This is a genomic window from Pseudomonas profundi (genome assembly GCF_008638305.1).
Lineage (GTDB): Bacteria > Pseudomonadota > Gammaproteobacteria > Pseudomonadales > Pseudomonadaceae > Halopseudomonas > Halopseudomonas profundi.
In genome coordinates, this window is sequence record NZ_VTPZ01000008.1 from 1 (window position 1) to 113,491 (window position 113,491).

A 113,491-nucleotide genomic window follows, 5' to 3' on the forward strand; every position below is an offset into this window, starting at 1 on the left:
GCCCCTCCACCCTGACAGGTCCATTTTGGTTTTGGACCTGTGGGAAAACCATACAAGGCGCGACCTGCGGCGATAGCGGTACAACAGCAAAATAAGAAGCCTGGCCCTTGCGCATCATTCCAGCAGCGCACCAGCAAATAAAGCGTAAGCGGAGGTCACTATCTTTGCTGTTCGCTCTCGCTGCATCCCAAAACCACCCCCCGACACATGCGCTCCATCTCCCTCGCCCAACTCTGAATCTCATCCTCCCCAAGCTGCAGCAGGATGCTATAGCGCCGCCCGCCCCATACGGCCAGATGCAGTGCCTCGATTGTTTCGGCGCTGACCGGGCGGGGGAGGTCGTCGCAGGCTTCGAAAACGCGCAGCCACATCTGCTTGAGCTCGACATGCGCGCGTTGTTGATGTTTGTGCTCCGCCACTGTTGGTTCCAGCTCGATCAGCTTGGGATGAAACCAAGGCAGGCCCGAGCGCTCGAGGCCGCACACCAGCTGCAACAAGCGGTGGAGGCGTTCCTCCCAGCTCAGGTCTGTGGGCTCAACCGCCGATTGCTCGACTTGTTGGATAAGCGCCTCGATACAGTGGCGGATATATCCGGAGTGCAAGGCCATCTTGCTGGGGAAATAGTCGTACAGCGTGCCCACGGCAATCCCGCATTCCAGAGCAATGGCGCGGGTGTTGATGCGCTCCCAGCCGTCGCGCTGCCAAATCCGAACATAGGTGTCAAAAATCGCCTGAACGGTGACCTTGGCGCGGGCCTGGGAAGGGCGCTTGAGCGGCTTGGTGCGGGGTTCCGGTGGACGGGTACGCATCAGTGATAACCGAACCCGGGGGCAGAGTCGATGGGATACAGTCGTTGCATCTTGGCCTCACTGACAGGAAGGAAGGTATATGACTACTGTAACCCAGCTGCAAACCGATAAATCGGCACTGGAACGCACTCGCATCGTGACGTCTGAACTACCGGCGCTCAAAGCCGGCGAAGCGCTGCTGAAAATAACCGATCTGGCGATCACCGCCAATAACATCACCTATGCCGCGTTTGGGGATATGCCCCATTTGCGCTACTGGAGTTTCTTTCCGACCGAAGCTGAGGGTTGGGGGCACATGCCCGCGTGGGGCTTCGCTGAAGTGGTCGAATCCACGGTTGAAGGTCTGGAGACTGGCGAGCGCTTTTACGGCTATTGGCCCATCGCGACGCATCTGGTCATGCAGCCGGTTCGCATCAGCGAGCGCGGATTCTATGACGGCACACCGCATCGTCTGGAGCTGACCTCCGCCTATAACCATTACCAGCGCACCACCACCGATGCCGCCTACCGTCCAGAGTACGAACCCTATCAGGCGCTGCTGCGTCCCTTGTTTATTACCTCTTTCATGCTCGCTGACTTCCTCGACGACAACAGCTTCTTCGGTGCGAAACAGATTCTGTTTTCCAGCGCCTCAAGCAAGACCGCCTACGGCACAGCCTTCTGCCTGGAGAACCGTGACGACGTGAAACTGCTGGGCTGGACATCCAATGGCAACCGCGACTTTGTCGACTCCCTTGGCTGCTACGAAAAAGCCGTGACCTATGACGAGCTGGAGTCGCTGGATCCGCAAGTGCCGACACTCTACGTGGATTTCGCCGGCGATAATGCGCTGCGTGCCCGCGTACATCATCATTTTGGGGAGTCCCTGGTCTACAACTGCTACGCCGGCTCAGCCCAGTCGCAGGACCACCTCGACCAGGCGGACCAGAACCTGCCGGGACCGCAGCCGCAACCCTACTTTGCCCCCTATCAGATCAAGAAGCGCAACACGGATTGGGGCCCGAAGGAAGTCACGCGCCGTTTCAACGAAGCGCAACTGGCGTTTATCGGCCGCGTTAGCGATGCAAGCGCGCCGTGGATGAATATCGCTCAGCATGCCGGGTTCGAGTCAGCCCAGAAGCTGATCGAAGACCTGGTTCTGGGGCGAGTCAATCCGCGCGACGGCCACATCGTCGCGGTAGGTGAGAAAAAACAGGCCTAAGCATCAAGTCCTGTTCTTATTCGCCCAGGGAAGGGCGATGATTTGATGAGTTACCTGGCGAGGGGTTGGCGCGCGATCTAACCTGAGGAGTCGATAATCAAACCGTACAGGTGAACATTATGGAAACTCTGGAAATTTATCGCGGCCGGCTGATCGATCACATCCAGCTCGTGGTACGCGACCTGGCTGCGGCAGAGCGCTTCTATACGGCCTTGCTGGATGTGTTGGGCGTGCCGCTGGGTGGGCGAGGAGAAGGTTTTTTCTGGGCGGACGAGCTGGTTGTATCAAGCGCCGATTCGCCAGCGGCGCAGGGTGAGTTGACCGGCCGCCAGCATATCGCTTTTCAAGCGGCTGATTCGGAGCAGGTGGAACGCTGCTACCGTGCTGCGCTTGCCAACGGCGGTACCGATAACGGCGCACCGGGCGATCGCGAATATCATCCCGGCTACTACGCCGCCTTTGTGCTGGACCCCGATGGCAATAACATCGAGGTCGTGTATCACGGAGAAGCCAAGCGTAGCGCTCCTTCGGTGCATATCACCTTCGATGCGGACTGAAAGTGGTCCGGCGCAGCCCTGGCTGGCCGGAGCGCTCTCAGCCTTCGATTACCGTCTCGGGCAGTTCCTGTCTCGCGCGGTCATCGGTTTTTTTCGGCGAGATAAGCGCGCCAGCCACCGAAGCGGGTTATATCCTCGGCACCTGCCAGACCGTAAGGCTCGCAGATGAATCCCGTCTCCCACCGGCCATTCTCGAGCTGCACCTTGCCCAGTCCCAGGGGCGCGGGTATCCCAGTCAGAAAGGACCCCAGTTCACTGCTCGGCAACTCCCAGACTTCGACGTCGATGGCTGCGCCATCTTCTGCCACGCGTACCATACCGGGACGATAGGGCGGGCCGCCGGCCAGGGCGTAGAGCCGGTAATCAGGTGAGCTGCGGGTGGCTTCGACGAGCCGTCCGCCACGTTGTTGCAGTTGCCAGTTGAGCGGCAACCCTTCCAGATGGGCACCACAGACAACCAGCCGCGCGCGGTCATTGCGCGCTGGCTGCTGCGGTGGCAGAGCGTTGAGCCGGGTTCCGCCGATCAGTGACAACCCGTGCTGACGCTGCAAGCTGGCTGCCAGGCTGAGCAGGTACTGGTCGGTAAAGGCGCGTCCGAACAGCGTGACGCCCCAGGGCAAGCCATTGCCCATAAAGCCTGCCGGTACAGCGACGGCTGCGAAGTCGAGCATGTTCATGAAGTTGGTGTAGTAACCCAGGTCGGCGTTACGCTTGACCGGTTCGGCGTGCAGTTCATCCAGCGTCACCGGGCGCGGGAAGGCCGGGGTCAGCACACAATCGAGGTCGGCCATGATGGCATCACAGATGGCCTTGAGCTCCTGCAACCGGTACTGGGCACGAAACGCCTGCACTGCGGTGGTACCCGGCGCCTGTTCGAGCACGGCGCGAATCACCGGCAGCACCGCATCGGGTTGCTGCTCGATCAGCTCCCCGGCGACGCTATAACGCTCCGCGACCCAGGGCCCTTCATATAACAGCTTGGCTGCTTCCAGAAAGGGTGCGAAATCAATCTCGACCGCTTCGCCGCCCATGGCTTGCAGATCGCTGATGGTTTTATTGAACATCGCCGGGCTTTCGGCGCAGCCGAGAAACTCGAGCTGCCGGGGTACACCAAAACGGAAAGCGTTTACTGCGCCGAAGGCTGAACCGTCGTTCCACAGCGGGTTCTTGCGGCTGTACGGGTCACGCGGATCAATTTTGGCAGTGAGCGCCAGCAGCTGGCTGGCTTCCTGCGCGGTGGCCGCAAAGTACGTCACACAGTCCAGTGTGCGACAGGCCGGAACCACGCCGGCGGTGGACAGCAATCCCTTGCTGGGTTTGAGCCCGACCAGATTGTTCAGCGCGGCCGGCACCCGGCCGGAGCCAGCGGTGTCGGTACCCAGTGTAAAACTGGCCACGCCAAGGGCGACGGCCAGTGACGACCCGGCACTGGATCCGCCAGAAGGATAATCCGGATGCACGCTGTTGCGGCATTCACCATAGGGCGAACGTGTGCCGTTAAGTCCCGTAGCAAACTGATCCAGATTGGTCTTGCCCAGCGGAATCGCGCCAAGGGCGATCAGCTGCTCGACCAGCGTAGCACTGCGGTCCGGGGTGTAGGCGAAGGCGGGGCAGGCGGCAGTGGTTGGCACGCCTGCCAGGTCAATGTTGTCCTTGATGGCAAAGGGCACGCCGAACAGGGGCAGCTCGGCAGGCTGCTTGCCGTCCAGCGCATCCAGATAGGGCTCCAGTTCGGCCGGGCTGAGCAGATGGATGAACAGGTTGAAGTCCGGGTTCAGGGCTGCGGCCCGGTCGCGCAGGTTGCGTATCAGTTCGCGTGGGGTCAGCTGACCGTCGCGGTAGGCGAGGCGCAGGGTGTCCAGACGCAGATCAAAGGTATTTATTGGCATGTTTCACGGACCTCTTCCAGAACGATTACCCGCTGACCGGCTCGCACGGCTGAACCGGGCTGAACCCGGACTTCACGTACGATCCCGTCGTGGGGCGCGGTAAGCGGAATTTCCATTTTCATTGATTCAAGAATGACCAGCACGTCGCCTGCCTTGACGGTAGCGCCGGGCTCAACCTGCACCTGCCACAGGTTGCCGGCAATATGGCTTTCGACACTGTGCTGACCCTCTTCAAGCGGGGCGTTCTCTTCGGGTTCCGGTGCTGGTTCGATGCTCTGATAGTCGGCCTGCCCGGATGCAATCCAGCGCTCGCGTTCGGCGCTGAACGCGGAGCGCTGCTGGGTACGAAAATCCCCGATTTCGGATGCTTCACGGTCGAGAAAGGCCTGGTAGTCAGCCAAGGACAATTCGCTGTGTTCGATCTCGAGGTCGAAGCGGCCGAGCGGGAAGTCGCGGCGAATGCGCAGCAGCTCGTCAGCGGAAACCGGATAGAAACGAATCTGATCGAAGAAGCGCAGCAGCCAGGGCTTGCCATCAAAGGCCGCGACTTCGCGGTAGCGGTTCCACATTTGCAGAGTGCGGCCTACGAACTGATAGCCACCGGGACCTTCCATGCCGTACACGCACATGTAGGCGCCACCGATGCCCACCGAGTTTTCCGCCGTCCAGGTTCGCGCCGGGTTGTATTTGGTCGTCACCAGACGATGACGCGGGTCCAGGGGCGTCGCCACCGGCGCACCCAGATACACATCGCCCAGACCCATGACCAGGTAGCTGGCGTCAAATACTGTGCGGTGTACCGCATCAAGATCGGGCAGATCGTTGATCCGGCGAATGAATTCCAGGTTGCTCGGACACCAGGGCGCATCCTTGCGCACCGTGGTCATGTATTTCTCGATGGCCAGTTGACAGGCCGGGTCGTCCCAGGACAGCGGCAGATGCACGATCCGCGACGGCACCTTGAGGTTGTCAGTCGCACAGACCTGATCCCACAGGCCTGTGATGGTCTCCAGCAGCGACGCGAGGGGTAGCGTCTCCGGCTGATAATGCACCTGCAGGGAGCGGATGCCGGGGGTCAGATCGATCACGCCGTTGAGTTCTCTGGCTTCCAGCGCCTGCATCAGTGCGTGCCCGCGAAAACGCAGCACCAGGTCGAGTTCGGCGTCGCCAATTTCCATCAGCAGGTGGGTGTCGCCGGCCAGCCGCGCAACCAAGCGTTTGTCGTCCTGCCCCAGATCCAGAACGATCGGTGAGCACAGTTCAGGCACGGCGAGATCGGCGGCTTGCTGGGAAGGCTGTGGCTGCAGGCTGGCGCATTCCGCGTTCATTGTGCGGGCCAGGTTGCGGGCAGTATCAACCGACACCGGTACGAACCGGATCTTGTCGCCGGCCTTGAGCTGGCCAAGCTGCCACAGGTCTGCCTCGATGACCGTTACCGGGCAGACGAACCCGCCGAGACTGGGGCCATCCGGCCCCAGGATCACCGGCATGTCGCCGGTGAAATCCACGGCACCGATGGCGTAGGGGTTGTCATGAATATTGGAAGGATGCAGCCCGGCTTCGCCACCACTGTCGCGGACCCACTCGGGGTTGGGACCTATCAGTCGCACACCGGTCCGGCTGGAGTTGAAGTGCACCTCCCAGGCTGTCGCGAAGAAGGTATTGATGTAGTTATCGGTAAAGTATTCCGGCGCACCATGGGGTCCGTATATGACGCGGATCTCGCGCACTTCCGGGAGATCACCCAGCAGCTCGCCTGGCAGGCTTGCACCGACAGATGTGTTCTCAAGCGGGGCCAGGTGCAGTACGTCGCCGGCCCGCAGGGCGCGACCACCGTGGCCGCCGAACTGGCCGAGAGTAAAGGTGCTCTTGCTGCCCAGGTAGTTCGGCACTTGCAGCCCACCGCGCACGCACAGGTAACTGCGCGCGCCGGTGCCGGCGATGGTGCCCAGTGTCAGCACGCTGCCAGCCGTTACCAGCAGCGCGGTGGCCATGGGTTGCTCAATACCGTCCAGCTTGACCGGCAGAGGCGCACCGGTCACGGCGATCACCGCATCGGTATTGAAGCGCAGAGACGGGCCGCTCATGGTTATTTCCAGGCCGGCGGCATCTGCGTCATTGCCCAGCAACGTATTGCCCAGGCGCAGGGCGCGGCTGTCCTTCGGACCTGAGGGCGGGACGCCGACGGCCCAGTAACCCAGCCGGCCGGGATAGTCCTGCACGGTGGTCTGGGTGCCAGCGCTCAGCACTTCGAACGTGGTGGCCTGGTATTCCAGCTGTTCCAGGCAACGGGTCCAGGGCGAGCCGCTGGCAAAGGGCGTGTCGGCTAGAATCTGCCGTAAGTAGTCGCGGTTGGTCTCGACGCCATACAGCGTGGTGTCTCCCAGGGCAGTGTCGAGGCCGGCGCTGGCGGCGTCCCGGGATTCGGCCCAGCTGATTACCTTGGCAATCATCGGATCGAAATACGGCGGGATTTCGCATCCGGCTTCGACCCAGGTATCAATGCGCAGCTGTCTGCCATCGGCATTCGGGAAGTCGACTGCTGTGAGCAGCCCCGGGCTCGGTTGAAAGTCGCGACCCGGATCTTCGGCGTACAGCCGCGCCTGAATAGCATGACCCTTGGGCTGCAGCGACTGTGCCAGCGTGGACAGTGGCGCCAGGTCGCCAGCGGCCAGTTCCACCATCCAGCGCACCAGATCAACGCCCCATACCTGCTCGGTAACGCCGTGCTCGACCTGAAGGCGGGTGTTCACTTCGAGAAAATAAAACTGCTGGGCATCGCCGTCGTATACAAATTCCACAGTGCCGGCGCTGCGGTACTTCACCGCTTCGCCGAGCTGGATGGCGGCCTGGCACAAGGCTTCGGCCATGCCGGAGGGAAGATTGGGTGCGGGGGTTTCTTCCAGCACCTTCTGGTTGCGCCGCTGAACCGAGCAGTCGCGCACGCCCAGGGCAATCACCTCGCCCTGGCCGTCACCGAATACCTGCACCTCCAGGTGACGGGCGCGCTGGATGTATTTCTCGATGAATACGCCCGCGTCACTGAAGTTGTTCTGCCCGAGCCGCTTGACGGCTTCGAAGGCTTCACTGAGCTCTTGTTCGCTGTTACACACCCGCATGCCGATGCCGCCACCGCCAGCGGTGCTCTTGAGCATTACCGGATAGCCGATCTGAGCGCTGGCGGTCAGGGCAGCATCCAGGCTGTCGAGCAGCTCGGTGCCTTCGAGTAGCGGTACATTGTGCTGTTTGGCCAGCGCGCGGGCAGTGTGCTTCAGACCGAAGACGCGCAGTTGCTCCGGTGTCGGGCCGATGAAGGCGATACCGACCGCCTCGCAGGCTTCGGCAAAGGCCGCGTTTTCGGATAAAAACCCGTAGCCTGGGTGAATAGCCTGGACGCCGTTGGCCTGAGCGATGCCGAGTATCTTGTCCACGGCCAGGTAGGTGCCGGTCGCAGGGCCCTCGCCGAGACTGTATGACTCATCGGCTTGCTGAATATGCAGGCTGGCGGCATCGGCTTCGGAATAGACCGCGACACCTTTCACGTCGAGTTGGCTCAGGGTACGTAGAATGCGGCAGGCGATGGCCCCGCGATTGGCAATAAGCAGTGTGTCGAACATGGCAGTTCCCTCGAGAGGGTAGGCGGGCCGTCCCGCTTTTATCTTCTGCACCACGGTCGTCCGTGGTTGGTCGATCAGTCAGTCCCAGACCAGCACCTGTGCCGGCGTCGGGTTATAGGCATTGCAGGGGTTGTTCAGCTGCGGGCAGTTGGAGATCAGCACAATGATGTCCATGTGCGCCTGCAGCTCGACATATTTGCCCGCAGCGGAAATGCCATCTTCGAAGGTCAGGCCGCCTTCACTGGTCACCGGAACGTTCATGAAGAAGTTGATATTTGCGCCGATATCGCGCTTGTCCAGACGTCCATCAGTGAGGCAGGCGCGCAGGAAGTTATCCCGGCAGCTGTGCATGTAGCGCTTGTCCAGCGCGTAGCGCACGGTGTTGCTTTCCTGCGCGCAGGCGCCGCCCAGAGTGTCATGCCGGCCGCAGGTATCGGCGACAATGCTCAGCAGCGGGTTGCCCAGGTTGGAATAGAGCACCGTCCCGGTGGTCAGGTAGACGCGGTTCTGCCTGCGCAGGGTGCGCTGCGGATCGAAGCGTTCGCGCGGGTTGGCCGCGCTGAAGAACAGGGTATCGACAGCCTGGTTGCCCTCCAGGTCAAGCAGGCGCAGCGTCTGGCCTGCCTTTATTTCGAACAGGAAGGGCTCACCTGCGGGGATGGTGGCCTGGTAAACGGCGGCTTCGGGATGTCTTTCGCTTGCGGTAATCATCTCGGCTCCCCTAGACATAGAGTCGTTCAGTGTTATGGAAACCCCGGCTATTCTCCGGGCGCGAGGTCCGACAGAGCACGGTAATGCCGTCGCTCTCGATCTGATGCCAGCTGAGCTGTATTGGGCGCGGATCGTAGGCCGGGTTGGGGTCCATCGGATGCTGCAGGGCGGTCAGAATCACCAGGCTGTCCATGGGCGCATAGAGTTCGATGTAGTCGCCGGGTTTCGAGTTGCCCGGGGCAAATTCGAAGCAGCCATCGGCGTCCACATTGACCCGGCTGAACAGGTTGAGGGTCATCAGCAGGTCCTGCTGGTTGAGGTTCCACTTACCCATCTCCACCAACAAATTGTCATGACCGTTGCGGTAGAAACCGTTGCGCAGCTCCTGGTAGCGGCCCTGGCCGTACTTCTCCGCGGTCTCTGCTGCGTTGAGCACGCCGCCAAAGCTGTCATGCCAGCCGCAACTGTCGGCGGTAATCGCTGCCAGTACCCGGCCCATGTCCGAGTACAGGCAATGGCCGGCGGTGAGCCTGGCGGTGTGCTGGCCTTTCAAGGTATCGGGCAGGTTCAGCCGCTCGCTCTTTTCATGCGCGTTGAGCAGCATCAGGCTGACGTTTGCGTCGCCCTGGGGATCTGTGATGCGTAGCAATTGCCCACGTTTGAGCACGAAGGAGGTATGGCCGCCCCCGGGGACGGTTTCCTCGTACAAGGTGGGACGTAGAGTCAGTTCAGCGGTCATGTGAAGCTCCTTACGCAGCTGAATTCAGGCTATGGACGATATGTTCAGGTAACGACTCGACAGCGGTGCGGGCAGCCAGACGATTGCTGTTGAGCGGAATGTCGTAGGTGATGCGGGCGCCATAGGCGTGCGGGGCATCGGGGTCGATGCGCGGCTTGTCGAACACCATCAGCCGCGTGCCGAGCGTGAACCCTTCGGACAGATCATGGGTCACCATGAAAACGGTCAGGCGGGTCTCCTGCCACAGCTCAAGCAGCAGGCTGTGCATGTCCTTGCGAATGCCCGGATCCAGCGCGCCGAAGGGCTCGTCGAGTAACAGAATGCGCGGCTTCATGATCAGCGCCTGGGCGATCGCCAGGCGCTGCTGCATGCCGCCGGATAGCTGCGCCGGGTATTTGTCCAGCGCATGACCCAGGCCCACCTTGTTGAGAATCGCTGCCGCCTGGTCGCGAACATCGCGCTTCGCACGGCCAAACAGCCTGCCGAACAGCGGCGCTCTGGGGAGTTCCAGGCCCAGCGCGACGTTATCCAGCACGCTCAGGTGCGGTAGCACCGAGTAACGCTGAAAGACTACGCCGCGGCTGGCGTCGGGCTCGCCTTGGAGAGGCTGCCCGTCGAGCAGGATTTCGCCACGGCTGGGGATTTCCTGGCCCAGCAGCATGCGCAGGAAGGTCGACTTGCCGCAGCCGGAGGTGCCGACCAGGGTGCAGAACTCGCCTTCTGCAAAGGTCAGATTCAAGCGCTCCAGGACAACCTGATCGCCGTACTGCTGCCAGACGTTTTTCACCTGAATAAAGGGCGGCGGCGTAGCGGGGGTAGTGTCATTCATGACTTGGCTCCTTCGTACCAGGGGAATGCCAGGCGAATCAGGCCGCGCAGACCGAAGTCCATGGTCCAGGCGAGCAGGGTGATCCAGGCGACGTAAGGCAGGATGACGTCCATGGACATGTAGCGCCGTACCAGAAAGATGCGGTAGCCCAGGCCGTCGGTGGCGGCGATGGCTTCGGCGGCAATCAGGAACAACCAGGCCGACCCCAGCACCAGCCGCAGGCTGATCAGCAGGCGCGGCAACAGTTGCGGAAGAATGACCCGCAGGATCAACGTCCAGGTATTGGCGCCGAGGGTCTGTGCCTTGATCAGTAATTCCTGAGGGATCTCTCTGGCGCGCTGTTCCAGATCGCGGGCAATGATCGGCGTTATCCCGATCACGATAAGCATTACCTTGGACAGTTCCCCCAGCCCGAACACGATGAACAGGATAGGCAGCAGGGCCAGTGGTGGAACCATCGATAGCACCGCCAGCAGCGGGGAAAGCGTTGCACTGAACAGCGGGATGGCGCCGGCTGCGACACCCAGACACAGGCCAACCAGGGCGGCTATGCTCAGGCCGATCGCAATGCGTTGCAGGCTGGATGCAGTGTCCTGCCAGAACAGGTATTCGCCGGTACGCCGGTCCGGCTGCAGCGCCAAATTATCCATCGCTGTGGTCATCTGCGCCGGGCTTGGCAACAGTTTGTCGCTCGGGTTGATTTCCAGGCGCTGGGCTGAATAGGACAGGTACACCAGTACCAGCAGGGCGAAGGGCAGCAGGAGCAGGAGCAGCCTGCCGGGTTTACCGGGGCGGACGTTGATCAGGCGCATGGCGCTGGCCCCCGCTGTCCGCCAAGGGTACCAGGAGGTGGGTTGGCAATCGCGGTTCTGTTGCGGCGCGGGACCCATCGTAATTCGGGTGCTGATCGGCGCATGTTTGACCTCCAGTTTTAGGCATGACGCACGGAGCTGCGCTCTAAAACGCTATTCTCCCGGGCTTTTGTCCCGCCGTGTAACCTCACTGGAGGTCGCCAACTCTCGGACCAGTCACTCGTGTTGCGAGCCGGAACCCTAGTCAGCCATTTTTGATTCGCAGCTTCCTGCACCAGAGACATAGCAATCGCCATGCCAGCGCTCGAAAAAGAGGCGTGGCCTCCCGGTTGGCGTGTGCTGCGCAGCGTTGAAGGGGTCACTGGTCCGCTGGCCGTGCCCTGTTTTGGGATCAAATAGCGCACCGAGGGCGAGCATTGATGCGCCGTTTTGGTGCGTTGTTGCCGGCAGAATCAGCTATCGGATGCTTACAGATACTCCGGGATGGGGCACGCCGCGCGTTATCAGTCGATGGGCTGGGTCAATGGTATGAGTCTTGCTTTATCTCAGACATCACGGCGCTGCTTGGCCGTGTGGCTACATGCTGAGCTTCCCGGGACGACCCGGGGCGATCAGGCAGCAGGTCCAGGCTATTTGTACCAGACATGTTTGCTCCGTTCGCATTAGTCCTGGACGACCAGGTGACATCTCGATTATCCGAACAGGAGGTGACCCATGGCGTCTGAAGAGTCGCGCGCTCGTACCACCCATTCCGCTTTCACCAGCCTCCCGGTTGTAGACGTATCCGGACTGTTTTCGGCCGATCCGGCTGCGCGCATGGAAACAGCCACGCACCTTGGAAAGGGAGCGAAGGATGCAGGCTTTCTCTATATCACCGGGCACGGCGTGCCCCAGGCACTGATTGACAGGTTGGTGGCCCGCACACAGGAATACTTTGCACAGCCGATAGAAGAAAAGATGCGTCACTATATCGGTCACTCGAATAACCACAGCGGCTATGTGCCTGAGGGGGAGGAGCAGTTCTCTTCCGGCACCATCGACCACAAGGAAGCCTATGACCTCGGGTTTGATCTGGACCAACGCGAGCGTCGCCGACCGATGTTGGGACCGAACCAGTGGTCGGATATGCCCGGTTTCAAGGAGGACGTAAAAGCCTACTACGATGCGGTGCTTGCCCTGGGCAGTCAGCTGTTCAAAGGCTTTGCGCTGGCGCTGGGCCTGCCCGAGGACGGCTTCAGCCGCTATGTTACGACCCCACCAAGCCAGCTCCGGCTGATTCATTATCCGTTCAACCCCGACGCGGCAGACCGCCCCGGTATTGGTGCGCACACTGATTATGAGTGCTTCACCATCCTGCTGCCGACAGCTCCAGGCCTGGAGGTACTCAACGGCGCCGGAGAATGGATTGATGTACCGCTGGTTGAAGGGGCCTTTGTCATCAACATCGGCGACATGCTCGAAGTGCTCAGCAACGGGATGTATGTCGCCACCTCGCACCGGGTGCGCAAGGTTGCCGAGGAACGCTATTCGTTCCCGCTGTTTTGCGCCTGTGATTACGACACGCTGATTGCACCGGTGCCCGAGCTGTTAAGCGAGTCAGCACCGGCGCGTTACGAGCCCGTACGCTGTGGTGACCATCTGTTTGCGCAGACGGTGCAGACATTCGGCTACCTCAAGCGCCGCCTCGAAACCGGCGAACTATCGATGCCGGAGGGTGCCCGCGGCCTCGCTTCCTTTGGACATCAGGGACGCAAGCAGGGGGAAACGGCATGACGTTGCAGGAATTGCTGGAAAGGTATCCGCAGCGCGCAAGCAGCGGTGTACCAGACTGGATGCTCGGGTATTTCCGACGCCGCGCTATCAGTTTTGCCAATGGCCAGACTGACACCACCACCACGGTGTGCTGGATTCAGAGTCGCACTTTCACCATCGACCTGCGTTTGCCAATAGCGCAGGCGCAGCCGCCACACCGGGAATGGGTCGACTACCTGCCTGCAGAGCTTGAGGTGCTCGCCAACTACGAAGGCTGGGCAGCGGACTCCGAATGGACCGGCGAAACGCTGAGCTGGCATGGCGAATCCTCGCTGCAATTGCACAACCGCTGGCCGGAGCCGGCCCTATTGCAGCGCGTCGGTAACTGCATGATCGAGTTCGCACCCAGCGGGGCCTATGTCGAAGACTGGCGCTTGCAGCCGTCGCCTCCTGGGCCCCTGATCGGTTTGAGACTGATCGAGGAGCGGGATTTGGACACCGGCGTGCGTCGGCATCGCGGTGGCGGGCTTATCATCTGTGGCGACCATGCCGCGCTGGTGCTTGGGCGCGCTGATGATCTCATACCGCATAGCGCAAGCGGGTTATTGCGCGACGAGGTAGCCGAGGCCGCTGGCGATGCCGAGCGCCTGGCCCATCTGTTCAACTTCGAGACCTCCGTGGCATCGGGTTCGATAACCACGGGCTATCGCGTCGAACATTCGACCTGTCCGGCCCGAGTCGGGCAGATCCTGTGTCCTCTGGATGGATTCGAATATCTCCCCGACTCCCATCAGGTCGTTCAGCAACTGACCATCGAGGGCTCGCGCTGTGAACGGCGCTTCGCTGTCGACACTATTGAAGCAGCAATCAGTTTTAAACAGACCACCGGCTTCAGCGAAGACGCTGCCGCCTGGTATGACCACGAATCCCCAACCCTGACCCGCTATACCGAGCCGCATTACTGAGGCCGGGGCGGCATCCTTTTATTGATGCACGAGGTAATTACGATGTTGAAAACGTCAATCTGGAAATGGGCGGCCGTGCTGGCTACCAGTCTGTGCCTGGCAACCGGCGCGGTGGCCAACGAGAAGAAGCAGAGTTTCAAGGTCGCCTGGTCGATCTACGCAGGCTGGATGCCCTGGGCCTATGCAGCGGATTACGGCATTGTCGACAAGTGGGCAGACAAGTACGGCATCGAGATCGAGGTGGTGAAATTCAACGATTACATCGAGTCGATCAACCAGTACACCATGGGTGCCTTTGACGCCTGCGGCATGACCAATATGGACGCTCTGACCATACCGGCGGCTAGCGGGGTGGATACTACCGCGCTGATTCTTGGTGATTACTCCAACGGCAACGACGGCGTGCTGCTGAAGAACGGCTCCAGCATGGAGGACATTCGCGGTCAGCAGGTCAATCTGGTTGAGCTGTCCGTATCCCATTATCTGCTGGCGCGGGCCCTGGAAGAACATGGCATGTCCGAGCGCGACATCAAGGTCATGAACACTTCGGACGCAGACGCCGTCGCCTCTTTCATGACGCCGGACGTGACGGCTGCGGCGGTATGGAACCCGCAGTTGAGCCTGATCAAGCAGCAGTCATCCGATGCAGTCCAGGTATTTGATTCCACCCAGATTCCGGGTGAGATCATCGACATGATGGCGGTCAATACGGACGTGTTGAAGGCAAATCCGGAGCTGGGCAAGGCGCTGGTGGGGGCCTGGTTCGAGACGCTGGAGCTGATGTCCGGTGATAGTGATGAAGCGAAGGCCGCCCGTACCTATATGGCCGAGCAAGCGGGAACAGATCTGGCGGGTTTTGACGCTCAGCTGGCTGAAACCATGCTGTTCTACACGCCTGCCGATACCCATGCTTTTGCTACCGATCCAGCTCTGCGCGAGACCATGGACAAGGTGCGGTTGTTCTCCTTCGACAAGGGATTGCTGGGCAGTGGTGCGCCCAGTCCGGACGTGGTCGGGATGGAGTTTGCCGATGGTTCGGTACTTGGAAACAGCGGCAACGTGCAGTTGCGGTTTGATCCGACCTATGTACGGATGGCGATGGATGGGAAGTTGTAACGCGGCGCAATGATGTGATCCGACCCGGTGCATGCTCATCGGGCCGGATTCACTTGTTACAACGCGAGGTTCAGGCGGAAGCCTCGACCTCGTAGTTGGCGTACGATTGTTTCAACGTGGCGTGGTTGAGTAGCATCTGTGCCTTGAGCGTAGACCCTGTGGAGTCGTAGATGTGGGTACGTACCCAATACGATTCGGTTCGCTTGCTCTCGGATAGCGCGACTATCTCGCGGCGAATCAGGTAATCCTCACCTACGAAGAGGGGGCCGTCGATCATGCGAATTTCCTGATCGGCGAACAGGCCGACTACAGGCTGTTTGACGGGAAAGGCCGCCTGCTTGCTGGTGTATTCAGCGAGCACGCTGACCATCTCCAGTGGAATGATTGCGCGGCCCCAGGGCGTGGTTTGCGCATCCGAATACCAGGGCGAATTCTCGGTGATCCGTTCGAGTTTCTGATTGAGCGAAAACGGATACAGGTGGCCCATATGCTGGTCCGCATCCATCCGCACGTGCTCTTCCTCCGCGCCGCGCATGCCCAATTTCAGCTCAGACAGGATGACCAGCTTCTCCGGCGGGCGCAGTTTGGCCATACGCTCTTCCAGCAGGGTGGGGCCGTCGTCCGAACCCAGGCTGGCGCTCGCTTCCAGAACCGGTGTGCCATCGGCCTTTTCTGCCCAGCAACGTACCCGATTCGAGCCTGCGGTGGGCCGTTCGACGAATGCGCGCACCTGCTCACCCTCGACCACCATGTTCTGGAAATGCGAAGAGAAACAGCCGCGCTCGAACCAGGCTTGTCCGAATATCTCGACCAAGAGCGGAACGAACTGACTGAAGTGCGTCGGGCCTTCGATCGGCCCCGCTCGGAAGCCAAGCTTTTCCGCCATGCTGTCGTCGTGGATCGAGGTATGGCCGCTGTATTCCTGATCGGCCAGCATCTGGCGGGGCTCGCGCAAGGGGCCACAAAGGTAGAGTGGGGAGTCAAAACTCATGGAAATCTCCGTTGTTATTCTTGACCGCAGATCAACCGTTCAGCATGCCGGCCAGACGATCACGAATCAGGCCTTCAGCTTCGGCCATGATGCGGTCGACCAGTACTTGAACCGTGGGCACGTCATTGATGAGGCCAGCCACCATGCCGCAGGACCATGCGCCGGCATCCATCTCGCCGGTTTTCATGATGCGCGGGTAAACGCCTGCTACTTCCTCGGCGATGTCGGCGAACTTGAGCTCAGAGCCCAGGCGGCGCTCTTTTTCCAGCAGGCGCTCTACCGCTTCGTTGGTCATCACGCGCTCGGTGTTGCGCAGCGGACGCATGACCAGGCGGGTGTCCAGTTCGCTGGCGGCGACAATCGCTTGCTTTACGTTTTCGTGAACGGGCGCTTCACGAGTAGCAATAAACCGCGTGCCCATGTTCATGCCGTCGGCTCCCAGCGCCAGCGCAGCAACCAGCGAGCGCCCGTCGGCCATTCCGCCTGATGCGACAAAGGGGATTTCCAGCTCTTCCGCTGCACGGGGCAGCAGAATGAAGTTGGGCACATCGTCTTCGCCCGGGTGGCCGCCACACTCAAAGCCGTCGACGCTGACAGCATCGCAACCAATGGCCTGAGCCTTGAGTGCATGACGAACGGCGGTGCATTTGTGGATGACCTTGATGCCTGCTTTCTTCAGCGCAGGCAGATATTTTTGCGGGTTATTGCCGGCGGTTTCTACGACCTTCACGCCGCCCTTGATGATGGCTTCGATATAGCCGGGGTAATCCGGCTGATTGACTGAGGGCAGGAAGGTCAGGTTGACGCCGAAGGGCTTGTCGGTCATCTCGTGGCAACGGCGAATTTCTTCGGCAAGCGCCGCCGGATTTGGCTGGGTGAGGGCGGTGATCATGCCCAGGCCGCCGGCATTGGCGACGGCGGAAGCAAGCTCGGCGTAGCCGACGTGATGCATACCGCCCTGAATGATCGGATGCTGAATACCAAAGAGTTCTGTTATGCGTGTTTTCATGGGGCCTCTATGCGTGCTGAGAGTCTGTTAGCCGCGGGGGGCAGGCAGATTCATGGAAAAGAGTCTGCCTGATTGTATGACCAGTTCCCGGAAAGTGCCGGTGATTGCGGGTATTCAGGGCAGTGATGGCTTGGGCCGCTCTCAAAGGTCTGGCAGCCTCAGACCCATCACGATTGGAGATCTAAATGGAATTGGGCGGACTGAGAAGTCGTAGCCTAACGCCCACCTTCTGGCAGGACTCCGCAAGACGCCGTGAACCCATCCCTGGGGGCTTGGTGAAAACATCCCTGTTTTCAACACTTGCTCCACCCTGCCAGCCGGCGGGCTTGTTCGGGCATTGGTCTGGCTGAGGCCAGCGACTCTTCGCTGGACGACGCTTGCGGTTGCGTAGTGGTGTGCTGAGAGCTGATGCCGGTCGCCCGCCGTATGGCAGGATGGCGCAAGACGAGAACCCGTCCCTCGAGGCCTGGTGAAAACATCCCTGTTTTCAACACTTGCTCCATCCTGCCAGCCGGCGGGCTTGTTCGAAAATTGGTGTGGCTTGGGCCAAAACCATTCTTTTCAATAGAGCCGAGTAGATCACATCAAGGGTTCAGGCTGGCCTGAAGCGAGTAAAGCGCACAGACAAGGTTCCCCCCTTCGCAGAAGGGGGGCTAGGGGGGATTCGGGGTTGGGCTTCTGCTACTATCAATCCTCAGCCAGAAAACCACCCGACTGCCGAGCCCAGAGCTGCGCATACAGCCCGCCGCGGGCGAGTAGTTCGCTATGACTACCGTCTTCGATGATATTACCCTGGTCCATAACAATCAGCCGGTCCATTTCGGCGATTGTGGAGAGTCGGTGGGCGATAGCGATGACGGTTTTGCCTTCCATCAGGGAGTTCAGACTCTGCTGGATAGCAGCCTCTACTTCCGAATCCAGCGCCGAGGTCGCTTCGTCCAGAATCAGTATTGGGGCATCCTTGAGCATGACGCGGGCAATGGCGATGCGTTGGCGCTGGCCGCCGGACAGTTTTACGCCACGCTCGCCGACATGCGCGTCGTAGCCCTGACGACCCTTGGCGTCACGCAGGTCCGGAATGAACGCATCGGTTCTGGCGCGGCGGGCTGCCTGTAGCATCATTTCTTCGTCCGCATCCGGTCTGCCATACAGAATGTTTTCCCGTACTGAGCGGTGCAGCAGGGAGGTATCCTGGGTGACCATGCCGATATGCTCGCGCAGGGAGTCCTGGGTAACGCCGGCGATATCCGCCCCGTCGATAAGGATGCGTCCGCCTTCCACGTCATAGAAGCGCAGCAGCAGATTGACCAGCGTAGACTTGCCCGCGCCGGAGCGGCCGACCAGCCCGATTTTCTCGCCTGGTCGGATATGCAGATCGAGGTGCTCCATCACGCCGTGACCCTTGCCGTAATGGAAGCGCACGTCCTCGAACTTGATTTCACCGCGGGTGACTTTCAGCGGCACGGCATCGGGTGCATCTTCGACGACCTGCGGCCGCGAGATGGAGTTGATGCCGTCCTGCACGGTACCGATATTTTCGAACAGCGCGGAGACTTCCCAGAGTATCCATTGCGACATGCCCCACAGGCGCAAAACCAGTCCGATGGCTACGGCCACGACCCCCACGCTTACCGCTTCATTGACCCAGAGCCAGATCGCGAGCCCGGCAACGCTAAGCAGCAGGATGCCGTTCAGTGCGTAAAGCGAGACGTTGATCTGGGTGACCAGGCGCATCTGCCGGTAGACGGTGGTCATGAACTCGTCCATGCCTTCGCGGGCGAAGCTGGATTCGCGACCAGCATGCGAGAACAGCTTCACCGTCTGGATGTTGGTGTAGCTGTCGACAATGCGTCCGGTCATCATTGAGCGCGCGTCGGCCTGGTGTTCGGCAACCTTGCCCATCACCGGCACGAAAATGCGCATCAGTAGCAGGTAACCCAGAAACCAGAGCAGCATTGGCATCGCCAGACGCCAATCAGCGATACCGACGACCAGAAGTGTGCCGAGGAAATAAACGATCACGTAGTTGAGGACGTCAATCAGCTTGATCACACACTCGCGCACGGCCAGTGCAGTCTGCATTAGCTTGGTGGCGATCCTGCCAGCGAACTCATCCTGGTAGAACGCCATGGACTGGCGCAAAAGATAGCGGTGCACCAGCCAGCGGATGCGCATGGGGAAATTGCCCATCAGCGCCTGATAGGTCACGAGGGAGTTGGCGAGTACCAGCCCTGGTAGCAGCACCATGACCACCAGCGCCATGGCTGCCAGTTTCCAGCCTTCGGTCTGCAGAAAGGACTCGCGGTTCTGCTCCGAAAGCCAATCGACGATGTTGCCCAAGAAGCTGAACAGCCATACCTCGGCGACTGCAATACCCGCCATCAGCAGGCCGGCAATCAACAGATACGACCAGCTCCCACGCGTAAAATGCAGGCAAAAGGCAAGCAGCGTGCGGGGCGGCTCAGTGGGTTCCTCGGAAGGAAAGGGATTGATACGTTGTTCGAACCAGCGAAACATCGGGGCAGCCTGTGGGCAAAGCGGAGAGGGTGCGCATTATGGACCCAGGCAAACGGACGGCTCAAGGGGAAGGGGCTGGTAGAGCTTCGGCGCTGACCCGCCAGAGCCTCGGAGAGACCGATGCGATCAGCTGATGCGCATGCTGAGGCTGATGGCGGGTATTCGTAGGATTAACAGAACGGCCCGCCAAGCGTGGCGGGCCGCAGAGGTAGAACCGATCAGTCAGTCAGCTTTTCAAGCAGCAGGTCTGCCAGTATGCGTGAACCTTCAGCGGTAGGATGGATCTCGTCATTGGCTATATAACGATCCTCGTTGCCGTTGAAGCGATCGCGGACATCGACGAAGGTGATGCCAAGACCTGGATAGGTTCTGGCTTTGTAATCCATGCTGTATTCGTTGATTTCCCTCATTGCCGCAGCATCACCTTTGGCATTGTAATAACCGAGGAAAATGATCTCTTCGATGCCGTCGGCCTGCATCTGCTGAGCCAGTGACGCGATCTCGTCTTCGAGATCCTGCAGCAGTGGCATGCATTCCCGAAGGGACGGGCTGCAATCATTGAGCTGGATGTCGTTACCGCCGCCGTTCATGATGACAGTCTTTATGCCGCTTTTTGACGCGTTGTCATATTGCTCTGGAATCGCGTAGCGACGCGAGCAGATCAGGTTCCCGCCGAGCATCTGGCAGCCTGAACGTGCGTGACTGGTGATGGGTTCGCCCAGGTCGTCTTCAAGATATTCCTTGATGTCACCGCTCAGGGCGAACACTGAATCGCCAATAATCATGGTATCTGCTGAACCGCTTACCGGCGGGTTGACCGCGTTGGCGGTGCCGATATTCATTAACGTCAGCGCTGCGGTGATACAGACACAGTGCTTGATCCTGATCATCAAAGACATGGTAATTCCTCGGTCTATTATTGGTGGTATTGCCTGGCAGTCGCCGACAGCGCACCTCCAGGCGAGACAAGTTGCGTTATGGCCGGCAGATAATACTGTGGGAGATAAGTGGTGAAATCCCCCCAAACAGGTGGTTTTGAGCGGCTAACGTCGACGTCTTCGCAAGATTCGTCAGTTTCTGTACGTGAGCGGGCAAGGTATGGTTTCGGCAGACGGCTACGCGATGAAGCGGCTCCGGCGCCGCTCGTGGTCCTGATCATCCAGAGGTCTCGTCAGTGTTAAAGCATCCCTGCAGTGGTAACCTCAGCCATGCCTGAAAGACATTCCGAACCTTTTGCCAAGCGACTCTATCGCTGTTTGAGGCGCCTGCTGATGAACGATGAAGAAGTACTTCTGGAGAAACTCCGCGATGATTACGGCCAGCTTCGAGTTACCGAAGCTGAGGGTTACCGATTTCTGTATTTTGGTGAGCAGACCGAGCAGAGCTGCACTTTCGTTGCGGAGCCTGCATGGCTCGAATATGACTACACGCGCGCTATGCTGCTGGGCTGTTTCTGGCAGCCGACGCCGCGCGACACGCTGATCCTGGGACTGGGCGGCGGCGCGTTGGCGAACTGCCTGATAGAGCATTTCAGGACTGAAAAGCTGACCGCGATCGAACTTCGCCCAGCGGTAGTAGAGCTGGCAAGTCGCTGGCTGGGATTGACTCAGGATGACCGGTTTTACGTGGGCATTGGGTGCGCTGAGTCCTACGTCAGATCAGCACCGTCAAGTTGTGAACTGTTGTTCATGGACTTGTATATGGAGGGTGGGATTTCGCGTCTGCAAATGCAGAAGGATTTCTTTCAGGCGTGCCACCGTACGCTGCGGCCGGGTGGAGTGATGGTGATCAATCAATGGCAGATGGGGGAAACCGGCCAGCCCTATGCTTCGCGGTTGCTGGAGGACCTGTTCGGAGATCAGTATCTGCAGGTGGCAGTGGAAGAGGGCAATATCCTGTTGTTCGTACCTGCAAGTGGCACGCTGGGTCTCGACCGCGTCGCGATGCTGAACTGGGCTGACCAACTGGAACCGCAGCTCGGGTATTCGTTGCGGCCCTATATCCAGCTGCTGCGCCGGGCTAATGAGGCGCCGCCGTTATAAAAGCCTGCTTCACCCCGGCTTATACCGACTCTGGTATGCCTTGCGCATTCAGCGACAATAGCCGCGGCGTTGAACCCTTTGCATAGTAGCTATGCGTGGATTCCGTCTGTCTTTACAGCAACCGCTTCCCCTCAAGCAAACTGCAGCTTACCTGTAAATTTCAACAGATCACCGCAGCGCCGACATTGATAACGCCTGCCGCGGCCTACCCAGGCATGGCGTTGGGGGGTGAAGGATATGGGAGTAGGGCAGCCGCACTGGTAGTAGTAATGGGTGCGGCGGCGCTCAGGAACGGCATAGTCGTGACAGCGTTTCGGCTCCAATCCGAACACCTCAATCATCAGGGTCTGCCACTCGATGCCATGGGGGCGGATATTGCCGCCATGCAGGGCGTGCGCAACCAGATGCGCGACTTCGTGGGGGACGGTTTGCAGCAGGAAGTCCTCCCGATTGTCCCGGTACATGCGCTCGTTGAAACGCAGCAGGTTGCGCCCCAGGTAGGCGACCCCGGCACGTTGTCCACGCAGGTCCAGCGTCACGCGCGGGCGCACGAATTCCCTGCCCAGACGTTGCTCTGCGCGCTGGTATGCCTGTTCGACTGCTTCGGTAAGAGACTTCATTAGTCCATTATAAAACCGAAGCGGCACGGGCTGTACACACATTGGGGTGAGCGCACTAGAAAATCCCGCTCTCCAGGCCTGCGGCCATGTACAGGCCGAGTTCTTCCGCATCCGTTGCGAAGTCGCTTCGCCATTCACCTTTGAATGTGAGCGGATCCCGGGCCCAGTTCCAGCGTAACCCGGTGACGATGCTTTCCACGGCGCGCCGGGTTCCTGTGCCGTCCAGGCCGGCGCGAATGTACAAGGCGCAGGGGAGCCCCTGTTTTTTCTCCAGAACGGGGTAATAACAACGGTCGAAGAAATCCTTCAGGGCACCGCTCATGTAGCCCAGATTCTCGGTCGTGCCGAGAATAATCCCGTCGGCGGAAAGGACGTCTTCAGGCGTGGCTTCCAGCGGCGGGATCCAGCGCGCCTCAACGTCTTCGATATCGGGATTCTGTGCGCCGCGCAATACAGCTTCGGCCAGCTGGCGGGTGTTGGCGGAAGGGGCGTGGGCGACAATGAGCAATTGTTTTTGGGCCATCGAAACTCTCATCTGAACGGAAAACATCGGTGCATTTCAGCCGACCCTAACCAAGTCGACCCTCTATGACCAGCTCCTGCGGTTGTCTCCTCTGTTTCAAGTATAGATGGGCAGGTATCAGCTATGTCAGGGAACGCACCGGCTCAGAAGTGTCGAACCTGACTTGAGCGGTAAGCGAAGCGGCAGCGCTCAGGCGGGCCGGGCCTTCGCCGTTCAGCAAGCGATCGCAGGTTTGAGTTTTTTGCTCGCATGATCGATTCCAGCGCGCCATTGCCGGTGCCCGGTACGTAGCAAGACGCTCGCGAGTCCTGAAAAACACACCACCAGCTGCGGCAGCCGAAGGTTTGTCTGGCTCACTGCAGTTCAGTTCAGCTTTTACAACAGGCTGGGAAATGCTGTCTGGAACCGGAAGGGGGAAACGGATCCATGATTCCAATACTGTTGCCCATTGGGGCGCTTTTGTCGGGGATTGGCCTGCTGCTCATGGGCACCGGGCTGTTGAATACATTGCTGCCCCTGCGCGGCAGTGCCGAAGGCTTCAGTGATCAGACGCTGGGGTTGCTGGGTTCTGCCTATTACGCCGGCTTCATTATTGGCACCTGGGTATGCCCCAAACTCATCCGGCGCATGGGGCACATCCGCGCCTTTGCGTTCTGCGCCGCAGCGACTGCAGCGTTCATCTTGCTGCATGTGTTGATTGTCGACGCGGCCTTCTGGTTCGTGCTGCGCGTGCTGACCGGGATAGTGCTGGTGGGCATCTACACGGTGGTCGAAAGCTGGCTGAACTCCGAGGCGCCCTCCGAGCGTCGAAGCCAGGTTTTCGCGGTGTACATGGTCGTCAACCTCGGGGCGCTTGCCGCGTCTCAACAATTACTGCGATTCGGCAACCCTGTCGGAGCGGTGCTGTTTGCCGTCGCGGCAATATTCCTGATGGCTGCCATCCTGCCGGTTACCGCGACGCGCCTGCCACAACCGAAAATCTCCCAGACACCCGCGCTGTCACTGAAGCGCCTGTGGGCCGCTGCGCCTGTTGCGGTCTCGGGATCGCTGCTGGCCGGGTTGGCCATGGGCGGTTTCTGGGGGTTGGGCGCTGTGTATGTGAGCCGGCTGGGGATGGATGCAGCAGCGGTCGCAAGCTTCATGTCACTTACCATTCTCGGGGGCATGTTCATGCAGTGGCCGCTGGGATTGCTTTCGGACCGGATCGACAGAAGACAGGCGCTGGCTATCGTCACCGGCATCGCGGCGGTGGGCGGGTTGTTGATGCTAGTGTTCGCTTCGTCCATGCAGATGTTGCTCGTCGCGGCGGCCGTATTCGGTGCCGGTGCCTTCGCGGTGTATCCCACTCTTGTTGCGCATCTGATCGACCACCTGCACCACGATGAGATTCTCTCGGGGAACTCCGCGTTGCTGATGCTTAACGGCGTTGGTTCGGCTTTTGGGCCGGCATTGGCCGGCTTTCTGATGGGCGTGACCGCGCCGAGTGCGCTGCCACTGTTCTTTGTGGTGCTGTTCGCGGCTTGCTCCCTGTATGCGTTCTTTCAGGCGCGCAAGTCCAGCGACCGTATCGTCGAGGAACCGGCGCATTTCGTGCCTATGGTGCACTCAACCGATGCCATGCTCGAGCTGGCGCTGGAAGATCAGGTGCACCCCTCAGAGGCTGAACATCCCCGGCAGTCGGGAGCAGAAGTGCAGGACCCTGCAGAAGCCGCGGCGGGCAGAGGAGGCTGAATCCTGTTGCCGGGATGCGCATCCGGGCAACGGTAATGGATGGGCGGTGCTAGAATGCCGCCATGACTGTCACACCCGAAGATCTGCTGCCCGCCGGGTTCGATCAACATCTGCTCTCCGTTCTGGAATCCGCTCCGGAAGGCGTGGACGAGCATGGGTTGATCAAACGCCTGGCCGCGGATTTTCCGCAGTCGGTCTTTGCCATACCGGGCGTTTTCAGCGATCCATTGCAATTGTTCCGGATGCACTTCCTGCTATTCCATAAATTGTATCGGTTGTCCGATGCGCTGAACCCCGCTGGATTGCAATTGCAAATCGGCGCAATGCGAATCGCTATTGTACCCGTCACGGTGTCCCGCCCGGGCCTGAGGGTGGCCGATCCACTACGTACGTACTATCTGGACTGGCAGCAATGGGCCGCTACCAACGCGGATGAAGTACAGAGGCTACTGGATACATTCTGGTCCCGACAGCCGACTGCTCTGGATGGCGAGGTTGAACAGGCACTGGCGCTTTTCGATCTGGAAGCTCCCTCCAGCTTCTCGCAGATCAGGCAGCGCTATCGCACCCTGATGAGCGCTCACCACCCCGATCGCGGGGGCGACACACAGCTTGTTCAGCGCATCAATGAAGCTTTTTTAATTCTGAAACGCTATTACCCGGCCGTTTGAAGTCGCCAAACTCTCTAATCGTCCTGCTTTTTTCCGAACGCTTTTTGACTATAGTCAAGGCAAGGGCTGCGACATACTGTCACAGCCTCGCACCTGCCGCCGGCCAAGCCGTAGACGACAGGAATGAATAATAAATCGAGGAGCCGCACGATGATCCAACACGTCATGGGATTGTTCACCCACCCTGATCAGGAATGGAAAGAAATCAAGGGCGAGGAACGCACCATCGGCCCGATGTACCTTGTCCACGTTCTTGTCCTCGCCGCGATTCCAGTCGTATCGGCCTACATTGGCACTACGCAGGTGGGTTGGTCGATAGGCACCGTGGATGCGGTCAAGTTAACGCAGGCAAGCGCGCTCTACATGACCATACTGTCCTATATCGCCTTGCTGGCAGGCGTAGTGGTGATGGGTGCCTTCATACACTGGATGGCGCGCACCTACGACTCCAGTCCGACGCTGAGCGACTGCCTGGTGTTTGCCGCCTATACCGCAACGCCGTTGTTCCTGGCGGGCTTATGTGCCTTGTATCCAAACCTGTGGCTACTGATGACGGTCGGTACCGCCGCGGTCGCTTACACTACGTATCTGCTGTACCAGGGTATCCCTATCTTCATGGACATCCCGCCTGAGGAAGGCTTCCTTTTCTCCAGCTCCATTCTGGCCGTTGGCCTGGTAGTGCTGGTCGCGATGATGGCGACAGCCGTGATTTTCTGGGGCTTCGGCATCGGTCCGGTTTACCTGCGCTAACCAGGGCTTGTCTGGTGTCTCATTGCGAGACGCCAGACAGGCTCCGGATGCAAAACGCCCCCTGACGGCCGTCCGGTCGTCAGGGGGCGTTGTTTTTATGGCGCAGTATTTGTGGGTAAAATAGCCGGCTTTATCTCCTTCCGGATTCCGCTGTCATGTCCACCCTGAGCGTCAACCAGAACAAACTGCAGAAACGTCTGCGCCGCCTCGCTGCCGAAGCCGTTACCGACTACGGCATGATCGAGGAGGGCGACAAGATCATGGTGTGTCTGTCCGGCGGCAAGGACAGCTATACGATGCTGGACATGCTGCTGCATCTGCAGAAGGTCGCGCCTATCCGTTTTGAGCTGGTCGCGGTGAACCTTGATCAGAAGCAGCCGGGTTTTCCGGAAGACGTTCTCCCGGCTTACCTTGATCAGGTTGGCGTGCCGTACCATATCCTCGAGCGCGACACCTATTCCATCGTCAAGGAGAAGGTGCCGGAGGGTAAGACCACCTGCTCGCTGTGCTCGCGTCTGCGGCGCGGCAATCTTTACACCTTTGCCGATGAGATCGGCGCAACGCGCGTGGCCCTCGGGCATCATCGCGACGATATCGTCGAAACCTTCTTTCTGAACATGTTCTACGGTGGCACGCTCAAGGCAATGCCGCCGAAGCTGCTGTCGGATGATGGTCGCAATGTGGTGATCCGGCCGCTGGCGTACTGCAGCGAGAAGGACATCGAGGCTTACTCACGGCTGCGCGAATTTCCGATCATTCCGTGCAATCTCTGTGGTTCACAGGAAAACCTGCAGCGCAAAGTCGTCAAGCAAATGCTGCAGACCTGGGAGCGGGAAAACCCCGGCCGGATTGAAAGCATCTTCCGCTCGCTGCGTCATGTGCATCCTTCCCAGCTGGCCGATGCCAAATTGTTCGACTTCGCCAGCTTGAAGATTGACGATCAGGCCACCCCACGTTTTCTCAATGTCATGAACGTCTGATGCCTGAACTGCGCAGTTATACCTGGCTGGAAGAGTATTGCCTGAACCGCTTCGGCTCGCGTACTGCGCTGGAGGCGCGATTGCCGGTGCCGGCAAGTGACAAGCAGCTGCGTCAGCTGAGCAACGACCGCTATCTGTCGACCCTGGCGCTGCGTGTATTCCGCGCAGGTCTGAAACACAGCCTGGTCGATGCCAAGTGGCCGGCCTTCGAACAAGCGTTCTTCGGGTTCGATCCGGAAAAGGTCGTATTGATGGGCGCCGAGCATATTGAGCGGATGATGCAGGACACCCGGCTGATACGGCATCTCGGCAAGCTCCGCAGTGTGCCGCGCAACGCCCAGATGATCCTCGATATCAGTGCCGAACAGGGTTCGATGGGCAACTTCATTGCCGATTGGCCGGTCAGCGACATCACCGGGCTGTGGCGATTGATTGCCCGGCGTGGCAACCAGATGGGCGGATTATCGGCACCGCGCTATTTGCGCATGCTCGGCAAGGATACTTTCGTACCCAGCAATGATGTGGTCGCGGCGCTCAAGGCGCAGGGTGTGGTCGATAAGGTACCGAGCAGCCAGCGTGACCTGGCGGCTACCCAGGACGCGTTCAATCAGTGGCACGCTGAAAGTGGCAGACCCATGTGTCAGCTATCTGTGATGTTGGGCCACACCGTGAACCATTGATCTTGACCGGTTTGTGATGGCAGGGCAGTGTTACGCCCATGATCGGCTATCGAGACTGCTCCATGCGTTTACCGGGTTTGATGATACTTGCTGCGGCGGTGGTACTGGTGGGCTGCTCCAGCGCGCCAAAAACCCATGCCCCCAATGTTAGCCCGGCCCCGCCTGCACCCTCAGGGCAGGCGTATGACGACGTGATTTTCCACGCATTCAGTCTGCTCGGTACGCCTTATCGCTATGGCGGCATGTCTCCTGAGACGGGATTCGATTGCAGTGGGCTTATCAACTACGTTTATCGCGAATCGGCGGGCGTCAGCCTGCCCCGCACGACCTCCGGGCTCAGCGCATTACCCGCACAGAAATCCGCTCCGTTACAGCCTGGCGATCTGGTGCTGTTTTCCATGCAGGGCCGCAAGGTCAACCATGCCGGGATATACGTCGGCGACGGTCGGTTCCTGCATGCTCCTAGCACGGGTGGGCATGTACGCGTCGACAGTTTGCAAGCCAGTCATTGGCAGCGCTGGTTCAGTGGCTCCCGTCGCGTACTGGACTGATCGCTACGACTTGAACCGTTAATGCGCGTGTTTGCGCAGCATTACGACATCCGCGCCTACGATCTCCAACTCCGCGCCCCAGCGCTCAGCCAGCCATTCAAAGGTCTGATCGCTGAAGAAGCTGATATGCGTCAGGTCATTCTTGTAATGCCAGCTCTGGAATGCGTGCTGGTCGCGCACGCGCTTGGTCATGATCGCGAGCCAGCCGCCCGGTTTCAGGCATTGCCACAATGGATCCAGCTCGCACGCCGGCCGTGCCAGGTGCTCGACAACTTCAGTGGCTGTGATGAAATCCCATTGCTGCTCTAGCCGCTCAGGCGCCGGATGATAGTAGATGTCGTGCAGGGCAACACGATGGCCCTGATCTTCCAGCATGGCGGCAAGCGCCGGGGCAGGACCACAGCCAAAATCCAGACCTTCGCTACCGGGTGCCAGTCGAGCCAGCAACGGCTCGGCCAGGCGTGACAGAAAGCGGCGGTAGCCAGGCTCATGAGTATCGTTTTGATGCAGATCGTAGATCGCACGTTCGGCCTGGGTACCGATGTGGTACTCGCGCGGAACATGCACCAGACCGCAGACGAAACAGTGATGATAGACGCGCCGTCGATCAGTACAGTAAAGCGAGGTCGGCGCATTGCACAGCGGACATGGAAAGACGGAGGCATTCACTGGATCGACACCAGCAACAGGGTCAACCCGTTGTACACCGCATGTGCCAGTACGCATAGCCAGAGCTGGTCATAACGCCAGCGCAGCCAGCCCAGAAACAGCCCCAGCAAACCAATGACCAGAACGCCACCGGGACTGTAGAAGCCGTGCAGTAGCGCAAAAATCAGAGTCGAAGCCGGCAAGGCGATCAGCATGCCTGGACGGGTCCGCGCCATGGCCTTGAGCAGCCACCCGCGGAAGATGAATTCTTCAGCCGCTGGCACCCAGAGCACCGCGAGCACCAGCGCCGCCAGCAACCTACCACCGGTCAGCTCGAGCAATGGCGTCACCGCCTGCGGCCTGGCTCCGTCTTCCGGGAGCAATACGCTATCGGGTAAACGCAGATCGAACCAGCCAGCAAGCGGGTCGGCGGCATAGACCATGATCGCCGCACCCAGTATCGCCAGCAGCACGCCGCGCACATTCAGGTGCGAGCCAAACAACCAGCGCAGCGGCGAGTCGGGTTGCAATAGCCAGGCAATAAACAGGCTGCCGAGCATGACGGATGCCGCGAAGAGCGCATCCAGCATCAGAAACTGGGTATCGATATGAAACTGGCTGCCGACGAAACGCATGATCCATGCCGCGACATAATGGCTCAGCAAACCAAGGCCACCGTAGAGCACCGCCAGGCGCACTAGAATGAGACCGTCGTCGAGCGCCGAGCGGCTGGGCCTGGGTAACCTGATGAATTGCAGCATCTATAGCGGCTGGATGCGGTCGATCAGCCGACCGCTATCAACTAGCTCGAGAAACTCATCGCCCAGACGAGCGCTTTCTGCCATTGCCGTGCGCCAATATTTTTCCCGGGCCGCGTCATCATCGAGAAACCGGGTGAAGTCCTTGCGATCCGGTAACTTGCCGTAGGGCAGGGAAGCGAGATATTCACGTGACGGCGCTATCAACAGAACATCCTTCAGCTGCTGGAGGTTACCGCGCCGCCAGGGCAGCGTCTTGTCGAACCAGCCGGGTACAACCCGGTCAACGAAGTGTGGATAAAACACCACTCCGGGTGCCTGGTAGGGCAAATCCAGGTGATAGTCCAGCAGCCCACCGTCCCGGTAGGCGCCAGCTGCCATACCGGGAATGTCACGCACGGCCTCCATCACCATCGGAATCGAACCCGATGCAAGCAAGGCCTGACGCATATTAGCGGCGCTCAGGTGGACGTGACTGCTGGTGAAGTCGAGCAGCTCGGCAAGCGGTGGCTGCAAGCGCGGGTCATGCAGAATGACTCGTTCAAAGTAGTGCTTGAGGAAGCGGCGACCCAACAGGTTGGCGCCTATCACCCCGCTCAAGCCAAGCCCGAGGCGAGAACGGGAGTCGTGCTGCATCAGCCCCAGGCTTCTGACCACCACTACATTCAAATAGTAGAGCGGGTTGCGCAACATTTGCTCGAATTGATCGCCGAGCAGGTCATCGAGCATTACGCCGCAACGCAGGCTGATTTCTGCAACGCTGATGCCCCGGGGAAACCGCTGCGTGGTATAGAGCTCCCCCAGTCGCTTCAAGCCGGCAACCGGGTCCGGCAGACAGGCCGCAGCGAACCGCCAGCTGCCAATCGAGGCGCCGATCAGACTGCGTGGCTGATCGGTGCGCGGAAGCCAGTCTCCAAAGAGCGCCAGGTCCAGCCCCTGGATACCCAACGCCTTGGGCCCGCCTGCGGCACCGGGAATCATGTGCACGTCCGCAGGTTGTAGTCCGTTCTGGCGGATGTGATCGATGGCGCTATGGCCGGCCCGGAGTGTCAGTGCGGGGGAGGGAATGTGGATGGCGACCATGAAAGCGTTAAGTCTCTGTGCATGCCGGGAAAACGATTGGACCGTAATATTACACGTCGAGGGGCTACAGGCGCAGCTTTGGGGGCGTTGAGTCGATAGGTTGGGTGCGGTAGCCAGACCTGGCGTAGCGCGGGCGCGCTACACCCCCAGGCTGGCCCGGACTTGCCGTCCTGGGGGTGGTGAGCGCCTAGGGCCGCGTCCGGACTCGCCGACGGGGTGGGTTGCGGTACCAAGGCTGGCGTAGCACAGGCGCGCTACACCCCCAGGATTCGCTTACCGCAGCGCGATGGTGTAGTTGAGGATCAGGCGGTTCTCATCTATGGCGCCGGCTACGTCGGAGCGCACCATCGCGTTACGCCATTGAATCGAAACGTTCTTCAGAGCGCCGCTCTGGATGGTGTAGGTGAAGTCGATATCCCGTTCCCATTCCTTGTCTGCGCCAGCGATATCGATATTGTCGCCGCTGACATAGCGCACCAGACCCTTGAGGCCGGGTACGCCGAGCGTGGCGAAATCCAGATCATAGCGGGCCTGCCAGGACTTCTCATCGGGGCGGCCGAAATCCAGAATCTGGATGTAGTTGGCGACATAGGGGTTACTCAGCGCTATGTAGGGGAACGCGGAGTCGCCATCGCTATGCTGATAGCCGAGCCGGAAGGTATGCGCACCGGTACCGGCCGAGAGCATCACGGATTTCATCTTGTTGTCGGTGCTGCCGGCTTCGATGTCGCTGTCGAAGTAGGCAAGGTTGGCACCCAGCTTCCAGTTGCCGAGCGTCACGTTATGCAGCAGGTTGATCATGTTCTGGTCGTAGACACCATCCAGATCACCCCGCCACAGACCCAGCGTGGTGGAGTCGGGGGACTGGGCGGGAAAAGTATAGGCCCCGCCGAAATAGTTGAAGCGGTCAGATGTGCCGCCAATGTTGGCGATCATGTCTTCGCGATTGGTGCTGTTCATCTGATTGAATTCGCGTAGCTGCGCTGCCTGTAGCGCCAGGCCGCTGATCTCGTTCATCGTCAGCGCCGCGCCGGTGTAGGTCTGGGGCAGCAAACGTATGTCGCTGGCCTGCAACACAGGGATAGACGGGGTCAGCCCACCTACTTTGAGTTCGGTCTCGGATATCTTGGCTTTGGCAGTGAAGGTGATATGGCTGTAACTGCCTGGACCTTCGTCCCCCAGTGCGCTGGGAAGCAACGCGGTGCCGGCGTGGTCATCATCTGACGCCAGCTTCAGACCAAGCGCCGCGTGAACGTCCAGCCCCAGCCCCTGGTCGCCGTGGCTATAGCCGGACTTGCCGCGGAAAATAAAGCCTTGGGCCCACTCTTCGGCCTGTGGACGTGCACCGGTATCGCGAAAATCCCGATTGAAATAGAAGTTGCGCAGTTGCAGCGAGCCGCTGGCATCGTCAACGAAGGGGGAGGCATGCGCTCCCGGAGAGGTAGGCAGGGTGAGCGAAAGGGCGACGGCAGCAGCCAGCGCACCGGGTTTACCAAGCTTTTTCATTATTATTCTCCTGATGGATGGTAGCGAACCGGCATCAGCCGGCGGCGCCACTCAATAAAGCACGCGTTTGGCATCCCGACCGTAAGACCTTGGTCGAATCCCTGGATAGGGCTGTCTCTTGCGAATGCAGGCGTTAGTACAGATGTTGTCGTCAGGCACTGTTCTTGAGCGCTTGCGTGTTGGCTCGGGACGGATCCACTGATTCGCTGGCGGGAATTAGACTTTGGTAGGGTATGGCGCAAATAACACCTAGGGGGTCATTTTTTGACAGCATTGGGGCTATGCGGCAGAGTACGCGCCCTTCAGCCAGCGCCGGTCTGGCAGTCTGCAATCAAATACAGGAACTCCAACGATGAATGCCGTAGTCGTAGCTGTTGCAGTGATGCTGGTGCTGAGCTTGTGCAGGGTGCACGTAGTAGTCGCACTCATCCTCGGGGCGGTAACCGGCGGGCTGGTGGGCGGGCTGGGGCTTGAGGCAACGCTGGAAGCTTTCCAGAACGGTCTGGGCAAAGGCGCCAACGTGGCCCTGAGTTACGCATTGCTCGGCGCCTTCGCTGTGGCGATCGCCAAATCCGGTCTCGCCCATGCACTGGCTGACCGCGCACTGGGCATGATCAACCAGCGCAACGAAGCGGGCCACGGTCTGCTCAAGATCATGTTGCTGGGTGTCATTCTGGCGGTGGCGTTATCATCCCAGAACATACTCCCGATCCATATCGCCTTCATTCCGCTGCTGGTCCCGCCACTGCTGATGGTCATGGCCAGGCTGAATCTGGACCGCCGGCTGGTGGCCTGCGTGCTGACCTTTGGTCTGATCACCCCTTATATGTTTCTACCTGTGGGTTTCGGCGGGATATTTCTGAATGACATCCTGCTGGCCAATCTCACCGAGAGCGGCGCCGATGTCAGCGAGGTCAACGTCATGCAGGCGATGGGCTTGCCGGCGCTGGGCATGTTGTGTGGCTTGCTGGTGGCAATCTTCATCAGTTACCGCCGCCCGCGCAGCTACGACGTCTCGCGGATCGAGCAAGCCGGCGGGGAGAGCGTAAGCTATAACCCGCTTTCGCTGGTTGTCGCTCTGCTTGCTGTGGCCGCTGCCTTCGTTGTGCAGTTGCTGCTTGATTCGATGATTATTGGTGCGCTTACCGGCTTTGTGATTTTTTCCGTGTCCGGCGTGGTGCGCTGGCGTGAAGCGGACGATGTCTTCACCGAAGGCATGAAAATGATGGCGATGATTGGCTTCATCATGATTGCTGCGGCCGGCTTTGCCGAAGTCATGCGTGCCACCGGTTCGATCGAGACGCTGGTGGCGAGCTCCGCTGACATGATCGGTAACAGCAAGGGGCTGGCGACGCTGCTGATGTTGCTGGTCGGGCTGCTGATCACCCTGGGTATCGGCTCTTCATTCTCGACCATTCCCATCATTGCGGCCATCTACGTGCCGCTGGCGTTGCAGCTGGGTTTCAGCCCGCTGGCGATTGTCGCGCTGGTCGGTACAGCCGCGGCCCTGGGTGATGCGGGCTCGCCAGCGTCGGATTCAACGCTGGGGCCGACCGCCGGTCTCAACGTGGATGGCCAGCACAACCACATATGGGACACCGTGGTGCCGACCTTCCTGCATTACAACCTGCCACTGATTGCCTTCGGCTGGCTGGCGGTCATGGTGCTTTGATCGGCATCCGCGCTGTGATTCCTCGCTGCCGGGCGCTAGAATAGCGCCTTTGACCGGCGCTCTCAGCGGCGACGGAAATGAACCTTCAAGGGAGCGCGTAATGACTGATGTGAAAAAAGTCGTCCTGGCCTATTCGGGCGGACTGGATACGTCGGTAATTCTCAAGTGGTTGCAGGACACTCACGATTGCGAAGTGGTTACCTTCACAGCCGATCTCGGCCAGGGCGAAGAGGTCGAGCCGGCCCGCGCCAAGGCCCAGGCCATGGGCGTCAAGGAAATCTACATTGATGACCTGCGCGAAGAGTTCGTGCGTGATTTCGTGTTCCCCATGTTCCGCGCCAACACCGTTTACGAAGGTGAGTACCTGCTGGGCACCTCCATTGCCCGACCGCTGATCGCCAAGCGTCTTATCGAAATCGCCAATGAAACGGGCGCAGACGCCATTTCCCATGGCGCTACCGGCAAGGGCAACGATCAGGTGCGTTTTGAGCTCGGCGCCTATGCCCTCAAGCCCGGCGTCAAGGTTATCGCTCCCTGGCGCGAATGGGATCTGTTGTCCCGAGAAAAACTCATGGATTATGCAGCCAAGCACGACATTCCGATCGAGCGCCACGGCAAGAAGAAATCGCCTTACTCGATGGATGCCAACCTGCTGCACATTTCCTATGAAGGTGGCGTGCTGGAAGATACCTGGGCCGAGCACGAAGAAGACATGTGGCGCTGGACCAAGTCGCCAGAAGCCGCGCCGGATACTCCGACCTACATCGAACTGACCTACAGCAAGGGTGACATCGTCGCCATTGATGGCAAACAGATGAGCCCGGCCGAAGTGCTGGCCTACCTGAACAAGGTTGGCGGCGAAAACGGCATCGGTCGTCTGGATATCGTCGAGAACCGTTTTGTCGGCATGAAATCCCGCGGCTGCTACGAAACTCCCGGCGGCACCATCATGCTCAAGGGGCACCGTGCGATCGAGTCCATCTGCCTGGACCGCGAAGTTGCCCACCTAAAAGACAGCCTGATGCCCAAGTATGCCGAGCTGATCTACAACGGTTTCTGGTGGAGCCCTGAGCGCGTCATGATGCAGCAGATGATTGATGCATCGCAGCTCCACGTGAACGGTGTAGTGCGTCTGAAGCTCTACAAGGGTAACGTCATCGTTACCGGCCGCAAATCTGACGACTCGCTGTTCGATGCTGCCATCGCCACCTTCGAGGACGACGCTGGTGCCTATGATCAGGCTGATGCAGCCGGCTTCATCAAGCTGAATGCGCTGCGCATGCGTATCGCTGCTGGCAAGGGCCGTAAATTACTGTAAAGCCGTAAACACTGCTTGAGGCTGTAGGCTGGAGGATGATAGCCGTGCTGGCACGAAGGTTGTCTTCCAGCTTCAAGCTTTCCAGCCCTAAGCCTTTAGCGAGGCTCCGAAGGAGATTCTATGCGCATCTTACACACCATGCTTCGCGTCGGTAACCTCGACAAATCCATTGCCTTCTACACCGAGGTGCTGGGTATGACGCTGCTGCGTCGCAAGGATGTTCCCGAAGGTCGATTCACTCTGGCCTTTGTCGGTTATGGCAACGAAGCAGAGAATGCCGTTCTCGAACTCACCCACAACTGGGACACCGATCATTACGTGCTGGGTACCGGTTACGGGCATATCGCTATCGAAGTGCATGATGTCTATAAGGCCTGTGAGCAGATCCGCGAAGCCGGCGGCAAGATCGTCCGCGAGCCGGGCCCGATGAAGCATGGCACCAGCGTGCTGGCCTTCGTCGAGGATCCGGACGGTTACCGCATCGAGTTACTCTCTGGTCGTTCGGAAACACCGAACGCGTCCTGAGCCCTCCCGGGAGCGCAAACATGTTCCTCGGTACTGTTGCGCTCGCTCTCCTGATTCTTCTGGCAGTTTCGTTGCTCGTGCGGTCGCGTCGTAAGCGTCTGCACGAGCGCGGCCAGGCCTGCGTGCATGAACTCGAGCGTATAGCTTGCCTGCGGCAGTTGCTGGAGCTGGTGCAGCAGCATCGCGGGTTAAGCTTTGGCGAAATGTCGGGCGAGGCCAGTTGGCAGGCGCGACGCTGGGCAGTCCACCAGGAAATTTCCGCTCAACTGGAACGTTGTCGAGTGCATGAGCGCAGCTTCCAATGCTATCCGGGCTGGCGGCAGGCGTTGGCTCAGTGGGTACAGATTGAAAGCGCACAGGAACATGAGATCAGTGCAGAAGCTGGCCTGCGTTTGCACAATCGGATGCTGGCGCTATTGCTCGAAGTCATCAGGGGCATCGCAGATCGGCATGACCTCGAATGCCTCGGCGGTCTCGCCACGCAGCCTGTCGGGTGTTGGCTGCAGTTGCTCGAGCACACCGAGCTACTGGGCCAGGCCCGCGCAATCGGCACGGGCATCATCGTACGTCGCGGAAGTGATTCAGCGCTGCGCACTGAGCTGGAGGCGCTGCGTATACGGATTGCAGGCCAGGCTTATCTTCCGCTCGCACAACTGCACGCCGACCCGCAGTTACGCCAGGAGATGGCAACCCAAGTGCAGGAGGCCGAAGATTGTCTGGACCGATTGCTCGAGCTTGTGGACCGGATGCTGGCAGCCGAAGAGGATAAAACGCTGCGCGCGGCAACCTACTTCCAGTCTGCTACCCATGCGATCACTGCGCATCTGGTACTGGTTGATCAGCTGCTGCAGCGGCTCAGGACGGAGAACCAGTACGCTGAGCGTAAACCGGGCAAACCCGAATCCCCCTAGCCCCCTTTGTCAAAGGGGAACTGGTTCGCGCGGCTGCGGGTTTGGTTATCGCCTGTGCTTGGTCGCTGCCGTATCGACAGATTTGTCAGCAGTTTTTTGTCGGGGACGATTTAGTTATTGCCAGTGGCTAGTGTCCGTTGCCGTCCTCAGAGATCCCTTCAGCAGCTTTTCTGTTGGGGTTGATTTGAGCGGTTGCAGGTTTTCATAATTGCCGGCCGCACAGGTCTCGCTCAGACACATATCTGCCCGGCTGGCACGATCAAGTTCCCCACTTTGAAAAAGGGGGGCTAGGGGGGATTTCCCGGGTTTGCCGCCAGCTACCCCGGATTGATCCCTCGGATCCGCGCCGCGATATCCGCTGCATATGAATCGGTCATCCCGGCGATGAAATCGATGACCCGCATATAGCTGCTGTACAGGTCCCAATCCTGACGTGGCGCGTTGTTGCCCATCAGATCGAGGATGCGCTCATGCTTGAAGCTAAGATGCGCGCCAGTGTGCAGCTCGTTGACGGCGCCGCAGAAGGCGTCGAGCAGCGTTTCCAGGGTGCTGTAGGCACCAATCTCATGCAGCGTCTTGCGCTTGTCCTGAAATATCTTCCTGCGCGCGATGCTCTTGGCTTCCAGAACGCAATGGCGCGCCTTGGCGGGCATGTGCTCAACCAGGTCGCCGGGCAATTCGCCAGCGAGCAGGGCGGGTTGCTGATCAACGAAGGCTTCGGCGGCTGCATTGACCAGATGCTCGATGGCCTTGCCGCGCAGTATCGCCAGTTTGCGGCGGGTTGAATCCTTAGGGCCGAGCAGGCGGTAGGTCTCCGGCAGGTCGTCGCCGACCAGATCCAGCAGCAGCCCCTCTACTTCGGAATACGCCAGCAACTCCATTTCGAGGCCGTCCTCCAGGTCGATGAGTGCGTAGCAGATATCGTCTGCTGCCTCGACCAGATACACCAACGGATGCCGCGCCCAGCTGTGCTCGTCCTGGGCGGGCAGGCCGAGCTTGGCGGCGATTTGTTCGAGCAGCGCGAACTCGCCCTGATAGCAGCCGAACTTGTGTTTTTTGTACCCGGGACTGTCCGCGTAACGCGAGGTCCACGGATACTTCAGATAGGCGCCGAGCGTGGCGTAGGTCAGTCGCATGCCACCCTCGAACTGGTGATATTCCAGTTGCGTCAGCACGCGAAATCCCTGGGCATTGCCCTCGAAGTTCAGAAAATCCAGTTTCTGCGCGTCGGTCAGCGGATCCAGCCAGCCCTGAGCCGCGGCCTGATGGAACCAGTGCCGGATCGCATCCTCTCCGGAGTGTCCGTAGGGCGGGTTACCGATATCGTGCGCCAGGCAGGCAGCCTGGACAATGACGCCGATGTCTGCGGGTTCACACCATTCGGGCAACTCGCTGCGCAGCATTTCGGCTACGCGCATGCCGAGTGAGCGACCGACACAGCCGACTTCCAGGCTGTGGGTCAGACGTGTATGAATATGGTCATTGCTGGAGACCGGATGGACCTGGGTTTTCTTGCCGAGCCGGCGAAAGGCACCAGAGAAAATGACCCGGTCATGGTCCTTGTGAAAGGGCGTACGCCCCAGTTCATCAGAGCTTGCAACCGGTTTGCCGAGGCGTTCCCGGCACAGCAGTGTTTCCCAATCCATTCCGTTCTCCCCGTATTTGCCCGGAGTATGTGACATGACCGTGGGACTGCCAAGCGTCGGTCGGGATTTAGCGCGCCGGCAATCCGGAGTAGAATAGCCGGCTTTGCCATAAACCCCGGATCCGTCATGTCCTCTGCGCTGACCATTACTCTGTACGGCACCACCGCCTGTCATCTATGCGAGGCTGCGGCTGCACTGTTGCAGCCCTTTGCAGGCAACGGCGTGCGGGTTAACGAGGTGGATATCACCGAGGACCCGGCGTTGATGGAGCGTTACCAGCTGCGTATCCCTGTGCTCAAGCGCGAAGACACAGGCGACGAACTCGATTGGCCGGTGAGTTTCGAGCAGCTGATGCGGTGGTTGTCCGATGTGATCGGCGAGGAGGCCTGAGACATGGCGCAGCGCGTAAGAGACTTCTGGAAGCGCAAGACGCTTGCCGAGATGGATCAGCAGGAATGGGAATCTCTGTGTGACGGCTGCGGTCTGTGTTGTTTGCAGAAGCTGGAGGACGAGGACGACCCCGCCGCAATCTATTACACCCGCGTCGCGTGCAAGCTGCTGGATCGGGAAAGTTGTCAGTGCAGTGACTACGCGAACCGGCGCAAGCAGGTGCCGGATTGCATTCAGTTAACGCCCAGGGATGCCAAGGACTTCGGCTGGCTGCCGCCGACCTGTGGGTACCGACTGGTAGCCGAGGGCGATGATCTGCCGCCGTGGCATCATCTGGTGTGTGGTGATCGCCAGGCGGTACACAAGGTTGGCATCTCGCAGGCGGGGCGGATGCTGGCTGAGGACGCGGTGGATGAGGATGATTGGGAGGATCACATCATCTTTCGGGTGGGGTAGGGCCAAAAGATGGAGGCTAGAAGCTTGAAGCTGGAAGGGCCAAGCTGGGTTGTTGGTTGGTTTTCTGCGGCGGTTTGGGCGGTGGAAGGGCAGTATTCTGGAGGTCCGGCTGGGATTAACAGGCTGCGCCGGCGCACCGGCGCAACCTGGCCCTACTGACTGATCTGCAGCTCGCGCAACTTGGTATACAGATAGCGAACCTGGTCGTACTCGAAGGGGCTGTCCAGCGCACCATAGCGGAAGGGCGTCCGGTAGCGCAGATCGACGGCCTGCAGACCGTAGGGCCACTTGTGTTCGTTCTTGTGCTCGCGGTTATTGAGGAAATCAACCTCATCCTGAATGGCCCAGTCTCCCAGACGCCCCGTGCCGTCACGCAGGGAAGAGGGTCCGAGGAAAGGGATGACCAGATAAGGGCCGGGCGGTACGCCATAGGTCCCCAGTGTCTGGCCAAAATCCTCTGATTCCTGGGGCAGCCCCATTGCCTTGGCTACATCGAAAATTCCCAGAACGCCGAGCGTCGTGTTCAGCAGCAATCTTGATGTGGTGCGCGCGCTTTTCTGAATACGACCCTGCGCAAGACTGTTGGCCAGATTAGACACATCACCCAGGTTGCTGAAAACGTTCGAAACGCCGGTGCGAACGAAGCGCGGCGTTGCCCACACATATCCTCGAACGACCGGCAGGTACACATACTCATCGAAGCGCGCATTGAAGCGATAGACTCGACGGTTGAACCCTTCGATAGGGTCCTGCACCTCCAGCGCGCGCAGGCTTGAGCGTTCGAACTGGTATTCGGTGGCTTCGCGATTGATCTCCAGACTGTCCAGCGGATCATGGTATTGCGGCGCTTCGGTGGGCTGAGCCTGAACGCCGGTGGTAGCCAAAAGGGCGAGTACACCCGCAGTTGCTAACTTATTCATTAGGGGTGCCCTCCACGAAGGAAAGAATGCGCGCCACGACGTCCTTGTGTTGAAGATTGCCGCCATGTCCGCCACGTGGATACAGGAATGCCCGTTCGCCAAATAGCTGCACAAGGTATTGATAATCCTCGCGGGTGAGAATGAAGTCGTCAGCATTGGTCACCACGGCGATATCGGAATTGTCCCGCAGATAGTCTTCAATGCTGCGCAGGCTGGATTCCTGCGACATGTCTTCGATGCTCTGTTCAGCGTTGCGTGTTTGCCAGTCGGGATACAGCTGGGTCTCCATGTAGCACCTGAAATTGCAGAACAGTGCCTGGCGCAGGTAAGGCGTCAGCGAGGTACTGACCTTGAGCTTCTGGTCGACCGGGACGTAAAGGCCGCCCTGGGTAATCACATCCGACATAAAGCTCAGATCAGCCGCGGCGAAGCGGAACACCGCGCCGATCAGCATGGCCAGCTCGGCATCGGTCAGGGCGTCGTCCGAGGCCTGGATGTCGGCAAACAGCCCGGCCTGAACATCGATAGTGCCGCGCCTGGCGTAATAGCGCGAAAGCTTATCGAAGATGTGCTCGTAGAAACTGTCGGTGCCGTCTACGCCTTCAACGCGGGTATAGGGCAAGGCGTCGAGGCGCGTGACCGAGGTGTAGAGGTCGACGGGCGGGTTCAGCAGCACGATTTTAGAGAAATCGAACTGGCCAAGCTGCTGATCCAGTTCCCCTACAAACGCCGCATTCAGGGCGCCGAGGCTGAAGCCGGCCATATGGTATTCGGTGATTTCGATGCCCTTGGTTTCGCGGGCTTCCTCGACAGCCATGGACATGGCGGTATGCAAATCACGTGCGTCGCGCCGACCGAGACCGGGCAAGCCGGAACGCGATGCGGCGGCTATGAAGTCATGATTTGTCGGCGAGGACAGCACAATCACATGCATGCCGGCTTGCCAGAAAACCCGCTTCAGATAGTCCATGCGGGCAGTATCGAAACCGGAACCCGTGCCGGCAATCAGGAACATCAAGGGAGCCGGTTGGTCCTGCCACGCTAGCCTGAAATCCAGCTCATGGAAACCGGAAAGAATGGGCGGGAGGGTCCGATCGGGCAACACCCGAACGGACAAATCGTCCTGTTGAACATCGACTTCTGCGGGAACGGGCGCCGCCTGCTGCGGCGGCGTACTCGCGATGGTCGCCATGAAGGCGTTTTCTTCGCTATAGCTGAAGTCCTCAGCCTGGGCGGCGTAATTTCCGAACAGCGCAAAACTCAAGGTTGCAGTTGCTATGATTCTTTTCATATTTCCTTCCGGTTGAATGCGCCGACTATAACCCGAACGAGAGCCTCGAATGCGTCCTCTTTCGGTCAGGCCGTCGTCGTTTCGTCCTGCAGTTGCGAAACGTCAGCAGACCCTGGGCCAACCGGTATGTTGATCAGGCATGCATCATCGGCTGAGAGGTCCTCTCCCTGCGCAACAGCTTGCGATATTCAATCCGCTGCCAGAGCCGTTCATGGAAGTAATAGGCAACAGTATTCACAGCTGGTTCAACAAGCGCAACCGCACCCCCCAGCAACCAGCTACCGGTCATGGCGTAGACCACGCAGAACGCGATGGAGAAATGCATTAGCGCAAAAGTAATTGTCTTGACCATGGAACACCTCGTAATGAATAAGAATCATTCTTGATGAGGTGATGCTAGGGGTTGGCAGCCGGGCAAGCAAAAAGAAAACAACAATGGGTGCGATTGGCTTCACTAATCGCCGGAATGCGGGTCAGCACCGCGAGCATAGAGGCCGTGTGCGGCAGCGCAGCGCGAGGCCGGGGCGGGTAGGGTGCGCCTGGAAACAAAAGCGGAAGGGGGTGAGCCCTTCCGCCTGTACGTTATTCGAAGTCGTAATCGGTCAACTGTTTCTGCAGTCGGCGTTCCTCAAGATAATTATCGATCAGACGCCGTTTGGTCAGACTTGCCTTGGAGTTAGGCGCTGAGTCAGTCTCTGGCGCGTCATCCTCCTCGACAAAATCATCATCATCCAGTTCCAGTTCAACTTTCGCTTTGGCCATGACTCAACTCCACTATGAAGATGCCATTTGCGCACCTTATAGCGGCTGGCTGCGATCAGCGGAAATAGAATTTTTCAATCAAACCGGAAGAAAAGGACCAAAAGGCCGGCTAGTCCTCGGTCTTTGCCTTGTATTCGCAGAGATCTTCGATGCGGCAGCTACCGCACAGTGGCTTGCGCGCCTTGCATACGTAGCGACCGTGGAGAATAAGCCAATGGTGCGCATCGACCAGAAATTCCCTGGGCACGTGTTTGAGCAGCTGCTTCTCTACCTCGACCACGTTCTTCCCCGGGGCGATGCGCGTTCGGTTACTGACCCGAAAGATATGCGTGTCCACCGCCATTTCCGGATGCCCAAAGGCCGTGTTCAAAACCACGTTGGCGGTCTTGCGTCCGACACCGGGCAGGGCTTCCAGCGCAGCGCGATCCTCTGGGACCTGGCCACCATGAAGATCAATCAACATCTTGCAGGCGGCGATGACATTGCGCGCCTTGGTGTTGTACAGGCCGATGGTCTTGATGTACTCGGAAAGGCCCTCCACGCCCAGGGCATGGATGGCCTCAGGCGTGTTGGCGACCGGGAACAGCCTGGCGGTCGCCTTGTTGACGCCGACATCGGTTGCCTGCGCTGATAGGGTTACCGCCACCAGCAGTTCAAAGGGTGTGGTGAACTCCAGCTCGGTGGTGGGGTTCGGGTTGTCTTCGCGCAGGCGCCGGAATATTTCGTAGCGTTTGGCTTTGTTCATCCAATCGTTCCGGTCACTCGCACGCGTTTGCCACCGGCTGCCGGCTGCGCTGCCTGTGCTGCGGCGCGCTCCGCGACCTTGGCATCGATAGTGTTTTTCAACGCGATCAGCAAACCCATGAAGACGAAGGCACCTGGCGGCAGGATAACGAACAGCACTTCCTTGTAGTTGGGGAACACGACGATGCGCCAGTCAGCTGCGAACGGCCCCAATAGCAGGTCCATGCCGCTGAACAGCGTGCCGTAGCCGATCAGCTCGCGCAGTGATCCCAGTACCAACAGCACCAGGGCAAAGCCGAGGCCCATCATGAAGCCGTCGAGCAACGAGGGCAGCACCGGGTGCTTGGCCGCGTAGGCGTCAGCCCGGCCAAGGATGGCGCAGTTGGTCACAATAAGCGGAATGAAGATGCCAAGGATCTGGTACAGCTCGTAAGTGAAGGCCTGCATCAGCAATTCGACGCAGGTGGTCAGTGCGGCAATGATCATGACGAAGGCGGGCAGTCGCACCGCATCAGTGACGGCGCTGCGGATGATCGATACGGCGAGGTTTGAACCGGTCAGTACCAGTATGGTAGCGATGCCCAGTCCCAGCGCATTGACGGCGGTGCTACTCACGCCGAGCAGCGGGCACAGGCCCAGCAATTGAACCAGCCCGGGATTGTTGTGCCACAAGCCGTCAGCGGTGATATCGGAAAACTTGGTGCTAGCCATTGGCAGGCTCCTGGTTGGACAGCTCAAGCAGGCTGTCGCGGTTTTCATCGAAATATTGCAACGCGCGATAAACGGCCTGCACCACGGCGCGCGGTGTGATGGTTGCGCCGGTGAACTGGTCAAAGGCGCCGCCGTCCTTGCGCACACCCCAGTTCTCCGGGGCAGGCATGCTCAGGCTCTTGCCGTCAAAGCTCAGGATCCACTCGCTCTTTGCAAGCTCGACCTTGTCCCCCAGGCCAGGGGTTTCCCGGTGATTGAGAACACGCACTCCGGCCAGCTCGCTGTTAGCGCGAATGCCGACCAGCAAATCGATACGTCCGCTGTATCCATCCGGCGCAACCACCGGCAGGATGACCGCGACGACTTCCCCGTCCTGCCTGCCGCGATAGGCTTCAGCAGGGCCGCGCAGATTCAGAAACTCCCGATCATCCACCACGAAAGTGTCGTTGAGCATGTCATTGTCATGCTGCTCGTCGGGCAGGATTTCAGTCAGCGCGCTCATCTGCGCGCGGCGTATTTCTTCCGCGATACGGTCGGCGGTACTCTGCTGGGTCACTGCAATCAGCCCGACAGTGACCATGGCAAAGATACCCAGGATGATGCTGTTGCGCGCCACCGAGTGGCCGGCTGTGGCTGGATTTTCCATATCAGTCAACCTTGCCCATGCCGCGCTCGGCCTTGCGATGGCCATAGGTGCGCGGAGTGGTGTAGTAATCGATGGTCGGGGCGGTGAGGTTCATCAGCAGAACGGCGAAGGCCACCGCATCGGGATAGCCGCCCCAGGCGCGAATCACATAGACCAGCACGCCGACACCGGCGCCGAAGACTATCCGGCCCAGTTTGCTGGTGGCGCAGGACACCGGATCGGTAACGATGAAGAATGCACCGAGCATGGTCGCGCCACTGAACAGGTGAAACATGGGCGATCCGTTCGAATCGGAGCCGCTACCGCCCCAGAACAGCAAACTCATGATCGCCAGCGCAGCCAGCATGCCCAACGGTGCATGCCAGGACACAATGCGCTTGTAGATCAACAACAGCCCGCCGGCCAGATAGGCCAGGTTGATCCACTCCCAGATATTCCCGCCCAGCGTTCCGAACACGGGTTGGCTGGTAGCGAGTTCGTTGATGGTCAGCCCGCTGTTGGTCTTGAGGATATCCAGCGGGGTGGCATGCGCCCAACCATCGATTGCCTGGGCGGAGAAGCCGAATACCTGGCGTAGCGCGTCAAGCAGGCCGAGCGTGGCGGAGACGTCCGGTATGCTTTGTTCGATGCCGCGCCAGGCTGCCCAGGAGGTCATCTCCACCGGAAAGGATATAAGCACCACCGCGTAACCAAGCATGGCCGGGTTGAAGGGATTCTGCCCAAGTCCACCGTACAGCTGTTTACCGAACACGATGGCGAAGCTGGCGGCGATTACGACCAGCCACCAGGGCGACAAGGGTGGTAACGCCAGCGCCAGTAGCCAGGCCGTTACCAGTGCGCTGCCGTCCGTGACGAAGAACGACACCGGCCGTTTGCGTAATCTGAGAATCAACGCCTCAACGCCGAGGGTAACAACACTGGCCAGAATGATATTGATCAGCGTGCCGAAGCCAAAGAACCAGGTCATGGCCAGCACGCCGGGCAAGGTCGCCGCAACCACCCAGAGCATGATGGTCTGGGTGCGGTTGTTGCCCCGTGCGTGGGGCGAAGTCATGCGAACCAGCGCCATCAGTCAGTCTCCTTGCTGGCCATATGTTCGGCCAGGGCCTTGGCGGCCGTGTTCAACGCTTCTTTGGTGCGATCCAGCTCAGCCTGCGCTGCACCGGTATCGGCGTTGGCTTCCTGCGCCTGCTTGAAAGATTGCTCGGCTTTTTTATAAGCTGCTTTGGCCATGGCCAGCTCGGTTTTGCGCTGACGCGTTGCTTCATCGATGGGTTTCTTGTCGACACGCTCACGCTCCGGTACAGGCTGGCTGGTATTGGCCTCCGCCTGCTCAAGTGTGTGCAGAGCCTCGGTCAATATGTCCCGGCAGCGTTCCACTTCTTCCTGTAACGCGGGGTCATCCATATTGTCAGCCTGTGCGCGCTCGGCTTTCTTCAGCGCGGCCTTGGCCATTGCTGCGTCGAGCTTGGCCTTTTTCAGGTTTTCGTCCACCGGTTTTTTCGCTGCGGTTTCCTTGGGCAGACGCGCTTCGGCTACCGCGACCTGCTCGCGCAGGGCGTAGATTTCCTTTTCCTGCTCTTCGGTTGGCGTATCGCCGGCAGCGCGCTCAGCCTTTTTCAGACTGGCCCGTAGCATGGCGGCTTCAATCTTCAGCCGTTTGGTTTCGTCATCCGCTCCGGCCGAAGGTGCCGGAGTGGCTTTTACCGAGGCTTCACCAAGGCTGGCATCGAAGCGCTGCTGCGCCTCGCGCCAGGCCTGCTCCAGCACCGGCACCTGTGCCTTGAGCTCCGCGTTGTCCGGATTGGCTGCGACCTGCTTCTGGGCTTTCTTCAAAGCCATCTGCGCCGTGGCAGCGGCAATCTTCAGTTGTTTCTGCTCGGCGTTCAGGCCTGCTGGCTTTTGCGCTGTTACGCGGGCAACGTCCGGTTCGGCTGGAGCAGGGGTGTCAGGCGAGGCTGTTCCGGCTTCCTTGGCCGCTTTCATGCGTGCGGCCTTGTCGGCGCGGGCCTTGCGGTCGGCTTCCTTCTGCTCGGCTTCGCGTTGCAAGCGCTGCTGGCGCTGCTCGAAACGCTGTTTGGAATGCTCGGCCTTGTGCTGCTGCAGTTCCAGGGCGCGGATTTCAGACTTGCTCGCACGGTAGTACTGAACCAGCGGAATGCTGCTGGGGCACACATAGGAACAGCAGCCGCATTCAATACAATCAAACAGGTTCAGGCGTTTGAGCTGGTCGTATTCCTTGCCCAGCGCAAACCAGTGCAGCTGTTGCGGCAGCAGCATTGCCGGGCAGGCTTCGGAGCACAGACCGCAGCGTATGCAGGGCTGCGCGACGGGCGGCGGCGGTAATTCTTCGAGCGTGCCGGCGAGCAGGCAATTGCTGGTCTTGATGACAGGGGCGTCCATGCTCTGCAGGGTAAAGCCCATCATCGGGCCGCCCATGACCAGTCGATACAACCGGTCCGGTTGCAGGCCGGCAAATTCGAGCAGATCGCGGATCGGCGTTCCGATCAGCGCCTCGACATTGGTGGGATGCGTCAGGGCTTCACCGGTCAGCGTGGTTATACGCTTGATCAATGGCTGGCCGAGGATGATCGCATCGTGAATAGCCAATAGCGTGCCGATGTTCTGACAGACCATGCCGATGTCGGCAGGCAGCCCGCCGCTGGGTACTTCCTTGCCGGTCAGGATCTGGATCAGCTGTTTCTCGCCACCGGAGGGATATTTGGTCGGAAAGGGGACGATGCGTATGTCACGCTCGCCTACCGCTTCACGCATCGCGGCGATGGCTTCAGACTTGTTGTCTTCGATGCCGACCAGTACTTCCTCGGGGTGCAGGATGTGCCTGAGGATTTCGATACCGGCCACGATCTCCGTCGCCTTGTAGCGCATCGCCGTATCGTCGGCAGTGATGTAGGGCTCGCATTCGGTGCCGTTGATGATGAGCGAGTGAATCTTCTGCTCCGGTCGCGCATTGATCTTGACTGCAGTCGGAAAGCCCGCACCGCCCAGACCACTGATGCCGGCCAGACGGATCATCTCCAGCAGGGGCGCGGATTCCAGTGCCCGAAAATCACTGATCGGCTCGAGGTCAGTCCATTCATCCTGGCCATCGCTCTCGAGCGTAATCGCCCATTCCTCCAGCCCGGAGGCGTGGGGGTAGGGCGCGGGCCCGATGGCACTGACAGTGCCGGAGGTCGGAGCATGCAGCGGGCAGCTGACCAGCCCGTTGGCTTCGGCCAGGAGCTGGCCTTTAAGCACCCTGTCACCAACGCTGACGACGGGTTCGGCACGCGCGCCGATATGCTGCTGTAGCGGGAGGATCAGGCGTGCCGGCAATGGCGCAACTTCAAGCCCGTTGGCAGTGGACTGGTGCTTGTTTTCCGGCGGATGGATGCCACCGGGAATATCCCAGATCTTGATCGGCGTAGCTTGGGTCATGCGGCGCCTCGCTGGGCGTCGGTAGCGATCAGGGTTTTGCCAGGCAACGGATAATCCCACTTCCAGTTTTGCGGTGTAGTCGGCAGCGGCAACATGTCGATGCAGTCCACCGGGCAGGGTTCGACACACAGGTCGCAACCGGTGCATTCATCAACGATGACGGTATGCATCTGTTTGGCGGCGCCGAGTATCGCGTCGACCGGGCACGCCTGAATGCATTTGGTGCAGCCGATGCATTCGGCTTCGCGAATATAGGCAACCATGCGCGGCTTCTCTTCGCCGTGCTCGGCATCCAGCGGCAGTGGTTCAACGTCCAGCAGATCAGCCAGCGCCTGGATGGTGGCTTCACCGCCGGGCGGGCATTTGTTGATCGGCTCGCCACCGTTGGCGATGCCTTCAGCGTAGGGCTTGCAGCCGGGATGACCACACTGGCCGCATTGTGTTTGCGGCAGCACGGCGTTGATCTGGTCGACGATGGGATCCCCTTCAACCTTGAAGCGAATCGCGGCGTAACCGAGGATTGCGCCGAATATCAGCGCCAGGCCAAGCAGTACAAGGATGGCTGTAACGACAATGCCCATGCTTATAACCTTATGAGTCCGGTGAAACCCATGAACGCCAAGGACATCAGGCCTGCGGTGATCATGCCGATGGCCGCACCGCGGAAAGGTGTCGGCACGTCGGCGATGGCGATGCGCTCACGCAGGCCAGCAAACAGGATCAGGATCATGGAAAAGCCGACCGCTGCGCCGAGGCCGTAGAAAGCTGACTTCATGAAGGTCTGTTCGGCGCGGTTGGTGTTCAGCAGCGCTACGCCGAGCACGGCGCAGTTGGTGGTGATCAGCGGCAGGAAGATGCCCAGCACGCGATACAGCAGCGGGCTGGTCTTGTGCACCACCATCTCGGTGAACTGCACGACGACGGCAATCACCAGAATGAAAGAGATGGTGCGCAGGAACTCCAGCTCGAAGGGCACCAGAATGTACTGGAACGTGAGGTAACTGAGAATCGACGCCAGCGTCAGCACGAAGGTAGTTGCCATTGACATGCCGATGGCCGTTTCCAGCTTGCCGGACACGCCCATGAATGGACAGAGCCCGAGAAACTGCACCAGTACGAAGTTGTTGACCAGTATGGTACTGACCAGGATCAGAGCAAATTCCGTCATGTCATCTAACCGTGTTTGAAGTCGCTGGGAAACATGGGTCAGGTCGCCTATCGTGCCCTGGCCGCGTTACTGCCGGCCTGTCCAGGACACGCTGTGAATCAGGTCCCTCTCAGCAGGCATCCCGTATTGTTCTATGTCCACTGTCCTTCGTCGCCCGAACGAGCGCAAAAAACCAGCCAACAACGCCGATCTCTCCGTTCCAGCTTCCAGCCCTTATTTGACCCGCTGTCCCGGCTTGGCGCCCGTATCGGGACTGAGCAGGTAGATTTCTTCGCCGCCGGGCCCCGCCGCCAGTACCATTCCTTCAGATACACCGAACTTCATCTTCCGCGGCGCCAGGTTGGCTACGTAAAGCGTCAGGCGACCTTCGAGTTTGCTCGGGTCGGGATAGGCGCTCTTGATACCTGAGAATACGTTGCGCTTGGCATCGCCGATATCGAGCGTCAGGCGCAGCAGTTTGTCCGCGCCTTCAACAAATTCGCATTTCTCGATCAGTGCAATGCGCAGATCAACGGCGGCGAACGTATTGAAATCGATCTCGTCGCCAATCGGCTCCTTGGTCAATTCGCCATTGCCGGTGGCTACTGTAGCTGCGGCAGCCTGTTCGGTAGTGGCCGCTTCCAGGTCTTCTTTGGATGCTTCGACCATGGCTTCGATTCTGGCCGGCTCGATGCGCGTAAGCAACGGCTTGAACGGATTCAACTGGTGATCGGCGAGCAGTGTTTCGTGGCTCTTCCAGGTCAGCTCGGGCACGTTGAGGAAGGCCTCGGCATCGGTCGCAAGGTGCGGCAGGACCGGCTTGAGAAAAATCACCAGCTGACGGAACAGGTTGATGCCCAGCGAGCAGATCGCCTGCACTTCATCCTGCTTGCCTTCCTGCTTGTTCAATGCCCAGGGCGCTTTATCGGCAATGTAGGCATTGGCCCTGTCCGCCAACCCCATGATGTCGCGCATGGCCCGGGCAAAGTCACGTTTCTCATAGGCATCTGCAATGCCGGGCGCGGCCTTGGCAAAGGCCTCGGTCAGCTCAGGAGCGGGGTTCGCCGCGACCATCACGCCTCCGTTGCCCTTATGGATGAAGCCCGCACAGCGGCTGGCGATGTTGACTACCTTACCGACTAGATCGGAATTGACCTTCTGGACGAAATCTTCAAGGCTCAGATCCAGATCTTCCACGCCGCGGCCCAGCTTGGACGCGTAGTAGTAGCGCAGGTATTCAGGCGACAGGTGCTCAAGGTAGGTGCGCGCCTTGATGAACGTGCCCCGGGATTTGGACATCTTCTGTCCGTTGACCGTCAGGTAACCGTGCACGTTGACCGCAGTAGGCTTGCGGAAACCCGCCCCCTCGAGCATCGCCGGCCAGAACAGCGTGTGAAAGTTGATGATGTCCTTGCCGATGAAGTGATACAGCTCGGCGGTGGAGTCGGCGCCCCAGAAGGCTTCGAAGCTCAGTTCTGGACGGCGCGCGCACAGATTCTTGAAACTGGCCATGTAGCCGACCGGCGCATCCAGCCATACGTAAAAATACTTGCCCGGCTCGCCTGGAATCTCGAAACCGAAGTAGGGCGCGTCACGGCTGATATCCCATTCGTGAAGACCTGAATCCAGCCATTCGGAAATCTTGTTTGCCACTGACTCCTGCAAGGCCCCGCCGCGGGTCCATTGCTTGAGCATGTCGGAGAAGTCCTGCAGGCGGAAGAAGAAATGCTTGGAGTCGCGCAGTACCGGGGTGGCACCGGAGATGGCCGAGCGCGGCTCCTTCAGTTCGGTCGGCTCGTAGGTAGCGCCGCACTTCTCGCAGTTGTCACCATACTGGTCTTCAGCCGCACATTTGGGGCACGTGCCCTTGATGAACCGGTCAGCCAGGAACATCTTCTTCTCGGGATCAAAATACTGGGTCACCGAGCGGGTGCTGATATGGCCAGCGTCTTTCAATCTTTCATATATAAGCGAAGACAGCTCGCGATTCTCTTCCGAATGCGTGGAATGATAATTGTCGAAATCCACGAGAAAATCGGCGAAATCGGCAGAATGCTCCGCTTTCACGTTATCAATCAGCTGCTCAGGCGTGATGCCTTCCTTTTCGGCACGCAACATGATGGCCGAGCCATGGGCGTCATCGGCACACACGTAAATGCACTGATTACCGCGCAGCTTCTGAAAACGCACCCACATATCGGTCTGAATGTACTCGAGCATATGCCCCAAATGGATCGAACCGTTGGCATAGGGCAGGGCGCTGGTTACAAGAATCTGGCGTTGGCTGGCATTCTGAGACATGGGCGTTTGGGTACTTTCCGGTTAGCTGATGAAAGGGGGGCGATGATAGCAGAAGGGGACGGGCGGGGGTATGGCGGGCATGGTGCCGAGCGTTGCGTTAACGCATCAGACAAGGTGATTATGGGTAATGCCGGGACGTTGCTCCTGTGCAACCGAACAGCAGCCTCAGGCAGTCATGGGGACGACTCAAAAGACTCGGCCCCTATGGCGGGGCCAGGTCCTTGGCAGCTACTAATACATTTCAGTAGTTGCGATTCTCGCGTGATTCTTCCTCAATGCCTTCGCCCGCCGCTTCGATGTCCTGGCCCGCGCCTTCCATGGTGTTGCAACCGGCAACAGCAAACAGCAGGGTGATACTCAACAGGAATGTTCTGGTTACTAGGTTCATGATTTATCCTCGATTGGAGAGTTATTGGATTGCTCTCACTGCTACTGACAGCGAGGCGGTAAAACCGTTCATCGAGTCAGTTTGTTGTCGGGACAAGCCCGGCGGTGTTATTGCCGGTTGGCCATGGTGGTTACGTAATCGGCTATGAATACTCGCCCTTCGAAGAACCTGTCATCGAGGCTGCCAGTGGCAACAACCTCGTCTCCCGTTTCAAGTTGTTGATAACCCTCATCGTCCAGCGGATTGTTAGTCATCTCGTCCACTGCGACGGTGATTAGCCGGGTCCCGGTGCTGATCTGGAAGGTTTCGTCTTCGCGGTCTATGGCGGTGACCGTCCCCTGTATCGAGGTGGCGCCTTCTATGATCGGGTAGGTAACCGGAGCGAAGGTTCGCTGTACGCGCGTCGTTTCGTCATCGACAGGGTTGGCGAAAAAATAGGTTCCGATGTTTTCCACAAAAACGCTACTTGCTTCGATGCTGGTGGCCTCAAAAAAATCGTCGTCAATCATGCCGTCTACGGTGACACGATCCCCCGTGACCAGTTTGTAACCGTCAGCGTCCCGATCGTTGTCATCCATTTCCACGATGACCGTGGCGTCGCCGTAATCGAGAGTGAAGGCGTTGGGGCTGACGGCTTCGACCGTGCCGCTGATGCTTATCCAGCTGTCGTCCGGCATCTGTTGCGGATCCTGTGCCCACGCTGAAGCAGACAGAACTGCAGCACTGCAAGCAGTGATTAGGTCTTTTCTGTTCATCTGGTGTCTCCTCGTTTCGTTGGAGCGCGGGGCGAGTCCTCTGTCAGCAAGCCTCATGTTCCGGTTTCGGACTGCCCGTTATTTTTACGTCACTGGCTGGCTCTGCAAGTTCCGGAAAATTCTGGACGCTCATCAGAATCTGACCCTGCGCGAGCGTGAGCGGTACGCCCCGAATGAAACTCTGCGCTGAGCCCGGCGGTCCTAGCTTCCCTAGACCCCGGGGTATGTCTTGTCCCGAGTCCACAGCCGATCAGGCTCACCATCAGGAGTGGTCCATATGGAAACTTTATGCGCCGATGTAGCACGTATCGAACGCTACGACAGCTCAGCACGGGAATATACGCTGGCGATCATTGTCGACGAGGACCATGCTTCCCGGATAGCACTGGAAGGTGGGCAGCACGCCTGGCAGTCCACGCTGCGCTATGACCGCCTCTACCGGAACCTGGATCCTGCGACCGGTAAGGTGGCATTCAGATTCGAAGATGTCCCGGCGGCGCAAGGCGGCGAATATCAGCTAATGAGCTTGATAGCCGAGGCTGGCCGTGGTGCGGAGTTTTCCGAGCTGGTGATGTTCGGCAAACGTCTGGTTACCTTTGATGATCGTACCGGGCTGGTATGTGAGGTGCGTGACAAGAATCAGCTTGTGCCCAGGCATATCCTCATGACCGGGAGTGGGGACGAGGAATTCAAGGGCTTCAAATCGGAATGGGCGACACTTCAAGACGATGACCTGGTCGTCGGCAGTCACGGCAAGAAGCCGACCGAGGAATGGGTCAAGGTATTGGATCGCAGCTACGGCCTCAAGAGCGTCGACTGGCGTGAGCGTTACCAGAAGATGCGTGAGGCGTTGCAGGTTGGCGAGCATGGCTATGTCATCCATGAGGCTGCCGAGTGGCATCCCTATCGCCGGGAATGGCTGTTCTTTCCGCGCAAGGTGTCTTCAGAGCCGTTCGATGAAACCATTGACGAGCGGGAGCGGGGCAACAACAAGCTGCTGATCGCAAACGAAGACTTCAGTGATATCCGCGTCATCGCGGTAGGTGAGCGCGTGCCTGAACGCGGTGTTTCGTCCTTCAAGCTTCTGCCGGGGCATCCGGACGAATGCGTCGCCCTTAAAAGTGTCGAGATTGGCGATCGCACCGAGAGCTATCTGTTCTGCTTCAATCTGGACGGAACAATATTGAAAGACGACACGTTTATCGGAGACTACAAATGCGAAGGGCTGGAAATCCTCTGAGTTCCAGGAAGGCTGTTGAATGGTCGCACTTGCCCTGTGCCGTCTGCTCAGATGAGGGTGGGCGTCGGCGGAGATCGGAATCAATCGAGACGATCACTGTCCCAAAGGGAGACTGATCGCAGCATAATCAGAAACCAGGTATTACCGAGGGAGCCAGAACCGGTCAGCTGAGGTTGAGTGGCCGATACCCCGCAGTCAGGCAGCTCCAGCGAGCGTAACGGTAACAACAGGCGCCCTGGTCGTTATGGAGGTAGCCGCCATCAACATCGCAGTCATCTGTTTTCTTGTCGCAACGGGTCATGATCGCTGGCCCATCAGCTCCGAACGCGCCCTATGACGTTCCGATGCCGGAACGTACTGGTGTTGGCGGCGGCATTGGTAGCCGAATCCTCGATAGCCAGCCCGCCCAATCAGACAGCGCTTGTGCCCGCCAGCGATCAGGCCGCCGGTATTGCTTCGTTATGGATGGCGATGTTGGTCGGAGGCTGCCTGATCTTTGTCGCGGTGATGTTGATTCTTGCACTGGGTTTGTGGCGCGCGCGGCGACAAGAGCATCGGTTATCTCATCTTGCCAGTCGCAACCTGGTAATCGCCGCTGGCGTGGCCGTCCCGTTGGCGGTGCTGATCGCACTGGTGGCAGGTAGCCTGTTTCTGGGCAATAACATCTCATCCAGGCCACCGGATGGCGCGTTGCATATCGAAGTCATCGGTTGGCGCTGGTGGTGGGAGATCCGCTATCGGGATTCCCAGGGCGAACTGATCGCCACCACTGCCAATGAAATCCATGTGCCAGTGGATAGGCCGGTACGATTGTCGCTGACCTCCGAAGATGTGATCCATAGCTTTTGGGTGCCCAACCTCCACGGCAAGACCGACTTGGTACCCGGCCAGACCAACAGCAGCTGGTTTACCGCCAGGCGAGCCGGCACCTTTCATGGCCAATGCGCAGAGTTCTGCGGCACGCAGCACGCGCTGATGGGCTTCAGGGTGATCGCTCAATCGGCAGCAGAATTCGAAACCTGGCTCGCGCAGCAGGCGCAGCCCGCGCGTCGGGCGGATTCACCTATGCTGCGGCGTGGTCGAGAAGCCTTTGTTTCCGCTGGCTGCGCTAGCTGCCATGTGATTCGCGGCGTTACGCCGCCGGCTCTGGCGAACGCAGTCAAGACTGACAGCAAGAATCCGCTTTCTGCTGACGTCCGCAGCTTGAGCAAGGCCCGGACTGCAGCCAGGGATAAACCGGTACCTGCGCCAGATCTGACCCATTTCGGCTCTCGCCTGACGCTCGCCGCAGGAACGCGACCCAATACGGCAGGCCACATTGGTGGTTGGATATCCGATCCGCAGGGCATCAAGCCGGGGGTCTTGATGCCGCCGACAATGCTCGAGCCAGGCGAACTGACCGCCTTGATCGGGTATCTGCAGAGCCTCCGTTGACGTTAACCCGTTGCTGACAGAACAAGGACCGCACGTGAGCCAAGTGACAGCCAATATGCCCGAATCCGCATCGTCAGCGCCTTCGGAACAGGCCACTGCCGAGCTGAACCGGACCTGGGCCTCCCCAGCCGGGTTCTTCGGCTGGTTTACGCACGTCAACCACCGCAAGATCGGCTTCCGCTTCATCATGACCTCCCTGGTCTTTTTCGTGTTGGCCGGGGTGCTGGCGCTGCTGATGCGTTTGCAACTGATTACGCCGGAAAACAGCCTGATGGGACCGGAGCTGTTCAACCAGCTGTTTACCATGCACGGCACCACAATGATGTTCTTCTTTGCGGTGCCGATCATGGAGGGGCTGGGCATTTATCTGGTGCCGCTGATGATCGGAACGCGGGACATGTGCTTCCCGCGTCTGAACGCGTTCGGCTACTACGTGTATCTCATCGCCGGTATCGTTCTCTATCTGTCGTTGTTCCTTGGAATGGCACCAGCGGCCGGCTGGTTTGCCTACGTGCCGCTGGCCAACGATATGTTCTCGCCGGGCAAGGGCATGGATATCTGGACCACGATGATCACCTTCATCGAGCTGTCGGCGCTGACCGCAGCGGTGGAGTTGATTGTCACCATCTTCAAGCAACGGGCGCCGGGTATGTCGCTTGATCGCATGCCGCTGTTCGTCTGGGCGATTCTGGTGATGTCCTTCATGATCGTGTTTGCCATGCCGACGGTGATGGTCGGCAGCATCCTGCTGATGCTCGACCGTACCCTGATGACCCAGTTCTTTGTGGTCGCCAGCGGAGGCGAGCCGTTGCTGTGGCAGCATCTTTTCTGGTTTTTCGGGCACCCCGAGGTGTACATCATTTTCGTGCCGGCCCTCGGGGTTCTGTCGGCAATCATCACTACCTTTACGCACAAGCGTCTGTTTGGCTATACGGCAATGGTGCTGTCTCTGGTTGCCATTGGCTTCGTTTCCTTCGGCCTGTGGGTGCACCACATGTTCACCACGGGCTTGCCGCATCTGGGGCTCAGTTTCTTCACCGGTGCCAGTGCCATGATCGCCATACCCAGCGGTGTGCAGATCTTCTGCTGGATCGCGTCGCTATGGGGCGCACGCATCCGTTTCGCGACGCCCATGCTGTTCGTTCTGGGGTTCTTCGCGGTCTTCGTGATCGGCGGGCTGACGGGTGTGATGGTGGCGTCGATCCCCTTCGATATGCAGGTACACGACACCTATTTCGTGGTCGCACATTTCCATTACGTATTGATTGGCGGGGCAGTGCTGCCGTTGTTTGGCGGCATCTATTACTGGTATCCCAAGGCGACCGGCCGGCTGATGTCCGAACGGCTCGGGCGCTGGAGTTTCGCGCTGATCTTCATTGGTCTCAATGCCACCTTCTTCCCCATGCATCAGCTGGGGTTGGAGGGTATGCCGCGGCGTGTGTATACCTATCTGGAAACCATGGGGTGGGGGAACCTGAACCTGTTCATCAGTCTCAGCGCCTTTGTTCTTGCGCTGGGTTTCGGACTGACCTTTCTGAACATGTGGATGAGTCGTTCACGCGGGACGCCTGCCGGCCCGAATCCGTGGGACGCCGACTCGCTGGAATGGGCAACCGACTCGCCACCGGCCAACTACAATTTCCGGCACATTCCGGTCGTGCGTAGCGGAACGCCGCTATGGGACGACGCCATTGCCAACGAGCGCCAGTTTGTCAGTGGGCTGCGCAATGACCGCCGCGAAGTGCTGGTGACCACGCTGGTGGATGCAGAGCCGCAGGCCGTGGTGATATTGCCCCAGCCGACCATTTGGCCGGTTTTGCTTGCCGTGGCGGTGAGTATCGGTTTCATCGGAACGATATTCAGCCCATGGGGGTTCTGGCTCGGCTTTTTCCTCAGCTTCTGGATGATCGTCGGCTGGTTATGGCCACGCCGGCCGTGGCAGGAGAATTGACGTGCGCGAACGCTTCGTAATCGATGTCGGTGACTTCTCACGCTTCAATCCCGGCCCGCAGGCGCCGGTCTGGTGGGGAATCCTGGGGTTGGTGGTGATTGAGGCCACCGTCATCATGGCGTTTATCGCCACCTATTTTTATCTGCGCCTGATGGCCCCCGCCTGGCCGCCGGAGGGTGTCGAGCCGCCGCCCTTGTTGCTGCCGTCAATCTCCGTTGTGCTGCTGCTCGGAAGCTCTATGACCATGCAGTGGGGCAGCAAATGCATCGAGAACGAGCAATACAACCGGTTCGTTGTCGCGATGTTCACCTCGGTCGGGCTGGCCTGCACGGTGCTGATGCTCCGTTGGCAGCAGTTCCAGGAGTTGGGCGTGCCCTGGGACGAACATGTCTACGGCTCGATTGTCTGGACGATCATGGGCTTCCATTTCGTGCACTTGATATCCGCCGCCGCCGGGACGCTGGTAGTCGGGATTCTGGGAATCAAGCGTTACTTCAATCCGCAACAGAAGATTGGCGTGGTGGTCGACACGCTGTACTGGAATTTCGTGAGTCTGGTGTGGATTCCGCTGTATCTGGTTGTTTATTGGGTGCCGAGATGGCTGTGAATGGGCCGTCGGAGATCATGAGCGGAGGCTGTTGTGACTGACAAGCGTGCCGATGTGAACAGCGGACCTGGTGTCCTCGCGCTGACTGCAGGCTGGGGATTGGCCGTCGCGGCCTGGGGCCTGCATCTGGCGATCAGCTATAGCATTGTCGAGTGGTACTGCAACCGGGGTGGGGATTACGCACCGCAGAGCATTTCGCTGGTTTTGAATATCGTCGCCCTGTGCATGCTGATCCTCGCCGGGGCTGGGCTGTACCTGGCCGGGCGCAATTTGCGTGCGGTCCGGCAGTTGGGGCACGAAGCCAGCAGTCGCAGCCGCTTTCTGGCGACTGGCGGTCCGCTCATCAGCGTCTTGATGCTGGGCGTGATTGTCATGCAGAGCGTACCCAACCTGGTACTGAGCCCATGCCAATGAGCCGTTCATGCCTGATGGTGATGCTCGCTCTGGTAGCCACACCGAGCCATGCCCACCTGGTTGGGCCGGCGAGCAGCGAATTTCATTGGTGGCATGTGGATCCCGTTGCGGTGGTTCTGCTGCTTGTCATGGCTGTGGCCTACGCCATTGGCATCAAGCAACAGGGTCGCCGAGCGCAGGTCGATGCGGCGGCCTTCAAGCGTCGTCAACTGTATTTCTGGGCGGGTTGGCTGACGTTGGTGATCGCTCTGGCTTCGCCACTCGACCCGCTGGGTGAGCAGCTATTTGCCGCGCACATGCTGCAACATGAAGTGATGATGCTGATCACTGCGCCGCTGCTGATATTGAGCCGCCCCGGCGCGGCGATGCTGCGTGGGTTGCCACGCGTTGTCGGGCGCGGCACGGGCGCCATGTTGCGCGGCAACGGTCTGCGCTGGTTCTGGTCCTGGCTTGCCACGCCGCTGGTTGCCTGGTTGGTGCATTTTGCGGTGCTATGGGGCTGGCATCTGCCTGTGCTGTTTTCTGCTGGCCTGGAAAATACCTGGATTCATGCGCTGCAGCACCTGAGCTTTTTCTGGGTGGCATTGCTGTTCTGGTGGGCGTTGGTACGCGCGCGTCAGAATGGCTCTGCGGTGGGGGTGCTGTATTTGTTCACCACCGCTGTGCATGCCAGCGTACTCGGCGCATTGCTGACGTTCTCGCCGGAAGTCTGGTACGCGCCCTATCTGCAGACAGCCCCCGAGTGGGGGCTCAGTGCACTGGAAGATCAACAGCTGGGCGGCTTGATCATGTGGATGCCATCCGGGCTGGTATACGTTGCGGCGGCGCTTTTCGAAGTTGCCAGCTATATGCGCAACAGCGCCCGTCGCGCGGCGCAGATCGACAGCGCGAGAGGAGCTGATCATGCGCAGCAGTAGGGCATTGGCGGTGCCGCTGCGTCGCCTGGCCAAAGGCATTCGACCAGTGCTCGTGCTGCTGACGGCTGCGACGCTGGCAGGCTGCCCGGAGCTGGATTGGGGAACAGGCAAATCCGAAGTGCAGGCGCAGAAAGGCGCTCAGCTGATACGCGATTATGGATGCGGTAGCTGCCACCGGATCCCCGGAATAACCGGGGCGGACGGGCTGGTCGGGCCGAGCCTGGAATTGATCGGCCGGCGGGCCTATCTCGGCGGCGTGGTACCTAACCAGCCGGAGACCATGGTGCGCTGGCTGATGGATCCGCAGGGAGTGGACCCGCGTACCGCAATGCCGAACCTTGGGTTGGCCGAAGATGAGGCCAGAGCCATTTCGGCTTATCTGGACACACTGAAGTGATTGGAACGAAATGATTATCTTGCGACGCAAGAAGCCGAGTGTCTACGTAGTGGCTACGTTGTTTGTGCTGATGCTGCTTGGCATCGTGGGCGGCGTGTTGTTCGTCTATCTGGGCTTATACAACGTCTCGGCCTTGAAACAGCACACCCAGCCAGTGTATGCGGTAGTCGACAAGGCGCTGCGCGCATCCATCAGTCAACGTGCGGAGGAAATCAACGCGCCGCCGCTCGACGGCTTCGACTGGCAAGGCGAGGGCCTGCGCCTGCATCGGGACAACTGTGTGCAGTGCCATGGCGCTCCGGGCGTAGCCCCTGAAGCCTTCGCGTTGGGTATGACGCCGGTGCCCGCAGCGAATGCCCGCATGGCACGCGAACGCAGTGTCAGCGAGCTGTACTGGGTGATCAATCACGGGATCAAGATGACCGGCATGCCGCCGTGGAAATATCGGCTGAGTGAACGCCAGATGTGGAGCGTCGTTGCCTTCATCAAGCAATCGGCGTATCTGAGCGCTGAGGATTACCAGAAGCTTGTTGCTTCGCTCGACACGCCGGAATCCAGCGGCGGGGCTGCGGCTTCGCCTGCACGCGCATCAACCGGCGAAACGCCGGAGGAGAGAGGTTCTCTGGCAGTACAACAATATGGCTGCGTAACCTGCCATGCCATTCCGGGCATTACCGGGGCTGCCGCGCATGTCGGGCCACCATTGGGCGGTATCGCCAATCGTGCGTTCATTGCCGGTGTGCTACCGAATACGCGGGAAAATATGATCCACTGGATCCGCTCACCCCAAGAGATAGACCCGCTCAGTGCCATGCCCGGGCTGGGTGTGACCGAAGAGGATGCCGAGAATATGGCCAGCTTTCTGGCAACCTTGAAGGACAAGCGGCCCTGATCGTCGTACCTAGCCATCCTGGCCTATAGCGTAGGCGACAGCTTCGTTGACATGGATTTGGGTCGTGTCATAAAGCGGCACCTTGCTGTGCTGTTGCTGAACCAGCAAGGCGATCTCCGTGCAGCCCAGGATGACGGCCTGGGCACCCTGGTCAGCCAGCGAATCAATCACAGCGAGATACCGGGTTCGCGACTGATCGTTGACGATGCCCTGGCAGAGCTCCGAGTAGATGATGTCATGTATCAAGGCCCGATCCTGTGCCTCCGGTACCACCACGTCTATGCCTTGCGCTTCGATGCGCTCCCGGTAGAACGCGTGTTCCATGGTGTAGCGCGTGCCGAGCAGGCCGGCCCGGCTTATGCCGTCGGCTTTCAGGGCGCGAGCCGTGGCGTCCGCGAGATGCAGGATGGGTATGTCGATCCGTTGCTGAATCGCAGGCGCCACTTTGTGCATGGTGTTGGCGCAGATGAGCAGAAAATCCGCACCGGCCGACTGCACAGCCACTGCGGCATCGCCGAGCAACACTGCGGCCTGATCCCAGTGGTCTCTTGCTTGCAGTTCGGCAATCTCCGCGAAGTCGACGCTATGCAGGAGAATCCTGGCTGAATGCAGGCCACCGAGTTGCTGGTTTATCCCCCGGTTCAGGGCGCTGTAGTAGCTTTGGGTGGATTCCCAACTCATCCCGCCGAGCATGCCGATCGTTTTCATGAAAGCTCCCTTGTAATCAGTTTCACGTTAGGCTTTTGTTGCCGAGACAGATCAGCATAGTTCGACGGGCGGCAATGCGGGGTAAATCTGTCCAGCGCGGCGTGCGTCGGGCGGGGTCACGGAAGCTCCAGTCCGCCGGCGTCCCGGTGCAACTGGCGCAGCAGATCACCCAGCTGACTGATGTTGGCTCTGGCTGACTCAAGCTCGGTGAGCTGTTCAGGTGTCAATAAACGTTGGGCGCCTTGATCCAGTGATTCAAGCAAATCCAGAAGCTCACGCTGCCGCGCGCCGCTAGTCTCTCTCAACGCCTGCCATTCCCCAGGTTGGGGTAGCCCATAACCATCAGGAAGCAGTTGTGCAGGACTGCTCAGAAAGCTGCTCTCCACCATTGCCTGGCGCATGAAATCCGCCGTCTCGCTGAGATCCGGGTCAGCCAGGCGGTCCCCGGATAGATACCGCTCTTTCAGTTCATGCCTGATTGTCAGTGCCAGGCGATGCAGCGCCGCCTGTTCCAGCAGCAGCAACGCCGCTGCAGTACGGTAATCCGCTTTGGCAAACCAGCGTTGACGATCACCGGCGGACCAGTCCAGCCAGTCCTCGACTGCGTTCGGCGGCACTTCAAGCCGTTCGCGTACCACGGAATACATCTGCTGATAGCGCTCGCGATAGGAATCGAAATACCAGCCTTTGCGCAGCGCTTCGCTGCGGTTTTGCAGCACCGAGGTATCGGCCATTCCGCGGGCTTCGAGGCTGCTCAACAAGCCGATGGGCGTGATGCTGTCGAGGTCGCGCAGTGCCTGATGATCACTGCCGCTGCGTAGTAGCTTCAGGGTTTCCACTGCACAGTTATTGGAGATGAAGTAATAGGTGCCGTCATAGCTCCAGTGCATTTCCGCGGCGCGCCCGGCCAGGCTGATCTGTTGAGCTCTACTCAGACGCAGCGGGATGGAGCTCAGACTGCGTAGCTCCTGTTTGGTGTATTCGTCTACCACCTGGTTCAACGGCAGCAAAAACAGCCGGGAAGGGTAGTTCCCAATCAACCCATCCCAGCTGGACAGTTGCACATCATTGACGAAGGCTCGAAACGACAGCACCAGATGATGCTCAAGATCGAGCAGACACTCTGGTCCGCGAGGCCGGCCTGGCGCACACATAACCAGGCGCAGCATGCTGTGCCCCCAACGGCTGGCCCAGGCGTCGTTTGGTTCGGCAAGCAGATAATGCACTTGATAAATGCGCTCGGGATCCAGCCAGCCTAGCGCAGGGCTGGAGGAATCAAGGCCGGCGTTTATGAAGGGTAGTTCATTGGCACAGTTCTGTTCGAAGCGCGGTGCCCAGTCGAAATGCCTGGCAAAATATGCATGCAGCGCAGGGCGACGGCAGCGGTATTGCGGGTCCGACAGGAAATACTCCAGATTGACGGCCACGAACTCCCGCGGACTGGTCAGTTCATAGTCGTCAGGCGTACGGGCCAGTTGGCGATTTTCCGCTTCTCTCTGCCCACGTGCGCCAACCTGTTCCGGCCAGCCGGCCAAGTCGAGCAGCCGAGGATCATCACTGAGCGTATATCGCCGGCTGATCTGGCCACGGCATTCTGAGGGCAACCCGATATCGCCCAGGGCGTCGTGCTGAGCCTGACAACGTCGCAGTAGTCGCTGGTGGTCGTCCGACACGTACAGGCCACGGTCATAGAAGTGCGCGATTTCATGCACGAGGGTAGCGACCAGTTCGCGCTGCAGGGTGTCATGGGTGCGTCCAGCCGGCAGAATGGCGTCATCGCCCGCTATCAGTGCTGGCAGAAACTGGCGGTTGAGCTGCACCTGGCCGCCTGGCGTGGCGCGCCCGATTACTTGGGTGGGCAGGGTGTCTATCCATTCCACGGTTATCTGGCGGTCCAGTTGCTGGACCAGCTGAGGCGGCAGGATAGTGCTGGTGTGCTCGAGCAATGTGCGGCTAGCTGCTGCTTCTTCAGGGGTCAACGGGCCGTCAGCCAGATGCCATTCAAGCGCAGCCTGTGCCGGACTGGTTGCCCAAACAAGCGCTAGCAGCCCGGCGCAGCGAAGAGCCAGACGGATCAGGCGACCGCGCTGCAGCTGCCGGGCGCTACTCATCCTGATACGGCAGATCAAGGTTCATTCAAAGTGCCAGGATGGCGGCGGCCAACTGCATATCACTTGCTTCGAGATCCGGTAACGCGCTGCGAATATGCGCCAGAGCTGCTTCCAGGCGCACGCCGCGGACACCGCCGTCGCTGCCGACGAAGCTTGCTGCGTCTTCGCGCGCTTCCAGAACCACCTTGTCATCGCCGACCGAAGAGGTGACGTCGCTGGTTGCCTCAACGGTGTTGGCGAGCGACGAGCCGATGGCATCGGTGGTTCCGATGAAGCTGCTGGCGGTAGCCGCGCCCGACAGGCCCAGAACACCTGCCGCAATAAACATGGTTAGACGATGCATGGTAAATCCTCGAATAAATGAGACGGATCAGGCCAGGGGCCTGGTGCGCGTCGCGCTGCTTGTACACGCCGCCTGTGGATCATACCCGTTTCGCCAAAGCATTCGAAACCTGACAGGCGAGACAGGGAGCACGAGCGGGTGGTTGAGGGGCAAATGCACATCATGTGTAAGCGACCAAACCGCTGCGTAGCCAGGCCAGGTATGGCCATTTAACGTCAGGCGTTCGCAACCGCAGGGTTGATCGTTGCTAACGACGTCACATTTATGAAAGACAGCTGTGTCTGCAGAGGACGTATTTTTTATGCTACGCGGTATGGATCTGCATCGCGCATGAGGCGCGATGCTGGAAAAGGGCAGAATGGACATGGGTTCTAAACGGGTTCTGATAGTCGACGATTCGCGCTCGGCACGCCACGTCTTGAAACGCCAGCTAAAGCAGCACGGACTCGTAGTGGATGAAGTGGATTCAGCCGAAGACGCTTTGCAGTATCTTCTGTATCGAAGACCGCACGCTATTTTCATGGATCACACCATGCCGGGCATGGATGGCTTCCAGGCTGTACGCATCATCAAGGGCAACCCCGCCACCGGGATGATCCCCGTCATGATGTACACCTCAAAGGAGGGGGGCGACGTTTTTCTCGGTCAGGCCAGGGCTCTTGGTGCCGTCGGGGTGATTCCCAAGGGCATCGAGTCTGCAGACCTGGCTGCCGCGCTGGATTCGCTGAAGTTGCTGGAGCCGGAGGAAGAGCCGGCGCCTGTTCAGAAGATTGCAACCGAAACAGCTGGTGCGCCTGCTGTGGCGGCGGAAGCCGAGACGCTCGGGCGCGAGGCGGCAGAGGAGGCGATGTTCAGGTTTATGCGGCCGCATCTGGACGCCCATGCACGCCGAATGCAGTCAATCGTCAAATCGGAATTCAAGGCCATGCGTGAATCGATCAAGCCAGCCAAAAACGCGCCGGTCCTGGAGATGTGGCCTGCAGCTGTTGGCGGAGTGATCGTTGGCGCCGTGCTGGCAACCGTGATCTCCGCCGTCATCTAGCATGGTTGTTGCCGCCTCGTTGATCTCATTGAAACGGCAACACTTCTGCTGACTTTCCTTTAGTTACCGCTGCGGCGCAGGGCTTGCGGCGAGAAGTCTCTCGGGTTCAGCTCGACGTTGAAATTGTACATTGGTTCGTTGTTATCCAGCCCATCAGCGAAGTAATCGCCGGTCTTCAGGTGATAGAGCGTTTCGAGGGTACTGTTGAACATGGGCACATCGTAATAGCTGATAGGATGGCTTTCCTGCAGGCCAATCAGCTCACCCTTCTTGTCGCGCAGGTCCACTGCAAGAATTTGCCAGCTGTCCTCGTCAATATAAAAGCGACGGCTTTCGTAGGGATGGCGCAGACCGAATCTCAGCTGTGCATCAACAACCCACACCCTGTGCAACTCATAGCGCAACAGCTCTGGGTTCAGCGCTTTCGGCTGGATGATCTTGTCGTAAGGGATGCCTTGCTGGTGAACGGCATAGCTGTTGTACGGCACAAGCATTTCGCGCTTGCCTACCAGCGTCCAGTCATAACGATCGGGAGCGCCGTTGTACGAATCCACCACATCGGCAATGGCCAGTCCGCTGGTATCGGGTTGTACCGAGTCATAGGCCAAGGAAGGCAGACGACGGACCCGGCGGTTATCTGGGCTGTAACGCCACGCACGGCGGGTAGTCAGCACCTGATCCAATGGATCCTGCACGACCAGAGCGGTGCCGGAAAGCTTGGCCGGCGCGGTGACCACATATTTGTAGTACAGCGAAGTGTTATCCAGATCCGCTTCGGTCATGCCTTCGCGTCCATAGACATAGTAGATCTGCCGGTCGCGCTTGATCAGGTTGCTGTTGCCGTTGATGACTACCGCCTGATTGTTGATGAAATGAGTCTGGTCGCCCTTGTAATGAAGAATATGGTTCCAGATCGCCTCCATCCCGCCCTGGGGGATGGGGAACGGAACGCCGGCCGCCGCTCCCCGGACGCCATTGCCATTGGACATGAGCTCGGCGTTTACTGCGTTCTGGCGGGTGGCATCGTAGATGCGCTGGGGGGCCGATGCACTGCGGCGAGTCGGGAATACACGCAAATAATAGTCGGGATTGCGTTCAAGCAGATCGATCAGGCCGTCCGGCAGTTGATCGGCATGCTCCTGCAGATTCGAGCTGTCGACTCGATACAGCTCGGCGTCGGTATTGTAGGGGTCAAGGTGGTGCATGCCAGGCTGATAGCCAGCGGGCGGTTTGACACCTCCGGTCCATGCCGGAACGGTGCCTGCGTCATTGCCGGCCTGCTCAGCGCCCAGCGGTGTCAGATCCCGACCGAGACGTTCTGCCTCTTGCGGGTCGACCTTGGCGTGCGCCTGTCCGATGAATACAGCCAGCAATGCTATGCCAAACTTCCTGTACATTATTTTCTCCTTTACGTACCTGGTTCCGGGACCGGAAAGCGGTTCGCCTCGACATGAACCGATTTGATGTGCTTTGAACGGATCTCAAACGACCTTTTGAGGGCGGATTGTATCCGGCAATTGCGACGGATAATGGGGTGGCTACAAAAACCATACAAAAAGCTTTCAGGGGCGTCTTGCCATTCGGTGAAGGCGTACTTTTGGCCATTACCCCATACGGGCGATAGCGCTCTGATAGCGGTCACGATTGTATTGCCAAGTTGCATTTTGGCCGCGCACACCGTCACAGATTCGCAACAAGGTATGTGCCTGTAACCGGTGTGTTCCCTATGCTGGCCGAAATAATACGCCATCGGGCATACGCCTGATGCCAGTTCAGAAGCGGATATGGCCATGGGTTCAAAACGCGCACTGGTGGTCGACGATTCACGTTCGGCACGCCTTGTCCTGAAACGGCTACTTGAGCAACACGGCATCATCGTGGATGAGGTCGAGTCCGCCGAAGATGCGCTCGAATACCTCATCTATACCAAGCCGCACGCGATTTTCATGGATCACATGATGCCTGGTATGGATGGTCTCGAGGCGGTCGGGATCATCAAGCGCGACCCGGCCACTGCGTTGATTCCGATCATGATGTATACGTCGAAGGACGGCGAAGAGTTGTTCCTGGGTCAGGCACGCGCGTTGGGCGCCGTGGGTGTACTACCCAAGGAAGTGAAGCCGGCGGATCTGGAGGTGGTGCTCGGGTCGCTGCGCCTGATTGGCGCTGCGGCAGAAGAGGCCGATCAAGCTGAAGAGCCTGCGCCGGCGCAGCCTTCACGCACACCGCTGGAAATGAATAGCCTGGCGCGCGAGGCGGCGGACGAAGCCATGATCGAGCTGCTCAAGCCGCAGCTCGAGCAGCAAGTATCCAGGTTGCACCAGAGCCTGAAGTCGGACCTGCGGCGCTTCTTCGACGAGATCCAGACGCCACCGCCCGAGGTGCCCGTGCAGCGCAGCTGGCCGTCGCTGGTGGGGGGCGTAGTACTCGGCGCATTGTTGATGATGTTGAGCTACAAAATCCTTCTGGTAGATCCGGACGCTGCGCAGGCCGGACCCGTTGCCGAACTCAGCACGCCCGGCCCGGAGCAGGGCAGCGTCCTGCTGGGTGCCCTGGCTCAGCAGCGCGGCCGTGCGGAACATGAGAAGGAATCGCTGCTGCGCGGAATCGAATGGGCATTGAATCGCGACGGGCAATATGCGCCGGATGAGATCCCCTTCAACGATCGGCGACTCAGCTTTGTCAGCGAACTGATACAAATGCTGCACGGTGGTGGATTCCAGGGCGTTATTCACCTGACGGCGCATGTTGGCGATTGTTGTCTGGTGCAGAATGATCGCGGTGAGATGGTGGTTGCGCCGGACGATTTGCGGTTAGGTGATTGCGAACTGTTCGGTGTTGAGGCGGCCCGCTGGGGTCGCAGCACAGATCTTTTCTCGGTGGGCTTCGCCAATTTCGCCAACCGGGAGCCTCTTGTTGAAGGTAGCCGCATTCGCCTGGTAGCGAAGCCCGCCGTACAACCTGACCCGCTGGTGCAATATCCGGAAATGGACGATTTTCTGCTTGCCGGAGAATGGAATGCCATAGCGCGCCAGAATCAGCGTATAGAAGTGCGCCTAGAGCCCTGAAGACGCGAAGCGAAATCCTGGCTCGACGACTTTGCGGTCGTTGCGGACCCGGGCGATGACCCTACAGGAACCGATAGAACCCTTGTTCCAGTTGTCATTGTCGCGGCGGCCGGCGGGTGGATGCAGGCTTGCCGGAGCCTGATCGAGACGCGGCTGGCGTGCGGGCGCCACTCGGTTCGTCCTCCAGCCAGTCTCCCAGATGGATTCTACTGTTCGGCGCAGTGGCTGGCGCGGGCGCTGTGTGAGCTGGCTGTGTTGCCTGTCTGGCTTTTTTGGGCTTCTTCGGCTTCTTTTTGATCTGCCCGTCCACCGTAGTCACCGGCAGCCGATGATCGGGTTCAAAGGATGCTTCCTCCCGACGCGTCAACAGCTCACCGATCAGCGACTCGATTGCAGCCAAATGCGGCACCTCATCGGCGCTGACCAGTGAGACAGCTTCGCCTGCAGCGCCTGCGCGTCCGGTCCGGCCAATCCGATGGATATAGTCTTCAGGAACAACAGGCAGATCGATGTTTACCACCAGCGGTAGATCATCAATATCCAGGCCCCGTGCCGCGACGCCGGTTGCCACCAATACCTGTATCTCTCCGGCTTTGAATCGCTCGAGTGCTCGCAGCCTGGTGGGTTGTCGCTTATCTCCGTGAATTGCCTCCACCCGCGTACCGGTCGCCTGAATTGCCTGTACCAGAAGATCTGCTCCTTTGCGGGTATTCACGAAAGCCAGCACCTGGCCCCACTGGCGATCTCTCAGCAGGTGCAGAAACAACTCGGTCTTGCGTTTGCGGTCCACCGGCACGAGCGACTGCTGGACGGTGCTCGCTGCCGCGTTGGGTGTGTTAACAGCGATACGCAGCGGATCCCTGGATATCTGTACGGCCAGCTGTTCAAGCCGCTCAGAGAAGGTGGCGGAGAATAACAAGGTCTGGCGTTGCTTCGGCAGTACTGCGGTCAGCTCGTCGAGTTCGCTGGCGAAGCCGAGATCCAGCATGCGGTCTGCCTCATCCAGAACCAGAACCTGCAGCTGGCTGAAGCGGACCGCGTTGTGGCGGTGCAGGTCGAGCAAGCGGCCGGGTGTAGCCACCAATACATCCACGCCTTTGCGCAGGGCCATCATCTGTGGATTGATCGAGACGCCGCCGTATACGGCGAGTGTACGCAGCGGCAGGGTCTGACCGTAGGTCTTTACGCTCTGGTGCACCTGCTCGGCCAGTTCGCGAGTGGGGACGAGGATCAAGCTGCGCACTGAATTGGCGCGCACCGGCGCACCTGCCGTCGTCAACAGTTGTAATACAGGGAGCGCAAAACCGGCCGTTTTTCCGGTTCCGGTTTGCGCCGTAGCGATCAGGTCCCGGCGATGCAGAATCGCAGGGATGCTCTGCAGCTGCAGAGGCGTCGGCGTGCGGTAGTTCAGGCTGGCCAGTGTCCTGAGTAAGGGTTCAAACAGACCAAGCGTGTCGAAAGTCATCCGGAAACCTTGGGAACGGGATCAGCTTGCAGTTTACCCGTCCAGGCACCCCGGAGTCGCCGCTTTCTCCCCGTGGCTCACAGCGACCGCTGTGGCACTATGGGCGAAACGATCCAAGGATCCATCAAGCGGGACGACGCTACCGTTCAATCAAGAACGGTCCCGAGACTCAAAGCACACAGAGAACAGCATGGATTACAGATCAAACGGCAATCGCCATCCGGCACGGCCTGACACTGACGATGTGCAAAAGCGGCTCGCTGTGCTCATCGACGCAGATAATGCGCAGGCCTCGATTATCGATGGCATCTTCGAAGAGGTTGCCAAGTACGGAGTCGCCAGCGTCAAGCGCATCTACGGCGACTGGACGGCGCCGCAACTTGGGAGCTGGAAGAAGGTTTTGCTCGATTATTCAATCCAGCCCATACAGCAATTTGCCTATACCAAAGGCAAGAACGCGACTGACAGTTCGTTGATCATTGATGCGATGGATCTGCTCTATACCGGTCGCTTCGATGGGTTTTGCCTGGTGTCGAGCGATAGCGATTTTACCCGTCTGGCGGCCCGGCTGCGGGAGGAGGGGTTGGTTGTGTACGGTTTCGGAGAAAAGAAAACACCGTCGCCCTTTGTTTCCGCCTGCGACAAGTTCATCTATACCGAGATCCTCCGGGAGCTGCCTGCGGGTGCTACCGACGTGGTCGAAACCGAGGCGGAGCCGGTGCGGGAGACGCAGAGCCAGGCCCCGGGCAAGGCACAGCAAAAGGAGGCAGCCGCAACACCCGCGACAGCCGCCAAGAGTAAAAGCAAGGCGCCGCTGGAGTTTATTGCCAAGGTGATTGACGACATTTCGGACGAGGATGGCTGGGCTAACCTTGGACCGGTTGGTAGTAATATCAGTAAGTTGCGCCCGGAATTTGATCCACGTTTGTATGGTTACAAGAAGCTCAGCGAGCTGATAAAAGCGTTTCCGAAAAAATTTGCTATCGAGGACCAGAAGACCTCGGGCGGCAAGACACTGCGAGTACGGCTTCGTTGAAGGGGCTGGGGCTGAAACAGGTTTGGTTGATACTGGAGCGCGCATGAGCGATACGACATCTCCTCGGTTTGGTTTGATTCTGATCGGCGACGAGCTGCTTAACGGACGCAAGCAGGATGCACATCTGCCGGCAATGATTCCGCGTTTTGAACAAAGAGGGCTGGAGCTGGCCTGGGTACGTACCATCACCGATGACCCTGAACTGATCACCCGCACGCTGACCGAGACCTTTGCCAGCGGCGACATTGTTTTCAGTTTCGGAGGTATTGGTGCTACGCCTGATGATCTGACGCGGCAATGCGCTGCCGCTGCGCTGGGTCTGGAAATCGTCCTGCATCCTGAAGCTGAGGCAGAGATACGCGCTCAGCTGGGTGATCATCTCAACTCCCACCATTTGCGGATGGGCGAGTATCCGGCGGGCAGTTCGATCATTCCCAATCCGATCAATCGCATTCCCGGGTTTTCCATCCAGCAGCATCATTTTGTACCGGGTTTCCCGAAAATGGCGTGGCCGATGGTGGAGTGGGTGTTGGACCACCATTATGCCGGTCTCCAGGCACCGGGCGTCAGGGTCAGTCAGACGTTGTTGTTGGCTGATACCAGTGAAGGGCCGCTGATTCCTGCGATGGAGTTGCTGCTCAGCGAATTTCCGGATCTGCGCCTGGCCTGTCTGCCCAATGCCGATGGCAAGCGTGAGGTGGAGCTGAGTCTCAAGGGAGAAGCAAGTCGGGTGGCGCAGGGTATGGACCGCCTGCGCGAACTCTTGGCCGCGTTAAGAGCGGCTGAATAATCACATGCATCGGGCGACTCATCCGGATAGAGTGTGCGCGAATCCAGGCAGACAGAGAGAGACATCATGACCAGCCAACGTAGCCGCCGCCTCAGAAAGAAGATGCGCGTCGATGAATTTCAGGAACTGGGTTTCAATTTTACCGCCACACCGAAGCAAGCGCTGACTGACGAACAGGCCGATGCGCTGATCGACGCCTTGATCGAGGAAGTCATTTCTCCGCGCGGGCTCGAGTTTGGCGGTTGGGTTGGCGGCGGGTTCGTCTGCAAAGCCGGCCGTGGCTCGGCCACAGAAGAGGATCGCGATGCCGTAGTCAGCTGGTTGCGTCAGCGTCCGGAGATCGAAACCGCTGAAGCTGAGCCCCTGGTTGATGCCTGGCACTGAATATTGCCCGAACTCACGCAGCGGCGAATAGTCTCTGTTAGGGTAACTCTCAAGATGACTCTAGGTGACTGTGAATTCTGACGGACGGATGACCATGCATATAAAGCGCTATCGGTTCACCCTGCAACTGGCTGTCATTATGCTGATGACCTCACTGGTCGCGGGCTGTGGCATCAACAATATCCCTACCTATGACGAGCAGGTGAAATCGGCCTGGGCGCAGGTGGAGAATCAGTATCAGCGTCGTGCCGACCTGATCCCCAACCTGGTGGAAACCGTAAAGGGGTTTGCCCGTCAGGAGCAGGAAACCCTGACTGCGGTAACCGAAGCGCGGTCCAGAGCGACCTCGATCCAGATCAGCGCAGACGATCTTGACGACCCGGAGAAGATGCGCGCCTTCGAACAGGCGCAGTCGCAGCTCACCGGTGCCCTCAGCCGCCTGATGGCTGTATCCGAGCGCTATCCCGAGCTGAAATCGAACCAGAACTTCCTGGCTTTGCAGTCCCAGCTGGAAGGCACCGAAAATCGTATTTCCGTGGCGCGCCGCGACTATGTCAACGCCGTTCAGCGGTATAACACCGAGATCCGAACCTTTCCCGGCCGACTCTGGCATACGATTATGTATAGCGACATGCCATTGCGCGAGAATTTCGAGGCAACCAGCGAGAACGCCGATCAGGCGCCGCAAGTGCAGTTCGAATGAGCGTCCGTCTTTTCATCGTCCTGGGATTGCTGCTCTGGGCCAGCGGACTCGCTGCCCAGGAGCAAGCGGGTGAGCTGGTCTTGCCTGAGTTGACCGGTCGGGTGGTCGATCAGGCAGAGATGCTCGACACCCAGGCGGAGGCTCGCATCACCCAGATGCTGGCCGGCCATGAGGAGGCTACCTCCGAACAGGTTGTAGTGGTGACCATTCCAAGCCTCGAAGGCCGCAGCATTGAAGAATTCGGTGTCGAGCTGGGCCGGGAATGGGGTATCGGACAGGCCGGTGAAGATAACGGTGCGCTGTTGATTGTGGCGCGTGATGATCGCCGCCTGCGTATCGAAGTGGGATACGGGCTGGAAGGACGCCTGACCGACGCGCAGTCGTCGATCATCATCAACAGCATTATCACACCCGCATTTCGCCAGGGGCAGTTCGAGCGCGGCATCGTAGAAGGTACCGAGGCAATAGTGCAGGTACTCGGCGGCGATCCGTTACGTACTGCTGCGCCCCGGTCGGGCGCTCCACAGTCGGAGCAACCCCCGGTTGGCATCTTCATTCTGTTGCTGTTTATTTTCCTCGGTCTAATCGGCGGGGGTGGAAGAGGCGGCGGCGGACGTCGACTGGGTGCAGCGATGCTTGCTGGCGCCCTGCTTGGCGGTATGGGAGGCGGTCGCGGAGGCGGCGGTTTCGGTGGCGGTGGCGGCTTTGGCGGCGGCGGAGGTGGCTTCGGAGGCGGTGGCGCTTCCGGGGGCTGGTAATTCAACGATGGAAACGCGATGACTCTTCTCACCGAAAGTGAACAACAACAGGTAGCCGATGCGATTGATCGCATCGAGCAACACACTGATGCCGAGCTGGTAACGGTTCTGGCCGGGCAGGCGGATGACTACCGCTATATCCCGCTGCTCTGGGCCAGCATGATTGCGCTGCTGGTGCCGGGCGCAGTGGTGTTTTTTACACAATGGTTGAGTGCTGGCTATCTATTGTTAGCGCAGTGGGCCGCTTTTATCGTGCTGGCGCTGGTGTTTCGCATTCCGGCGATCACCACTCGTTTGATCCCCCGCGCGGTCAGGCATTGGCGAGCCAGCAATCTGGCCCGCCGGCAATTCATCGAACAGAACCTGCACCATACCGACGGTGACACTGGCATATTGATTTTCGTCTCTGAGGCAGAGCATTACGTTGAGATCCTTGCGGACCGGGGTATCTCAAGCCGGATCGACAACGCCGTCTGGGAAGCAGCTGTTGCCCGCTTCACCGCGGATGTTCGCGAAGGCAATGTTCTGCAGGGCTTCCTGCGCTGTATCGAAACCTGTGGCGAGCAGTTGCAACGGGAGCTACCGGCGACTCACGAGCGCAATCAACTGCCCAATCGTCTGGTTGTGCTGCCTTGAGCGAAACCCAAGCGGAAGCCCAACCTGGCTCTTTGCGAAAGGAACCTGGCGTAGCGCAGGCGCGCTACACCCCCAGGGGTGCGCTTCAACTGCGGGCTGGGTTTTCCGGGGGTTGGCGTGCGTCTCGGGCCGCGTTCGGACGTGCCGACGGGGTTTCAGGTCGCAGAACCGCGTACCTGGACGCAAACTTATACCGTCACCGAAACTTCACGAAGCAGACATTCACCCCTGAGACAGTATCCTGACATTCACTTCGAAGGAGACTGACATGCTTGCTCGCTCATTGGCGGTCGTGTTGCTGGCTACTGGCGTCATGACTGCAGGCACTGCCTGCGCCAGCAACGGCTCATTGCCCGAACGAAACCATGGTTTTGAAGGCAAAGGTAGCCCGGGCTCAAAGCACAAGGGCAAGGGCGGCGAGACCGTGCACCTTGGCCCGCGCCCGTTCTGGCTGGTCGACGACATGGACGAAGGTCCATTGAAGCAAACGCTTCAGGCATGCCGGTCCGACCGTATGAAGCCCACCGATTTTTCCATCGGTCATCGAGGCGCGCCGCTACAGTTTCCCGAACATACACTCGAATCCTATGTGGCCGCTGCGCGCATGGGCGCCGGGATACTCGAGTGCGATGTGGCCTTCACCAAGGATCGTGAGCTGGTGTGCCGGCATGCCCAGAATGACCTGCACACCACCACCAACATCGTCGCCATCCCCGAGTTGAACGCCAGATGCACGCAGCCCTTCGTTCCGGCAGACCCGGCCAGCGGCATGCCAGCCCAGGCCGAATGCCGCACCAGCGATATCACCCTGGAAGAGTTCAAGCGCCTAGAAGGCAAGATGGATGCTTTCGATCCCATGGCCACCACGCCGGAAGAATACCTGGGCGGCACGGCCGACTGGCGTACTGATCTGTATGCATCGCGTGGCACCCTGATGACTCACAAGGAGAGCATCGAGCTGTTCCGGAAGCTGGGCGTCAAGTTCGCCCCCGAGCTGAAAACGCCGGTAGTGGCTATGCCCTATGAGGGTGACTACACCCAGCAGGATTACGCGCGCCAGATGATCGAGGACTATGTCGAAGCCGGCATCAAGCCTGACCAGGTCTGGCCCCAGTCCTTCCTGCTTGATGACGTGTTGTTCTGGATCAACGAAACGCCGGACTTCGCCCGCCAGGCGGTATTCCTTGATGAAACGCCGCATACCGCCGAGACCACTTCGCTGGCCTATATGGAAAGTCTGCGCGCAAAAGGCGTGCGGATTCTCGCTCCGGCAATCTGGAAAATGCTGACGCTGGATGGAGGAGGGCAGATCGTCCCATCGGAGTATGCCCAGAATGCGCGTGACGCCAGGCTGGAAATGATCGCCTGGTCGATCGAGCGTAGTGGCCCGCTGGCAGACGGCGGTGGCTGGTATTACCAGGGAATAAACGATGCGATCAACAACGACGGCGATATTTATACGGTCATCGATGTGCTCGCGAGGGATGTCGGCGTGATCGGCATCTTTTCCGATTGGCCTGCCACCACGACTTACTACGCCAACTGCATGGGTTACAGGTAGGTTGAACGCAGCCGCTGGCTGAAGCGAGCGGCTGCATGGTCTGCGCCAGCGCTGAACGGTAATGCCGGGATACATTCCGGGTTCTACCGGAAGGGGTTTTACCGGTAAGCTGAACTCAGAACCGTCACCCGCCGGGTGACGGCCCGATTCTGTTCCGTTCAAGCTAGCTGATGCCTATGTCCGACAAATCCTTACCTGCGCAGTCCGACAAACGCGCCATCGACCAGTTTATACATCAGGTCCGCACCTTGCCCAAGGGGGCGGCGGGACAAGCGCGGTTGATCTTTGCGCTTGACGCTACCGCCAGCCGCGAAGCGACCTGGGACCAGGCGAGCCACTTGCAAAGTGAACTCTTTCTGGCGACGCGGGACGTCGGCGGGCTGGCCATACAACTTTGTTATTACCGTGGTTACCGCGAATTCAAATCGACCCGATTCGTCCGCGACACCGCCCAGTTACTCGGCTTGATGAACGGAGTGAAATGCCTTGGCGGCATCACTCAGATCAGCCGGGTACTTGCGCATGCACGTGACGAGACCCGCACCCAGCCAGTAAAAGCCATTGTCTTTATCGGAGACTGCTGCGAAGAACCCATTGATGAGCTCTGTCATATAGCGGGTGAGCTGGGCATGTTGCGCACACCCGTATTCATGTTCCAGGAGGGCAACGACCCGCATGCGTCGGCCGTTTTTCAGCAGATCAGCAAATTGTCAGGCGGAGCCTACGCCCCCTTCGATCGCCGCAGCCCGCAATTGTTGAAGGACTTGCTTGGCGCCGTGGCTGTCTATGCCTCGGGCGGCGCCAAGGCTCTACGGGACTACTCACAGCGCAGCTCGAATGAGGTCAAGCGCCTGACCCGGCAGATACGCTGATGATTGCCTTATTGCTCCTGCTGGCACTGTTTGGTGCGCTCGGTTGGGCGTGGGTACGCAGCCAACCGCCCGCTCAACGCCCCCGGGCAGCAGCGATGCTGGTGGCGATAGGCGGTGTGCTGGTTCTTGTTTTTCTGGCGCTTAGCGGTCGTTTCTATCTGGTGTTGGGGTTGCTCGCAGGCCTGCTGCCCCTGGCGCGTCGCATACTCCCCGGTCTGGTACTGGGGCGACTGTTCCGTGGCGGCATTCCGGGCATGGGCTCACGGACGCAGCCGAAGACGGGCAATACGTCGCGGGTGGCTACGTCGATACTGGAAATGACACTGGATCATGACTCTGGTGACATGTCCGGACGGATTCTTGCCGGTCCAATGAGCGGGCGAGAGCTGTCGGAGCTGGGGGAGGCTGAGTTTATCGAACTGTTGGGTTATTGCCGGCAAAGCGATGAAGATTCTGCGCGTTTGCTGGAATCCTATCTGGATCGACGCTTCGGTGATTCCTGGCGAGAAGATGATCCCCGTGCGACGGACGAAGGGTCACAGACAGGAAATGAAGACGGCGGCCGCTCGCTATCAGAGCAGGATGCGCTGGAGATTCTGGGATTGGAGCAGGGCGCTACGCGGGAGGAGATCGTGCAAGCCCATCGGCTTATGATGCAGAAGATGCACCCCGATCGGGGTGGAAGTACCTATCTGGCCGCACTGATCAATCGTGCCAAGGACGTTTTAATGAAGTGATGTTGAGTACCCGTTCCGGTGAAGCGCGTCCGCGCTTCACCGGGATCAAGCAACCACCGTTACGGCGTGGGTCCGATAACTGAACAGTTACCCTGGCCGACATACTTTTTCAGAACCTTCCACTGCGCTTTGTCTGAACCGTCTTTGTTAGGCTCGACCGACAACTTGTGCTTGCCCCAGGACGGACCAGCAGCCCAGTAGGTCATAGGAATGCAGTTGTCCTGAAGGTAGGCCAGGGTATTATCCATCGCCTCCAGCCATTTCGGATCACTCGGAACCCCGAGCTCGCCAATGTGCCCGCGCTTGTAGTTCTTCTTCAGCCATTTGACGAAGGGCTGCACGCGTTTGACCCCAATCATCGGATCGAGATTGGCAGCAGGGCCCTTCTTGTAGTTACCGCTGCCGTCCGGATCAAGATAAACGTGAGCAGAGAACACCAGGTTGTCGACTGGATCCCTCAACCTGAGCAGCTTGTCCGCGTACCAGTGCCAACGCGCTGCGCTGGAGTAAGACATGCTTTCGATATAAATAGCAGTCTGGCGATCGTGTTTGCGGATGCCGTCGATGCCGGCCTGTGCCGCGGTCGGCCAGTTTTTGTCGGCGCTGCCATAGGGCTCGTTCATGATGTCGTAGCCGATCAATGCACTGCGGTTACCCCAGCGCTTGGCAATGCGCTCGTTCAGATTCCGGAAAGCACTGTGGGGGACGGCGCTGCTGCCGATGATGTTTCCGCGGTACCGGGCGTAGTTATGCACGTCGAGCAATACATCAATGCCGCTGGCTGCTGCGTCGGTGAACAGCTTGTCGATCAGGCCAGCGTATATCGGATCAAAATCCTTGTTCAGCTTGGGTTGCAAGCGTTCCCACTTGATCGGGAAGCGTATGGTCTGGATGCCCTTGTCGTTCCATGTTTCCAGCAATTTACGAGAAGGGAAAAAATAATGAGTGCCTGCCTTACCTGGCAATGCGCTGCTGGTGAATTCGGCACCGGCGATGTTCAAGCCAACCAGATCAACTGAGGCGGTAGCCACGCTGGTGGTTGCAAACAGGCCAAAGGTAACGGCTGCGATCCATTTGCCGACTGCTTTCGGGGTTCTTGCCATTCTGGCACATCTCCTGGAGCGCTTTGTACCTGCAGGGGCAGGCTTGCGCTTGAGTGAAACGAAGGAAAGGAACTGCTCTGATCGCATTACCGGCAGCCGCGTAAAGCGGCGATATGCGAACGGACGGCATCCTAGTCGAAGCGGAATGGATGCTCAATGGGGGCGTATTGGACCCGCTTATGTCAGATAGGTTCAGATAATGTGTTGCAAAATGATAGCTAAATACTGGCTATTTCTGCTGCCGGTGCCTGACGTTTAAACGCGTCCCGCGAAACAAGCGCAACGGGGCGTCCGTATAGGAGATGGCTTCTGGCCGGCAAGGTGCCGGCCAAGCCGCTTCGGGGCGTTTTCAGGGGGGTATTTCAGTGTCGGTATTACCGACGAGTGGTTAGGCGCTAGCGCAGTCAGCCGGACTTGCTGGACAGATTGGAAGGGCCGGAAGGCGCTTCGTAATCAGGATGATATCTTGCGCCCACACTCAAACAGTGCCTGACCCATGGCGAGTCAGGCTGGGTGCTGAACCACTCTGGCGGACCGGAACGAATAGCGGCAGCGGCATCCTCGTAACGCTCGAATCGAACCGGCAAGTGATAACCGGCGGATTCCAGCTCATCGAGTGCAAGTATCCGCGTCCCGGGACCGTCGGCAATTGTCCAGCCTTCGTCCTGCATGAGAACCACGAACAAGCCGCGCTCGATCAGCTCCGCCTGGTTGTAATCGTTAGTTAACCGCAAGCCGGTCTCCTGCCTCTCAGTCGTTGTTTCGATCGTGCGTCACATCATCAAGCTCGCGGTCGTCGCGGGGTTCTTCGACATCTTCACCCACATCGTCATACGGAGTCGTTTCCTCGGCACCGGCGTCCGAGCCGGGAACCTCGACGGAGCCGCCGACGCCTTGCTCGCCCGGGGTTCCGCCAGCATTAGCGGCGGGTGACTGATGTTCCATGCTGGTCTCGGTGCCATGCTCCGCATCGTTATGATCGTGGGCGGCCACCGGCAGGCTGAAGCTGATCGAAGCGAAAGTGACTGCAGTAGCGAGTAATTTCAGAATAGCCATTGTTCTCTCCTTCAGGGTGCTCGTTACTCCGATAGACCCGGTAGAGCCTTTAGCGTTCACCTTCAACCCACCGAGCGTGGCCGGAAGGAGAGGTAATGCCCGCGCAATCGCGATGGAGCGCTATCCCCCAAGCGTTTGATCCTGCTTGCGGAACCAGGCGAGCACCTCGTGAAAATGTTGCGGCTCGAAGTCCGGCCAGTATTGCTCCAGTACGAAAAAGTCCGCATACACCGATTGAACTGGCAGGAAACCACTGAGCCTGCGACCGCCGCCCCAACGCACTATAAGGTCCAGGCGCGACACCGCGTCGGAACGCAGCTCGCCGGTACGCATGCCGGCCAGATCCCATTCCCATCCATAATTGATCAGCAGATTGACCTTGATCCCCTCGCCTTGACGTTCCCTGAACGGACGAAGCTGCTCGGGGAACTGGGCCGAGGTCTCATCGCCTACCACCAGCAAGGCTGCGCCTCTGCGTGCCACCTCCAACGCGAAGGCCACCGACGCGTCACGGAACGCATGCTTCTGCGTAGCCGGCCGTTTGGTATTGTCCTGTGTGAAGCAATAGATGGATGCCTCCTCAATGCCAATCTGCTTGCATTGCTCGAACAGCTGAAGGCCGGGCTCGATTCCGTATCCATATCCTGCTTCTTTCGCCATGCCGTGTTCCACGGCCCAACGTCGGTTGCCATCCGGAATAAAGCCAACATGTCGTGGAAGTCGGTTTTTTGCCATGGCTTGAATGCTCCGGGTAAGACTCAACATGAAAACGGGATGATGAACGCAACGGACGAAATCTGATTATCAGAAACGGGTAACGGCTATACGTTCAACGCGGAAGAAGGCTTTACAACAAAAGCTATGAGCCAGATAGCAGCAATATATTTTGGTTATGGGTTCTGGTGGGCCAAGATTCGCGCAGTTTCCACCAGTCAGAGGGATCAATCATGAGCATTATCAAACACATCTTTCAACGTGTTCGCCCGGCCCGGCAGCAGACGGTACAGCCCACTTCAGAGCACCCCAATTTCTGGATGTTTCAGTAATGTGTTCATGGGGAGCCGCTAAAGGCTCTCCTGATCAGGTCAGGCAACATCTCTCCCGCCGCACCGGTGAGGCTGTGCTCGTTCTGCGTCTGACTATCAACACTTTGTGGGTTGATATGGATAACGCTGGCACCTGCGGCCAAGGCCAGCGCCGGTATATGCGCTGCGGGTTGCACCAATCCGGACGTGCCGATTGAAAGCAACAGGTCACACTGGCCGGCCTCGTCGAAGGCCCGTGCAAACGCTTGCTCTGGCAACGACTCGCCGAACCAGACCACTCCCGGGCGAATCATCCCGCTGCACTGTCGACACCGCGGCGGTGCCAGCCGCCTACCGGCTTCAGGCTCTTCAGGCATCGCGGAAACGTCCGGATAGGGGGCGCTACAGTCAAAACAGCGCGGCGTGTGCAGACTGCCGTGTAGGTGCAGGACATCAATGCTGCCGGCCCGCTCATGCAGATCATCGACATTCTGGGTAATCACAGTCAGGTCCGGTACCCGTGCGGCAAGTTCAGCGATAGCGATGTGCGCGGCGTTGGGCTTTGCCTTGCATATCTGCATTCGTCGCCATTCATACCATCCCCACACCAGCTCGGGATCGGCCAGAAATGCGTCCGGTGTCGCCAGTCGAGAAGGGTCAAAGCGCTCCCACAGGCCCGAAAGGCGGTCCCGAAACGTCGGTATTCCACTTTCGGCAGATACCCCGGCGCCGGTGAAGACCACGACCTTGTCGGCATTCGCCAGTAATCTTGCTGGGACCTGATTGGTACCGGTCATCAATTGTCTCCACTCACTTTCAGAGGCTTGGAACCTAGCCTAACCAGCATTAACTGCGCTTGTCACCAGAGGTGTCAGTCTTTGATGAGCTGATGAACTTCAAGGGGCACGGCTTCTCAGGTTTTAACCAGTGGGTTTCCCCGCGACAGGAGCGAGGTCATCGAATCCGCCATTGGAGCTGCGGTGGCATCTGTCCCATTGGCGGCGCACTGTTTGACGGGCTCAGAAAGGGCTTGCATCGTCACGGGCGTGCCATTGCGGCGCACTCAAACCAGACGACCGGAGGCTGGCCGTCACCAGGCTCGGCCAGCCCTTCAGAACACATATCTGTCCAGTTGAGAACTGCACCGCGAATTGACAGCAGGGTGATTGAACTTCCTGCGACGCAGCAACACAATCCCTCCCTCGCTGAGTGCTCACCAGGCCGTTCGGTAAGCCGGCTACTTCGTAACGCCGACCTGATTCGCATCTTGCACTGGCGTTGCTTCAGTCACGACACGGTGTTTCCACAAGGAACGGATATCCTATGTCCATCGATTTTAAACCCTGCCAGTCCCGCTGCCACGAGCCCCTGCTTCATCGCACGACCGTCGCTCTTGTCGCTATAGCCGCTTCAGTTCTGGTCACGTTGATCAGCACCGACGACGAGCCAGTGTCCGCATGGAACGATTCCAGGCTCGCTGTAGAGCCGGATATCGCATGGCCCATCGCAGAAACAGCTGAAGCCGGTGGCCTGGCCCGCTACGAAATCAGCATCGATGCCCGTCTCGAGATCCAGACGCCGGTCCGCTTCGTATTCTGATTCTCACGCCTTGCGAAGTATCCTCGCCCGTGTCGCTAGATGATCCCAGGATGACCATGGCTACAACAGCACCAACGCAACTGGATGTCGGCACGCGCTGCCAGAGGCGTTATTGCCATGATTGTCTGGTTAGAGAAAGAATGCATGAAATGCGATTCGCAGTGCATGGCTATCGCGAGACCTCCGATTGCAGCGCTACAGAAACTGGCGGGCCTGAAGAAGAGAACTGGACCCGTCAGCCGCCAGCCATAGTTCGATCCGCGGTGGTTATCAATCGCCGCATGCGTTCCATGACGTCCAGGTTATTGCGTTCCATCTCCTCCATGGCGGTGATGGCCTCTTCGTACCGACCTGCCCAATACGCATCCAATGCCGCTTGAGCATTGCGATGAACCGCTCGATGTGGCTCTTCAATGGCAGTGAAACCACCCTCGCGACGAAACAGCCGGCTGCCTTCGCCCTGGTAGTACCATTGGCCCAACCGGCACTCGGTCTCATCCGGTATGGCAGCTGAGGTCTGGTCGGATTGTCCGGATAAAACCTGGTAGACCGTCAATTTGATTTCAAGCTCTTCGAGATTGGCTAACTCTATCTCTGCGAGAAAGGCGGCCTGTTCCAACGTCGCTGAGGATATCTGTGCCAGTTCAAGCAAGCCATCCATTCGCGCCCGGGACTCTTCGGCGGATGTGCTTAGCTGTTCGGTTGTGCGTGCATTGGTCTGGCTCTGTTGCGTGGCATCGATAACACGATGGCGGATACGCTCTACCACGCCAGCAATGTCCCCTGACGACTGGTCAGTACGCGCAGCGAGAGCGCGGACTTCTTCGGCGACCACGCTGAAGCCACGCCCATGTTCACCGGCGCGCGCTGCTTCGATACTCGCGTTGAGTGCGAGAAGATTTGTCTGGTCGGCAACCGAGCGAATCAATTCAACCTGACGGTTGATGACCAACGCGTCTTCGTTGAGATTCTGCATTCCCTCAGCAGTATCGTTCATCTGCTGGTTGATTCCCGCGAGACTGGCAATCAGCTCCAGCATCGCGCGGGCACTACTCGATGACTCGGTGGCGATCTGCTGCGAATCAGCACGCCGTGAATCGAGCAGACTGTTCAGACCAGCAAAAGAACCTCGCAGTGAAGACAGTGAGTCGCCGAAACGTGACAACCCCGACATGACTCGCTGATTGATTTGCCGCTCATGCTGTAACTGACCCCGCTCGGTCACGAGATCGGCGTTGCGCTGTTCAAGCTCTTCTATCCTTTGCTGTGCTTGCCGTAGTGATTGCTGCTCAGTCGCAACCTTTCGTTCCAGCCGCTGGAGCTGTTTCCCTTGGAACCACATATCTGAACCTCTTCGCGGCAGCTCGGCGGAAAGCGTAAAGCCGCTACCAGTGAAATGATGGGTCGATCGGAAGGAGGATACGCTGTGCAAACCGACAGGAGAATAACGCTGAAGGGGTACCGGCTTGAGAAGATCGAGTTGGTTGGGGCAGGGCATCCTTTGTTCCGGACAACGGAAAACCAGACCCACTGTATATAACCAGCGAACCAGCTCCCATTCCCGGTAACGCGGGCTTGGCCTGCAGGCCTAGCGGTTGCAGAATCCCGTTGTGGTCAGGTTAACCCTGACGTCAATGCATGGGCGAAGGACGGCTCAAAGATGATGGGAAGGGACTTCACAGTGGATCGAGCACGCAAAGCGATCCGGTTCAGGGATCTGCCAGCCGAAATCCGCTTGGAAACATCCAGACCGACCACTACATGGATCAATCTGATCAGCTGCGCCGGCGTGACTTTGATGATCCTTGGCGTGATCTCTCTGATATTCGGTCCGGACCGGGATTATTACACCGAAACCTATGGCTTTGATTTCGTTCAGTTCTTTCAGGTTTTTCCAGGCCGTTTGCTGTGTATCGGCATCGTTCTGACGGGAGCCGGTTCGGCGCTCGATTTCCAGGCCCTGAACGCCTATCGCAACGCGTTACAGGATGAGCTGGACGGCGCGATAGATATTGACGAAGACGCCATTCCACAGGGATTTGTGCTGGCCTTGGCGCAGAAATCCGAAAATTCATATCGAATATCTCTGATCCGCCATGAAGCGGCGTCCGCCGTTCAGCCTGTTCAGCAGCCTGCGCCGGCGGAGCAGCAGTAGCGGATGGGGGCACACGCCACGCCTGACCGTGTCACTGTGCTGCGCAGGGTGTTGGCGGATATAGGGCGGGTGCTTGCCTTTCGCCAACCTGGCGATAGGTTTCGTGGACAGTGGCCGTGGCATTTCGCCTGCGGTGTAGGTATTACGCTGCTAGTGGGGATCGGTCGCTATTGGAACAACCCGCGCGCCGAGCTCTGGCAACAGCTTGGCTTGGGCTCGCTGTTCTATGTCGTAACGCTCGCCCTGGTGCTGCGTTTATTACTTTTGCCTTTCCGTCCGCGAAACTGTTCGCTGTCTGAACTGCTGCTGTTTCTGATGATGACCGCGCCTCCCGGCCTGGTATTTCTGATTCCGGTGGAATCTTTCCTGTCCTTGCGTGATGCCCAGTTCGTCAATGCCAGTCTGTTCGGGTTGGTCACGTTGTGGCGTGTCGCTTTGCTGACCTGGTTTGTGCGGCTTGTTGGCGGATTGTCGGGTCTGGCTATGGTTACCACGTGTCTGGCATCGATGATTCTTATTGCCGCAGCCCTGACGCTCCTGAATCCGGCGCACGTAGCGGTCGGGTTTCTGGGTGGTATCCGGCCGGAGCAGCATTCTGCGAATGACATGAGCTACTCACTCCTGGCACTGCTGTCGTTTACGTCGGTATTCATTGCGCCCTATTTGCTGGTTGGATATGCCTGGGCCTGGTATCGCACCGCCCGGGCCACCGTACTGGTGCAGCCGATACGGCGCCGGCGCTGATGGCGGAACAATTTATAACAAGGAGGCAACATGCGCGATCACCATAAAACGGCCCGGCCTCGCCTGGTAGCGGGGACCGCAGCTCGCGCTCCATTGCCGTCGGTCACAGATTGGGATGGCTATGGTTGCGCGGATGCCATGTACCAGGCTGAAGCACGAAAATACGCTCGTTATGCGGTGCTACGAGGTAAAACCCGAATGTCAGACGCTATCACTGAGGTGATAGGTGAGCAGCGCGCACGCCGACTGATCGCCGACGCAATGGAAGAGCTCTGCGTTTTCGAATCGAGCGCTGAGGCCTTCGTTGGTTATAGCGCTTGATCAGCTGCCCCTGGACCATCAATCGGCTCTGGTGTGATCGGCGCCGAACCGTTCCAGTTGCATTTCATGCAGGCGGCTCAGGGTACGGCGAAAGGCAAATGTGAGATAACCTTCGGTATACAGCTCGGACAAGGAAACCGCTGCTTCGATATACAAAGGGACGCCCCGGTCATAGCATTCATCGACCAAACCAATGAAGCGCCGCACGCTGTCATCGTGAGACGCCAGGCGGGGTAGTTTCCGATCACCCGCGATCACCTGGCGCACACCATCTTCAGTTCCCCGAGCGATCCGTGCAGGTCGCTGTGCGGCGCTAAGGCAAGGAACACCGCTGAGCAGGATCGCCTGGAATCTGTCGCACAGGCCGATGAAATCAAGCGTGGACAGAGGTTGCTGGCAGAGCGCATCGAAACCGAACCAGGCGACTGAAGGTGAATATTTGATGACAGGCACCTTGCGGTGACCCAGCTGCAGAGACCCTGCATTTGCCGGTGCGCCTCTGCTCAACTGGTTGAAAACATCATGTAGAGGGCCCGCATGCGTCTCGTTGACGACCCAGTATCGCTGATGGCTATGACCACCGCGCAAGCGGTGGTCAATCCCGCCGTCCACGCTTAGAACATGCATGTGCTGGTTAAGGGCAGCGATGGCCGGAAGGAAGCGCTCGCGGTTGAATCCATCGGCATACAACTGATCTGGCGCCTGGTTGGATGTCGCCACCAGCACGACGCCGCGGTCAACTACGAGCTGAAACAGGTTGCCCAGCAATATTGCATCGCCGATGTCGTTGACGAACAACTCGTCAAAACAGAGTACTCGGACTTCACGGGCCAGTTCATCGGCCAGCGCATGCAGCGGATTGGCAGTGCCGTTCAGCTGGAACAGCCGCTGATGGACCCAACTCATGAAACGATGAAAGTGCTGACGTCGCGCCGGCACTGTCAGCCCTTGATGAAACGCATCCATCAACCAGGTTTTGCCACGCCCGACCGGCCCCCAGAGATAAACACCGGACACCGTCGTTGCATGGTTGGAATGCAGGGCGTGGTGACAGTCATCCAGCAGCTGCACGGCGTGATCCTGTGCCGGATCGATCTCGAAACCTTGCTGTTCAACGGCTCGCTGATAGACAAACGAAGGGGGGAGTGGGGCGTGCTGAGTCATCCGGTAATGGTGCCCGAAACGCGGCCGATCGGCCAGTCTCGCTGGCCGCCCGACACTATTCAGATACCGACGCGCGCGCCTATGACCATCTCACTGACCCAGCGCGTGAGAATCTTGGTATACACCTCCTGGCATCCTTCGCGGCTGAGTCCGTGATCTGCCCCGTCGATAATTCGGTGGGTCAAGGAGTGGGCACTGACGAAGGAGGAGCGGTAGCTCATGATGGTCGCGTGGGGCACGCGGTCATCGTATTGCGATTCCACTAACAACACGTCCCCTTCGAACCCGGCGCAGGCCGCCAGCGCCCGGTTATCCTTCGGGGTCAGGCGGCCGTGCCGATAATCCATCAATTTGATCTTGTCCAAAGCTTGCTTGGGCGTTGTCCATTCATCGTCCCAGTACAGTGCTGGGACCCTCAGCGCGAGCCATTTGACCGGACGCAGGGTGGTCAGGAATGCAGCCAGATAGCCGCCATAACTGGTACCAATGACGGCGATGCAGGACGGGTCGACAGCCGGATGCTCGGACAATTGGTCGTACGCAGCAAGCAGGTCCGCCAGATTGTGCTCCCGGGTGACCGTTTCCTTTTGAACCTGCGTTGCGACATGACCACGCATGTCGAACGTAAGGCACACGCAGCCCAGGCCGGCGATGCCCTTGGCACGTTCAAGGTCGCGCGCCTGGCTACCGCCCCAGCCGTGGACAAAAAGAATGCCGGGCATCTTTGACTCGGGCGCCATGAAGGTGCCGGCTATGTGTTGATCTTCAACCAGAATATCGATGGGGTCCTTGTTAGCTGTCATGGTTCGCCTTTACGCATTTGGTCAGGTAACCCACTTCGCTGTCTTCCCCGCTGTATACCACTGTTGCGTCAGCGGGGAGCTCAGCATCCTCGCCGTAGATCTCCAGCGTCGAGGTTTGCACCTGGGCGAGCGAGGGGTCGGCGCTCAGCATTTCGATAGCCAGGACCTCGGCGCTGCTTGCTCCGCCGATACGCCAGGATTGCTCCAATACACCGGTTACGCGTTCGCCACGTTGATTGGTGCCTTCGGCGACATCGTAGTTGCGGCGGGACAGCACAATCCCCGGCAGGCTCTCCAGTGCGGCGCGTTCATATTGCTGTGCACGCTCGACTGCAAGCTTGAAAGCAGACGAGAGGCCGAGCTTTTGCAGTTCGGGATAATCCCCTCGCACTACGCGTAGATCCGAACCGCCGTATACCAGCTGGCCGGTATTGTCGCGGGTTAACCGCTGCGTTCCGCAGTAGCTTCCAACCACGCCGCAGAGTCTTACCTGGCCCACGCTGTACGTTATGACATCAGTGAGGTTTTCTTCCAGGACCAGGCCCCATATTGCCAGTTCCGTCTCATTGATCTGATCCATGAAGCCTTTCAACTCGGTCAGGCTGGTTATTACGCTTTGGCCTTTTCCCGCCCGCGCCAGGACCGGTTTGAGCCGTATGGACCCGGCTCGGAGCATCTCGGCTCCTGCAGCGAGCGCATCCTTTATGCAGAATGCGGTATAGCCTGGCAGTACGGCGTCCGCGGCGATGGAATGAAAGCCATCAGTCCAGCCTTCGGGTTGATATGTTGCGGAACGGTGAAGCGGGTGGGAGATCGCTTTGGTGCCCATGAATGGTTGCGCCACCAGACCGCCGAAAAAATCGCTCTCGTTACGAATGGCCAGTTTCTCATAATTTGAGACGCCTACCAGCGTGTCCGAAGGGACGAAATAGGGGAGGGCGCCTGACGAGGCTGTATCGGCGAAAATCCCCTGGTAGGGCACCTCTAATAGCCGCGCGATCCTCGTTCCCACGGCCTGGAATGTTTGTCGTTCATGCTCGGGTGTAGCTGTGCTCGAGAACAACAGAGCGACACCGGATTTACTGGACATGTTGGCTACTCCTCCGGCAGGGCTGTTACAGCCAAGGTGGACCGAAAGCCCCGAATACTTACCGCAGCCATTGCTGCCCTGTGAGAGAACGAGGGCCCACGCTGCTTCATTCACGCTGGCGCTTGCGACGCGATAAGTCCTCGATGACAATCTCTCAATGTTGCGGCTGCGCATATCGGCAGCCGCAAGTCACAGGCTAGGCCAACTATGGGGCATGGGCCAGCGGCGTTATCGTTAATAATTATTGCGGCAGAGCGAACACCACGACGCTGTCTCCGATGCGAGTGTCGAGGCGCGCATCGCCTCCGGAGGCTATCGCGACGTACTGCCGCCCCGCATGAATATAGGTGATGGGGCTCGCCTGTCCGCCAGCCGGTAAACGACCGTCCCAGAGCAAATCACCCGTGCGCGTATCGAAGGCGCGTAGATAATTGTCCTGTGCAGCAGCGATGAAGGTCAGGCCGCTGCGCGTATTCACCGCGCCGCCAACATTTGGTGTGCCGACACGTGATTTCATGCGGGTAGCAATGCCCAGCGGACCTGCATCTTCGGCGGTACCGAGCGGTTGGCTCCAGAGTAGCTGTCCGGTACGCATGTCCGTTGCCGAAAGAAATCCCCATGGCGGCGCGAGGCAGGGCACCCCAAGCGGCGATAGCCACATCGAGTTGTCGACGCCGAACGGCGCACCGGCTTGCGGCGTGATGCTCTGGTCTGGGCGCGCGCCGCCGCTGCCCACGGGTGGATCAAGTACCTGCATCCGAGGGTAGAGTTTCACCCGGTCCGGCAGGCGACTGCTGCTGGTTATCAGAATCTGCTGTTCCGGATTGACCGATAAGCCGCCCCAGGTCAGCCCTCCCAGGCTGCCAGGAAATACCAGGGTGCCATCGCCCTGGTCCGTGGGCGGTGTGTAGATCCCTTCGTAACGCATGCGCTTGAACTGGATGCGGCAGAACAGTGCGTCGAGGGGGGTGAGGCCGAACAGATGTTCCTCGGCGATCAGCTCGGGTTCGCGTCCCGGTGCGCCGGCAAAATTGGGCAGGCCTGTGGAATACTGCTGGGTCGGCGAGGTCCAGTCACCCTCGACGGTGCCTTCTGGTGTGGCGCGCCGTTCAACGGGCGTGAGGGGTTCGCCATTGCGCGCATCGAGCACATAGATCGAACCGCTCTTGGTACCTTGCAACAGGACGCGGCGCCACTCACCGTCGATCTCCATATCAGTCAGCGTGGGCTGTGCGCCGAGATCATAGTTCCATAGATCATGGTCCACGGTGCGGAAATGCCAGCGGGTATCGCCGGTCAGAGCGTCAACGGCAACCACCGATGCTGTGTACTCTTCTTCCTTTACACTGCGGTCGCCGCCCCAGTGATCATTCGCAGGGCTACCGGTGGCCAGATAGACCAGGCCCAGCTGTTCATCGGCCGAGATCAGGGTCCAGACGTTTGGCGTGCCCCGCGGCCAGGTTTCTCCGGGGCCAAGGCGATGGCGTGGCCGGTCGACGCGCTTGGCGTCCCATGCCCAGACAAGCTCGCCGGTCAGTGCGCTATAGGCGCGTGTTACCCCTGAAGGCGCGTCCCGGCGCTGATTGTCGCTCACCTGTTGACCTACTATCACCAGATCCCCGACGACAGCCGGCCCGGAAGTGCTTGAGGCAAATCCGGTCTCCTGGCTATCGAGCCCTTCGCCCAGGTCTACCGTACCGCTGTTGCCAAACGTGCGGCATTGCTCACCGGTGTTCGCATCGAGGGCAATCAGTCGACTGTCTGCAGTAGTCAGCAATACGCGCTGCCCGCACTGACCAGCGTCAGGTTGAGCATTGGTCGATGCATGATAGGCCACCGCTCGGCAGGCCACGCTCTGCATCGATTCCATGGCATCAGGCGAGACCTGAGGATCGAAGTGCCATTGCTGCTCCCCGGTTGCGGGATCCAGGGCAAATACCTGGTTGCTACTCGAACAGACAAAGAGGCTGTCGCCGATCTTTATCGGCGTGTTCTGGAAGGCATAGGCCACGCGCTTGTTGGGCGGGAGATCGCCGGTGTGAAACTCCCAGACCTGCGTCAGTTGCGCGACATTTTCCGGCGTGATCTGGTCCGCGGTGGAGAAACGTTGCCCGTGATTGGTTCCCCCAAAGGCTCGCCATTCCTCCGGGTCCGTTGTCGCTTCAACCGCGGAAGCCAGTGGCGCGGCACCGGTCGCTGTTGCCTGAGTCGGCGTTTGCGGATCGTCCGTTGAGCCGCGAACCAGGTATCCAACACCCGCCACAAGGGCAAGCAAGAACAACGGAATGCCCAGAATCATCGCCGCCAGTCCGTGGTCCGAGCGGCGCGAAGGCTCCCCGCTGATGAAGGCAAGCGCCAGCACCATTACCAGCAGCAAACCAAGATGCAGGCCAGTACGCCCGGCAAGATCGAAGCCCCAGGCGTGCATCCAGGCTTTGATATCGATTTCCCATAGCGCCCAGAGGATGGTGCCAATAGTGACCAGGGCAAAGAGTCCGACACCGGAGCCGTATCGCCCGCCCAGGATCCGCAGGCAGGCGAAGGCGCCCGCCGCGCCGGCAATGGCGTAATAGAAGGAGCCGCCCAGCACTGCCAGCCATACCCCTGGCAATGCCATCGACAGACTCACCAGCAGCGCCAGAAATGCCGCCAGCAATAACATCCATCGTGCGAGAAATGGGCCGGGCTTCCGTTGCATCATTATGACCTCGGGCTTTTTCCATGTGCTACTAAGGCTCGATAGGTCGAGCTCCCTGTCGACACAGGCGCATGCTTAAAATTCATAGCGACGCTCAATGTTTTGACGCAGGTGGCATTTTGCAATGCTGGGATCGCAGCATAGCTGATTGAAGTGCATTTGCGACGCATCTGCCTCGTCACCCCCGCGCCTGGCCAGAGTTTTGTCGAGAACGATCACAGCTCCGTTCTTGTCGAAGCGATGCAGGCTGGCGTCAGGCTCGCGCATAGCTGTGGCAAACACAATCAGCTGATGGGGAAGACATGAACGAGGTGGCAGAGCGAAGTATCCAGTCAAAACGGGTCGGCATTTATGCTTTGGGGTGTCTGTTACTGGTAGGCAGTTTTCTTGCACTGTCATTGGTCATCGCCAAGTTGGCTGATGAAGCTGGTGCGCCGCGTCTGAGCTTTCTGATGACGGCCCTGGTCGGCGCCGCGCTGATTCTTTCAGGGCTCACGGCAGCACGCGGGCAGCCCATGCCGGTTAACCGGCGCACCCTCGAATATGCCGTGGTGTCGGGTGTTCTGTTCGCGATACCCAATGCCGTTTCCTTCCTCTCCGTGCGTCACGTAGGGGCCGGCTTTGTAGCGCTGAGTCTGGCGTTTCCGGTGTTGGTGACCTGGCTGTTGGCCGTAACCTTGCGCATGGAGCCGCTACGCGTGCTCCGTCTCGCTGGCGTCTTGCTTGGGCTGGTGGGCGGGGTAGTGCTGGCGCTGTCAAAAGGCAGCGATGCGGACGGCGCACTCGGCTGGGCAGTGCTGGTAATGCTGATGCCGGTTGTACTGGCAGTCGGCAACATCTACCGCACCTGGCGCTGGCCGCAGAACGCCGCACCCGTATTTCTGGCGTCCGTGATGATGCTCGGCGGCGCGGTGGCATTGTCGCCCTTCGCGCTGACGAATGAAGCCGGTCGCTTGGGCGAGCTCTTCGGTTCGGCACGGGTTGTGATGCTTTTGCTCGCGGAAACAGCGGTATTTGCCGTGGTGTATTTTTTCTTCTTCGTCCTGCAACGCATCGCAGGCCCCGTTTATCTCAGCCAGATTGGCCTGGTGGCTGCACTGGTAGGCACGCTGATCGCGGTTCTGATACTCGGCGAGAGCCTGCCCCCCAACCTCGGCTTGGCTGGCGCTCTGATTTTCCTCGGGACAATCATTTTTCACCGGGCAGGTTGAGCATTTGTCGATTTGCCGACCTTGTGCCCGACTACTGTGGTAGGTCATTCATTCCGGATGACTCTCGAAATAACGAGGATATTGTCATGCCTTATGTCGATGGCTTCGTAGCCGCAGTGCCGACCGCCAACAAGGAAGCCTACCGTAAACACGCCGAATCCGCGGGCCACGTATTCAAGGAATATGGCGCTATCAGCTTCGTGGAATGCTGGGGCGATGATGTGCCGCCGGGGGAAACCACCTCCTTTCCGATGGCCGTGAAATGCAAGGAAGACGAAACGGTGATCTTTTCCTGGATTACCTGGCCATCCAAAGCGGCCCGGGATGAAGGTATGGAGAAAGTCATGGCCGACCCCCGCGTGCAACCCGATGTAAACCCGATGCCGTTCGATGGCAAACGGATGATCTATGGGGGATTTGAGCCGATTGTGGAGTTGTAGGGGGGGGATTTAGCATCGCCGCCCGCTAACACGATGTATGAACAAGCCCGCGCGCAATGGAGCGTTGAGTTCCATCTCGACCAGCATTATCGCCGGCTAGTAAGCTGGCCAGGAGGGAACCTGGCCCTCCATTGCGCGCGGTCAGTCTGATCTTTTTCGGTGGGAGGTCTGCCTCGGGGCGACGCTGGCGGTTAGGACAGTGAATCAAACTCCGGGGCGTCCTTCGGCCGCCGTCGCGCCGAGGGCAACGCTCCCACGAAGGCGGCGAGGTGTCTGGGTTGAGACTTCAGGTTGTAGCGGACTACACTTGGACCAAAAAACCAGACAAAAAAGTTGAAGACTCCTCACACCCCGGCCCACATTTTCCAGCTTCCAGCTTCCAGCTTCCAGCTTGTTTAAGGATCCTTTGGCGGTAACTCACGCACCGGCCTGACTTCGACGCTACCAAGACGTGCTGGCGGGATGTGGCTGGCCAGTTGTAGCGCTTCGTTCAGGTCGCGGGCGTCGAGTAGATAGAAGCCTGCGAGTTGCTCCTTGGTCTCGGCGAAGGGACCATCGGAGATCACCGTTTCGCCGTCCCGGACGCGGATGGTGGTGGCGTCTGTTGTGGGTTGCAGTGCCTCACCAGCCTGGTACTTGCCCTGGTTGGTGAGTTTTTCGACGCAGCCGACGCACTCCTGATTGAGGTCATGCCATTCCTTTTCCGTCATGGCGTTGATCAGACTCTCCTGCAAATACACCAGAGCAACATATTTCATGGTTATACCCTCCCTAGGTTCGGTCCAGCTCGGGTGGGCTGATCAGTCAGACCGCAATTGAGCATCCAGCCAACGCCGTAGCGGTCAGTCAGCATGCCGAAACCCTCGACCCAGAAGGTCTTGTCGAAGGGCATTTGCACGGAGCCGCCTTCGGCCAGTTGGTCGAAAATCCGCCGGCCCTGGCCCGTATCGCTATATTCGAGCGCTATCGTCGAGCCGCCAAGTGCCTGCCCGCAGCTGTCGCCGGCCATGTCACCACCCATGATCAGATAACGGCCGATGCGCATTTGCGCGTGGGCGATGAGTTCATGGCTCTCCACAGGGAAATCGGCGGCCATGGGCGTTTCGCCGTAGGTAAGCATGGCTTCAACATCGCCGCCCAGGGTGTCAGCATAAAAAGTGAAAGCTTCACGGCAATTCCCGTCATACCCCAGATATACGCTCAGGCTCTGGGGGCGTTTGCTGCGCTGCTGCTCAAGCTGCGTATGGCGATCCAACGCTGCGCCAGGGGCGAAGTCCTCCAGCTCGTAGTAGCGTCGTAGCTCCAGCGCAACATTGCCGTTGCCATCCATCACCGGCCACTGTTTGGCCCACTCGATGGCTTCTTCGGCTGCGTCGACCTGCAACATACTGTAGCCAGCAAGCACCTCGTTTTGGGCGAACGGGCCCTGCGTCACTTCTGGCGTGCCGTCGATAAAATTGATCCGGTAGCCTTCAGAGCTTGGCGTAAGGCCGTCGCCGGTCAGAAACACGCCTGCGCGTTGCATCGTTTCGTTGTACTCAGCCATGGCGTTGAGCATGGCGTCCGAGGGCATGACTCCCTGTTCGGTCTGGGTATCGGCCCTGCGTATAAGCATGAATTTCATGGTCCCCTCCGTCGGTTGATCAGCAAAGCTGTCGGTTGCATGAATAGTCGTGACGGGATGACCGAAATCGACAGCCAGGCATCAATTTATTCCCGCAGACCTGATAGCCTGCGTTGCAGTAAGCGGCGCTCAGGATCCTGACGGGTCAGGGCGATAGCCTGCTGATAGGCCTCGCGTGCCGCAGCGGTCTGGCCGGCCCGCCGAAACAGATCCGCCCTGGCCGCGTGAAACAGATAGTAATGTCGCAGCTCGAGGCTACCAGCCAGTTGTGCCAACTGAGTCAGGCCAACTTCGGGGCCGTCGCGCATCGCCATGGCGACGGCTCGGTTCAGCGCGATCACCGGGGAGGGATCGAGGCGGATAAGTACATCGTACAATTCCACGATCTCGTGCCAGTCGGTTTCCGCTGCGCTGGCAGCACGGGCGTGCTCTGCGGCAATGGCGGCCTGCACGCTGTAGAGCCTGGGTTGCGGCAGCTGCATCGCTGCATCGAGGCATTGCAACCCTTCCTGGATTTTTCGGTTATCCCAGAGACTCCGATCTTGCTGCTCAAGGGTGATCAAATCGCCGTCCGGGCATTGTCGGGCGGCTCGGCGGGAGTCTTGCAGCAGCATCAATGCCAGCAGCCCGTAGACCTCGGCCTGCGGCAGCACCGAACTCAGTAGCTGGCCGAGACGGATTGCTTCGTCAGTCAGACTGACCTTGGTCACGGTTTCGCCTTCACTGCTGGAATACCCTTCGTTGAATACCAGATAGACGACGCGTAATACGCTGTGCAAGCGCTCGGCCAACGCCTTGCCCTCAGGCACTTCATAGGGGATCGCCGCATCACGGATCTTGCGCTTGGCCCGCACTATGCGTTGCGCGACGGTTGCGGGTTGCTGCAGGAGGCCGCGTGCGACCTGCTCGGTGGTCAGACCGCACATCTCCCGCAACGTCAAGGCCAACCGGGTTTCCATTGCCAGACTGGGGTGGCAGCAGGTAAAGATCAGCCGTAGCCGATCATCATCAACGCTGCGGTCATCAAAGGCGTGCGCGGGAATCTCGGCAAGTTCGATCTGCTGCTGGATATGGTGGCTGGCGGTCTGTCTGCGGCGGATCTGATCGATACCCTTGTGGCGCCCGGTGCCGATCAGCCAGGCGGTGGGGTTTACCGGAATGCCCTGGACAGGCCACTGCTGTAGCGCGGCAGCGAAAGCGTCATGCATGGATTCTTCGGCCAGCTCGAAGTCGCCGAGCAGACGAATGAGCGTCGCCAGGACGCGGCGCGAGTGGGTGCGGTACAGACGATCAACAAGGGCGGGAACGGGCATGGGCTAGATCTGCGATTAGGTTACGCACCCGAACAGCATAGATCGGTTTGTTTTCGACAGGAGTGGCCGGGACCACTCGCCCGGCGACACGACTATCGCGGGCGTTTAGCCTCCGGCAAAAACGCCCGCGATAGACCGGCCTCTATCCGAAATCCTGCTTTTCCATCCAGGGAATGATGCGTTCAAAGGCTTTTTCGATATTTTCCACCGAAGTGGAATAGCTCAGCCGAATGGCATTGCTGCAATGGCTGCCGAAGGTTTCGCCGGGAATGGTGCAGACCCCCGTTTCCTTGAGTAGGCGCAACGCGACGTTGGTGCCGTTGACTCCCTCGGGCAGCGAGGGGAACAGATAGAAGGCTCCTTCGGGCTTGTAACCTGTGAGAAAAGGCGTCTGCTCCACCAGTTCGACCAGCCGGTCGCGGCGCACTGTGTATTCCGAACGCATATGGTCGATGAAGGCGTTGTCGCCATGCAGCGCCGCAACGCCGGCCCACTGGCAGGGCGTATTGGCAACCGTCGTGGTGAACATGTGATAGCGCCGCAGTTTCTTGATCGCCGCCTGGCTGGCAATCATCCATCCGATACGCATGCCGGGCATGCTGTAGGTTTTCGAGAAACTGCTCATGACCATGACATTGTCGATATCGCTGGTGCAGGACAGCACCGAGGGGTATTCCTTGCCATCATAAATAAGATGATCATAAACCTCGTCGCTGATCACCTGAATGTCGCGATAGGCCGCTTCCTCCAGAATCGCTTCAAGCGTTTCCTTGGGATAAACGGTCCCCGTCGGGTTGCTCGGTGAGTTGAGCACGATGGCATAGGTATGAGGCTCTATCGCATCGATCACCTCCTGAGGATCGAGTTGATGATTGTTTTCGACGCGGGTGCGCACCTCTGTAACTTCGCCACCATTCATGCGAATGAGCGGGGCATACAGCGTGAAGGCCGGGTCTGGCACGATGAAATGACGGCCGGGAGCCGAGACCGCCGTCAAGGCCAGATAGATAGCTTCCGTTGCCCCCGTCGTGACCAGGATGTTCTCCGAGGTCAGTTTGCGCTGGTATCGGTCGCTGTAGTACAGCGCCAGTGATTCGAGCAGCTCGGGAAGGCCGGCATCCATGGTGTAGCCAGTCTGTCCGGCACGTAGTGCCTCGATGGTGGCATCAATAACATGGCTGGGCGTCGGCAGGTCGGGCTGACCGATCGACAGATGAATGACATCCTTCATTCCCGCAGCCATGTTGACCATACGGCGTATGCCGGGGATGGGTATGGTCAACAGCGCCGGGTTCCAGATAGGATCTTCGGATTCGTACAGCTCGATGTCCATGTTGCTTAGGGGCATGATGACCTCCTTGGCGCCTAGGCGCTGAATAACGGGGGACGGCGGTCAGTCAGCGGCGCGGCCTGCTGATAGGCGTATCCGGCTTGCAATACCAACGCGTCATTGAAGCGCGCGCCAATCAACTGCAGGCTGATCGGCATCTGGTTGCTGTCGAAGCCGCAGGGTACGGCGAGTCCTGGTTGGCCGGTCATGTTGAACGGGTAGGTAAAGGGCGTCCAGGTGGGCCATCGCGTGCTGGGCCAGTCCACAGGCACCTCCCGACCCGTATCGAAGGCCGTCAAGGGCAGAGTAGGCGTCAGCAGCAGATCGTATTTCTGATGAAAATTCGCCATGCGCTCGCGCAGCGCCATGGACTCGTTTACCGCGCCCAAGTACTCCAGCATGCTCAGGCGAGAGGCTTTCTCCGCGACGGCTACCAGTTGCGGGTCCATTTGCTCGCGCTTTTTCGGACCCAGGTCGCGCATGGCATTCGCTGCGCCGCCGTAGAACAGATGTCCGAATGCTGCCAGCGGGTCGCTGAATCCAGGATCCACCCGAATGACTTCCGCGCCAAGCTGTTCGAACACTTTCGCCGCCTCGGCGATAGCGGTCTCGATTTCCGGATCCACGTCGACATAACCCAGGTTGGGGCTAAAGCCGATTTTCAGGCCTTTGACCCCGTTTTTAAGCTTGGCCAGATAGTCGATATTGCGACGCGGTACGGCATTGGTGTCGCGGTGGTCGGCTTCGGTGAGCACGGTCATCATCAGCGCGCAGTCTTCTACCGTCCAGGTCATCGGGCCGGCGTGGGCGAGGGTGCCGAACGGGCTGGCCGGCCAATGAGGTACTTCACCAAAGGAGGGCTTGAGACCGACGATGCCGCAAAATCCCGCCGGAATCCGGATCGAGCCGCCAGCGTCGGTTCCCAGGGCCAGAGGCGCCATGCCCAGCGCCACCGCCACGCCGCTGCCACCACTGGAGCCGCCCGCGGTTTTTTCTGCATTCCACGGGTTATTGGTGACACCATCGATCGGGTTATCCGTCACGCCTTTCCAGCCCATCTCCGGTGTGGTGGTTTTACCGATTGGCACATAACCGTGGCGCGACAGCGCGGCCGTGGCGGGCGCGGACTTGTTCAGGGTGCTGGCCGGGTCGACGGTTTTCGAGCCTTTGACCGTGGGCCACATCGGGGTAAGAAATACATCCTTTACCGCCACCGGCACGCCATCAAGCAGGCCACGGGTTTCCCCGTTCTGGTAGCGCTGTTCGGATTCACTGGCCAGGTCCAGTGTTGTGTCCCGATCCACCAGGCAGAAGCCGTTGGTATGGGTATCCACCCGCTCGATCTGATCGAGCATGGCGCTGGCGGCTTCTACTGGCGACAGGCTCTTGTCCCGGTAGCGCGCAAGCAGTTCAACAGCGGTCAGCTGCAGTATGTCTTTGGACATGATTGTTTCTCCCGTCGTCTTGCTCTACACGAAAAAACACGTCCTTCGACGGATGGGGCGTAGCCGCACGATTGCAGCCAGCCTTTGCCGTATCAGCTCTTTTTCACCTGGTTGAAAAGAGCCTCTCCTTTTTGCCAGCGATTGAAATTGGCGACAAACTGCTCGCCGAGTGCCTGTTGCCAACCGATGAAATCACCGGCCATATGCGCCGATATCATCACGTTGGGCATGTCCCAGAGAGGGTGGTCTTGCGGTAAGGGCTCCTGTTCGAACACGTCCAGCGCTGCGCCTGCAATCTCACCTTCTCGCAAAGCGGTGAGCAGATCATCGGTGATGACAATAGCGCCGCGCCCGACATTGATCAGCCGCGCGTGCGGCTGCATGGCCTGGAAGGCGCGATGGTCGAACAAACCTTGTGTGTCGTCGGTCAAGGGTGCAGTGATCACCACGTAATCTGCCTGCGGCAGCCATTCAAAAAGCTGATTGTTGCTGACTACCGAATCGAAGCGCGGATCGTCACGGCTGCTGCGCGCGGTACCAGTGACTCTCAGACCCACTGCCGAGAGCAGTGTTGCCACCTCGCCACCAATCGAGCCGGCACCGATAATCAATGCATGTTTCCCGGCAATCATCTCGGTGTCACGGTGTTGCCATCTGTGTTGGCGTTGCAGCGACAGATTGCCCAGGGTGTCCTTGGCGAACATGAGCACAGCGCCCAGCACATATTCCGCTATCCCGCGGTCAAACACACCGCGGGCGTTGCTTATCTGAGTGTCACTCTCTATCAGCGCGGGGAACATCAGTGCATCAACCCCGGCGCTGGCCGCGTGAACCCAGCTGATACGGTGCTCATCCGGCCAGCAGCGCTCAAGCAGGCCGGTGCGAAAGTCGGTTACCAGCAGCACATCAGTATCCGTCAGTGCTTCCCGCAGTTCGGACTCTTCGCTGACCGTGCGCACCCGGACCTCACTTGGCAGTGTTGCAAGCCCCGGCAAAATGTCGTCGCCGGGCGCGACCAGTACCAACACCTCGGTCATGGCTGGACCTCGGCCAGCGCCCTGGCGAAACGACCCACCGCGTCGGTGATTTCCTCGGCTGTCACCACCAGCGGCGGTAACCAGCGCACAATCTGGCCGTCAATACCGCAGCGCAACAACAGCAAGCCCTGGGCTTCTGCCGCCTCGGTCAGGCGTAGGGCGACATCCGGCATCGGTTGATTCGGCCCCTTGCCGATCTCCATACCCAACATCAGTCCTTTGCCGCGAATGGTGGAGATGATTGGATAGTCACTTTGCAACGCATGCAGCTGATCCCACAATTCCGTTCCGCGAGCGGCAGCGTTTTCGATCAGGTTTTCCTGCTCAATCACCTTGAGTGTGGCCAGGGCCGCCGCGCAGGACACCGCGTTGGCGCCGTAAGTACCGCCCTGGGAGCCAGGCGCGCCCTTGGCCATCAGCTCCGCCGAGGCAGCAATGGCAGAGAGCGGAAAGCCGCTGGCCAGGCCCTTCGCTGTGATCAGAATATCCGGCTGGACATCGAAGTGCTGATGGCTCCAGAACTTGCCGGTGCGTCCATAACCGGCCTGGATCTCATCGCAGATCAGCAGGATGCCGTGTTGTTTGCAGCGTTCAGCCAGCCCTTGCATGAAGGCGGTATTGGCCGGATAGTAACCATATTCACCCTGTACCGGCTCGATCAGAATGGCAGCTGTGTCGTCAGGAGCGGTCTGGGTTTTGAGGATATGGTCCAGCTCGCGCAGGCAAAACTCGGTGGTCTGTTCCTCACTCCAGCCATAACGCCAACTGTGCGGGTAGGGCGCGACGACTACGCCAGCCATCATCGGGTGGAAGCCGGTACGCACTTTGGTGCCGGAGGTCGTCAGCGAGGCGGCGCCCATGGTGCGGCCATGAAAGCCGCCGTTGAAGACGATGATATTCGCGCGGCGCGTAGCGTGCCGCGCCAGGCGCATGGCCGTCTCCACTGCCTCGGAACCGGAGTTGCTCAAGGCGATCGAGTCGAGGCCAGCGGGCATCTTTTCAACCAGCCGGTCGGTCAGCTCCAGCATCGGGCGATGGGTAACGGTAGTGTATTGCGCATGGATCATCTTGCCGACCTGCTCCTGCGCGGCCGCGACGACCGTCGGGTGGCAATGCCCGGTGCTGTTAACGCCGATTCCGGAGGTAAAGTCGAGGTAGGCTTTGCCGTCGGTGTCATATAGCCAGCTGCCTTGGCCATGGTCAGCGCAGACTCGGCTGGATTGCTTCAACAAGGGTGATAAGTGACTCATAAAGAGACTCCTGTCGGGTGGACGGGGCCTGGGTCCCGGTGAAGCGGTAGCGACGGTGTTCCCGTCGCGGTTAGTTCAACTGCTCAGCGATTGAGGCGTTCGATCACACCAGCGGTAATTGCCTGGCAACTTCGGGGTTGATCGCCGGCGGCCTGCAGATCCTGCGCAACGGCGTGACGCAGGACGTCTGCGGGATCGGTGAATCCCAGCCATTCAAGCATCATGGCGGTGGTCAACAGCATGGCGGCCGGATTAGCTTTGTCCTGGCCTGCAATATCCGGCGCGCTACCATGGGTTGGTTCAAACAGCGCCGGTAGCTCGCGACTATCCGGATTGATGTTGCAGGAGGGCGCGAGCCCCAGACCGCCCGACAGCACGGCGGCCAGATCAGTCAGAATGTCCCCGTGCAGGTTGCTGGCAACAACCACGTCGAACTCCCAGGGGCTCTGCACGAATTTCATGCAGGCGGCATCGACCAGCTGATGGTGGATGCCGATATGCGGAAACTCCTTTGCCACCTCGGCAAACACCTCGGTATACAGCTCGCCCCAGGTCGGCTGCGCGTTGCGCTTGGTGATCAGACACACCTGCGCTGGCGCGCTGCCTTTTTCTGCACAGTAAAATTGCTGCGTTTCACCTCGTTGCGCCATGCGCTGTTCGGCGCGCAGGAAGGCATGCCGGATCAGCCGTTCGGTGCCACGGTGAGTGAATACTTCCAGCTGAGTCGCCACCTCGAACGGCGTGCCCTTGTTCAGCCGGCCACCCTGGTTGACGTATTCACCCTCGCTGTTTTCACGGATGACCAGCATGTCGACATCCGCCGCGCGTGGATCAGCCAGATACCGTGGTGCACCTGGCAGCAGCCGCGCCGGCCGCTCGCAGGCCCAGAGATCGAGCCCCTTGCGGAAGGTCAAAAGCGGCGCGAGCGAAATACTGTCGGACAGCTTGTAACGCTCCGAGTCGCTGACCGGGCCGGGGTCGCCCAACGCGCCCATCAACAGTGCGTCGTAAATGCATACGCGGCGCAGCGCATTGGCCGGCATCATCTCGCCGTATTCCTTGTGCCAGGTGGTGCTTGGCCAGTCGAGCCGATCCCAGTTCAGCGGCAGCGAATAGCTTTCACGCAGTACCTCCAGTACCGCTTCGGCGGCATCCATGACCTCCGGGCCAATACCGTCTCCCGGCATCAGAGCGATGCGGATATCGGATTGCTCGGTCATAGGATTACTCCGTGCCCATGCAGATGTACTTCAGCTCGGTATATTCCTCGAGGCCATGACGTGACCCTTCGCGACCGAGGCCCGAAGCCTTGACGCCGCCGAAAGGTGCCATGGGATTGGAAATGGCGCCTTCATTGACGCCGACGATGCCCGCTTCGAGTGCATCGGCAACCCGCCAGCAGCGGTGGATGTCACGGCTGTAAAAATAGGCGGCCAGGCCGTAGGGCGTGTCGTTGGCGATCCTGATGGCTTCTTCTTCGGTCTCGAAGGTCATGATCGCGGCTAGCGGTCCGAAGGTCTCTTCGTGACAGACCTGCATATCTGTCGACACGTCGGAAATAAGCACCGGATGCACGAAGCTGCCTTTATCGCTACCGGGTGTCGGTCCGTAGAGGTGAGTGGCACCCTTGCCGATGGCGTCCTGATAATGCTGCTGTACCTTTTCTGCCGCAGCGCGGTTGATCAGGGGCGCCTGGGTGACGCCATCCTCCAGGCCGTTGCCGAGCTTCAACTCGCCCATCGCCTTGGCCAGCAGCGAGGCGAATTTCTCATGTACGCTGCGCTGGACCAGAAAACGGTTGGCGCAGACGCAGGTCTGGCCGGTGTTACGGAACTTGCAGATCATCGCGCCTTCCACGGCACGCTCCAGGTCCGCGTCATCGAAGACGATGAAGGGGGCGTTGCCGCCCAGTTCGAGCGAGACCTTCTGGATATGTTCGGCGCATTGCGCCATCAACTGACTGCCGACGCCGGTGGACCCGGTGAAACTGAGCTTGCGTACGATCGGGCTGCTGGTCAGCACCTTACCGATCATTTTTGAATCGCCGGTAACGATGTTGAACACGCCCGGCGGGATGCCGGCTTCGTGGGCCAGCTCAGCCAGTGCCAGTGCCGTATAAGGTGTTGCTTCTGAAGGCTTGACGATCATGCTGCAGCCGGCTGCCAGAGCCGCGCCGGCCTTGCGGGTGATCATCGCTGCCGGGAAGTTCCAGGGCGTGATGGCTGCGGTAACACCTACCGGTTGGCGGTTGACGATAATGTGCTGGCCAGGTTTGGCACCGGGGATGGTTTCGCCGTACATGCGGGGTGCTTCTTCGGCGAACCAGCGCACGAAGGACGCGGCATAGGCTACTTCGCCACGGGATTCGACCAGCGGCTTGCCCTGTTCCATGGTCATCAGGGTGGCGATATCCTCCTGATGATCGAGCATCAGCTGATACCAGCGCATCAGCAAATTGGCGCGCTCTTGCGCGGTAGTACGCTTCCAGGAATCAAAGGCTGCCTGGGCGGTATCAATCGTTGATTCGATCTCCGCTGCGCTTAGCGACGGAATGCTGCCGAGATCCTCGCCAGTGGCGGGGTTGTCCACGTTGATACGGGCTTCGTTCTGGGCGTCTACCCAGTTCCCGCCTATGTAACATTGCTGGCGAAACAAGCGTGGTGAATTCAAGCGGGAAAGTGACATCAAGCCTCCTGATTTATAAATGCGTCATTGGAACGCAAGGGCTGCTGGCTCGCCTTGGATCAACAAACCCTTGTTCCAGCGTAGGCAGGTTAATGGGGCTATGCAACCCTGGCTGCAGAAGCGCGTTCATGCGGGCTGAGACGGAGCGGCCGGGTGTATGGAACAGGCTCTCAGACCGGGGGGTGTCAGGCCACAGGCACTTGCCTTTCGGGGGGTGGTGAGCCTGAATGGGGGCGCTGCAGGCAGACCCCAAACAGGGCAGCTATAAAGCAAGGGGACCGCAACGGGTGGACGGGTGTCGCGGTCATTGCATTCCCCGTTGGTGCCGCGCCTTCTGACAACAAGCAAGGGAGTACGGAATATGAGTTTTGATTTTGACCGGGACATCCGCCGCGAGGGGACCCAGTCCGTAAAATACGATGCGCGGAGAGTGGTCTTTGGCGGCGAGGATGTGATGCCGTTATGGGTGGCCGATATGGATTTCGCAGCACCCGAAGCGGTGACCAGCGCGTTGGTCGAACGCGCGGAGCATCCGGTTTACGGTTACAGCCTGTTCCCCGACAGTCTGTATCAGTCAATGATTGACTGGTTTGCTACCCGGCACGACTGGCACATCGAACGTGACTGGATACTCATGGTGCCCGGTGTCGTGCCCTCCATTCACGCGGCAATCATGGCTTTTGCCAATCCGGACGAGGGCATTATCGTTCAGTCTCCGGTGTATCCGCCGTTCTTCAGCTCGGTTAACAAGACCGGACGCCGCCTGATTGACAATCCGCTGCGCCTGGAAAACGGTCGCTATCAGATGGATCTGGAGCACCTCGATCAATGTGCGGCGCAGGGCGCGCGCATGTTGATTCTCTGCTCACCGCATAACCCTGTCGGGCGCGTCTGGGAGGAACATGAGCTGCGCGCAGTGCTGGAGATTGCGCGGCGTCATGACTTGATCCTGCTGTCCGACGATATTCATTGCGATCTGGTACTTCCCGGCAAGCGTCATCTGATGCTGGGGAATGTCGCGCAGGCGGACGATCACATAATCACGGCGGTCGCGCCGAGCAAGACGTTCAATGTGCCCGGACTCGGTCTCTCAGCGCTGGTGGTTCCCGACCCGGATCACCGCCAAGCACTCAAGCAGGTCTTCGAAACTTTGCACATGGAACAGGCCAATCCGTTCAGCCTGACTGCGTTCGAAGCAGCCTATCGATCCGGCGGTCCGTGGCTGGATGCGTTGCTGAAGTATCTGCAGGACAACCACCGTTTCGTCAGTGATTATTTGCGCGAACACATACCCCGCATCAGCCTGATCGAACCGGAAGGCACCTACCTGCTCTGGCTTGACTGCCGTGGCCTGGGGTTGAGCGATGCTGGACTCAAGGCCTTTTTTATCAAGCAGGCCGGGCTGGGGCTCAACCCCGGAATCAGCTTTGGCGACGGCGGCAGCGGCTTCATGCGTCTGAATATCGGCACCCGTCGAGCCAACCTGCAACGGGCGATGGAACAGCTTCGCCTGGCGGTTGAAACAACGTTCTCCAAGTGACGAGCGGTTCGCAAACTGTTGTCTGCGCAACGGCACTTTTCGAACTGCATGGCGTCCTAGCGCTACGCTTGTAGCGAGAGCGTTGTGGCAAGTCGTTCCAGGAAAATGTTTGCTAAAACGTCGTGTTTCCTTTCGTGCAATCTGCTTCATGCCAGCTGCTGACGCCGGATAGGTATCCGGCTGGACACGGAAAAAGGAAACACGATGACGAAGATGAATCTGGCGTGCTGGATGGCACTTGCAGTAATGACGACGGGCTGCGGCGGGGGAGGCGGAGGTGGCTCTGATGCGCCGCCCGATACACCCCCAGAAGACCCAGGGACACCGGTAGAAGAGCCGCCAACAAGCGAGCCGCCCATAGACGAACCCCCCGCCACAGATCCACCGCCCATCGATGAGCCACCTGCCGAGGATCCTGGGGACAACCCACCGCCAGGCGGCGGGGTCTCGCAGCCCACGCTCTCAATCGGCTGCGGCGGACCCGTTCCAGAAACAGGCAACAGGAGCATCGCCGTCACAGGTGGCACCAGACAATACATTCTCGATCTCCCGACCGGCTACGATGCCGACAAAGCCTATCCGCTGGTATTCAGCTTCCATGGTCGAGGGCGGACGGCAAGTGATTTTCGCACCAGCAGTGATTTGCGGGAGACCATGGGCGATGCAGTGATACTGATCCATCCTCAGGGGGTGCCCGATCCGGGCGCACCGGTTGAACCGGAGCGGGACAGCTGGGAGCGTACCGGCGATCGCGACATCGCCTTCTTCGACGACCTGTACGATCAACTGACCAGCGAAGCCTGCGTCGATCAAAGCCGCGTATTCACCACCGGTATGAGCATGGGCGGTTTCTTCGCGGCCCGGCTGGCCTGCGAACGGGGTGACGTGGTGCGGGCGTTTGCTTCGGCTGCCGCCGGGCCGCCGTTGAAAAGCGCCACCGAGTGCGTCGGACGCGCCGCCGCCTGGACAGCCCATGATCCCCAGGATGAGCTGATTGACTACACAAGCGATGGATTGGCGCTCCGGGATTACTGGCTGGACGCAAATTTCTGCGGCGAGGAAACCCGCCAGTTGAGTAACGGCTGTGTTGAATATACCAACTGCGACGCGGGCTATCCGGTGCGCTGGTGTCAATACAGCCAGGCAGACAAGCCCTATTCAAGCCACCACGAATGGCCGAGTTTCGCTCCTCGCGAGGCCGCCGACTTCTTTCTTGCGCTTGACTGATCGGCCATTGGAAAGCGGGTTAACCGGCCCGCTTTCGCATATCAATATTCCCTCCCGCAAATGCTAGCTATCCGGTATTCCGTCAGAAGTACCTGTTTTTCCGTACCTCTGATAGCGGCTTTAGTGGCTTTTTCACAGCATCCGTTCGGCGAAAAACAGTGCGTTGAAGTTGAAGTCCATCACAAGCCGAGCGGTCTGGACTGCACTTCTCGGTGGGTCAGCCGTCAGACTCGGCTGACGCTTGTGGCTTGAGCGTGAGGGTAAGTCGTAGTAGGGAAAATGTTTGTTGAAAACGTGGTGTTTCCTTTCGTGCAGTCTGCTTCACGTCTGCCGCTGACCACCGGAATGTTCCGGGTGACTATAAGGGGGACACGATGACCAAATATAAATTGCTGTACTGTGTGGCGCTGGCGATTCTGGCGACGGGTTGTAGCAGCGGAGACGACGATGACGATTATGAAACCGCGCCTGATGTCATTACCGAACCTGAGCCAGACGCCGGCAATCCTGGCACGGAGCCAGGCACAGACCCTGGCACTGAGCCGCCGGTTACTGGCGATCCTGCTCCAGCTGACCCGGTAGATCCGCCACCGGCTGATGATCCGATAGCCGAACCGCCACCACCGCCGACCGCAGGACCCACGCCTGCAGCACCGTCCATAGGCTGCGGCGGACCAGCCCCGCAAGCCGGTAGCCGGACTATTGCAGTGGGCGGTGACGACCGGCGCTATATTCTTGATCTTCCGGCTGGCTACGATCCGGAGAAAGCCTACCCGGTGGTATTCAGCTTCCACGGACGCGGAGACGAACTCAAGGAAAAAGGCAAGAACTACAAAGCGACAAACGGTGTAGTCGAAACCATGGGCGAGGCTGCAATAGTGGTCCACCCGCAGGGTATGCCGGTTCCCAGCGCTGCGGAGTATCCCGAGCGTAGGAGCTGGGAGACGGTTGGCTCGCGGGATGTGGCCTTCTTCGATGCGATGTATGAAGAACTGCGCGGCGAAGCCTGTGTGGATGAGAACCGGGTATTTACCATGGGCATGAGTATGGGCGGTTTGTTCGCTTCTCGCCTGGCCTGTGAGCGGGGCGATGTGGTTCGCGCATTCTCGGCCGTCGCTTCGGCGCCGCCGCAGAAGAGCGCTTCGGAGTGCGTCGGCCGCGCTGCGGCCTGGGCCGCCCACGATCCGCAGGACAAACTCATTCCGTTCACAGATGGGCTGGCCCAGAAACAGTACTGGCTGGATGCGAACATGTGTGGCGAGGAGACGCGTCAGCTTGAGAATGGTTGTGTGGAATACACCAACTGTGACACCGGATATCCGGTGCGCTGGTGTGAGTACAGCCTGGCAGAGCAGCCTAACTCAAGAAACCACGAATGGCCTGGCTTTGCTGCGAGCGAAAGCGCGGCGTTCTTCCAGTCGCTTGACTGATTTCAGTTGACCACCTGGGGCGCGGGCCGCTCATGGCCCGCGTTTTAGGGTCTGTTGCCGTTTCATCGCGAGCCGCGTTGCTGTATCAAATGGCGCCAGGCCGGGCGGCGATCCGCAAGGCGCGGGATGCAGGTAATGGTTGTTCCCTTGCCAAGTCCCGCAACGCCGCATGGCGTCATTTGACGCGCAACCTAGGCGGCCCCACCCGAAGGGACGGGGCCCGTTTAGCGCAGCACTGCGTTACTCGTCGCTCATTTGGAACAACCAAATTTCACTCCTCGCGCCTTGTTCTGCACCAAACGGACCTCCGTCGCGGCCGCGATGAAACGGCAACAGACCCTAAATGAATCCTGTCAAATTGTCGCGGTGCCAAATTGCAGTTCGGCCAAGCGTGCATAGAGGCCGTTATGCCTTACCAGCTCCTCGTGCGTACCTAGCGCTACCAGGCACCCTTTATCGATTACCGCAATGCGATCTGCATTCTTCACCGTTGCCAGACGGTGGGCAATGACGATGGTAGTGCGGCCATGGGTCAGTCTGGGCATGGCCTGCTGAATAAGATATTCACTGCGCGCATCCAGCGCACTGGTCGCTTCGTCGAGCAGCAAAATGGGGGCATCGGTCAACAGCGCACGGGCGATGGCCAGGCGCTGCTTCTGCCCACCCGACAGACCTAATCCGGCATCACCGAGTTGCGTCTCATAGCCGTTGGGCATGTCCGCGATGAACTCATCGGCGTGCGCGGCGCGGGCAGCAGCCTCAATGGCTGACGAGTCCGCTTCCGGGCGCCCGTAACGAATGTTGTCGGCTACGCTGCCATAGAACAGTGCCGGGTTCTGCGACACCAGGGCGAAGCAGGCACGCAGCTGTGCTGGCTCGAGAGCGCGGATATCGCGGCCATCGATGGTGATGCGGCCTCCGGTGACATCGAAAAAACGCAGCAGCAGGTCAAACAGTGTCGACTTTCCGGCACCTGAAGGACCAACCAGAGCCAGGGTTTCTCCAATGCGTATATCCAGGGAGAAGTCGCTGATTACCGGCACATCCGGGCGCGTGGAATAGCTGAAACTCACCTGGTCGAAGGCGATGCCCTGCGAAAGCCTTTCCGGTAGTTGCACCAAACCGGTCTTCGGTGCGCTGATTTCCTGTTCGGTACGGAGCAGCTCGACTATACGCGCGCCGGCCCCCGCGGCCCGTTGCAACTCGCCAATGACCTCGCTAAGCGCACCGGCCGCAAGCCCCACGATAAGGCTGTAGAACAGGAAGGCAGCCAGTTCGCCAAGGCTGATCCTGCCGGCAATCACATCCAGACCGCCGACCCAGATCATCATCCCGATTGCGCCAAGTACCAGCACTATTACTATGGACGTCAGCCAGGCGCGCTGGCGGATGCGGCTTCTGGATACCTCAAAGGCCTGTTCGACGACGGTGCTGAAACGCGCCCGATCCTGCGCCTGGTGGTTGTAGGACTGGACTGTCTTGATCTGGCCGAGCACTTCGCCGACATAACTGCCGACATCGGCCACACGGTCCTGGCTCAGGCGTGAAAGCCTGCGCACGCGTCGACCGAAATAGATGATCGGTGCAACAATCAGTGGAACGGCCAGCATGACAATACTGGTGAGTTTCGGGTTGGTCACCGCCAGCAGGACGATGCCGCCGATCAGCATCAACCCATTCCGCAGAGCAATGGACAGAGTCGAACCGATCACGGACTGAAGGACGGTGGTATCGGCGGTAAGGCGCGATTGAATCTCCAATCCTCGATTGGTCTCGAAGAAACCGGGATGCAGATCGATGACATGATCGAAAACCCGCTGGCGAATATCCGCCACGACCCGCTCGCCAATCCAGGACACCAGATAAAAGCGGGCATAGGTCCCGATCGCCAGCGCCACGACCATTAGCAGAAACACGCCCACACTCTGATTGAGCAGTTCAGGCGAACCGGTCACGAATCCCTGGTCGACCATCAGACGAAGCCCCTGGCCGAGCGAGAGCGTGATCCCGGCGGTGAATACCAATGCGAGCAAAGCGCCTGCGACCCGCCAACGATAGGGGGCGATGCAGCGCAGAGCGAAGCCTAGTGTCTCGTGCTGGTTAGAGCTCGACATGAGGGCTCCGGTCGAAAGTGGGATCGCTATGCTACCTTGAATCGAAACCTGTCGATAACGGGGTACCGCGGATTTGTTGGCGAGGCCCGTCGCCAAGTTGAAAGGCATGGCCTGATCAGGTCCGGAATCATCAGTGCAATGGTCTGTTGCAGGCATGCAGCAATTGTTTCTGTCATCATGATCGTTTTGGTTCCGGCTACGCATCGGTCGGGACCCGTCTCCGGAATACCCTATGCCGTTAAAGATTCTTCTCATCCTGGGTGGTTTGAGTGCCTTTGGCCCACTCGCCATAGACCTGTACCTGCCTGCCTTTCCGGCAATGGCCGAAGCATTCGCGACGGACAGCGAGCACATACAGCTGAGTCTTTCCGCCTACTTTCTCGGGCTGGCGCTTGGACAACTGTTCTACGGCCCGATCGCAGACCGTTTTGGTCGTCGCAAGCCATTGCTGTTCGGTATTGGACTATTCTGCGCCGCGTCGTTGGCCTGTGCTCTGGCGCCCACGCTTGAGTGGTTGATTGTTGCGCGCTTCGCTCAGGCGCTTGGCGGTTGCGCCGGCATAGTGGTGAACAGGGCGGTGGTGCGCGATTTATGTGAGCCGATCGAAGCCGCCAAGGCGTTCTCACAGTTGATGCTGGTGATGGGGGTTGCGCCTATTCTGGCGCCGCTTGCCGGCGGGTGGTTGCTGGCGCTGGGGAACTGGACCTGGATCTTCCTGTTTCTGACATTGTTCTCGGCGGTATTTTCTTTTGCAGTGTTTTTTGGCCTGAAGGAGACGCTGCCACCGACCGTGACGCCGCCTGCGCTGTCGAGCGCTCTGGGGCGCTATCGCCGGCTGCTGGGTGAACCGTTGTTCATGTTTCATGCACTCACCGGCGGCATCGCTATGGCTGGAATGTTCGCTTATATTGCCGGGTCGCCGTTTTTGATAATCGAACTCTACGGCATCTCAGCCGCGCATTTCGGCTGGTTTTTCGCGATAAACGCGTCAGGATTCATCCTGTTCGCGCAGATCAATAGCTGGTTCCTGCGTCGCCATCCGCCAATGAAGCTGTTGCGCTTTACGACGTTGTTTTTTGCGGTGTGCAATGTGCTGTTACTGACCGTCGCCATCTACCAACCTATGTCTTTATGGCCTTTTTTGCTGCCGCTGTTCGGCAGTGTCGCGGTCATCGCGCTGGTGTTGCCCAATTCCTCTGCCGAAGCCATGGCGGGGCAGGGGCACCAGGCAGGCGTGGCATCGGCGCTGATGGGAACCATGCAGTTTGTCATCGCAGGTATCACCTCAGCGCTGGTCGGCATCCTGCACGATGGTACGGCGGTGCCCATGACAGCAGTCATGGCGACATGCGGTATAGGATCGCTGGTGATGGCGCGCCTGGCACAGCGCGCTACGGTGAAGAAAGCACAGGCGGCGCTGGCAAACTAGTGCAGAGGCGCTGAATGGCCCGGCCTCGCGCATGTTTAGCGGTAGCGACGTTCAGGCTGACGGTTACGAAGCGGACCGGGATCTTGCATCTGCGGCGGTCTGCGCATCTGCGAATTGCCAGAGCCCAGCCGGTTCTCGCCTGCCCGCGGGTTGCCCGGCTGCGCATGGGGATTGTGCTGCTGCGGGCGCTGCCGGCGATATTCCTGTGCCCTGTCCCTGGAACGGTAATGCTGCTCGGAGCGATGTTGCCGGTTTCTTTCATGCCTCTCATTTCCGTAGCCTGGGCTGAGTCCGGGGCGCGAGTCACCGGAACTGAAATACAGCCGATAACCGCCGGATTGCACTTGCACAGAAGGGGCGGGACGATAGTGGCCTGGCGTCCGGTAATGCGTGTCACCATAACTATCGGCTCGGGGTGGAGCGGCTCGATAGTGCCCGCCATCAGCGTTGACCTGGCTCCCCATGATCAGGCCAACGATCAGCGGTGGCAGGCATAACAGCCGGGCAATTCGAGGATAATTCATCGACGGAGCTCCCATGCGACGGTGCGTACGTTGGTCGGATGCGGCGAGTGCGTTGCTGCGGCAGGCGGTATAACCAATAGACATCCTGTGAGTGCAAAGGTCAATCACAGTTGGCTACTTTGTGACCGCTGGCCGCCCGGATAGGCGCCCGGTCCAATGCGTCAGGATTTGCGCAGTTGGTTTATCAGCTCCGACTCTTCGTCAAGGCATCGCAAATCCAGAATCAGACGCCCGTCGTTAATTCGCCCGATGACGGGTACCGGGAGCTCCCTCAGTGCCTTCTGAGCCGACTGCAGGCTGCGATTTGCGCTGCGTTTGGATGCGTTCGGTGTCAGTACCAATGCCTGGCTGGGTAGTTGTTCGACGGGCAGGGCGCCGCTGCCGATCTGACCCATAACCGGCTCCGAAGTCACGCTGAACAGGGTATCTGCCCAATTCTGCATGGCGGGCATTAACCGTTCGGCCTGTTCGGCGATTTCTGCTTGCGACCGGCTCAACCAGCGCAGGCTTGGCAGCCGGCTAGCCAGTTGCTCGGGGTTGGCGTAGATGCGCAGGACAGCCTCAAGTGCTGCCAGGGTTACCTTGTCGCAACGCAGCGCGCGCTTGAGTGCATTCTTTTTCAATTTGTCGATCAGCGCCCGTTTGCCAACGATTATGCCGGCCTGCGGGCCGCCGAGCAGTTTGTCGCCACTGAATGACACCAGATCCGCGCCATTTGCCAGACTGTCCATCGGCGTTGGCTCGTAGGGCAGACCCCAGCGACGAAGATCGACCAGGCTGCCGCTGCCAAGATCTACCGCGTAGGGCATACCATGGGCATGTGCGGCTTGCGCCAACTGCGCTTCGGGTACGCTCGCGGTGAAGCCCTGGATGACATAGTTGCTGGTGTGCACCGTCATCATCAGCCCGGTCCGGGCGTTGGCAGCCTCGTTATAGTCTTTCAGGTGGGTGCGGTTGGTGGTGCCCACTTCGCGCAGTTTGCACTGGGCTCGCTGCATGATGTCAGGCACGCGGAAGGCACCGCCGATCTCGACCAGTTCACCCCGGGATACGATGACTTCCTTACCGCGCGCCAGGGTATTGAGCATCAATAGAACCGCGGCGGCGTTATTGTTCACCACCGTGGCGGCTTCGGCGCCGGTCAAGCGACATAGCCAGGCTTCTACGTGACTGTCACGATCGCCGCGCTTGCCTTTCTCAAGGTCGAACTCGAGATTGCTGGCGCCGCGCGCGACGTCACACATCGCCTGGACAGCTTCTTCCGGCAAAGGCGCGCGTCCCAGGTTGGTATGCAACACGGTACCGGTCAGGTTGTACACCTTGCGCAGGGAAGGGCTTAGCAGTCGCAGCAGGTGGTTCTCGACTGCTGCGGCGAGTTGGTCCGGCTCGCACGGGCAATGGTTCTGACGTAACTGATCCAGTTCTTCTATCACCGCCTGTTTGACCAGTGGCTGGCCATGGTTTTGCTGCAGTTGGTGAATAAGCGGCCAGGCGAGGATCTGATCGACTGAGGGTAACAGGCGGCGAATATCAGCTTGCTGGTTCATGGGGCTCCGTGGATAAGCGTGCGACCGGGGCGATGCTCGGGATTACAGCACCTGTGTATCTGACCGGACCATAGCATGGCGGTTCGATTCACTGTGGTCCAGACGAGTCGGTTCTGTTGTGGCAGATTAGCCGGGCACGGATCAGTCTTGTCGTAGCGCAGGCGCACTACAACCCCAGGGTCGACCTGCCTCCAGTAGGACTATGAGGATGAGGTTTTCGTAGCGCAGGCGCGCTACAACCCGGCGAAAAGTGCATACGAAAACGCCGTTATCCCGGAGGATAACGGCGTTAGTCTTCACGCGATTCTTGCGGGCAGAGAATCCGCCCGCAAAAGGATCAGGCGTTGGCCCAGCGCTTGAGAATCAGCGTAGCGTTGGTGCCGCCGAAGCCGAAGCTGTTGGACATGACCAGATCCACCGCCTGATCCAGACGCTCACGCAGAATCGGCAGATCACCGGCGTTTTCATCCAGCTCATCGATATTCGCCGAGGCGGCAAGGAAGTTATCGCGCAGCATCAGCATGCAGTAGATGGCTTCCTGTACGCCGGCAGCGCCCAGCGAGTGGCCGGACAGGCTCTTGGTCGAGCTGATCTTGGGAGCCTTGTCGCCGAACACTTCGCGGATCGCCTTCAGTTCGGCAACGTCGCCGACTGGAGTGGAGGTGCCGTGGGTGTTCAGGTACTCGATATTGCCATCGACGGTTGCCAGCGCCTGCTGCATGCAGCGCACCGCGCCTTCACCGCTGGGAGCGACCATGTCGTAGCCGTCAGAAGTCGCGCCATAGCCGACGACTTCGGCGTAGATCTTGGCGCCGCGGGCCAGAGCGTGCTCCAGCTCTTCGACGACAACCATGCCGCCGCCGCCAGCGATAACGAAACCGTCACGCTTGTTGTCATAGGCACGCGACGCTTTTTCCGGCGTGTCGTTGTACTGGGTGGACAGAGCGCCCATGGCATCGAACAGCATCGATTGCGACCAATGCTCTTCTTCACCGCCGCCGGCGAACATCACGTCCTGCTTGCCGAGCTGGATCAGCTCTGCGGCATGGCCGATACAGTGGGCACTGGTGGCGCAAGCCGAGGACAGCGAGTAGTTGACGCCCTTGATCTTGAAGGGGGTGGCCAGACAGGCGGACACAGTGCTGCTCATGGTGCGCGGCACACGGTACGGCCCGATCTTCTTCACGCCTTTCTCACGCAGCAGGTCCACCGATTCCATCTGGTTCAGCGTGGAAGCACCACCGCTACCGGCAACCAGGCCGGTGCGGACGTTGCTGACCTGTTCTTCGGAAAGACCCGCATCGGCAATCGCCTGTTGCATGGAGATATAAGCGAAGGCCGCAGCATCACCCATGAAGCGCTTGATCTTGCGATCAATGGCGGCATCCAGATCGATCTTTATGCTGCCGGAGACCTGGCTACGCAGGCCCATTTCCTTGTATT

At 59.3% G+C, this 113,491-nt stretch carries 107 protein-coding genes, 1 pseudogene and 1 riboswitch (1 of these 109 cut by a window edge); of the genes and pseudogenes, 47 read left to right on the top strand and 61 right to left on the bottom strand.

Going from position 1 to position 113,491, the window contains the following annotated elements; translation table 11 throughout:
* Positions 1-158 precede the first annotated feature (158 nt).
* Positions 159-809, bottom strand: a complete 651-nt coding sequence (locus FZE95_RS11740) for a TetR/AcrR family transcriptional regulator (RefSeq protein ID WP_150301057.1) — start codon at positions 807-809, stop codon at positions 159-161.
* Between the two features lie 79 nt (positions 810-888).
* On the opposite strand from FZE95_RS11740, the gene FZE95_RS11745 reads away from it, so the two are divergent.
* Positions 889-2,010, top strand: a complete 1,122-nt coding sequence (locus FZE95_RS11745; RefSeq protein WP_150301058.1) for a DUF2855 family protein — start codon at positions 889-891, stop codon at positions 2,008-2,010.
* Positions 2,011-2,129: 119 nt separating this feature from the next.
* The gene (locus tag FZE95_RS11750) at positions 2,130-2,567 is read left to right on the top strand and encodes a VOC family protein (RefSeq protein WP_150301059.1); all 438 of its coding nucleotides are present in this window, start codon (positions 2,130-2,132) and stop codon (positions 2,565-2,567) included.
* A gap of 80 nt (positions 2,568-2,647) precedes the next feature.
* Here FZE95_RS11750 and atzF read toward each other — a convergent pair whose 3' ends face one another.
* From atzF to FZE95_RS11780, 6 genes are all read right to left on the bottom strand, one after another.
* Positions 2,648-4,456, bottom strand: coding sequence for an allophanate hydrolase (gene atzF / locus FZE95_RS11755; RefSeq protein ID WP_150301060.1), 1,809 nt, complete (start codon positions 4,454-4,456; stop codon positions 2,648-2,650).
* The gene (gene uca, locus FZE95_RS11760) at positions 4,447-8,073 is read right to left on the bottom strand and encodes an urea carboxylase (RefSeq protein WP_150301061.1); all 3,627 of its coding nucleotides are present in this window, start codon (positions 8,071-8,073) and stop codon (positions 4,447-4,449) included. Before uca ends, atzF begins: the two co-directional genes overlap by 10 nt.
* A 78-nt stretch (positions 8,074-8,151) precedes the next feature.
* Positions 8,152-8,784, bottom strand: a complete 633-nt coding sequence (locus FZE95_RS11765) for an urea amidolyase associated protein UAAP2 (protein WP_150301062.1) — start codon at positions 8,782-8,784, stop codon at positions 8,152-8,154.
* Between the two features lie 10 nt (positions 8,785-8,794).
* Positions 8,795-9,523, bottom strand: coding sequence for an urea amidolyase associated protein UAAP1 (locus FZE95_RS11770; RefSeq protein WP_150301063.1), 729 nt, complete (start codon positions 9,521-9,523; stop codon positions 8,795-8,797).
* 10 nt (positions 9,524-9,533) lie between these two features.
* Positions 9,534-10,352 (bottom strand): ABC transporter ATP-binding protein, encoded by an 819-nt coding sequence (locus FZE95_RS11775; protein ID WP_150301064.1) that lies wholly within the window; start codon positions 10,350-10,352, stop codon positions 9,534-9,536.
* The gene (locus tag FZE95_RS11780) at positions 10,349-11,164 is read right to left on the bottom strand and encodes an ABC transporter permease (RefSeq protein WP_150301065.1); all 816 of its coding nucleotides are present in this window, start codon (positions 11,162-11,164) and stop codon (positions 10,349-10,351) included. The genes FZE95_RS11775 and FZE95_RS11780 overlap by 4 nt, the downstream gene beginning before the upstream one ends.
* Positions 11,165-11,320: 156 nt before the next feature.
* A riboswitch (guanidine-I (ykkC/yxkD leader) is annotated at positions 11,321-11,419 on the bottom strand.
* A 459-nt stretch (positions 11,420-11,878) separates the two neighbouring features.
* Between FZE95_RS11780 and FZE95_RS11785 the strand changes: the two genes are divergently transcribed.
* Genes FZE95_RS11785 through FZE95_RS11795 form a run of 3 tightly spaced genes read left to right on the top strand, consistent with a single transcriptional unit; the run spans position 11,879 to position 14,997 of the window.
* Complete coding sequence (locus FZE95_RS11785) at positions 11,879-12,937, top strand: isopenicillin N synthase family dioxygenase (protein ID WP_150301066.1); 1,059 nt, start codon at positions 11,879-11,881, stop codon at positions 12,935-12,937.
* Positions 12,934-13,881 (top strand): hypothetical protein, encoded by a 948-nt coding sequence (locus tag FZE95_RS11790; protein WP_150301067.1) that lies wholly within the window; start codon positions 12,934-12,936, stop codon positions 13,879-13,881. The genes FZE95_RS11785 and FZE95_RS11790 overlap by 4 nt, the downstream gene beginning before the upstream one ends.
* Positions 13,882-13,923: 42 nt before the next feature.
* Positions 13,924-14,997, top strand: a complete 1,074-nt coding sequence (locus FZE95_RS11795; RefSeq protein ID WP_150301068.1) for a putative urea ABC transporter substrate-binding protein — start codon at positions 13,924-13,926, stop codon at positions 14,995-14,997.
* 70 nt (positions 14,998-15,067) lie between these two features.
* Here the strand turns inward: FZE95_RS11795 and FZE95_RS11800 are convergent, their stop codons facing one another.
* The 4 genes from FZE95_RS11800 to FZE95_RS11815 all read right to left on the bottom strand — a co-directional run bounded on the left by FZE95_RS11800 (position 15,068) and on the right by FZE95_RS11815 (position 20,413).
* Complete coding sequence (locus FZE95_RS11800) at positions 15,068-15,988, bottom strand: hypothetical protein (protein WP_150301069.1); 921 nt, start codon at positions 15,986-15,988, stop codon at positions 15,068-15,070.
* A 31-nt stretch (positions 15,989-16,019) separates the two neighbouring features.
* Positions 16,020-16,997, bottom strand: a complete 978-nt coding sequence (locus FZE95_RS11805) for an NAD(P)H-dependent flavin oxidoreductase (RefSeq protein ID WP_150301070.1) — start codon at positions 16,995-16,997, stop codon at positions 16,020-16,022.
* A 687-nt stretch (positions 16,998-17,684) separates the two neighbouring features.
* Entirely contained in the window at positions 17,685-19,514 is a 1,830-nt protein-coding gene (locus tag FZE95_RS11810; protein ID WP_150301071.1) for an ABC transporter ATP-binding protein, read from the bottom strand.
* Positions 19,515-19,732: 218 nt separating this feature from the next.
* Positions 19,733-20,413: an SGNH/GDSL hydrolase family protein gene (locus FZE95_RS11815; protein ID WP_150301072.1), complete on the bottom strand. Its 681-nt coding sequence runs from the start codon at positions 20,411-20,413 to the stop codon at positions 19,733-19,735.
* A 372-nt stretch (positions 20,414-20,785) separates the two neighbouring features.
* Here FZE95_RS11815 and FZE95_RS11820 point away from each other — a divergent pair, with 372 nt between their 5' ends.
* The gene (locus FZE95_RS11820; protein ID WP_150301073.1) at positions 20,786-21,556 is read left to right on the top strand and encodes a spermine/spermidine synthase domain-containing protein; all 771 of its coding nucleotides are present in this window, start codon (positions 20,786-20,788) and stop codon (positions 21,554-21,556) included.
* A 131-nt stretch (positions 21,557-21,687) separates the two neighbouring features.
* Here FZE95_RS11820 and FZE95_RS11825 read toward each other — a convergent pair whose 3' ends face one another.
* Positions 21,688-22,176: a SprT-like domain-containing protein gene (locus FZE95_RS11825; protein WP_150301074.1), complete on the bottom strand. Its 489-nt coding sequence runs from the start codon at positions 22,174-22,176 to the stop codon at positions 21,688-21,690.
* A gap of 55 nt (positions 22,177-22,231) precedes the next feature.
* Positions 22,232-22,699, bottom strand: coding sequence for a flavodoxin family protein (locus FZE95_RS11830; protein WP_150301075.1), 468 nt, complete (start codon positions 22,697-22,699; stop codon positions 22,232-22,234).
* Positions 22,700-23,125: 426 nt separating this feature from the next.
* Here FZE95_RS11830 and FZE95_RS11835 point away from each other — a divergent pair, with 426 nt between their 5' ends.
* The 6 genes from FZE95_RS11835 to FZE95_RS11860 all read left to right on the top strand — a co-directional run bounded on the left by FZE95_RS11835 (position 23,126) and on the right by FZE95_RS11860 (position 28,062).
* The gene (locus tag FZE95_RS11835; RefSeq protein ID WP_150301076.1) at positions 23,126-24,430 is read left to right on the top strand and encodes an MFS transporter; all 1,305 of its coding nucleotides are present in this window, start codon (positions 23,126-23,128) and stop codon (positions 24,428-24,430) included.
* A 62-nt stretch (positions 24,431-24,492) separates the two neighbouring features.
* The gene (locus FZE95_RS11840) at positions 24,493-25,101 is read left to right on the top strand and encodes a DNA-J related domain-containing protein (protein WP_150301077.1); all 609 of its coding nucleotides are present in this window, start codon (positions 24,493-24,495) and stop codon (positions 25,099-25,101) included.
* A 150-nt stretch (positions 25,102-25,251) separates the two neighbouring features.
* Positions 25,252-25,851, top strand: a complete 600-nt coding sequence (locus tag FZE95_RS11845; RefSeq protein WP_150301078.1) for a Yip1 family protein — start codon at positions 25,252-25,254, stop codon at positions 25,849-25,851.
* A gap of 155 nt (positions 25,852-26,006) precedes the next feature.
* Positions 26,007-26,831 carry a tRNA 2-thiocytidine(32) synthetase TtcA gene (gene ttcA, locus FZE95_RS11850; RefSeq protein ID WP_150301079.1) on the top strand — a complete coding sequence of 275 codons (825 nt, stop codon included), beginning with the start codon at positions 26,007-26,009 and terminating at the stop codon, positions 26,829-26,831.
* An 8-nt stretch (positions 26,832-26,839) separates the two neighbouring features.
* The gene (locus FZE95_RS11855; protein WP_150301234.1) at positions 26,840-27,511 is read left to right on the top strand and encodes a DNA-3-methyladenine glycosylase I; all 672 of its coding nucleotides are present in this window, start codon (positions 26,840-26,842) and stop codon (positions 27,509-27,511) included.
* Positions 27,512-27,573: 62 nt separating this feature from the next.
* Positions 27,574-28,062: a C40 family peptidase gene (locus tag FZE95_RS11860; protein ID WP_150301080.1), complete on the top strand. Its 489-nt coding sequence runs from the start codon at positions 27,574-27,576 to the stop codon at positions 28,060-28,062.
* An 18-nt stretch (positions 28,063-28,080) separates the two neighbouring features.
* Here FZE95_RS11860 and FZE95_RS11865 read toward each other — a convergent pair whose 3' ends face one another.
* The 4 genes from FZE95_RS11865 to FZE95_RS11880 form a co-directional block, all read right to left on the bottom strand.
* Positions 28,081-28,731, bottom strand: a complete 651-nt coding sequence (locus FZE95_RS11865; RefSeq protein WP_223825046.1) for a class I SAM-dependent methyltransferase — start codon at positions 28,729-28,731, stop codon at positions 28,081-28,083.
* Positions 28,728-29,471 (bottom strand): CPBP family intramembrane glutamic endopeptidase, encoded by a 744-nt coding sequence (locus FZE95_RS11870; protein WP_150301082.1) that lies wholly within the window; start codon positions 29,469-29,471, stop codon positions 28,728-28,730. The genes FZE95_RS11865 and FZE95_RS11870 overlap by 4 nt, the downstream gene beginning before the upstream one ends.
* Positions 29,472-30,551 carry a patatin-like phospholipase domain-containing protein gene (locus FZE95_RS11875; protein ID WP_150301083.1) on the bottom strand — a complete coding sequence of 360 codons (1,080 nt, stop codon included), beginning with the start codon at positions 30,549-30,551 and terminating at the stop codon, positions 29,472-29,474.
* Positions 30,552-30,824: 273 nt separating this feature from the next.
* Entirely contained in the window at positions 30,825-32,057 is a 1,233-nt protein-coding gene (locus tag FZE95_RS11880) for an OprD family porin (protein WP_150301084.1), read from the bottom strand.
* A gap of 352 nt (positions 32,058-32,409) precedes the next feature.
* Here FZE95_RS11880 and FZE95_RS11885 point away from each other — a divergent pair, with 352 nt between their 5' ends.
* From FZE95_RS11885 to FZE95_RS11900, 4 genes are all read left to right on the top strand, one after another.
* Entirely contained in the window at positions 32,410-33,729 is a 1,320-nt protein-coding gene (locus tag FZE95_RS11885) for a Na+/H+ antiporter family protein (RefSeq protein ID WP_150301085.1), read from the top strand.
* A gap of 100 nt (positions 33,730-33,829) precedes the next feature.
* Positions 33,830-35,047, top strand: coding sequence for an argininosuccinate synthase (locus tag FZE95_RS11890; RefSeq protein WP_150301086.1), 1,218 nt, complete (start codon positions 33,830-33,832; stop codon positions 35,045-35,047).
* 120 nt (positions 35,048-35,167) lie between these two features.
* Positions 35,168-35,572: a lactoylglutathione lyase gene (gene gloA, locus FZE95_RS11895; protein WP_150301087.1), complete on the top strand. Its 405-nt coding sequence runs from the start codon at positions 35,168-35,170 to the stop codon at positions 35,570-35,572.
* A gap of 20 nt (positions 35,573-35,592) precedes the next feature.
* Positions 35,593-36,483 (top strand): nitrate- and nitrite sensing domain-containing protein, encoded by an 891-nt coding sequence (locus FZE95_RS11900; protein WP_150301088.1) that lies wholly within the window; start codon positions 35,593-35,595, stop codon positions 36,481-36,483.
* A 317-nt stretch (positions 36,484-36,800) separates the two neighbouring features.
* Here the strand turns inward: FZE95_RS11900 and FZE95_RS11905 are convergent, their stop codons facing one another.
* Entirely contained in the window at positions 36,801-38,129 is a 1,329-nt protein-coding gene (locus FZE95_RS11905; protein ID WP_150301089.1) for a deoxyguanosinetriphosphate triphosphohydrolase, read from the bottom strand.
* A 126-nt stretch (positions 38,130-38,255) separates the two neighbouring features.
* Between FZE95_RS11905 and FZE95_RS11910 the strand changes: the two genes are divergently transcribed.
* Both FZE95_RS11910 and FZE95_RS11915 read left to right on the top strand, forming a co-directional pair.
* Complete coding sequence (locus FZE95_RS11910) at positions 38,256-38,519, top strand: glutaredoxin family protein (protein WP_150301090.1); 264 nt, start codon at positions 38,256-38,258, stop codon at positions 38,517-38,519.
* A 3-nt stretch (positions 38,520-38,522) separates the two neighbouring features.
* Positions 38,523-38,975 carry a YcgN family cysteine cluster protein gene (locus tag FZE95_RS11915; protein ID WP_150301091.1) on the top strand — a complete coding sequence of 151 codons (453 nt, stop codon included), beginning with the start codon at positions 38,523-38,525 and terminating at the stop codon, positions 38,973-38,975.
* 152 nt (positions 38,976-39,127) lie between these two features.
* Here the strand turns inward: FZE95_RS11915 and FZE95_RS11920 are convergent, their stop codons facing one another.
* From FZE95_RS11920 to FZE95_RS11985, 14 genes are all read right to left on the bottom strand, one after another.
* A complete protein-coding gene (locus FZE95_RS11920; protein ID WP_150301092.1) occupies positions 39,128-39,895 on the bottom strand; it encodes an MlaA family lipoprotein in 768 nt (255 codons plus the stop codon).
* On the bottom strand, positions 39,888-41,186 hold the full coding sequence (locus FZE95_RS11925) for an alpha/beta fold hydrolase family protein (RefSeq protein ID WP_150301093.1): 1,299 nt from the start codon (positions 41,184-41,186) through the stop codon (positions 39,888-39,890). Before FZE95_RS11925 ends, FZE95_RS11920 begins: the two co-directional genes overlap by 8 nt.
* Positions 41,187-41,319: 133 nt before the next feature.
* A complete protein-coding gene (locus tag FZE95_RS11930) occupies positions 41,320-41,538 on the bottom strand; it encodes a DUF2061 domain-containing protein (RefSeq protein WP_150301094.1) in 219 nt (72 codons plus the stop codon).
* Between the two features lie 230 nt (positions 41,539-41,768).
* Positions 41,769-41,948: a PA3496 family putative envelope integrity protein gene (locus FZE95_RS11935; RefSeq protein ID WP_150301095.1), complete on the bottom strand. Its 180-nt coding sequence runs from the start codon at positions 41,946-41,948 to the stop codon at positions 41,769-41,771.
* Positions 41,949-42,057: 109 nt separating this feature from the next.
* The gene (gene nth, locus FZE95_RS11940; protein WP_150301096.1) at positions 42,058-42,693 is read right to left on the bottom strand and encodes an endonuclease III; all 636 of its coding nucleotides are present in this window, start codon (positions 42,691-42,693) and stop codon (positions 42,058-42,060) included.
* On the bottom strand, positions 42,690-43,403 hold the full coding sequence (locus FZE95_RS11945; RefSeq protein ID WP_150301097.1) for an electron transport complex subunit E: 714 nt from the start codon (positions 43,401-43,403) through the stop codon (positions 42,690-42,692). The genes nth and FZE95_RS11945 overlap by 4 nt, the downstream gene beginning before the upstream one ends.
* Complete coding sequence (gene rsxG, locus FZE95_RS11950; RefSeq protein WP_150301098.1) at positions 43,396-44,049, bottom strand: electron transport complex subunit RsxG; 654 nt, start codon at positions 44,047-44,049, stop codon at positions 43,396-43,398. The genes FZE95_RS11945 and rsxG overlap by 8 nt, the downstream gene beginning before the upstream one ends.
* 1 nt (position 44,050) lies before the next feature.
* Positions 44,051-45,118, bottom strand: coding sequence for an electron transport complex subunit RsxD (gene rsxD / locus FZE95_RS11955; protein WP_150301099.1), 1,068 nt, complete (start codon positions 45,116-45,118; stop codon positions 44,051-44,053).
* A complete protein-coding gene (gene rsxC / locus FZE95_RS11960; RefSeq protein ID WP_150301100.1) occupies positions 45,118-47,487 on the bottom strand; it encodes an electron transport complex subunit RsxC in 2,370 nt (789 codons plus the stop codon). The genes rsxD and rsxC overlap by 1 nt, the downstream gene beginning before the upstream one ends.
* Entirely contained in the window at positions 47,484-48,068 is a 585-nt protein-coding gene (rsxB, locus tag FZE95_RS11965) for an electron transport complex subunit RsxB (RefSeq protein ID WP_150301101.1), read from the bottom strand. Before rsxB ends, rsxC begins: the two co-directional genes overlap by 4 nt.
* Positions 48,069-48,070: 2 nt before the next feature.
* The gene (gene rsxA / locus FZE95_RS11970) at positions 48,071-48,655 is read right to left on the bottom strand and encodes an electron transport complex subunit RsxA (RefSeq protein ID WP_150301102.1); all 585 of its coding nucleotides are present in this window, start codon (positions 48,653-48,655) and stop codon (positions 48,071-48,073) included.
* 213 nt (positions 48,656-48,868) lie between these two features.
* Positions 48,869-50,935: a methionine--tRNA ligase gene (gene metG / locus FZE95_RS11975; RefSeq protein ID WP_150301103.1), complete on the bottom strand. Its 2,067-nt coding sequence runs from the start codon at positions 50,933-50,935 to the stop codon at positions 48,869-48,871.
* 241 nt (positions 50,936-51,176) lie between these two features.
* Positions 51,177-51,323, bottom strand: a complete 147-nt coding sequence (locus tag FZE95_RS11980) for an entericidin A/B family lipoprotein (RefSeq protein ID WP_150301104.1) — start codon at positions 51,321-51,323, stop codon at positions 51,177-51,179.
* A 107-nt stretch (positions 51,324-51,430) separates the two neighbouring features.
* Entirely contained in the window at positions 51,431-52,078 is a 648-nt protein-coding gene (locus FZE95_RS11985; protein WP_150301105.1) for a DUF5666 domain-containing protein, read from the bottom strand.
* Between the two features lie 277 nt (positions 52,079-52,355).
* Here FZE95_RS11985 and FZE95_RS11990 point away from each other — a divergent pair, with 277 nt between their 5' ends.
* The 8 genes from FZE95_RS11990 to FZE95_RS12025 all read left to right on the top strand — a co-directional run bounded on the left by FZE95_RS11990 (position 52,356) and on the right by FZE95_RS12025 (position 59,930).
* Entirely contained in the window at positions 52,356-53,318 is a 963-nt protein-coding gene (locus FZE95_RS11990; RefSeq protein ID WP_150301106.1) for a hypothetical protein, read from the top strand.
* Positions 53,319-53,651: 333 nt separating this feature from the next.
* Positions 53,652-54,752 (top strand): cytochrome c oxidase subunit II, encoded by a 1,101-nt coding sequence (gene coxB / locus FZE95_RS11995; protein ID WP_150301107.1) that lies wholly within the window; start codon positions 53,652-53,654, stop codon positions 54,750-54,752.
* Positions 54,753-54,786: 34 nt separating this feature from the next.
* A complete protein-coding gene (gene ctaD, locus FZE95_RS12000) occupies positions 54,787-56,703 on the top strand; it encodes a cytochrome c oxidase subunit I (RefSeq protein ID WP_223825047.1) in 1,917 nt (638 codons plus the stop codon).
* 1 nt (position 56,704) lies between these two features.
* Complete coding sequence (locus FZE95_RS12005; protein ID WP_223825048.1) at positions 56,705-57,310, top strand: cytochrome c oxidase subunit 3; 606 nt, start codon at positions 56,705-56,707, stop codon at positions 57,308-57,310.
* A 33-nt stretch (positions 57,311-57,343) separates the two neighbouring features.
* Complete coding sequence (locus FZE95_RS12010) at positions 57,344-57,724, top strand: hypothetical protein (RefSeq protein WP_150301109.1); 381 nt, start codon at positions 57,344-57,346, stop codon at positions 57,722-57,724.
* The gene (locus tag FZE95_RS12015; RefSeq protein WP_190324558.1) at positions 57,721-58,641 is read left to right on the top strand and encodes a cytochrome c oxidase assembly protein; all 921 of its coding nucleotides are present in this window, start codon (positions 57,721-57,723) and stop codon (positions 58,639-58,641) included. The genes FZE95_RS12010 and FZE95_RS12015 overlap by 4 nt, the downstream gene beginning before the upstream one ends.
* Entirely contained in the window at positions 58,628-59,038 is a 411-nt protein-coding gene (locus tag FZE95_RS12020) for a c-type cytochrome (RefSeq protein WP_150301111.1), read from the top strand. The genes FZE95_RS12015 and FZE95_RS12020 overlap by 14 nt, the downstream gene beginning before the upstream one ends.
* 10 nt (positions 59,039-59,048) lie before the next feature.
* Complete coding sequence (locus FZE95_RS12025) at positions 59,049-59,930, top strand: c-type cytochrome (RefSeq protein ID WP_150301112.1); 882 nt, start codon at positions 59,049-59,051, stop codon at positions 59,928-59,930.
* 9 nt (positions 59,931-59,939) lie between these two features.
* On the opposite strand, the gene FZE95_RS12030 is transcribed toward FZE95_RS12025, so the two are convergent.
* The 3 genes from FZE95_RS12030 to FZE95_RS12040 all read right to left on the bottom strand — a co-directional run bounded on the left by FZE95_RS12030 (position 59,940) and on the right by FZE95_RS12040 (position 63,092).
* On the bottom strand, positions 59,940-60,638 hold the full coding sequence (locus tag FZE95_RS12030) for an aspartate/glutamate racemase family protein (RefSeq protein ID WP_150301113.1): 699 nt from the start codon (positions 60,636-60,638) through the stop codon (positions 59,940-59,942).
* A 116-nt stretch (positions 60,639-60,754) separates the two neighbouring features.
* Complete coding sequence (locus tag FZE95_RS12035; RefSeq protein WP_150301114.1) at positions 60,755-62,749, bottom strand: DUF7844 domain-containing protein; 1,995 nt, start codon at positions 62,747-62,749, stop codon at positions 60,755-60,757.
* 25 nt (positions 62,750-62,774) lie between these two features.
* Positions 62,775-63,092: a DUF2388 domain-containing protein gene (locus FZE95_RS12040; RefSeq protein WP_150301115.1), complete on the bottom strand. Its 318-nt coding sequence runs from the start codon at positions 63,090-63,092 to the stop codon at positions 62,775-62,777.
* A gap of 358 nt (positions 63,093-63,450) precedes the next feature.
* Here FZE95_RS12040 and FZE95_RS12045 point away from each other — a divergent pair, with 358 nt between their 5' ends.
* The gene (locus FZE95_RS12045; RefSeq protein ID WP_163983461.1) at positions 63,451-64,134 is read left to right on the top strand and encodes a response regulator; all 684 of its coding nucleotides are present in this window, start codon (positions 63,451-63,453) and stop codon (positions 64,132-64,134) included.
* A 59-nt stretch (positions 64,135-64,193) separates the two neighbouring features.
* Here the strand turns inward: FZE95_RS12045 and FZE95_RS12050 are convergent, their stop codons facing one another.
* The gene (locus FZE95_RS12050; RefSeq protein WP_150301117.1) at positions 64,194-65,531 is read right to left on the bottom strand and encodes a DUF1329 domain-containing protein; all 1,338 of its coding nucleotides are present in this window, start codon (positions 65,529-65,531) and stop codon (positions 64,194-64,196) included.
* Between the two features lie 393 nt (positions 65,532-65,924).
* On the opposite strand from FZE95_RS12050, the gene FZE95_RS12055 reads away from it, so the two are divergent.
* Positions 65,925-67,202, top strand: a complete 1,278-nt coding sequence (locus tag FZE95_RS12055; RefSeq protein WP_190324559.1) for a response regulator — start codon at positions 65,925-65,927, stop codon at positions 67,200-67,202.
* A 94-nt stretch (positions 67,203-67,296) separates the two neighbouring features.
* Here FZE95_RS12055 and FZE95_RS12060 read toward each other — a convergent pair whose 3' ends face one another.
* Positions 67,297-68,667: a DEAD/DEAH box helicase gene (locus FZE95_RS12060; RefSeq protein WP_150301119.1), complete on the bottom strand. Its 1,371-nt coding sequence runs from the start codon at positions 68,665-68,667 to the stop codon at positions 67,297-67,299.
* A gap of 190 nt (positions 68,668-68,857) precedes the next feature.
* Here FZE95_RS12060 and FZE95_RS12065 point away from each other — a divergent pair, with 190 nt between their 5' ends.
* The 9 genes from FZE95_RS12065 to FZE95_RS12105 all read left to right on the top strand — a co-directional run bounded on the left by FZE95_RS12065 (position 68,858) and on the right by FZE95_RS12105 (position 76,144).
* Positions 68,858-69,703, top strand: coding sequence for an NYN domain-containing protein (locus tag FZE95_RS12065; protein WP_150301120.1), 846 nt, complete (start codon positions 68,858-68,860; stop codon positions 69,701-69,703).
* A 43-nt stretch (positions 69,704-69,746) separates the two neighbouring features.
* Positions 69,747-70,493, top strand: coding sequence for a competence/damage-inducible protein A (locus FZE95_RS12070; protein ID WP_150301121.1), 747 nt, complete (start codon positions 69,747-69,749; stop codon positions 70,491-70,493).
* A 66-nt stretch (positions 70,494-70,559) separates the two neighbouring features.
* On the top strand, positions 70,560-70,877 hold the full coding sequence (locus tag FZE95_RS12075; RefSeq protein WP_150301122.1) for a YggL 50S ribosome-binding family protein: 318 nt from the start codon (positions 70,560-70,562) through the stop codon (positions 70,875-70,877).
* A 94-nt stretch (positions 70,878-70,971) separates the two neighbouring features.
* Positions 70,972-71,580 carry a LemA family protein gene (locus FZE95_RS12080; protein WP_150301236.1) on the top strand — a complete coding sequence of 203 codons (609 nt, stop codon included), beginning with the start codon at positions 70,972-70,974 and terminating at the stop codon, positions 71,578-71,580.
* Positions 71,577-72,338, top strand: coding sequence for a TPM domain-containing protein (locus FZE95_RS12085; protein ID WP_150301123.1), 762 nt, complete (start codon positions 71,577-71,579; stop codon positions 72,336-72,338). The genes FZE95_RS12080 and FZE95_RS12085 overlap by 4 nt, the downstream gene beginning before the upstream one ends.
* An 18-nt stretch (positions 72,339-72,356) precedes the next feature.
* Complete coding sequence (locus FZE95_RS12090; protein ID WP_150301124.1) at positions 72,357-72,974, top strand: TPM domain-containing protein; 618 nt, start codon at positions 72,357-72,359, stop codon at positions 72,972-72,974.
* Positions 72,975-73,242: 268 nt separating this feature from the next.
* Entirely contained in the window at positions 73,243-74,535 is a 1,293-nt protein-coding gene (locus FZE95_RS12095; protein ID WP_150301125.1) for a glycerophosphodiester phosphodiesterase family protein, read from the top strand.
* A 176-nt stretch (positions 74,536-74,711) separates the two neighbouring features.
* On the top strand, positions 74,712-75,407 hold the full coding sequence (locus FZE95_RS12100; RefSeq protein WP_150301126.1) for a VWA domain-containing protein: 696 nt from the start codon (positions 74,712-74,714) through the stop codon (positions 75,405-75,407).
* Positions 75,407-76,144: a J domain-containing protein gene (locus tag FZE95_RS12105; protein ID WP_150301127.1), complete on the top strand. Its 738-nt coding sequence runs from the start codon at positions 75,407-75,409 to the stop codon at positions 76,142-76,144. Before FZE95_RS12100 ends, FZE95_RS12105 begins: the two co-directional genes overlap by 1 nt.
* Positions 76,145-76,203: 59 nt before the next feature.
* Here the strand turns inward: FZE95_RS12105 and FZE95_RS12110 are convergent, their stop codons facing one another.
* The 5 genes from FZE95_RS12110 to FZE95_RS12130 all read right to left on the bottom strand — a co-directional run bounded on the left by FZE95_RS12110 (position 76,204) and on the right by FZE95_RS12130 (position 80,125).
* On the bottom strand, positions 76,204-77,247 hold the full coding sequence (locus FZE95_RS12110; protein WP_150301128.1) for a glycoside hydrolase family 5 protein: 1,044 nt from the start codon (positions 77,245-77,247) through the stop codon (positions 76,204-76,206).
* A gap of 404 nt (positions 77,248-77,651) precedes the next feature.
* Complete coding sequence (locus tag FZE95_RS12115; protein WP_150301129.1) at positions 77,652-77,981, bottom strand: hypothetical protein; 330 nt, start codon at positions 77,979-77,981, stop codon at positions 77,652-77,654.
* 16 nt (positions 77,982-77,997) lie between these two features.
* Positions 77,998-78,303, bottom strand: a complete 306-nt coding sequence (locus FZE95_RS12120; protein WP_150301130.1) for a hypothetical protein — start codon at positions 78,301-78,303, stop codon at positions 77,998-78,000.
* 120 nt (positions 78,304-78,423) lie between these two features.
* Positions 78,424-79,068, bottom strand: a complete 645-nt coding sequence (locus FZE95_RS12125; protein ID WP_317845780.1) for an undecaprenyl diphosphate synthase family protein — start codon at positions 79,066-79,068, stop codon at positions 78,424-78,426.
* Positions 79,069-79,354: 286 nt separating this feature from the next.
* The gene (locus tag FZE95_RS12130) at positions 79,355-80,125 is read right to left on the bottom strand and encodes an SIR2 family NAD-dependent protein deacylase (RefSeq protein WP_150301132.1); all 771 of its coding nucleotides are present in this window, start codon (positions 80,123-80,125) and stop codon (positions 79,355-79,357) included.
* 526 nt (positions 80,126-80,651) lie between these two features.
* On the opposite strand from FZE95_RS12130, the gene FZE95_RS12135 reads away from it, so the two are divergent.
* Positions 80,652-80,927, top strand: coding sequence for a hypothetical protein (locus FZE95_RS12135; RefSeq protein ID WP_150301133.1), 276 nt, complete (start codon positions 80,652-80,654; stop codon positions 80,925-80,927).
* A 235-nt stretch (positions 80,928-81,162) separates the two neighbouring features.
* On the opposite strand, the gene FZE95_RS20085 is transcribed toward FZE95_RS12135, so the two are convergent.
* Together FZE95_RS20085 and FZE95_RS20090 are read right to left on the bottom strand one after the other, a co-directional pair.
* Positions 81,163-81,588: a CZB domain-containing protein gene (locus FZE95_RS20085; protein ID WP_223825052.1), complete on the bottom strand. Its 426-nt coding sequence runs from the start codon at positions 81,586-81,588 to the stop codon at positions 81,163-81,165.
* A gap of 33 nt (positions 81,589-81,621) precedes the next feature.
* Positions 81,622-82,425: pseudogene (locus FZE95_RS20090) on the bottom strand (methyl-accepting chemotaxis protein); the annotation flags it as partial.
* 183 nt (positions 82,426-82,608) lie between these two features.
* On the opposite strand from FZE95_RS20090, the gene FZE95_RS12145 reads away from it, so the two are divergent.
* From FZE95_RS12145 to FZE95_RS12155, 3 genes are read left to right on the top strand one after another with little or no spacing between them, the layout of a single operon-like run.
* Positions 82,609-83,082, top strand: a complete 474-nt coding sequence (locus FZE95_RS12145; RefSeq protein WP_150301135.1) for a hypothetical protein — start codon at positions 82,609-82,611, stop codon at positions 83,080-83,082.
* A gap of 3 nt (positions 83,083-83,085) precedes the next feature.
* Entirely contained in the window at positions 83,086-83,826 is a 741-nt protein-coding gene (locus tag FZE95_RS12150; protein ID WP_150301136.1) for a hypothetical protein, read from the top strand.
* Positions 83,827-83,856: 30 nt separating this feature from the next.
* The gene (locus tag FZE95_RS12155) at positions 83,857-84,147 is read left to right on the top strand and encodes a hypothetical protein (RefSeq protein WP_150301137.1); all 291 of its coding nucleotides are present in this window, start codon (positions 83,857-83,859) and stop codon (positions 84,145-84,147) included.
* An 18-nt stretch (positions 84,148-84,165) separates the two neighbouring features.
* On the opposite strand, the gene zapE is transcribed toward FZE95_RS12155, so the two are convergent.
* From zapE to FZE95_RS12175, 4 genes are all read right to left on the bottom strand, one after another.
* On the bottom strand, positions 84,166-85,311 hold the full coding sequence (gene zapE, locus FZE95_RS12160; RefSeq protein ID WP_150301138.1) for a cell division protein ZapE: 1,146 nt from the start codon (positions 85,309-85,311) through the stop codon (positions 84,166-84,168).
* Between the two features lie 59 nt (positions 85,312-85,370).
* Positions 85,371-86,114, bottom strand: coding sequence for an alpha/beta hydrolase family protein (locus tag FZE95_RS12165; protein ID WP_150301139.1), 744 nt, complete (start codon positions 86,112-86,114; stop codon positions 85,371-85,373).
* Positions 86,104-87,204 carry a DUF3182 family protein gene (locus FZE95_RS12170; protein WP_150301140.1) on the bottom strand — a complete coding sequence of 367 codons (1,101 nt, stop codon included), beginning with the start codon at positions 87,202-87,204 and terminating at the stop codon, positions 86,104-86,106. Before FZE95_RS12170 ends, FZE95_RS12165 begins: the two co-directional genes overlap by 11 nt.
* Positions 87,205-87,445: 241 nt before the next feature.
* Positions 87,446-89,905, bottom strand: a complete 2,460-nt coding sequence (locus tag FZE95_RS12175) for a membrane-bound PQQ-dependent dehydrogenase, glucose/quinate/shikimate family (protein ID WP_223825049.1) — start codon at positions 89,903-89,905, stop codon at positions 87,446-87,448.
* Positions 89,906-90,204: 299 nt separating this feature from the next.
* Between FZE95_RS12175 and FZE95_RS12180 the strand changes: the two genes are divergently transcribed.
* Positions 90,205-91,113, top strand: a complete 909-nt coding sequence (locus FZE95_RS12180) for a DMT family transporter (RefSeq protein ID WP_150301141.1) — start codon at positions 90,205-90,207, stop codon at positions 91,111-91,113.
* A gap of 86 nt (positions 91,114-91,199) precedes the next feature.
* Positions 91,200-91,553 (top strand): DUF1428 domain-containing protein, encoded by a 354-nt coding sequence (locus tag FZE95_RS12185; protein ID WP_150301142.1) that lies wholly within the window; start codon positions 91,200-91,202, stop codon positions 91,551-91,553.
* A 395-nt stretch (positions 91,554-91,948) separates the two neighbouring features.
* On the opposite strand, the gene FZE95_RS12190 is transcribed toward FZE95_RS12185, so the two are convergent.
* The 9 genes from FZE95_RS12190 to FZE95_RS12230 all read right to left on the bottom strand — a co-directional run bounded on the left by FZE95_RS12190 (position 91,949) and on the right by FZE95_RS12230 (position 102,237).
* On the bottom strand, positions 91,949-92,311 hold the full coding sequence (locus FZE95_RS12190; protein WP_150301143.1) for a YciI family protein: 363 nt from the start codon (positions 92,309-92,311) through the stop codon (positions 91,949-91,951).
* Between the two features lie 2 nt (positions 92,312-92,313).
* Positions 92,314-93,177 carry a YciI family protein gene (locus FZE95_RS12195; protein ID WP_150301144.1) on the bottom strand — a complete coding sequence of 288 codons (864 nt, stop codon included), beginning with the start codon at positions 93,175-93,177 and terminating at the stop codon, positions 92,314-92,316.
* 86 nt (positions 93,178-93,263) lie between these two features.
* A complete protein-coding gene (locus FZE95_RS12200; RefSeq protein ID WP_150301145.1) occupies positions 93,264-94,490 on the bottom strand; it encodes an RNA polymerase sigma factor in 1,227 nt (408 codons plus the stop codon).
* Between the two features lie 142 nt (positions 94,491-94,632).
* Positions 94,633-95,838, bottom strand: coding sequence for a pyridoxal phosphate-dependent aminotransferase (locus FZE95_RS12205; RefSeq protein ID WP_150301146.1), 1,206 nt, complete (start codon positions 95,836-95,838; stop codon positions 94,633-94,635).
* A gap of 17 nt (positions 95,839-95,855) precedes the next feature.
* Complete coding sequence (locus tag FZE95_RS12210; protein WP_150301147.1) at positions 95,856-97,265, bottom strand: amidase; 1,410 nt, start codon at positions 97,263-97,265, stop codon at positions 95,856-95,858.
* Positions 97,266-97,357: 92 nt separating this feature from the next.
* Entirely contained in the window at positions 97,358-98,302 is a 945-nt protein-coding gene (locus FZE95_RS12215) for a D-2-hydroxyacid dehydrogenase (RefSeq protein ID WP_150301148.1), read from the bottom strand.
* Positions 98,299-99,552, bottom strand: a complete 1,254-nt coding sequence (locus FZE95_RS12220; RefSeq protein ID WP_150301149.1) for an aspartate aminotransferase family protein — start codon at positions 99,550-99,552, stop codon at positions 98,299-98,301. Before FZE95_RS12220 ends, FZE95_RS12215 begins: the two co-directional genes overlap by 4 nt.
* 83 nt (positions 99,553-99,635) lie before the next feature.
* Positions 99,636-100,772: an isocitrate/isopropylmalate dehydrogenase family protein gene (locus tag FZE95_RS12225; RefSeq protein WP_150301150.1), complete on the bottom strand. Its 1,137-nt coding sequence runs from the start codon at positions 100,770-100,772 to the stop codon at positions 99,636-99,638.
* A 4-nt stretch (positions 100,773-100,776) separates the two neighbouring features.
* Complete coding sequence (locus tag FZE95_RS12230; RefSeq protein WP_150301151.1) at positions 100,777-102,237, bottom strand: NAD-dependent succinate-semialdehyde dehydrogenase; 1,461 nt, start codon at positions 102,235-102,237, stop codon at positions 100,777-100,779.
* Between the two features lie 361 nt (positions 102,238-102,598).
* On the opposite strand from FZE95_RS12230, the gene FZE95_RS12235 reads away from it, so the two are divergent.
* From FZE95_RS12235 to FZE95_RS12245, 3 genes are all read left to right on the top strand, one after another.
* The gene (locus FZE95_RS12235) at positions 102,599-103,777 is read left to right on the top strand and encodes a MalY/PatB family protein (RefSeq protein WP_150301152.1); all 1,179 of its coding nucleotides are present in this window, start codon (positions 102,599-102,601) and stop codon (positions 103,775-103,777) included.
* Positions 103,778-103,981: 204 nt separating this feature from the next.
* Positions 103,982-105,004, top strand: coding sequence for an alpha/beta hydrolase family esterase (locus FZE95_RS12240; RefSeq protein ID WP_150301153.1), 1,023 nt, complete (start codon positions 103,982-103,984; stop codon positions 105,002-105,004).
* Positions 105,005-105,378: 374 nt separating this feature from the next.
* Positions 105,379-106,434: an alpha/beta hydrolase family esterase gene (locus tag FZE95_RS12245; RefSeq protein WP_150301154.1), complete on the top strand. Its 1,056-nt coding sequence runs from the start codon at positions 105,379-105,381 to the stop codon at positions 106,432-106,434.
* A gap of 353 nt (positions 106,435-106,787) precedes the next feature.
* Here the strand turns inward: FZE95_RS12245 and FZE95_RS12250 are convergent, their stop codons facing one another.
* Positions 106,788-108,548 carry an ABC transporter transmembrane domain-containing protein gene (locus tag FZE95_RS12250; RefSeq protein ID WP_150301155.1) on the bottom strand — a complete coding sequence of 587 codons (1,761 nt, stop codon included), beginning with the start codon at positions 108,546-108,548 and terminating at the stop codon, positions 106,788-106,790.
* Positions 108,549-108,780: 232 nt separating this feature from the next.
* On the opposite strand from FZE95_RS12250, the gene FZE95_RS12255 reads away from it, so the two are divergent.
* Positions 108,781-109,977 carry a multidrug effflux MFS transporter gene (locus FZE95_RS12255; RefSeq protein WP_150301156.1) on the top strand — a complete coding sequence of 399 codons (1,197 nt, stop codon included), beginning with the start codon at positions 108,781-108,783 and terminating at the stop codon, positions 109,975-109,977.
* 35 nt (positions 109,978-110,012) lie between these two features.
* Here the strand turns inward: FZE95_RS12255 and FZE95_RS12260 are convergent, their stop codons facing one another.
* From FZE95_RS12260 to fabB, 3 genes are all read right to left on the bottom strand, one after another.
* Positions 110,013-110,501 carry a hypothetical protein gene (locus FZE95_RS12260; RefSeq protein ID WP_150301157.1) on the bottom strand — a complete coding sequence of 163 codons (489 nt, stop codon included), beginning with the start codon at positions 110,499-110,501 and terminating at the stop codon, positions 110,013-110,015.
* A 161-nt stretch (positions 110,502-110,662) separates the two neighbouring features.
* Positions 110,663-112,048, bottom strand: coding sequence for an L-seryl-tRNA(Sec) selenium transferase (gene selA, locus FZE95_RS12265; RefSeq protein WP_150301158.1), 1,386 nt, complete (start codon positions 112,046-112,048; stop codon positions 110,663-110,665).
* Positions 112,049-112,385: 337 nt separating this feature from the next.
* Positions 112,386-113,491 carry the 3' portion of a beta-ketoacyl-ACP synthase I gene (fabB, locus tag FZE95_RS12270; RefSeq protein WP_150301159.1) on the bottom strand. Its footprint extends 112 nt past the window's final position, so only the last 1,106 of its 1,218 coding nucleotides appear in the window; its start codon lies off the right edge, out of view — the gene reads right to left on this strand; its stop codon occupies positions 112,386-112,388.

Bases quoted from the DNA above. Each gene is read 5' to 3' on its own strand.
- FZE95_RS11875 (WP_150301083.1), bottom strand. From the start codon at position 30,551: ATGGTCGCCATCCACATTCCCTCCCCCGCACTGACACTCCGGGCCGGC.
- FZE95_RS11795 (WP_150301068.1), top strand. From the start codon at position 13,924: ATGTTGAAAACGTCAATCTGGAAATGGGCGGCCGTGCTGGCTACCAGT.
- FZE95_RS12260 (WP_150301157.1), bottom strand. From the start codon at position 110,501: ATGAATTATCCTCGAATTGCCCGGCTGTTATGCCTGCCACCGCTGATC.
- FZE95_RS12235 (WP_150301152.1), top strand. From the start codon at position 102,599: ATGAGTTTTGATTTTGACCGGGACATCCGCCGCGAGGGGACCCAGTCC.
- FZE95_RS12025 (WP_150301112.1), top strand. From the start codon at position 59,049: ATGATTATCTTGCGACGCAAGAAGCCGAGTGTCTACGTAGTGGCTACG.
- FZE95_RS12195 (WP_150301144.1), bottom strand. From the start codon at position 93,177: ATGAAATTCATGCTTATACGCAGGGCCGATACCCAGACCGAACAGGGA.
- FZE95_RS11825 (WP_150301074.1), bottom strand. From the start codon at position 22,176: ATGAAGTCTCTTACCGAAGCAGTCGAACAGGCATACCAGCGCGCAGAG.
- metG (WP_150301103.1), bottom strand. From the start codon at position 50,935: ATGTCTCAGAATGCCAGCCAACGCCAGATTCTTGTAACCAGCGCCCTG.
- FZE95_RS11870 (WP_150301082.1), bottom strand. From the start codon at position 29,471: ATGCTGCAATTCATCAGGTTACCCAGGCCCAGCCGCTCGGCGCTCGAC.
- FZE95_RS12035 (WP_150301114.1), bottom strand. From the start codon at position 62,749: ATGAGTAGCGCCCGGCAGCTGCAGCGCGGTCGCCTGATCCGTCTGGCT.
- FZE95_RS11805 (WP_150301070.1), bottom strand. From the start codon at position 16,997: ATGAAAACACGCATAACAGAACTCTTTGGTATTCAGCATCCGATCATT.
- rsxG (WP_150301098.1), bottom strand. From the start codon at position 44,049: ATGGAAAATCCAGCCACAGCCGGCCACTCGGTGGCGCGCAACAGCATC.
- FZE95_RS12155 (WP_150301137.1), top strand. From the start codon at position 83,857: ATGCGCGATCACCATAAAACGGCCCGGCCTCGCCTGGTAGCGGGGACC.
- FZE95_RS11810 (WP_150301071.1), bottom strand. From the start codon at position 19,514: ATGTTTCGCTGGTTCGAACAACGTATCAATCCCTTTCCTTCCGAGGAA.
- FZE95_RS12255 (WP_150301156.1), top strand. From the start codon at position 108,781: ATGCCGTTAAAGATTCTTCTCATCCTGGGTGGTTTGAGTGCCTTTGGC.
- FZE95_RS12240 (WP_150301153.1), top strand. From the start codon at position 103,982: ATGACGAAGATGAATCTGGCGTGCTGGATGGCACTTGCAGTAATGACG.
- FZE95_RS11800 (WP_150301069.1), bottom strand. From the start codon at position 15,988: ATGAGTTTTGACTCCCCACTCTACCTTTGTGGCCCCTTGCGCGAGCCC.
- FZE95_RS12075 (WP_150301122.1), top strand. From the start codon at position 70,560: ATGACCAGCCAACGTAGCCGCCGCCTCAGAAAGAAGATGCGCGTCGAT.
- FZE95_RS11775 (WP_150301064.1), bottom strand. From the start codon at position 10,352: ATGAATGACACTACCCCCGCTACGCCGCCGCCCTTTATTCAGGTGAAA.
- FZE95_RS11900 (WP_150301088.1), top strand. From the start codon at position 35,593: ATGTTCCTCGGTACTGTTGCGCTCGCTCTCCTGATTCTTCTGGCAGTT.
- FZE95_RS11920 (WP_150301092.1), bottom strand. From the start codon at position 39,895: ATGAATAAGTTAGCAACTGCGGGTGTACTCGCCCTTTTGGCTACCACC.
- FZE95_RS11785 (WP_150301066.1), top strand. From the start codon at position 11,879: ATGGCGTCTGAAGAGTCGCGCGCTCGTACCACCCATTCCGCTTTCACC.
- FZE95_RS12015 (WP_190324558.1), top strand. From the start codon at position 57,721: ATGAGCCGTTCATGCCTGATGGTGATGCTCGCTCTGGTAGCCACACCG.
- FZE95_RS11790 (WP_150301067.1), top strand. From the start codon at position 12,934: ATGACGTTGCAGGAATTGCTGGAAAGGTATCCGCAGCGCGCAAGCAGC.
- FZE95_RS11910 (WP_150301090.1), top strand. From the start codon at position 38,256: ATGTCCTCTGCGCTGACCATTACTCTGTACGGCACCACCGCCTGTCAT.
- FZE95_RS11915 (WP_150301091.1), top strand. From the start codon at position 38,523: ATGGCGCAGCGCGTAAGAGACTTCTGGAAGCGCAAGACGCTTGCCGAG.
- rsxC (WP_150301100.1), bottom strand. From the start codon at position 47,487: ATGACCCAAGCTACGCCGATCAAGATCTGGGATATTCCCGGTGGCATC.
- FZE95_RS12100 (WP_150301126.1), top strand. From the start codon at position 74,712: ATGTCCGACAAATCCTTACCTGCGCAGTCCGACAAACGCGCCATCGAC.
- FZE95_RS20085 (WP_223825052.1), bottom strand. From the start codon at position 81,588: ATGGATGGCTTGCTTGAACTGGCACAGATATCCTCAGCGACGTTGGAA.
- FZE95_RS12055 (WP_190324559.1), top strand. From the start codon at position 65,925: ATGGGTTCAAAACGCGCACTGGTGGTCGACGATTCACGTTCGGCACGC.
- FZE95_RS12040 (WP_150301115.1), bottom strand. From the start codon at position 63,092: ATGCATCGTCTAACCATGTTTATTGCGGCAGGTGTTCTGGGCCTGTCG.
- FZE95_RS12185 (WP_150301142.1), top strand. From the start codon at position 91,200: ATGCCTTATGTCGATGGCTTCGTAGCCGCAGTGCCGACCGCCAACAAG.
- FZE95_RS12190 (WP_150301143.1), bottom strand. From the start codon at position 92,311: ATGAAATATGTTGCTCTGGTGTATTTGCAGGAGAGTCTGATCAACGCC.
- FZE95_RS11835 (WP_150301076.1), top strand. From the start codon at position 23,126: ATGATTCCAATACTGTTGCCCATTGGGGCGCTTTTGTCGGGGATTGGC.
- FZE95_RS11890 (WP_150301086.1), top strand. From the start codon at position 33,830: ATGACTGATGTGAAAAAAGTCGTCCTGGCCTATTCGGGCGGACTGGAT.
- FZE95_RS12090 (WP_150301124.1), top strand. From the start codon at position 72,357: ATGACTCTTCTCACCGAAAGTGAACAACAACAGGTAGCCGATGCGATT.
- nth (WP_150301096.1), bottom strand. From the start codon at position 42,693: ATGAACAAAGCCAAACGCTACGAAATATTCCGGCGCCTGCGCGAAGAC.
- rsxB (WP_150301101.1), bottom strand. From the start codon at position 48,068: ATGGGCATTGTCGTTACAGCCATCCTTGTACTGCTTGGCCTGGCGCTG.
- FZE95_RS11905 (WP_150301089.1), bottom strand. From the start codon at position 38,129: ATGGATTGGGAAACACTGCTGTGCCGGGAACGCCTCGGCAAACCGGTT.
- FZE95_RS12165 (WP_150301139.1), bottom strand. From the start codon at position 86,114: ATGACAGCTAACAAGGACCCCATCGATATTCTGGTTGAAGATCAACAC.
- FZE95_RS12180 (WP_150301141.1), top strand. From the start codon at position 90,205: ATGAACGAGGTGGCAGAGCGAAGTATCCAGTCAAAACGGGTCGGCATT.
- FZE95_RS11830 (WP_150301075.1), bottom strand. From the start codon at position 22,699: ATGGCCCAAAAACAATTGCTCATTGTCGCCCACGCCCCTTCCGCCAAC.
- FZE95_RS11740 (WP_150301057.1), bottom strand. From the start codon at position 809: ATGCGTACCCGTCCACCGGAACCCCGCACCAAGCCGCTCAAGCGCCCT.
- FZE95_RS12225 (WP_150301150.1), bottom strand. From the start codon at position 100,772: ATGACCGAGCAATCCGATATCCGCATCGCTCTGATGCCGGGAGACGGT.
- gloA (WP_150301087.1), top strand. From the start codon at position 35,168: ATGCGCATCTTACACACCATGCTTCGCGTCGGTAACCTCGACAAATCC.
- FZE95_RS12250 (WP_150301155.1), bottom strand. From the start codon at position 108,548: ATGTCGAGCTCTAACCAGCACGAGACACTAGGCTTCGCTCTGCGCTGC.
- FZE95_RS11945 (WP_150301097.1), bottom strand. From the start codon at position 43,403: ATGGCTAGCACCAAGTTTTCCGATATCACCGCTGACGGCTTGTGGCAC.
- FZE95_RS11780 (WP_150301065.1), bottom strand. From the start codon at position 11,164: ATGCGCCTGATCAACGTCCGCCCCGGTAAACCCGGCAGGCTGCTCCTG.
- FZE95_RS12065 (WP_150301120.1), top strand. From the start codon at position 68,858: ATGGATTACAGATCAAACGGCAATCGCCATCCGGCACGGCCTGACACT.
- rsxD (WP_150301099.1), bottom strand. From the start codon at position 45,118: ATGGCGCTGGTTCGCATGACTTCGCCCCACGCACGGGGCAACAACCGC.
- FZE95_RS12045 (WP_163983461.1), top strand. From the start codon at position 63,451: ATGGACATGGGTTCTAAACGGGTTCTGATAGTCGACGATTCGCGCTCG.
- FZE95_RS12220 (WP_150301149.1), bottom strand. From the start codon at position 99,552: ATGAGTCACTTATCACCCTTGTTGAAGCAATCCAGCCGAGTCTGCGCT.
- FZE95_RS12135 (WP_150301133.1), top strand. From the start codon at position 80,652: ATGTCCATCGATTTTAAACCCTGCCAGTCCCGCTGCCACGAGCCCCTG.
- FZE95_RS11765 (WP_150301062.1), bottom strand. From the start codon at position 8,784: ATGATTACCGCAAGCGAAAGACATCCCGAAGCCGCCGTTTACCAGGCC.
- FZE95_RS12095 (WP_150301125.1), top strand. From the start codon at position 73,243: ATGCTTGCTCGCTCATTGGCGGTCGTGTTGCTGGCTACTGGCGTCATG.
- FZE95_RS11985 (WP_150301105.1), bottom strand. From the start codon at position 52,078: ATGAACAGAAAAGACCTAATCACTGCTTGCAGTGCTGCAGTTCTGTCT.
- rsxA (WP_150301102.1), bottom strand. From the start codon at position 48,655: ATGACGGAATTTGCTCTGATCCTGGTCAGTACCATACTGGTCAACAAC.
- FZE95_RS11980 (WP_150301104.1), bottom strand. From the start codon at position 51,323: ATGAACCTAGTAACCAGAACATTCCTGTTGAGTATCACCCTGCTGTTT.
- FZE95_RS11880 (WP_150301084.1), bottom strand. From the start codon at position 32,057: ATGAAAAAGCTTGGTAAACCCGGTGCGCTGGCTGCTGCCGTCGCCCTT.
- FZE95_RS12230 (WP_150301151.1), bottom strand. From the start codon at position 102,237: ATGTCACTTTCCCGCTTGAATTCACCACGCTTGTTTCGCCAGCAATGT.
- FZE95_RS12085 (WP_150301123.1), top strand. From the start codon at position 71,577: ATGAGCGTCCGTCTTTTCATCGTCCTGGGATTGCTGCTCTGGGCCAGC.
- zapE (WP_150301138.1), bottom strand. From the start codon at position 85,311: ATGACTCAGCACGCCCCACTCCCCCCTTCGTTTGTCTATCAGCGAGCC.
- FZE95_RS11745 (WP_150301058.1), top strand. From the start codon at position 889: ATGACTACTGTAACCCAGCTGCAAACCGATAAATCGGCACTGGAACGC.
- FZE95_RS11845 (WP_150301078.1), top strand. From the start codon at position 25,252: ATGATCCAACACGTCATGGGATTGTTCACCCACCCTGATCAGGAATGG.
- FZE95_RS12020 (WP_150301111.1), top strand. From the start codon at position 58,628: ATGCGCAGCAGTAGGGCATTGGCGGTGCCGCTGCGTCGCCTGGCCAAA.
- FZE95_RS12170 (WP_150301140.1), bottom strand. From the start codon at position 87,204: ATGTCCAGTAAATCCGGTGTCGCTCTGTTGTTCTCGAGCACAGCTACA.
- FZE95_RS11930 (WP_150301094.1), bottom strand. From the start codon at position 41,538: ATGGTCAAGACAATTACTTTTGCGCTAATGCATTTCTCCATCGCGTTC.
- FZE95_RS12110 (WP_150301128.1), bottom strand. From the start codon at position 77,247: ATGGCAAGAACCCCGAAAGCAGTCGGCAAATGGATCGCAGCCGTTACC.
- FZE95_RS12205 (WP_150301146.1), bottom strand. From the start codon at position 95,838: ATGCCCCTAAGCAACATGGACATCGAGCTGTACGAATCCGAAGATCCT.
- FZE95_RS12080 (WP_150301236.1), top strand. From the start codon at position 70,972: ATGCATATAAAGCGCTATCGGTTCACCCTGCAACTGGCTGTCATTATG.
- FZE95_RS11860 (WP_150301080.1), top strand. From the start codon at position 27,574: ATGCGTTTACCGGGTTTGATGATACTTGCTGCGGCGGTGGTACTGGTG.
- FZE95_RS12105 (WP_150301127.1), top strand. From the start codon at position 75,407: ATGATTGCCTTATTGCTCCTGCTGGCACTGTTTGGTGCGCTCGGTTGG.
- FZE95_RS12060 (WP_150301119.1), bottom strand. From the start codon at position 68,667: ATGACTTTCGACACGCTTGGTCTGTTTGAACCCTTACTCAGGACACTG.
- FZE95_RS11885 (WP_150301085.1), top strand. From the start codon at position 32,410: ATGAATGCCGTAGTCGTAGCTGTTGCAGTGATGCTGGTGCTGAGCTTG.
- FZE95_RS12245 (WP_150301154.1), top strand. From the start codon at position 105,379: ATGACCAAATATAAATTGCTGTACTGTGTGGCGCTGGCGATTCTGGCG.
- atzF (WP_150301060.1), bottom strand. From the start codon at position 4,456: ATGCCAATAAATACCTTTGATCTGCGTCTGGACACCCTGCGCCTCGCC.
- FZE95_RS12175 (WP_223825049.1), bottom strand. From the start codon at position 89,905: ATGATGCAACGGAAGCCCGGCCCATTTCTCGCACGATGGATGTTATTG.
- FZE95_RS12210 (WP_150301147.1), bottom strand. From the start codon at position 97,265: ATGTCCAAAGACATACTGCAGCTGACCGCTGTTGAACTGCTTGCGCGC.
- selA (WP_150301158.1), bottom strand. From the start codon at position 112,048: ATGAACCAGCAAGCTGATATTCGCCGCCTGTTACCCTCAGTCGATCAG.
- FZE95_RS11925 (WP_150301093.1), bottom strand. From the start codon at position 41,186: ATGAAAAGAATCATAGCAACTGCAACCTTGAGTTTTGCGCTGTTCGGA.
- ttcA (WP_150301079.1), top strand. From the start codon at position 26,007: ATGTCCACCCTGAGCGTCAACCAGAACAAACTGCAGAAACGTCTGCGC.
- FZE95_RS12070 (WP_150301121.1), top strand. From the start codon at position 69,747: ATGAGCGATACGACATCTCCTCGGTTTGGTTTGATTCTGATCGGCGAC.
- FZE95_RS12215 (WP_150301148.1), bottom strand. From the start codon at position 98,302: ATGACCGAGGTGTTGGTACTGGTCGCGCCCGGCGACGACATTTTGCCG.
- FZE95_RS12130 (WP_150301132.1), bottom strand. From the start codon at position 80,125: ATGACCGGTACCAATCAGGTCCCAGCAAGATTACTGGCGAATGCCGAC.
- FZE95_RS11840 (WP_150301077.1), top strand. From the start codon at position 24,493: ATGACTGTCACACCCGAAGATCTGCTGCCCGCCGGGTTCGATCAACAT.
- FZE95_RS11820 (WP_150301073.1), top strand. From the start codon at position 20,786: ATGAACGATGAAGAAGTACTTCTGGAGAAACTCCGCGATGATTACGGC.
- FZE95_RS12120 (WP_150301130.1), bottom strand. From the start codon at position 78,303: ATGGCTATTCTGAAATTACTCGCTACTGCAGTCACTTTCGCTTCGATC.
- FZE95_RS11770 (WP_150301063.1), bottom strand. From the start codon at position 9,523: ATGACCGCTGAACTGACTCTACGTCCCACCTTGTACGAGGAAACCGTC.
- FZE95_RS11815 (WP_150301072.1), bottom strand. From the start codon at position 20,413: ATGTCTTTGATGATCAGGATCAAGCACTGTGTCTGTATCACCGCAGCG.
- FZE95_RS12150 (WP_150301136.1), top strand. From the start codon at position 83,086: ATGGGGGCACACGCCACGCCTGACCGTGTCACTGTGCTGCGCAGGGTG.
- FZE95_RS11935 (WP_150301095.1), bottom strand. From the start codon at position 41,948: ATGGCCAAAGCGAAAGTTGAACTGGAACTGGATGATGATGATTTTGTC.
- coxB (WP_150301107.1), top strand. From the start codon at position 53,652: ATGACGTTCCGATGCCGGAACGTACTGGTGTTGGCGGCGGCATTGGTA.
- FZE95_RS12050 (WP_150301117.1), bottom strand. From the start codon at position 65,531: ATGTACAGGAAGTTTGGCATAGCATTGCTGGCTGTATTCATCGGACAG.
- FZE95_RS11990 (WP_150301106.1), top strand. From the start codon at position 52,356: ATGGAAACTTTATGCGCCGATGTAGCACGTATCGAACGCTACGACAGC.
- FZE95_RS12030 (WP_150301113.1), bottom strand. From the start codon at position 60,638: ATGAAAACGATCGGCATGCTCGGCGGGATGAGTTGGGAATCCACCCAA.
- FZE95_RS11750 (WP_150301059.1), top strand. From the start codon at position 2,130: ATGGAAACTCTGGAAATTTATCGCGGCCGGCTGATCGATCACATCCAG.
- FZE95_RS12200 (WP_150301145.1), bottom strand. From the start codon at position 94,490: ATGCCCGTTCCCGCCCTTGTTGATCGTCTGTACCGCACCCACTCGCGC.
- FZE95_RS12125 (WP_317845780.1), bottom strand. From the start codon at position 79,068: ATGTTGAGTCTTACCCGGAGCATTCAAGCCATGGCAAAAAACCGACTT.
- uca (WP_150301061.1), bottom strand. From the start codon at position 8,073: ATGTTCGACACACTGCTTATTGCCAATCGCGGGGCCATCGCCTGCCGC.